The sequence below is a fragment of the Peptostreptococcus canis genome (assembly GCF_014229965.1).
Classification (GTDB): Bacteria; Bacillota; Clostridia; order Peptostreptococcales; family Peptostreptococcaceae; genus Peptostreptococcus; species Peptostreptococcus canis.
In genome coordinates this window covers 361,929-477,271 of record NZ_JABGBW010000002.1, presented here as the reverse complement: position 1 = coordinate 477,271, position 115,343 = coordinate 361,929, and the positions used below count along the sequence as shown (strand labels likewise).

General features: G+C 30.9%; 101 protein-coding genes and 1 other annotated feature (2 of these 102 cut by a window edge). Of the genes, 92 read left to right on the top strand and 9 right to left on the bottom strand.

All coding sequences use genetic code 11. The features are described from left to right. The 13 genes from yqeK to HLB29_RS05095 all read left to right on the top strand — a co-directional run. Positions 1–446 carry the 3' portion of a bis(5'-nucleosyl)-tetraphosphatase (symmetrical) YqeK gene (gene yqeK / locus HLB29_RS05155; protein WP_185624076.1) on the top strand. It extends 142 nt beyond the left edge of the window, so the window shows 446 of its 588 coding nt (coding positions 143–588); the start codon falls outside the window, past its left edge; the stop codon is at positions 444–446. A 65-nt stretch (positions 447–511) separates the two neighbouring features. Continuing rightward, positions 512–895, top strand: a complete 384-nt coding sequence (gene rsfS, locus HLB29_RS05150; RefSeq protein ID WP_185624141.1) for a ribosome silencing factor — start codon at positions 512–514, stop codon at positions 893–895. A gap of 405 nt (positions 896–1,300) precedes the next feature. Continuing rightward, positions 1,301–3,721, top strand: a complete 2,421-nt coding sequence (gene leuS / locus HLB29_RS05145; protein ID WP_185624075.1) for a leucine--tRNA ligase — start codon at positions 1,301–1,303, stop codon at positions 3,719–3,721. A gap of 285 nt (positions 3,722–4,006) precedes the next feature. Beyond that, positions 4,007–4,984, top strand: coding sequence for a DMT family transporter (locus tag HLB29_RS05140; protein WP_185624074.1), 978 nt, complete (start codon positions 4,007–4,009; stop codon positions 4,982–4,984). A 149-nt stretch (positions 4,985–5,133) separates the two neighbouring features. Beyond that, on the top strand, positions 5,134–5,442 hold the full coding sequence (rplU, locus tag HLB29_RS05135) for a 50S ribosomal protein L21 (RefSeq protein ID WP_185624073.1): 309 nt from the start codon (positions 5,134–5,136) through the stop codon (positions 5,440–5,442). 5 nt (positions 5,443–5,447) lie between these two features. Then, positions 5,448–5,765: a ribosomal-processing cysteine protease Prp gene (locus tag HLB29_RS05130; protein ID WP_185624072.1), complete on the top strand. Its 318-nt coding sequence runs from the start codon at positions 5,448–5,450 to the stop codon at positions 5,763–5,765. Between the two features lie 13 nt (positions 5,766–5,778). Then, positions 5,779–6,069 (top strand): 50S ribosomal protein L27, encoded by a 291-nt coding sequence (rpmA, locus tag HLB29_RS05125; RefSeq protein WP_185624071.1) that lies wholly within the window; start codon positions 5,779–5,781, stop codon positions 6,067–6,069. Between the two features lie 66 nt (positions 6,070–6,135). Beyond that, positions 6,136–7,416 (top strand): GTPase ObgE, encoded by a 1,281-nt coding sequence (gene obgE, locus HLB29_RS05120; protein ID WP_185624070.1) that lies wholly within the window; start codon positions 6,136–6,138, stop codon positions 7,414–7,416. 32 nt (positions 7,417–7,448) lie between these two features. Beyond that, positions 7,449–7,811: a YhbY family RNA-binding protein gene (locus HLB29_RS05115; protein ID WP_185624069.1), complete on the top strand. Its 363-nt coding sequence runs from the start codon at positions 7,449–7,451 to the stop codon at positions 7,809–7,811. Between the two features lie 416 nt (positions 7,812–8,227). Then, positions 8,228–9,445: a threonine ammonia-lyase gene (ilvA, locus tag HLB29_RS05110; RefSeq protein ID WP_185624068.1), complete on the top strand. Its 1,218-nt coding sequence runs from the start codon at positions 8,228–8,230 to the stop codon at positions 9,443–9,445. Positions 9,446–9,595: 150 nt separating this feature from the next. Then, the gene (locus HLB29_RS05105; protein ID WP_185624067.1) at positions 9,596–9,973 is read left to right on the top strand and encodes a RidA family protein; all 378 of its coding nucleotides are present in this window, start codon (positions 9,596–9,598) and stop codon (positions 9,971–9,973) included. A gap of 307 nt (positions 9,974–10,280) precedes the next feature. Continuing rightward, entirely contained in the window at positions 10,281–12,959 is a 2,679-nt protein-coding gene (locus HLB29_RS05100; protein ID WP_185624066.1) for a cation-translocating P-type ATPase, read from the top strand. Positions 12,960–13,261: 302 nt separating this feature from the next. Continuing rightward, positions 13,262–13,597: a DUF2325 domain-containing protein gene (locus HLB29_RS05095; protein ID WP_185624065.1), complete on the top strand. Its 336-nt coding sequence runs from the start codon at positions 13,262–13,264 to the stop codon at positions 13,595–13,597. Positions 13,598–13,759: 162 nt separating this feature from the next. Here HLB29_RS05095 and HLB29_RS05090 read toward each other — a convergent pair whose 3' ends face one another. Beyond that, on the bottom strand, positions 13,760–15,373 hold the full coding sequence (locus tag HLB29_RS05090) for a D-alanyl-D-alanine carboxypeptidase family protein (protein ID WP_185624064.1): 1,614 nt from the start codon (positions 15,371–15,373) through the stop codon (positions 13,760–13,762). A 295-nt stretch (positions 15,374–15,668) separates the two neighbouring features. Between HLB29_RS05090 and HLB29_RS05085 the strand changes: the two genes are divergently transcribed. The 4 genes from HLB29_RS05085 (at position 15,669) to HLB29_RS05070 (ending at position 20,013) form a co-directional block, all read left to right on the top strand. Beyond that, positions 15,669–16,439 carry a helix-hairpin-helix domain-containing protein gene (locus HLB29_RS05085; protein WP_185624063.1) on the top strand — a complete coding sequence of 257 codons (771 nt, stop codon included), beginning with the start codon at positions 15,669–15,671 and terminating at the stop codon, positions 16,437–16,439. 159 nt (positions 16,440–16,598) lie between these two features. Then, the gene (locus tag HLB29_RS05080) at positions 16,599–17,669 is read left to right on the top strand and encodes a pyridoxal-phosphate-dependent aminotransferase family protein (RefSeq protein ID WP_185624062.1); all 1,071 of its coding nucleotides are present in this window, start codon (positions 16,599–16,601) and stop codon (positions 17,667–17,669) included. A gap of 123 nt (positions 17,670–17,792) precedes the next feature. Continuing rightward, complete coding sequence (locus tag HLB29_RS05075) at positions 17,793–18,725, top strand: D-2-hydroxyacid dehydrogenase (protein ID WP_185624061.1); 933 nt, start codon at positions 17,793–17,795, stop codon at positions 18,723–18,725. A 55-nt stretch (positions 18,726–18,780) separates the two neighbouring features. Next, complete coding sequence (locus tag HLB29_RS05070) at positions 18,781–20,013, top strand: DUF1015 domain-containing protein (protein ID WP_185624060.1); 1,233 nt, start codon at positions 18,781–18,783, stop codon at positions 20,011–20,013. Positions 20,014–20,136: 123 nt separating this feature from the next. Here the strand turns inward: HLB29_RS05070 and HLB29_RS05065 are convergent, their stop codons facing one another. The 3 genes from HLB29_RS05065 to thrC are packed head-to-tail and all read right to left on the bottom strand — an operon-like array spanning position 20,137 to position 23,320. Then, entirely contained in the window at positions 20,137–21,348 is a 1,212-nt protein-coding gene (locus tag HLB29_RS05065) for an aspartate kinase (protein WP_185624059.1), read from the bottom strand. A gap of 11 nt (positions 21,349–21,359) precedes the next feature. Further along, on the bottom strand, positions 21,360–22,250 hold the full coding sequence (gene thrB / locus HLB29_RS05060) for a homoserine kinase (protein WP_185624058.1): 891 nt from the start codon (positions 22,248–22,250) through the stop codon (positions 21,360–21,362). Between the two features lie 23 nt (positions 22,251–22,273). After that, positions 22,274–23,320, bottom strand: coding sequence for a threonine synthase (gene thrC, locus HLB29_RS05055; RefSeq protein WP_185624057.1), 1,047 nt, complete (start codon positions 23,318–23,320; stop codon positions 22,274–22,276). Between the two features lie 733 nt (positions 23,321–24,053). On the opposite strand from thrC, the gene HLB29_RS05050 reads away from it, so the two are divergent. The 5 genes from HLB29_RS05050 to HLB29_RS05030 all read left to right on the top strand — a co-directional run bounded on the left by HLB29_RS05050 (position 24,054) and on the right by HLB29_RS05030 (position 30,889). Next, positions 24,054–25,037 carry an ornithine cyclodeaminase family protein gene (locus HLB29_RS05050; RefSeq protein ID WP_185624056.1) on the top strand — a complete coding sequence of 328 codons (984 nt, stop codon included), beginning with the start codon at positions 24,054–24,056 and terminating at the stop codon, positions 25,035–25,037. 129 nt (positions 25,038–25,166) lie between these two features. After that, positions 25,167–26,219, top strand: coding sequence for a selenide, water dikinase SelD (selD, locus tag HLB29_RS05045; protein ID WP_185624055.1), 1,053 nt, complete (start codon positions 25,167–25,169; stop codon positions 26,217–26,219). A gap of 22 nt (positions 26,220–26,241) precedes the next feature. Next, positions 26,242–27,672 (top strand): L-seryl-tRNA(Sec) selenium transferase, encoded by a 1,431-nt coding sequence (selA, locus tag HLB29_RS05040; protein ID WP_185624054.1) that lies wholly within the window; start codon positions 26,242–26,244, stop codon positions 27,670–27,672. 20 nt (positions 27,673–27,692) lie between these two features. Beyond that, on the top strand, positions 27,693–29,582 hold the full coding sequence (gene selB, locus HLB29_RS05035; RefSeq protein ID WP_185624053.1) for a selenocysteine-specific translation elongation factor: 1,890 nt from the start codon (positions 27,693–27,695) through the stop codon (positions 29,580–29,582). A gap of 233 nt (positions 29,583–29,815) precedes the next feature. After that, positions 29,816–30,889 carry an NAD(P)H-dependent amine dehydrogenase family protein gene (locus HLB29_RS05030; RefSeq protein ID WP_185624052.1) on the top strand — a complete coding sequence of 358 codons (1,074 nt, stop codon included), beginning with the start codon at positions 29,816–29,818 and terminating at the stop codon, positions 30,887–30,889. Positions 30,890–31,048: 159 nt separating this feature from the next. Here HLB29_RS05030 and prdC read toward each other — a convergent pair whose 3' ends face one another. Then, positions 31,049–32,371 (bottom strand): proline reductase-associated electron transfer protein PrdC, encoded by a 1,323-nt coding sequence (gene prdC / locus HLB29_RS05025; RefSeq protein ID WP_185624051.1) that lies wholly within the window; start codon positions 32,369–32,371, stop codon positions 31,049–31,051. A 334-nt stretch (positions 32,372–32,705) separates the two neighbouring features. Between prdC and HLB29_RS05020 the strand changes: the two genes are divergently transcribed. The 20 genes from HLB29_RS05020 to HLB29_RS04925 all read left to right on the top strand — a co-directional run bounded on the left by HLB29_RS05020 (position 32,706) and on the right by HLB29_RS04925 (position 52,983). Then, a complete protein-coding gene (locus tag HLB29_RS05020) occupies positions 32,706–34,136 on the top strand; it encodes a sigma 54-interacting transcriptional regulator (protein ID WP_330604419.1) in 1,431 nt (476 codons plus the stop codon). Positions 34,137–34,764: 628 nt separating this feature from the next. Continuing rightward, positions 34,765–36,669: a D-proline reductase (dithiol) proprotein PrdA gene (gene prdA, locus HLB29_RS05015; protein WP_185624050.1), complete on the top strand. Its 1,905-nt coding sequence runs from the start codon at positions 34,765–34,767 to the stop codon at positions 36,667–36,669. Between the two features lie 52 nt (positions 36,670–36,721). After that, positions 36,722–37,090 (top strand): CBO2463/CBO2479 domain-containing protein, encoded by a 369-nt coding sequence (locus HLB29_RS05010; protein WP_185624049.1) that lies wholly within the window; start codon positions 36,722–36,724, stop codon positions 37,088–37,090. A 26-nt stretch (positions 37,091–37,116) separates the two neighbouring features. After that, entirely contained in the window at positions 37,117–37,848 is a 732-nt protein-coding gene (prdB, locus tag HLB29_RS05005; protein WP_185624048.1) for a D-proline reductase (dithiol) protein PrdB, read from the top strand. 114 nt (positions 37,849–37,962) lie between these two features. Next, positions 37,963–38,721, top strand: a complete 759-nt coding sequence (gene prdD / locus HLB29_RS05000; RefSeq protein WP_185624047.1) for a proline reductase cluster protein PrdD — start codon at positions 37,963–37,965, stop codon at positions 38,719–38,721. Between the two features lie 11 nt (positions 38,722–38,732). Then, the gene (locus tag HLB29_RS04995; protein ID WP_185624046.1) at positions 38,733–39,200 is read left to right on the top strand and encodes a glycine/sarcosine/betaine reductase component B subunit; all 468 of its coding nucleotides are present in this window, start codon (positions 38,733–38,735) and stop codon (positions 39,198–39,200) included. 108 nt (positions 39,201–39,308) lie between these two features. Then, complete coding sequence (locus HLB29_RS04990) at positions 39,309–40,316, top strand: proline racemase (protein ID WP_185624045.1); 1,008 nt, start codon at positions 39,309–39,311, stop codon at positions 40,314–40,316. 37 nt (positions 40,317–40,353) lie between these two features. Then, complete coding sequence (locus HLB29_RS04985; RefSeq protein ID WP_185624044.1) at positions 40,354–41,247, top strand: sulfite exporter TauE/SafE family protein; 894 nt, start codon at positions 40,354–40,356, stop codon at positions 41,245–41,247. Positions 41,248–41,678: 431 nt separating this feature from the next. Continuing rightward, complete coding sequence (locus HLB29_RS04980) at positions 41,679–42,503, top strand: TlpA family protein disulfide reductase (protein WP_185624043.1); 825 nt, start codon at positions 41,679–41,681, stop codon at positions 42,501–42,503. Positions 42,504–42,542: 39 nt separating this feature from the next. Next, positions 42,543–42,815: a hypothetical protein gene (locus HLB29_RS04975; RefSeq protein WP_185624042.1), complete on the top strand. Its 273-nt coding sequence runs from the start codon at positions 42,543–42,545 to the stop codon at positions 42,813–42,815. A gap of 166 nt (positions 42,816–42,981) precedes the next feature. After that, a complete protein-coding gene (locus HLB29_RS04970) occupies positions 42,982–44,013 on the top strand; it encodes a 6-bladed beta-propeller (RefSeq protein WP_185624041.1) in 1,032 nt (343 codons plus the stop codon). Between the two features lie 229 nt (positions 44,014–44,242). After that, entirely contained in the window at positions 44,243–45,295 is a 1,053-nt protein-coding gene (locus tag HLB29_RS04965; RefSeq protein WP_185624040.1) for a YeiH family protein, read from the top strand. A 68-nt stretch (positions 45,296–45,363) separates the two neighbouring features. Further along, positions 45,364–45,999, top strand: a complete 636-nt coding sequence (locus HLB29_RS04960) for a DUF3841 domain-containing protein (RefSeq protein ID WP_185624039.1) — start codon at positions 45,364–45,366, stop codon at positions 45,997–45,999. A 401-nt stretch (positions 46,000–46,400) separates the two neighbouring features. Next, positions 46,401–46,919 (top strand): translation initiation factor IF-3, encoded by a 519-nt coding sequence (infC, locus tag HLB29_RS04955; protein ID WP_210059776.1) that lies wholly within the window; start codon positions 46,401–46,403, stop codon positions 46,917–46,919. A 26-nt stretch (positions 46,920–46,945) separates the two neighbouring features. Further along, the gene (gene rpmI / locus HLB29_RS04950) at positions 46,946–47,143 is read left to right on the top strand and encodes a 50S ribosomal protein L35 (RefSeq protein ID WP_007790110.1); all 198 of its coding nucleotides are present in this window, start codon (positions 46,946–46,948) and stop codon (positions 47,141–47,143) included. Between the two features lie 23 nt (positions 47,144–47,166). Beyond that, positions 47,167–47,523, top strand: coding sequence for a 50S ribosomal protein L20 (rplT, locus tag HLB29_RS04945; protein ID WP_185624038.1), 357 nt, complete (start codon positions 47,167–47,169; stop codon positions 47,521–47,523). 388 nt (positions 47,524–47,911) lie between these two features. After that, positions 47,912–49,237 carry a glycine/sarcosine/betaine reductase component B subunit gene (locus HLB29_RS04940; protein ID WP_185624037.1) on the top strand — a complete coding sequence of 442 codons (1,326 nt, stop codon included), beginning with the start codon at positions 47,912–47,914 and terminating at the stop codon, positions 49,235–49,237. A gap of 13 nt (positions 49,238–49,250) precedes the next feature. After that, the gene (locus HLB29_RS04935; RefSeq protein WP_185624036.1) at positions 49,251–50,555 is read left to right on the top strand and encodes a glycine/betaine/sarcosine/D-proline family reductase selenoprotein B; all 1,305 of its coding nucleotides are present in this window, start codon (positions 49,251–49,253) and stop codon (positions 50,553–50,555) included. A gap of 30 nt (positions 50,556–50,585) precedes the next feature. After that, the gene (locus HLB29_RS04930) at positions 50,586–52,082 is read left to right on the top strand and encodes a BCCT family transporter (protein ID WP_185624035.1); all 1,497 of its coding nucleotides are present in this window, start codon (positions 50,586–50,588) and stop codon (positions 52,080–52,082) included. 241 nt (positions 52,083–52,323) lie between these two features. Continuing rightward, positions 52,324–52,983, top strand: coding sequence for a TetR/AcrR family transcriptional regulator (locus HLB29_RS04925; protein ID WP_330604407.1), 660 nt, complete (start codon positions 52,324–52,326; stop codon positions 52,981–52,983). Between the two features lie 152 nt (positions 52,984–53,135). Here HLB29_RS04925 and HLB29_RS04920 read toward each other — a convergent pair whose 3' ends face one another. Next, a complete protein-coding gene (locus tag HLB29_RS04920; RefSeq protein ID WP_185624034.1) occupies positions 53,136–53,474 on the bottom strand; it encodes a hypothetical protein in 339 nt (112 codons plus the stop codon). Between the two features lie 18 nt (positions 53,475–53,492). Continuing rightward, on the bottom strand, positions 53,493–53,954 hold the full coding sequence (locus HLB29_RS04915) for a YtxH domain-containing protein (protein ID WP_185624033.1): 462 nt from the start codon (positions 53,952–53,954) through the stop codon (positions 53,493–53,495). A 433-nt stretch (positions 53,955–54,387) separates the two neighbouring features. Between HLB29_RS04915 and HLB29_RS04910 the strand changes: the two genes are divergently transcribed. Then, the gene (locus HLB29_RS04910; protein WP_185624032.1) at positions 54,388–55,068 is read left to right on the top strand and encodes a 3D domain-containing protein; all 681 of its coding nucleotides are present in this window, start codon (positions 54,388–54,390) and stop codon (positions 55,066–55,068) included. Positions 55,069–55,273: 205 nt separating this feature from the next. Here HLB29_RS04910 and HLB29_RS04905 read toward each other — a convergent pair whose 3' ends face one another. Continuing rightward, positions 55,274–55,843: an XRE family transcriptional regulator gene (locus HLB29_RS04905; protein WP_185624031.1), complete on the bottom strand. Its 570-nt coding sequence runs from the start codon at positions 55,841–55,843 to the stop codon at positions 55,274–55,276. 510 nt (positions 55,844–56,353) lie between these two features. On the opposite strand from HLB29_RS04905, the gene ruvC reads away from it, so the two are divergent. The 29 genes from ruvC to nagB all read left to right on the top strand — a co-directional run bounded on the left by ruvC (position 56,354) and on the right by nagB (position 88,494). After that, positions 56,354–56,854 (top strand): crossover junction endodeoxyribonuclease RuvC, encoded by a 501-nt coding sequence (gene ruvC, locus HLB29_RS04900; RefSeq protein WP_185624030.1) that lies wholly within the window; start codon positions 56,354–56,356, stop codon positions 56,852–56,854. A 127-nt stretch (positions 56,855–56,981) separates the two neighbouring features. Next, positions 56,982–57,596 (top strand): Holliday junction branch migration protein RuvA, encoded by a 615-nt coding sequence (ruvA, locus tag HLB29_RS04895; protein WP_185624029.1) that lies wholly within the window; start codon positions 56,982–56,984, stop codon positions 57,594–57,596. Between the two features lie 13 nt (positions 57,597–57,609). Further along, entirely contained in the window at positions 57,610–58,620 is a 1,011-nt protein-coding gene (gene ruvB / locus HLB29_RS04890) for a Holliday junction branch migration DNA helicase RuvB (RefSeq protein WP_185624028.1), read from the top strand. A gap of 68 nt (positions 58,621–58,688) precedes the next feature. After that, complete coding sequence (queA, locus tag HLB29_RS04885; RefSeq protein ID WP_185624027.1) at positions 58,689–59,714, top strand: tRNA preQ1(34) S-adenosylmethionine ribosyltransferase-isomerase QueA; 1,026 nt, start codon at positions 58,689–58,691, stop codon at positions 59,712–59,714. 12 nt (positions 59,715–59,726) lie between these two features. Beyond that, positions 59,727–60,845 (top strand): tRNA guanosine(34) transglycosylase Tgt, encoded by a 1,119-nt coding sequence (gene tgt, locus HLB29_RS04880; protein WP_185624026.1) that lies wholly within the window; start codon positions 59,727–59,729, stop codon positions 60,843–60,845. A gap of 154 nt (positions 60,846–60,999) precedes the next feature. Further along, the gene (gene yajC, locus HLB29_RS04875) at positions 61,000–61,320 is read left to right on the top strand and encodes a preprotein translocase subunit YajC (protein WP_185624025.1); all 321 of its coding nucleotides are present in this window, start codon (positions 61,000–61,002) and stop codon (positions 61,318–61,320) included. A 133-nt stretch (positions 61,321–61,453) separates the two neighbouring features. Continuing rightward, positions 61,454–61,597, top strand: coding sequence for a six-cysteine ranthipeptide SCIFF (gene scfA / locus HLB29_RS04870; RefSeq protein WP_007789995.1), 144 nt, complete (start codon positions 61,454–61,456; stop codon positions 61,595–61,597). Positions 61,598–61,715: 118 nt separating this feature from the next. Then, entirely contained in the window at positions 61,716–62,675 is a 960-nt protein-coding gene (locus HLB29_RS04865) for a cell wall-binding repeat-containing protein (RefSeq protein WP_185624024.1), read from the top strand. A 19-nt stretch (positions 62,676–62,694) separates the two neighbouring features. Continuing rightward, a complete protein-coding gene (locus HLB29_RS04860; protein ID WP_243155085.1) occupies positions 62,695–64,842 on the top strand; it encodes an LTA synthase family protein in 2,148 nt (715 codons plus the stop codon). A gap of 36 nt (positions 64,843–64,878) precedes the next feature. Continuing rightward, positions 64,879–66,252, top strand: coding sequence for a TrkH family potassium uptake protein (locus tag HLB29_RS04855; protein ID WP_185624023.1), 1,374 nt, complete (start codon positions 64,879–64,881; stop codon positions 66,250–66,252). 29 nt (positions 66,253–66,281) lie between these two features. Beyond that, entirely contained in the window at positions 66,282–66,950 is a 669-nt protein-coding gene (locus tag HLB29_RS04850; protein ID WP_185624022.1) for a potassium channel family protein, read from the top strand. Between the two features lie 131 nt (positions 66,951–67,081). Further along, positions 67,082–67,852 (top strand): TrmH family RNA methyltransferase, encoded by a 771-nt coding sequence (locus tag HLB29_RS04845; protein WP_185624021.1) that lies wholly within the window; start codon positions 67,082–67,084, stop codon positions 67,850–67,852. A gap of 121 nt (positions 67,853–67,973) precedes the next feature. Beyond that, positions 67,974–68,197, top strand: a binding site (T-box leader). Between the two features lie 45 nt (positions 68,198–68,242). Beyond that, positions 68,243–69,274, top strand: coding sequence for a phenylalanine--tRNA ligase subunit alpha (gene pheS, locus HLB29_RS04840; RefSeq protein WP_185624020.1), 1,032 nt, complete (start codon positions 68,243–68,245; stop codon positions 69,272–69,274). 12 nt (positions 69,275–69,286) lie between these two features. Next, a complete protein-coding gene (gene pheT / locus HLB29_RS04835; protein WP_185624019.1) occupies positions 69,287–71,683 on the top strand; it encodes a phenylalanine--tRNA ligase subunit beta in 2,397 nt (798 codons plus the stop codon). Between the two features lie 165 nt (positions 71,684–71,848). Further along, a complete protein-coding gene (locus HLB29_RS04830) occupies positions 71,849–72,427 on the top strand; it encodes a cell division protein ZapA (RefSeq protein WP_185624018.1) in 579 nt (192 codons plus the stop codon). A 187-nt stretch (positions 72,428–72,614) separates the two neighbouring features. Next, on the top strand, positions 72,615–75,272 hold the full coding sequence (locus HLB29_RS04825) for a U32 family peptidase (RefSeq protein ID WP_185624017.1): 2,658 nt from the start codon (positions 72,615–72,617) through the stop codon (positions 75,270–75,272). 115 nt (positions 75,273–75,387) lie between these two features. Next, on the top strand, positions 75,388–76,935 hold the full coding sequence (locus tag HLB29_RS04820) for an NAD(P)H-hydrate dehydratase (protein ID WP_185624016.1): 1,548 nt from the start codon (positions 75,388–75,390) through the stop codon (positions 76,933–76,935). Positions 76,936–76,947: 12 nt separating this feature from the next. Beyond that, on the top strand, positions 76,948–77,403 hold the full coding sequence (locus HLB29_RS04815) for an NfeD family protein (RefSeq protein ID WP_185624015.1): 456 nt from the start codon (positions 76,948–76,950) through the stop codon (positions 77,401–77,403). Positions 77,404–77,423: 20 nt separating this feature from the next. Continuing rightward, entirely contained in the window at positions 77,424–78,422 is a 999-nt protein-coding gene (locus HLB29_RS04810) for an SPFH domain-containing protein (RefSeq protein ID WP_185624014.1), read from the top strand. A 136-nt stretch (positions 78,423–78,558) separates the two neighbouring features. Next, positions 78,559–78,936: a DUF6483 family protein gene (locus HLB29_RS04805; RefSeq protein WP_185624013.1), complete on the top strand. Its 378-nt coding sequence runs from the start codon at positions 78,559–78,561 to the stop codon at positions 78,934–78,936. 169 nt (positions 78,937–79,105) lie between these two features. Next, positions 79,106–80,608 carry a DUF1846 domain-containing protein gene (locus tag HLB29_RS04800; protein ID WP_185624012.1) on the top strand — a complete coding sequence of 501 codons (1,503 nt, stop codon included), beginning with the start codon at positions 79,106–79,108 and terminating at the stop codon, positions 80,606–80,608. A gap of 199 nt (positions 80,609–80,807) precedes the next feature. Beyond that, positions 80,808–82,070, top strand: a complete 1,263-nt coding sequence (locus tag HLB29_RS04795; protein WP_185624011.1) for a 30S ribosomal protein S1 — start codon at positions 80,808–80,810, stop codon at positions 82,068–82,070. Positions 82,071–82,150: 80 nt separating this feature from the next. Continuing rightward, positions 82,151–83,545: a DUF3329 domain-containing protein gene (locus tag HLB29_RS04790; protein WP_185624010.1), complete on the top strand. Its 1,395-nt coding sequence runs from the start codon at positions 82,151–82,153 to the stop codon at positions 83,543–83,545. A gap of 40 nt (positions 83,546–83,585) precedes the next feature. Further along, the gene (ybaK, locus tag HLB29_RS04785) at positions 83,586–84,068 is read left to right on the top strand and encodes a Cys-tRNA(Pro) deacylase (RefSeq protein ID WP_185624009.1); all 483 of its coding nucleotides are present in this window, start codon (positions 83,586–83,588) and stop codon (positions 84,066–84,068) included. 123 nt (positions 84,069–84,191) lie between these two features. Beyond that, positions 84,192–85,031, top strand: a complete 840-nt coding sequence (locus HLB29_RS04780) for a fumarate hydratase (RefSeq protein WP_185624008.1) — start codon at positions 84,192–84,194, stop codon at positions 85,029–85,031. Positions 85,032–85,050: 19 nt separating this feature from the next. After that, complete coding sequence (locus HLB29_RS04775; RefSeq protein WP_185624136.1) at positions 85,051–85,587, top strand: Fe-S-containing hydro-lyase; 537 nt, start codon at positions 85,051–85,053, stop codon at positions 85,585–85,587. Positions 85,588–85,671: 84 nt separating this feature from the next. Then, positions 85,672–86,847, top strand: a complete 1,176-nt coding sequence (locus tag HLB29_RS04770; RefSeq protein WP_185624007.1) for an NAD(P)-dependent malic enzyme — start codon at positions 85,672–85,674, stop codon at positions 86,845–86,847. A 24-nt stretch (positions 86,848–86,871) separates the two neighbouring features. Next, positions 86,872–87,717 (top strand): CvfB family protein, encoded by an 846-nt coding sequence (locus HLB29_RS04765; protein WP_185624006.1) that lies wholly within the window; start codon positions 86,872–86,874, stop codon positions 87,715–87,717. A gap of 27 nt (positions 87,718–87,744) precedes the next feature. Then, entirely contained in the window at positions 87,745–88,494 is a 750-nt protein-coding gene (gene nagB / locus HLB29_RS04760; RefSeq protein WP_185624005.1) for a glucosamine-6-phosphate deaminase, read from the top strand. Between the two features lie 207 nt (positions 88,495–88,701). Here the strand turns inward: nagB and HLB29_RS04755 are convergent, their stop codons facing one another. Further along, positions 88,702–88,989: a hypothetical protein gene (locus HLB29_RS04755; RefSeq protein ID WP_185624004.1), complete on the bottom strand. Its 288-nt coding sequence runs from the start codon at positions 88,987–88,989 to the stop codon at positions 88,702–88,704. A 667-nt stretch (positions 88,990–89,656) separates the two neighbouring features. Here HLB29_RS04755 and secA point away from each other — a divergent pair. The 20 genes from secA to HLB29_RS04655 all read left to right on the top strand — a co-directional run. Beyond that, positions 89,657–92,017 (top strand): preprotein translocase subunit SecA, encoded by a 2,361-nt coding sequence (gene secA / locus HLB29_RS04750; RefSeq protein WP_185624003.1) that lies wholly within the window; start codon positions 89,657–89,659, stop codon positions 92,015–92,017. Positions 92,018–92,165: 148 nt separating this feature from the next. Beyond that, complete coding sequence (locus HLB29_RS04745) at positions 92,166–93,527, top strand: hypothetical protein (protein WP_185624002.1); 1,362 nt, start codon at positions 92,166–92,168, stop codon at positions 93,525–93,527. Positions 93,528–93,540: 13 nt separating this feature from the next. Then, positions 93,541–94,848: a glycerophosphodiester phosphodiesterase family protein gene (locus HLB29_RS04740; protein ID WP_185624001.1), complete on the top strand. Its 1,308-nt coding sequence runs from the start codon at positions 93,541–93,543 to the stop codon at positions 94,846–94,848. Positions 94,849–94,970: 122 nt separating this feature from the next. Further along, positions 94,971–96,860, top strand: a complete 1,890-nt coding sequence (locus HLB29_RS04735) for an N-acetylmuramoyl-L-alanine amidase (protein ID WP_185624000.1) — start codon at positions 94,971–94,973, stop codon at positions 96,858–96,860. Between the two features lie 130 nt (positions 96,861–96,990). Further along, positions 96,991–98,097, top strand: a complete 1,107-nt coding sequence (locus tag HLB29_RS04730) for a cell wall-binding repeat-containing protein (RefSeq protein WP_185623999.1) — start codon at positions 96,991–96,993, stop codon at positions 98,095–98,097. A 19-nt stretch (positions 98,098–98,116) separates the two neighbouring features. Next, on the top strand, positions 98,117–98,779 hold the full coding sequence (locus HLB29_RS04725; protein ID WP_185623998.1) for a sugar transferase: 663 nt from the start codon (positions 98,117–98,119) through the stop codon (positions 98,777–98,779). A 13-nt stretch (positions 98,780–98,792) separates the two neighbouring features. Continuing rightward, positions 98,793–99,563 carry a glycosyltransferase family 2 protein gene (locus tag HLB29_RS04720; protein ID WP_185623997.1) on the top strand — a complete coding sequence of 257 codons (771 nt, stop codon included), beginning with the start codon at positions 98,793–98,795 and terminating at the stop codon, positions 99,561–99,563. A gap of 14 nt (positions 99,564–99,577) precedes the next feature. Further along, positions 99,578–100,390: a glycosyltransferase family A protein gene (locus tag HLB29_RS04715; RefSeq protein WP_185623996.1), complete on the top strand. Its 813-nt coding sequence runs from the start codon at positions 99,578–99,580 to the stop codon at positions 100,388–100,390. An 11-nt stretch (positions 100,391–100,401) separates the two neighbouring features. Continuing rightward, entirely contained in the window at positions 100,402–101,589 is a 1,188-nt protein-coding gene (locus HLB29_RS04710; protein WP_185623995.1) for a CDP-glycerol glycerophosphotransferase family protein, read from the top strand. Between the two features lie 11 nt (positions 101,590–101,600). Continuing rightward, on the top strand, positions 101,601–102,719 hold the full coding sequence (locus HLB29_RS04705; protein ID WP_185623994.1) for a hypothetical protein: 1,119 nt from the start codon (positions 101,601–101,603) through the stop codon (positions 102,717–102,719). A gap of 15 nt (positions 102,720–102,734) precedes the next feature. Next, positions 102,735–103,502 (top strand): glycosyltransferase family 2 protein, encoded by a 768-nt coding sequence (locus HLB29_RS04700; protein WP_185623993.1) that lies wholly within the window; start codon positions 102,735–102,737, stop codon positions 103,500–103,502. A gap of 15 nt (positions 103,503–103,517) precedes the next feature. Next, positions 103,518–104,816: a UDP-glucose dehydrogenase family protein gene (locus tag HLB29_RS04695; protein WP_185623992.1), complete on the top strand. Its 1,299-nt coding sequence runs from the start codon at positions 103,518–103,520 to the stop codon at positions 104,814–104,816. Between the two features lie 35 nt (positions 104,817–104,851). Beyond that, complete coding sequence (locus HLB29_RS04690) at positions 104,852–106,045, top strand: glycosyltransferase (RefSeq protein ID WP_185623991.1); 1,194 nt, start codon at positions 104,852–104,854, stop codon at positions 106,043–106,045. Then, positions 106,042–107,241, top strand: coding sequence for a nucleotide sugar dehydrogenase (locus tag HLB29_RS04685; RefSeq protein ID WP_185623990.1), 1,200 nt, complete (start codon positions 106,042–106,044; stop codon positions 107,239–107,241). The genes HLB29_RS04690 and HLB29_RS04685 overlap by 4 nt, the downstream gene beginning before the upstream one ends. Positions 107,242–107,354: 113 nt before the next feature. After that, the gene (gene wecB / locus HLB29_RS04680) at positions 107,355–108,455 is read left to right on the top strand and encodes a non-hydrolyzing UDP-N-acetylglucosamine 2-epimerase (RefSeq protein ID WP_185623989.1); all 1,101 of its coding nucleotides are present in this window, start codon (positions 107,355–107,357) and stop codon (positions 108,453–108,455) included. A 2-nt stretch (positions 108,456–108,457) separates the two neighbouring features. Then, the gene (locus HLB29_RS04675; RefSeq protein WP_185623988.1) at positions 108,458–109,669 is read left to right on the top strand and encodes a glycosyltransferase; all 1,212 of its coding nucleotides are present in this window, start codon (positions 108,458–108,460) and stop codon (positions 109,667–109,669) included. Beyond that, positions 109,656–111,212, top strand: a complete 1,557-nt coding sequence (gene murJ / locus HLB29_RS04670) for a murein biosynthesis integral membrane protein MurJ (RefSeq protein WP_185623987.1) — start codon at positions 109,656–109,658, stop codon at positions 111,210–111,212. The genes HLB29_RS04675 and murJ (HLB29_RS04670) overlap by 14 nt, the downstream gene beginning before the upstream one ends. 179 nt (positions 111,213–111,391) lie before the next feature. Continuing rightward, positions 111,392–112,846, top strand: coding sequence for a polysaccharide biosynthesis protein (locus HLB29_RS04665; RefSeq protein ID WP_243155084.1), 1,455 nt, complete (start codon positions 111,392–111,394; stop codon positions 112,844–112,846). Positions 112,847–112,899: 53 nt separating this feature from the next. Then, a complete protein-coding gene (gene murJ / locus HLB29_RS04660) occupies positions 112,900–114,453 on the top strand; it encodes a murein biosynthesis integral membrane protein MurJ (RefSeq protein ID WP_185623985.1) in 1,554 nt (517 codons plus the stop codon). Between the two features lie 249 nt (positions 114,454–114,702). Next, positions 114,703–115,343, top strand: the start of a protein-coding gene (locus HLB29_RS04655) for a C40 family peptidase (protein WP_207719516.1). It continues 814 nt past the right edge of the window; only the first 641 of its 1,455 coding nucleotides appear in the window; it begins with the start codon at positions 114,703–114,705; the stop codon falls past the right edge of the window.

The following is a 115,343-nucleotide window of genomic DNA, read 5'->3' as shown; positions in this document are numbered from 1 at the left end:
TTTTACACGATACAGCTAAATATGTGAAACTTGCTGATGTTCCTGGTTATTGTGAAAAATACAATATTATTCTCGATGAAATGGAAAAAAATAGCACAGCACTGTCTCATAGTGTATTAGGGACATATATTGCCAAATATGAATTTGGGATAAAGGATGAGGAAATTTTAAGTGCAATTAGATATCATACTACTGCTAAGCCAAACATGAGTTTATTGGAAAAAGTAGTCTATATAGCAGATTTAATAGAAATTGGCAGAGATTATCCAGGTGTTGAAGAACTAAGAGAGCTGGCTTATGGCGGATTTTTAGATGAAGCGATTGTAAAATCAATAGATAATACAATATCACAAGTTTTAAAGAAAAAGTCGCTTCTACATCTAAGAACGGTAGAATCTAGAAATTATTATTTAAAAAAAATAAAAAATGCTAATAAATCGATATAAAAGATGAAAACAGCATAAAATATAAAAAGTGAGGAAGGTTTTATATGAATATTAAGGGAAACAGCATATCAGTTGAAAATATGGTAAAAAAAATATATGATGCAATTAATGATAAATTGGGGGAGGATATTGCTATTTTAAACATAGGAAAAGTTTCAAGTCTTTGTGATTATTTTATAATTGCTTCCGGTTCATCAAGCAGACAGGTCAAAGCTATTGCTGATAGTGTTGAAGATGCTCTTACAGAAGTAGGTATTGAGCCTAGGGGCAAGGAAGGGAAAGATACTCAAAGTTGGATATTGCTTGATTATGGCGATATAATGGTTCATATTTTTGATGAAGAAAATAGAGGATTCTATAATTTAGAAAAATTATGGAAAGATGCTCCGTATATTGATATGGAAAAACTTGAAATAGTAGATGCTGAATCAATGAGAGTAGAAATTTAAATTTTATTTTTAATAAATTTTTATCTGTTCTAGAATATTTATATATAAGAATATGTATGTATTGACATAATATTTGTATATATGGTAACATAAGTAATTATAAATAGGAAGTTTAGTTTAGAATAACTTGTGTGATCGAAGTAGTAAATATGTGTGGATTTTCAGAGAGCTATCGTTTCTGTGAGGATAGTATTTTCAGCATATTGAACTTGTCGAGTAAATGCCACATACCGTAGTTGGTTTAGAGACTTATCCGAGAGAGCTGAAAGGCTAATTAGGGTGGTACCGCGAGATTTATACCTCGTCCCTAAACATTAATGTTTAGAGATGAGGTTTTTTAATACAGAAATTTAAAATTATGTTTTTGTATAGGAATTATTAGATTATTTTTTATAGGAGGCTATTATGAGTACATATGAGTTTGGAAAAATTGAAAAAAAATGGCAGAGAATATGGGACGAAAAAAATCAGTATAAAATGGACACGGCTGATATGAGTAAGCCTAAATACTATTGTTTGGAAATGTTTCCTTATCCGTCAGGCAAAATCCATATGGGACATGTGAGAAACTATTCAATAGGGGATGTTGTGGCAAGATTTAAAAAGATGGAGGGATATAATGTTCTTCATCCAATGGGATGGGATTCATTTGGTTTGCCGGCTGAAAATGCGGCAATAAAGCACGGAATACATCCGCATAAATGGACTATGTCAAATATAGAAGAAATGAAAGAACAATTAAAGATGTTAGGGCTTAGCTATGATTGGGACAAAGAGATAGCTACTTCCACACCGGAATACTATAAGTGGACACAAAAAATATTTCTTGAATTTTTAAAAGCCGGACTTGCATATAAGAAAAATTCATATGTGAACTGGTGTCCATCTTGTGAGACGGTTCTTGCAAATGAACAAGTAGTGCAGGGAGAGTGTGAAAGATGTTCAACAATAGTCGTTAAAAAGGAATTGGAACAATGGTATTTTAAGACTACTGAATTTTCTGAAGAACTTTTAAAAGATTTAGATGAATTAGAAGGTTGGCCTGAAAAAGTCAGGCTAATGCAGAAAAATTGGATTGGAAAGAGCCATGGTGCAAATGTCACATTTAAAGTAAATAATATGGACAAGGAAATTACGGTTTATACGACAAGGCCGGATACTATATTTGGAAGTACTTTTATGGTATTAGCACCGGAATCCGAACTGGCGAGAGAACTTGTTGAAGGTACAGAGTATGAGGAAGTATTGGATAATTTTTTGGCTAAAATGTACACTATGACAGCTATTGAAAGGGAAGCAGCGGATTTGGAGAAAGAAGGAGAATTTATAGGTAGAACTGTAAATAATCCTTTAACCGGAAAAGAAATGCCTATTTGGATTGCAAATTATGTACTTGCTGACTACGGTACCGGTGCCGTTATGGGGGTTCCCGCTCATGATGAGAGAGATGAGGATTTTGCAAAAAAATATGGTTTGGAGATAATACCTGTTATAGACGAAGATGACATTATGATAAATTCATCTGAATTTAATGGTATGAATAAAGACGAAGCCTTTAATTCTATAATTGAGAAGTTAGAGAATATGGGAAAAGGTAAGAAAACAGTAAATTTCAGGTTGAGAGACTGGCTGATTTCCAGACAGAGATATTGGGGATGTCCTATACCGGTAGTATATTGTGATGATTGTGGAATTGTTCCTGTAAAAGAATCTGATTTACCTGTGTTATTGCCTACAGATGTTGAATTTACCGGTAAAGGCGAATCACCTCTGACTACTTCTGAAAGTTTTAATGAATGTAGTTGTCCTAAATGCGGTAAGTCGGCAAGAAGAGAAGTCGATACAATTGATACTTTTGTGGATTCATCATGGTATTTTATGAGATATGTTGACAGTAACAACTTTGACGAAGCCTTTAATACAGAACTTGTAAACAACTGGCTTCCTGTAGATCAGTATATAGGTGGTGTTGAACATGCTATTCTTCATTTATTATATGCCAGATGGTTTATGAAAGCATTTAACAAACTAGGATGGACCAATCATGTAGAGCCATTTAAAAACCTATTAACTCAAGGTATGGTTCTGATGAATGGAAGTAAAATGTCAAAATCCAAAGGAAATACAGTGTCTCCTATGGAAATAATTGATGAATATGGTGCTGATACTGCAAGATTATTTATATTATTTGCAGCACCTCCGGAAAGAGATCTGGATTGGTCGGATAAAGGTGTTGAAGGTTGTTTCAAATTTTTAAATAGAGTTTATAGATTAGTTGATGAATTATCCGAAATAGCTCATAAAAATCTCCAATTTGGAAAATTGACTAAAGAGGATAAGGAGATGAGAGCAAAGGTTCATTCTATTCTTAAAAAAGTCACTGATGATTTGAGTACAAAATTTGGTTTTAATACGGCTATAGCAGCATTAATGGAATTAATCAATGATATTTATAAGTATAAAGAAATGGACGATAGAAACGAAGCCGTGATTAAAGAGGCAATTGAGACAGTAGTAGTTATAGTTTCTCCATTTGCACCTCATCTTGGAGAAGAACTTTGGGAAATGATAGGTAAGAAAGGAAGTGTTTTTGATATATCATGGCCTAAGTATGACGAAAAAGCATTGATACTTGATGAAGTAGAATTAATTGTTCAAGTAAATGGAAAGTTAAGAAATAAAATAATGGTCCCATCTGATATAGACCAGGAAGGTATGAAAGAGGCTGCACTTAATGATGCAAAAATAAAGGAATTTATTGAAGGAAAAAGTATTGTAAAGGTGATATCTGTACCTTCTAAATTAGTCAATATAGTAGTCAAATAATGATTTGAAATAAGTAAATAAATATTTTAAAATTATTTAAATAAAATTTGATTAAAGTGTTGATATTGGGATAATAATATGGTAGGATATGTTTGTAGAGATGATAATTAAATAGATGTTCATTTTATGTTTGTTTTTTTAGAATATTTCTACTTAAATCTTAGTTTTATGAAAAGAATATCTTGAATGAATATGATTATAAAGGGTTATTGCTTATGCGATGCCCTTTTTAGTATGATTTATATTATTATTTGTAATTATTATGGTGAAAGTGAGGAGTTTATTATGAATCAGAAGAAAAAACAAGAGACAAAAAGTGCTGGTTTATTAATGCTTACATCTATTATATGGGGGGTAGCATTTGTATTTCAACGTACAGGAATGGATCACATTGGACCATTCGCATTTAACTTTTTTAGATGTATAATATGTTTGGCTTTTTTATTTATAATAAATAGAATAGCCGGAAAAAGAAGAAAAAAGTTAGTAGAGCAAGGATACTATGAAGAAGTAGAAGGCAATAAAGGATTTAAAGATAAATCTCTTATTATTGGCGGATTACTTGCAGGTCTAGCTCTATTTTTAGCAATGAGCACTCAGCAGGTTGGTATGGTAAGTACAACTGCCTCAAAAGCAGGATTTATAACTACTATGTATATAGTAATGGTTCCTGTAATGGGAATATTTTATGGAAGAAAGACCAATTTAAAAATGTGGATTTGTGTTGCACTTGCTGCAGTTGGTTTGTATCTTTTATCCATTAAGGAAGGTTTTGTCATTGAAAGAGGAGATTTTTTGGTATTTTTGTCTGCCATTTGTTTTGGGCTTCAGATAATAGTGATAGATTTATTTGCACCAAAAGCAGATGCTCTTAAACTTTCTATGGTTCAGTTTATTACATCCGGAACACTGTCTTTAATTGCAATGCTGGGATTGGAAAATCTAACTTTACTTGGATTACAAGCGGCTGCAGTGGCTATACTTTATACAGGATTATTGTCAAGTGGAGTTGGTTTTACACTTCAAATTGTTGCCCAGAAGAATTTATCACCTACAATATCTTCTTTAATTATGAGTATGGAATCAGGTGTATCAGTAGTTGCGGGAGTGTTATTACTAGGGGAGACACTTACATCAAGAGAAATAGCAGGTTGTATTATAATGGTAATTGCAGTTCTTGCTGCACAGATACAATTACCTAAAAAAATTGAAAGGACAGCAGTAGTAGAGACAAAAAAAATAAAAGCAGTAGAAATAAAATAAAAAATATTGACGAATACGTAATTATTATGTATAATAGTATGGTAATTGCCGCACGGTAGAGGTAGCTGCACGCAATAGCAGTGCTTGGCATAAAATCTCAATAATTTGAGTACCTGATCCGGCGAGTTTGAGAACAAGGAGGTGTATATATGTACGCTATAGTAAAGACTGGAGGAAAGCAGTATAAGGTTTCTGAAGGTGATGTTCTTTTCGTTGAAAAGCTAGAGGCTAACGAAGGTGATGTTGTTACTTTAGATGAAGTATTAGCAGTAAATAACGGTGAACTTAAGTTAGGAACTCCTGTAGTTGAAGGCGCATCTGTTCAGGTTAAAGTATTAGAACAGGGTAAAGATAAGAAGATTATCGTTTATAAGTATAAGCCAAAGAAAGACTATAGAAGAAAGAACGGTCATCGTCAGCTATATACTAAGTTAGTAGTTGAAAAGATTAATGCTTAATTATCATGATTAAAGTAACATTTTATTTTAATGAAGATTTTAAGATTAAAGGCTTTGAGTTAAAAGGTCATGCAGATTATGACGAGATTGGATACGATATAGTTTGTTCGGCTGTTACCAGTAATGCACTGGCAGTAATTAACTCGTTAGATAGTCTACAAAAAGTGAAGTTCGATAAGATTGTTGCAAAAGAGGGACATATTTATTGTTTTGTAAATAAATGCGATATAGATAAATCTCAGTTGTTGCTTCAACATTTAAGACTTGCACTGGTGGAAATAAGTAAAGAATATCCAATAAATATAAAAATATTTGAAAAGTAGGGGGTGACTCCAGATGTTGAAAATGAATTTACAGCTTCTTGCATCTAAAAAAGGGGTAGGTTCTTCTAAGAATGGTAGAGATTCTATTTCTAAAAGACTTGGTGTTAAGAGATTTGATGGTCAGTTAGTAAGTGCCGGTTCTATAATAGTTAGACAGAGAGGAACTAAAATTCATCCTGGAACAAATGTTGGTAAGGGTGGAGATGATACTCTATTCGCACTTGTTGACGGTAAAGTCAAATTTGAAAGATTAGACAAGAAGAGAAAGAAAGTTAGTATATATCCAGTAGAAATCGCTGAATAATGCAAACTACAGAGCTATCTATTTGATAGCTCTTTTTTAAATATATTAATGAAGAAAGGAGAAGCTATGTTTGTAGATAAAGCTAGGATTTTTGTCAAAGCGGGTAACGGTGGTAACGGAGCAGTTTCTTTTAGAAGGGAAAAGTATGTTCCTGCAGGTGGCCCAGATGGCGGAGACGGTGGCAGAGGAGCAAGTATCATTGTTGAAGCAGATAGTGGACTTAGAACTTTGATGGATTTTAAGTATAAAAAGAAATATTCTGCTCCAAATGGAGAAGATGGTTCAAAAAAGAGAAGAGCCGGCAAAAATGGAGAAGATTTGCTTTTAAAAGTACCGGAAGGGACTATAATAAGAGATGAAAAAAGTGGATTAGTTATAGCCGATTTAAAAAATGCCGGTGATAGAGTTGTAATTGCAAAAGGTGGTTATGGCGGAAAAGGAAACCAACATTTCGCAAATGCAGTTAGACAGGCACCCGCATTTGCAAAATCAGGAACAGACGGGGAAGAGCGTTGGGTATTACTTGAATTAAAGATGATAGCGGATGTTGGATTGTTAGGATTTCCTAATGTAGGTAAATCAACTTTTTTATCAGTTGTCACTTCTGCAAAGCCGAAGATAGCCAATTATCATTTTACTACACTTACACCTAATTTGGGAGTTGTTCAAACAAGGCATGGAGATAGTTTTGTGATGGCTGATATCCCGGGAATAATAGAAGGGGCGGCTGATGGTGTAGGACTGGGACATGATTTTTTAAGACATGTTGAGAGAACTAAAGTGCTTATTCATATTGTAGATATTTCCGGAGTTGAGGGCAGAGATGCAGTTGAGGATTTTGATAAAATAAATGAGGAATTAAAATTATATAATGAAAAACTGGCTACAAGACCTCAGATAGTAGTTGCTAATAAGGCAGATCTTCTGTATGATAAAAGTATTTATGAGAAATTTAAATCGACTATGGAGGAAAGAGGATACGAAGTGTTTAAGATGTCTGCAGTTACGAGAGACGGAGTAGATGCTGTGATAGATAGAGTAAGTCAAATACTTGCTGAGTCTGATGATATTGAATTAGTGTCTGAAGATGAAATCTATAGACCTGAACTTGATGATACAGAAGAGGAAGGCCTAAATGTAGAAGTTGATGAAAATGGAGTTTATGTAGTTACAGGTAAAGAACTTAGAAGAATAATGTACTCTGTAAATTTTGATGATATGGAGTCACTTCAGTTCTTCCAGAAACAGATGGAAACAAAAGGTGTATTTGATAAATTAAGAGAAATGGGAATTGAAGATGGTGATACGGTAAAAATTTATGAATTGGAATTTGAATTCTACCATTAAAATAACCAATTAATTTTTAGAAAGGAATATATATGTTAAAAGGAAAACAAAGATCATATTTAAAATCTTTGGCAAATAATATAAAGCCAATAACACAAATCGGCAAAGAAGGTGTCAGTGAAGATTTTTTAAATTCTTTAGATGATATGTTGAGAGCCAGAGAATTAGTAAAAATAAGTATTTTGGAAAATGCAGGATTAGATTCTAAAGAAACAGCACAGTATATATGTGAGAAATTAAGATGTGAGTTCGTTCAGGCTATTGGCTCAAAATTTACTGTGTATAGAAAAAATTTAGAATCACCTAAGATAGTATTCCCAGGACATGAACAGGCTGTTGCAAAAAATAAAAGAGACAAAACAAAGAAATTTGTCACAAAGAGAAGTGCCAGATAATAATTTAATAATATTTGAAAAGTAAGTTTTTTATGTAGGATAGAGAAGAAATTTGATTATTAAAATTTTTCCTCTATCCTTAATTTATAAGCTTGACACCTTAATATGATGTTAAGAGACTATGGAAAAGAAGAAGTTTTATTAGAAAAATGAGTATATTTATGCTGGTTTTTTATAGGGGGGTTTTGTATTAAAAAAACAAAAAAAGCAAGTTAAATAAAAAAATATACTAATAAGAATATAATTAAATAGTTAAATGAAATGCTGAAAAAAGTATATAAAGTAATGGTATTACGTATTTAAAGATTATAATAAAAGTATTGAATCTTATTTGAAATAAGGATATAATGATATATGGGAATTTTGGTAGAAAAGATTGGGGTTTTCCAATAGAGATTTATTATGGAGGTATAATGATGGATCAGGTTACATTGAATGATATTAAAAAGGCTCAGGAGGTTATAAAAGATGTAGTTCTTAGAACTGACATGCTGGAAAATGTTAGACTTTCTGAACAGACAGGGGCAAAGGTATTTTATAAATGTGAAAATCTTCAGAGGACAGGCTCATTTAAGATAAGGGGAGCTTGCAACAAGATAGCAAGTTTAACGGAAGAAGAAAAAGCACATGGAGTTATCGCATCAAGTGCAGGGAATCATGCTCAGGGGGTTGCATTGGGTGCTAGAAATGCAGGTATAAAAGCTACTATTTGTATGCCGGCAAATGCACCGGTATCAAAGGTTGCTGCAACTAAGAGCTATGGTGCGGAAGTCGTGTTACACGGAAACGTATATGATGATGCACATGATAAGGCAATAGAAATTCAAGCTCAAACAGGAGCTACTTTTTTAGATCCATTTAATGATAAATTTGTTATAGCAGGTCAGGGAACTATAGGTCTTGAAATTTTTGAACAGAGAAATGGAGAGGTCGATACAGTAATAGTACCAATAGGTGGCGGTGGTATTATAGCTGGTATTGCGACTGCATTAAAGGGATTAAATCCAAATATAAAAATAATAGGTGTTCAAACTTGTAATATACCATCAATGAAAGCTTCTTTTGAAAATGGAAAAGTAACTTCTGCTTTTAATGATGTCACAATTGCAGATGGTATAGCAGTTAAAACACCGGGAGATTTAACTTTTGATATTATTTCTAAAAATGTCGATGAAATAATTACAGTGACTGAAGAAGAAATAGCGGAAGCAATTTTATTTATGCTTGAAAATCAGAAATTGGTATCCGAAGGTGCCGGAGCAGTAAGTACTGCTGCATTGCTATCAGGCAAATATGTTCCAAAAAAAGATGAAAAGGTAGTTTGTGTGGTTTCAGGTGGTAATATAGATATAAATACTCTTTATAGAATAATGAGTGTTGCACTTAAGAAACAAGGAAGAAGAATAAGTATTGTAGCTGAATTACCTGATGTACCCGGATCATTAGCTAAACTTGTAAGTATAATAGCTGAAAATGGTGCAAATATACTAAACATTACTCAGGATAAATTGGCTTCAGGTAGATTTACAAAGAAACAGATGGTTGAGGCAACAATAGAAACAGTTGATTTTGATCAGATAAATAGAATTAAATCTGCATTTATTGAAAGCGGAATAAAAGTAGATATTATATAAATAATTATAATATTGTAAATATGTAAATATGTAAATATGTAAATATGTAAATATGTAAATATGTAAATATGTAAATATAAACCCTATATTGTAATAGCAAAATAATAGGTGTATAATATATTAATATTAAGAATTTTGGAGGTAAATAAAATGGGAGAAGTAATATTCACTGATAAGGCTCCAGCAGCAGTTGGACCATATTCACAGGCTATAAAAGTAGGAAATGTGGTATATTGTTCAGGTCAGATTCCACTAGTTCCTGAAACAGGTGTACTAGTTGAGGGAGATATAAAGGCTCAAGCAACTCAATCTCTAAAAAATGTCAAGGCTGTATTGGCAGAAGCCGGTGCAGATGTAACTAATGTTGTGAAGACTACAGTTTATCTAGTCGATATGGCAGATTTTGGTGCTGTTAATGAAGTTTACGCTGACTTCTTTGGCGATCACAAACCGGCTAGATCTTGTGTAGCTGTAAAAGAATTGCCAAAGGGTGCGAGAGTAGAAGTAGAAGTTTTAGTAGTCTTATAATATATTAATAAAAATATAGGCTCATATTTGTGGCAATATAATTTGACTATCGATTATATTGCCGCTTTTATATTGACAAATACTCGGCTATAAGGTAGAATTAAGCAGAAGGGGAGTAGCACTATATGTACTTACATATATCTATTAGTCGTCAATACAGTATTTAATATACTCGGTTAATGGACAAGTATAACCTTGATAGCAAGACCTTCAGAATAAGTTTTTATTTGTTCTGAAAGTCGTGTTATTAAGGTTTTTTTATTGCAATTGCAATATTAGATTTTCAATTAGAGTTAAGGAGGAAAATATGTCGGATATTAATAAAAAATATTATTTAATGGAGAAATTAGAAGTTTTAAAGGAATTAAATACTGATGATTTGGGTTTATCCAGTGATGAGGCTAAAAAAAGATTGGATAAATATGGTAAAAATGAGATAAAGGAAAAAGAAAGCGATCCTATTTGGAAGATATTTTTAGATAGCTTTAAAGATCCGATGGTCATAATATTAATAGTAGCAGCTATAATTCAGATAATAACCGGATCTGTAATGGAATCATTGATAATATTTCTAGTTCTAATTTTAAACGCAATATTGGGAACTGTTCAAACGAAGAAAGCCGAATCATCAATAAATAGTTTAAAACAGATGTCTGTTCCGAGTGCAAAGGTATTAAGAGATGGTGAGAAATTGACAATATCATCTACGGAAATAGTTCCAGGGGATATAGTTATATTGGAAGCGGGTGATTATGTACCAGCTGATGGTAGATTGTTAGAAGCAGAATCTTTGAAAATAGTAGAAGGTATGTTAACCGGTGAATCTGAACCTGCAGATAAAAACACAGATAGAATTGAAACTGAATGCACAGTCGGTGATAGAATCAATATGGTATATTCCACTTCTATGGTAGTAAATGGCAGAGCGACTTATGTTTGTACCAGAACCGGTATGGAGACAGAAATTGGTAAAATAGCGGATTTACTGGAAAATACAGAAGCTAAACAAACCCCTCTTCAGTCTAATATAGAGACTTTTTCAAAAAAACTAGGTATAGCAATTGTGGCAATTTGTGTATTTATATTTGCCGTTCAGGTATTTAGGGCAATGACACATCCACATGGTCAGGAACTGAAAACAGTGGTACTAAATTCTTTTATGTTTGCAGTTGCCATAGCAGTCGCTGCAATTCCAGAAGCTTTATCATCCATTGTTACAATTGTTCTTTCTATGGGAACAAAGATTATGTCTAGAAAGAATTCTATAATTAGAAAATTGCCGGCTGTTGAAACTCTTGGTTCGACTTCAGTTATTTGTACTGATAAAACAGGAACACTTACAATGAATAAAATGACAGCTGTAAAATATTACCTATATAGCAATGGAGAATTTAAATCACAGGAAGTGGAAGAATCTGAGAGATTAGATAGTATTAAAAGTGAATTTTTAGATTCCGAAGTTATGTTAAATTACGCAGCAGCATTATGTAATGATTCCAGTATAAATGAAGAGGGAGTTGAAATCGGGGATCCAACAGAAGTAGCATTAACAGTTTTTGCAAATAAAAAAGGATACATAACAAATAGAGTCAGAGAAACTTTTGAAAGAATTCAAGAATTACCTTTTGATTCAGATAGAAAATTAATGTCTACTACTCATAAAATAAATGGAAAAGATATTATGTTTACAAAAGGTGCTCCGGATATAATATTATCCAGAAGTAAAAAGGTGCTAATCGATAGCGATGAAATTGAGATGAGCACTGAATTACTGGAAAAAATAAAATTACAAAATGAAGAATATTCTAATAATGCTCTTAGAGTTTTGGCTTTTGGATATAAGGAGTTCGATGGTGAAAAAATAGATATTGATTTTGAAGATGATTTTGTTTTTATCGGATTGATAGCAATGATAGATCCACCAAGAAAAGAAGTTGTTTATGCGGTGTCTAAGGCAAAAAATGCAGGAATCAAGCCGATAATGATAACTGGTGACCATAAAACAACTGCGGTTGCCATCGGACGTGAAATAGGGATTTTTGAGGAAGGAGATTTATCATATACGGGACAAGAACTGGATAATATTTCTGATTCAGAGTTAGATGAAAACCTGGAAAGAATTAGTGTGTATGCAAGAGTTTCTCCACAAAATAAAATTAGAATTGTATCTGCATGGCAGAAAAAAAATAAAGTTACGGCGATGACAGGAGATGGAGTAAACGATGCTCCAGCATTGAAAAATGCGGATATAGGTATAGGTATGGGAAGTGGTACGGAAGTTGCTAAAGATGCATCTGCAATGGTACTGGTGGATGACAATTTTGCAAGCATAATAGATGCTATAGAAGTGGGAAGAACCGTCTATAGTAATATTAAAAAATCCATTACATATCTTTTTTCAGGTAATTTAGGGGCAATAATATCTATTTTATTTGCTGTATTTGTCGACTGGACAAATCCGTATACCGCATTACAATTGATATTTATAAATATGGTAAATGATTCATTACCGGCAATTGCATTGGGGATGGAAAAACCGGAAAATGGAATAATGAATATTCCACCGAGAGACAAGAATGAAGGTCTTTTAGGAGGAGGAACTTTGATATCCATATTGAGCAGAGGGATATTTGTAGGTATAGCTGCAATATTAGCTCAATTTATAGGATTACAGCACTCACCAGAGATGGGAGTGGCAATGGCATTTACGACTTTATTATTATCCAGAACATTTCAGACTTTTGCCTGTAGATCTGATTTTAATACTTCAATTGAAATGGGAATATTCGGTAATAAATATGTAATTATAGCTATACTAGTTTGTCTGGCATTGTTGGGATTTGTCTTACTTCCATTTATAAGACCTATTTTTGCAATTCCTGCTACTTATTCAGTTAAGGATTTTGGTATATCTTTATCTATTGCGTTGTTATCAGTGATATGTATGGAAATTACAAAGAAAATAAGGTTTAGAAAACAATTTTAATAATTGCTTATTGAGTGCATCGAAAATTTATTTTCTAGTGCTGAAGAATAATTGAAAATAATGTATTATTACTGTAAAACCTCTCAAATCATCATTTGTCATTTGAGGGGTTTTGTATATAATAAACAAATAATTACCAAAATTAACTAATAAATATTATCAAATAATGTTGACAAGAATAAAGTTTTCCTTTATTATATTATCAAGGATGATAATTATTATCATTAGGGTTTGCTAATATAATTTTTAGTAAATTGATTGAGAGAATAGTTTATTTTAGATATTTTATAAGGGGGAAAAATATGGGTCTATTGGTAATTGGTGGACATGAAAGAATGGAAAAAGATTATTACAAAATGGCAAAAAATAGAGGGTATAAGCCGAAAATTTATACTACTATGTCAAGTCAAGTTAAAAATTCTATCGGAAATCCGGATGCTATAATAATAATGACATCTACAGTTTCACATAAACTTACTAAAATTGTAGAGTCGCAGGCCAAAAAGATGAATATACCAATTTTTAGACATAGAAATAGTAGTAAAGTTGCGTTTAATGAATGCTTGGAAGAGATTGATGTATGTCTAGGTAATTGTAGAAATTGTAAGAAAAACAAAAATTGTAAAGACACTATGTAAAATCTAAGTCGTGATAATTAATATTTTTTAAAGAATAGATGATAGAATTAAGAATAATACTTAATCATTATTTTAGTTGGAAAAAACCAGAGACAAATATTTGTAAATGTCTCTGGTTTTAGCTTTATAAGACTTTTATTATAAGTCACTCATTTTTTATTTTTATAAATTATCATTTTTGCCTTTGGCTTTATTGAGTGATTTTTTCTTAATTGAATCTTTTATTATTCCTATTATCAATAAAAGTATAAGTATAAGTATGATTACGGGTACACCTATTATAATTAATTTTGAAGGTATAAAACTAATACTATTACTTATTTTTTTATCTAAAAATTTATATAAATTAGTATTTTCTATATTTTTAAGTCCATTTTTTGTAAATAAACCAGAAAACATAGCTTTTATTTCATGTAAGATTCCTAATAATCCCTGAGCAGATTTATTAGCTTCTGATTTAATATTTTCACCACCACTTGATATTTTGTTTTTAATTCTTTTTGAATTGTTGTTATTTTTTTGTTTTTTATTATTTTTGTCGCTTTTTTTACCACTTTTCTTTTTCTCGTTTTTTTTAGGTTTATTTTTTGCAAAAGGCGTAAAACTTAATATATAATCAAAATATGATTGTGCATCGTTTTCTGAAACTAAAGCAATACTGGAAATCATATTATTCTTTTTGTAAATATTTACAGTACCAATTACATCACCTTTATTGATTGGTAGGGAAAGTCTATCAAAATTATATTTTTTTGAATAATCTTTTTTATTAAATTTTTCATTATTAAAAACTGTTACAGAGAAGTCACTTGACATCTTATATTTAATTTTTCCGGGTTTAGAAAATCTTATTGATTTTTCACCATGCATATCATTTTTTTTGAATACTGTAATTGTTTTAAAGTTATCGAATCCATAATCTAGTATAGTTCTTGAGTCATGATATAAGCTACCTGCCGGTGCGAAGAATACACCTGATATTAATCTAACCCCGTTTTTTTGTCCGGTAGATACTAAACAATTTCCTGCATCATCAGTGAATCCGGTTTTGATACCATCCACAATATCATATTTTATTGGTATACTTTTTCCCTTATAATCAATTTTATTATTAGAAGTTAAAAACTTATTGCTATTTATCAAAGTTCTTTCGAATTTATATATGTCATTGGCCTTAAAATTGACGCTTTTCATAGCTACTATCTTTTTTATTATATCATTACTATAAGCTACTCTTGAAAGGGTAGTCATATCAATAGCGGTAGTATAGTGATTTTCATCCGGAAGACCATGTGGGTTATTAAAATGTGTATTATTTGCTCCATATTTAGCTGCTTCTTCATTCATAAAATCGATGAATTTTTTCTCATTTCCATCACCAAAATGTTTTGCCAGCAAAAACGCAACGTCATTTGATGAATGTATAAGTAAAGATTCTAGTAATTGATATACGGTAAACTTTTCGCCATTTTCCAAGTACATACTTGTTCCTTCTATTTGTGGCATATCTTTTACTTCAATTATTTCGTTCAAATTGTTAGCTTTTTCAAGTACACAAAAAGCAGTCCAGATTTTAGTAGTTGAAGCAGGATATATTTTTTTTCTTGAATTTTTTTCGTAAAGAATTTCTCCTGAGTTATAATCCATTAAAACTATATATTTTGAGTTTAGTGAATCTAAATCTTGTTTTTCATCAGCATAAACCCCGACTATTGAACTTGAAATAATAGTAAAGCTCAATATCAAGGCAGAAAATTTTGATATTATTTTTTTCATGATAAACATTTGGATAATAAAAAATCCAATCCTCCTTTGTTGCAAAAAATTATAATGTAGCAAGATAAGTATATCACAAAATAGAGAAATAAAGAAGATTGTATTTGGTTTATATCAACAAATAATCTATTTTAGTCAAAAAAATGAAATACAAATTTTTTAAAACTATTTATTATAACTTTTTATATTTTTTCTTTTTAGTCCTATGATTTTGTAATACTGTCTATATTAATATAAAGTATTGAATATAATTACAAAGCTTGTATATTTATATACATTAAAGAAAGGGATATTTATGAAAAAACACAAACTTAAAGAAAATGAAAAAATTGTAAATATTATTTATGAAAAGATAAGTGGAGTAAATGTCAAAAAAATGATTATTACTATATTAGTGATATCAATTATAATTATAAAAATACTATTTCCTATGAGTATGAGTTTTTTTGGTAAAAAATATGTTGTAGATACTAATAATATTTCGAAAAAAAACTCCAATAATCAAAGTGAAAAAGTTAATGAAAATTCCGAGTTTGAATTTCAAAAAAAAGAAAAAAACAATATGGAGTCAAGAAAAAATATGAATTCCAAAGTAGTAGTATATATAACGGGAGCTGTTGCAAATCCAGGAGTAATCTGTATTGAAGGAGATAAAAGATTGGATGATGTAATTAAAAAAGCAGGTGGATTGACTAAAGACGCGGATTTTGAAAGAATTAATTTAGCTATGAACATAGAGGATTCCCAGCACTATATAATACCGTATAAGGATGAAAATAAAAACATTTCAAGTTCTGATAGTGTGAAACAGGGGGAAGATTCAAAAAGCGTAGATAGCGGGGTTTGTAATAGTTCTAATTCTGGAGATAGTTCAAAAGTAGGAATTAATACTTCCGATCAAAGTAAATTGGAAACAATACCTGGAGTAGGTCCTTCCACAGCCAGGAAAATAATTGATTATAGAGAAAAAAATGGCAAATTTAATACTTTGGAAGATATAAAAAATGTTTCTGGTATAGGTGAAAAGAAATTTGATAATATGAAAGACTATATATCGCTTAACTAATCTAATTAATATTTTTTGGAAAACAACAAAATGCTTGTTCTATAAAACAGAATATTCAAAAAATAGAAAATTATATTTAATTTCAAAAAAAGTATTGACATATTTAAAAGATGGTTATATCATATTGATAATTTAAAATATTCGAAGGGGGTTAGAACCATGGCAAGGAAGTTATTTATTCCGGGTCCAATCGATGTGCGGGAAGATGTTCTCGAAAAAATGGCAACACCGATGATAGGACACAGAAGCAAAGAAATTAGTGCTTTGCAGGAAAGAATAAGCAAAAAATTACAAAAAATATTCTACACTGAGAATGAGATACTTCTATCCACATCCTCCGGCTCAGGTTTGATGGAAGGCGCGATTAGATCGTGTACATCCAAAAAAGCGGCCGTATTCTCCTGTGGTGCATTTGGAGATAGATGGTATAAGATGGCAGTGACTAATAATGTCAAAGCTGATTTGTACAATGTGGATTTAGGGAAGGCTATTACTCCGGAGTTAGTAGATAAAGTTCTTTCAACCGGAGAATATGATTTAATAGCTATACAGCATAATGAAACATCTACTGGAATTACAAATCCAATAGAAAAAATAGCTGATGTAGTTAGAAAATACGATGATATAGTATTTTGTGTAGATGCAGTTAGCTCGGCAGGTGGCATAAAAATAGAAGTTGATAAAAATAATATTGATATATTAATAACTTCAACTCAAAAGGCATTAGGTTTACCACCGGGAATGGCAATTTGTACTTTCTCAGAAAGGGCTATAAAAAGGGCAGAAAAAGTTGAATTTAGAGGAACCTACTTTGATTTGCTCGCGATGTATAAATATCTCAAAAAGAAAAATTATCAATATCCTTCAACTCCTTCCATTTCACATATGTTTGCAATGGATTATCAACTTGACAATATCTTAGAAGAAGGTCTGGAAAATAGATTCAATCGACATAAGGACATGGCTAATTTAGTTAGGGCATGGGCCGAAAATCATTTCAAATTATTCACTGACAAAAATTATCTATCAAACACTTTGACAGTCATAGAAAACAATCAAAATATTAATATTTCTGAACTAAATTCAAAATTAATAGAAAAAGGAATGCAGATAGCAAACGGATACGGCGATTTAAAAGACAAAACTTTTAGAATATCACATATGGGTGATTATAATATTGAAGATATTAAATATCTTTTAGATACAATTGATGAAATACTAGGGTTTTAGTATTTTAATTTGATATATTCAAAAAAATAAATATGTATTTTTATATTTATTTACCGGCCATATTATACCGGGTAAACGTTATAGATAATAAGTTATTGAAGATAAAATTTTGGGGGAATAATTATGAATAAGATATTGGTAACAGACGGAATGGAAAAGAATGCTATAAATTTATTAAAAAATATGGGATTTGATGTTGAAGAAAAATTTTATGAAGAAGTTGAATTGAAGGATAAAATAAAAGAAATTGATATTATCGTAGTAAGATCAGCAACTAAAATCAGAAAAAATATTATAGATGAAGCCATTAAAACTAAACGACTAAAAATGATAATTAGGGGAGGAGTAGGACTTGATAATATAGATGTGGACTTTGCAAAGGCAAACGGTATTCAAGTAAGAAATACACCCATGGCTAGTACAAATGCAGTTGCCGAATTAGTTTTATGTGAAATGCTGGTTTTAGCCAGAAAAGTTAAAATAGCCAACATAAAACTTCAAAACGGCATTTGGGATAAGAAAAATCTCAAAGGAAATGAGATTATGGGCAAAACTTTAGGATTAGTAGGATATGGAAAAATAGCTAAAAACATTGCTGATAAGGCAAATAAGCTTGGTATGAACATATTATATACCGATGTTCAAGAATGTATAGAAAATAAAGAAGGATTTAAATTCACCGATTTGGATGAAATTTTAAGAGAATCTGATTATATAACTATTCATACTCCATTAACTAATGATACGAGAAATTTATTTGATTATGATAAGTTTAAAATTATGAAAGATACTGCATTTATAATTAACTGTGCAAGAGGGGGAATAATAGTTGAAGAGGATTTGCTTAGAGCAATTGATAATAATGAGATTGCTGGGGCCGCCTTAGATTGCTTTGAAGATGAACCTATGCCAATGAAAGAACTATTAATAAATCCTAAGGTAAGTGTTACACCACATATAGGGGGATCTACTATAGAAGCTCAAACTAGAATAGGAAATGAGATAGTAAATATAATAGAAGAATATTTAGCTAAAAGTATGGTAAAAGTATTATAATTCTTATTATAGTAGATAATACTATAGGAAAATATACACAGGAGGAGTATTTATTATGGTTATGGTTAAACCCTTTAAGGCTTTAAGACCAAACAAAGATTATGTGGAAAAAGTGGCAGCTCTCCCATATGATACTATGAATACAGAGGAAGCAAAAAAAATAGCGAAGGAAAATAAGTATACATATCTTAGGATAGATAGGGCAGAGATTAATTTTGATAATGATATAGACATATATTCAGAAAAAGTATATCAAAAAGCTAAAGAAGTACTTGATGATTTTATAGAGAGAAATATACTTATAGAAGATAAAAAACCTTCATTATATGTATATAGGGAAGTAATGGGAGATAGGAGTCAGATCGGTATAGTAGGATGCGTAAGTGTATTAGATGGAATAAATGGAAAAATAAAGACTCATGAAAATACAAAACCAGATAAGGTGGAGGATAGGACTAAGCACATCGATTATTGTCAGGCTCATACAGGTACTATTCTTCTTACTTACGATAATAACTCTGTAATTGATATAGTAATAGCAAAAACTCTTAACAATGAATCAATCTATGATTTTATATCTGAAGATGGAATTAGACATACTATCTGGAAATTGGATGAAAAAGAAGAGGAAATGGTCGTAAATTCTTTTGAAAGAGTGGAAAATTTATATATTGCAGACGGACATCATCGCTCAGCAGCGGCTCAAAATTATGCAATAGAAAAGAAAGACAAAAATCTTAATTATTCAGAAGAAGAGGAATTTAATTTCTATCCGGCAATGATAGCTGCAAAAAATACACTTCATGTTATGGATTATAATCGAGTTGTAAAAGATTTAAACGGCTTAGATATAGATGAGTTTTTAAACAAAATTGAGGAAAATTTCATTTTGGAAAAAGTCAGCGATGAATTTAAGCCTGAACAGAAATTTGAATATGGGATGTATATTGATGAACAATGGTACAAACTGGTATTTAATAAAAGATTTAAACTGAAAGATGATTCTGTTGAAAATTTAGATGTAAGTGTATTACACGATTACTTAATAGAACCGATATTAGGTATAAGTGAACCACAAAAGGATAAAAGGATAGATTTTATAGGTGGTATAAGAGGTACTGACGAAATTGAAAAAAGAGTAAATGAAGATATGAAAGTTGGATTTTCTCTTTACCCGACATCTATAGACGAGTTATTAAGGGTTGCGGATGAAGATAGAATTATGCCGGCAAAATCAACATGGTTTGAACCTAAAGTAAGGTGTGGACTATTCTTGCATAGAATATAACATTAAAAATATCTGGAGAAAGTTAATATTTATTAATAAAAGAAGTGACAGTTACTTGTTTTGGTAAAGGTCACTTCTTTTGAGTGTATGAGATTTTTTCTGTATGTGTTTTTATAGTTTGATTTATACCAATTTAAATTCTTCTGCCAAGGCTTTTACAGCTTTTTCACATTGAGAAGAGTCTACAATGACGGAAATAGTAATTTCAGAAGTACTTATCATATCAATGTTTATATCTGATTTGGCCAATGCTTCAAACATCTGTGAAGCAATATTTGAATGTGTCATCATTCCAGCACCAACTATGCTGACTTTAGCTAGATTTTCTTCTATTAATATGTTTTCTGCTCCTAATTCTTTTGCTATATTTTCTAAGATATTTTTTGCATCTCTAGCATCTGAAAGAGAGCAAGTAAATGCAATATCATTTTTGTTATTGATTTGAGAGCTTTGAACAATCATTTGAATATTGATATTTGATTTTGCCAATTCTCTAAAAACATTTGCTGCTGTCCCTGGAATATCCGGTATACCGAATACAACGACTTTTGCAACATTAAAATCATGTGCAATTCCAGTTATTAATCCATTATGCTCCATTTTATTTTCCTCCTTAACTATTGTTCCGATATTGTGGTTAAAGCTAGATCTTACATGTATAGTGACTCCATGCGTTTTTGCTACTTCAACGGATCTTGGATGAAGAACCTTTGCTCCCAGATTTGCTAATTCCAACATTTCGTCGTAGGAAATAGCAGTTAATTTTTTTATATTAGGTACAATTCTGGGATCACAAGCATATACACCATCTACATCTGTGAATATTTCACATAAGTCTGCATTCAATGCAGCTGCAATTGACACTGCAGATGTATCAGAACCACCTCTCCCTAATGTTGCAATATCATTATTTTCATTTAACCCCTGGAAACCTGCAATTATAACTATATTATAGTTTTCCAGTTCTTTTAGAAGTCTATCTGATACTATATTTATAATTTTTGCTTTATTATGAATGGAGTCCGTCATTATTCCGGCTTGTGGTCCTGTTAGTGAGATTGCATTTTCACCTAGTGATTGTATTGCCATTGCTAAAAGAGACATCGATATTTCTTCTCCAGTAGAAAGCAATCTGTCCATTTCTCGCTTAGGTGGATTTTTGCTAATTTGATTTGCCAATGTCACTAAATTATCAGTAGTCTTACCCATAGCAGAAACTATTGCAATTACTTTATTACCCTGTTTTTTTGCATCTATAATTCTATTTGCAACCCTCATTATTTTATCGATATCGGCGAGAGAGCTTCCTCCATATTTTTGAACAATAATACTCATGTTTTATCCTCCTATTCATATTGGGCACCTTTTTTGCAAGGCATTAGTATTTCAGCTTTTCCGGATATATTTTTTTCATTTGCCAATTTTTCGAAAGAGCTAAGTACATTTTTCGAATGATCTTTTGTGCAATAAGCAATTATGGTAGATCCGGAACCGCTTAGTGAAAAAGCGAACGCACCTGAGTCCAGTGCTATTTTTTTAAATTCATCAAAAGAATTAATTAATTTTTTTCTATAGGGTTCATGTATTTTATCATTCATAGCTTTTCCTATAAGAATGGTATCATTAGTAATAAATCCATATATTAGTAAGGCCAGATGTGAACTATTATAAACGGCATCTTGCAATGAATATGATTTTGGAAGTACATTCCTGGAATTACTGGTGGAAACTTCATAATCAGGACTGAAAAGAACACATTCCAGAGCTTCAAAAGGTGCTATTTTTCTATATATGATTTCGTTATTTGATTTAGTTGATAAAATAATATTACCAAATAAAGCAGGAGCAACATTGTCAGGATGTCCTTCTATATCAGTTGCCAATTCAAGTAATTGATCGTCATTTAGTGGGAAATCAATCAGAGCATTTGCTAATTTTAAACCTCCTATAATGGCAGCTGCACTTGAACCCATTCCTCTGGCTAAGGGTATATTATTTTTTATATGTAAATTGTAGCCTTTTGGCCGTTTTCCGACTTTTTCAAAAAGATAATTCATTGAATCTATAACGAGATTTTTATTTCCTTTTAGTTTTTCTGATTCCAGACCTGAAATTCTAATTTTTATGTTTTCAGCTATTTCTCCTTCAAATTCTGAATATCTTGATAATGCCATACCAAGGGAATCAAATCCGGGCCCCATATTGGCAGTTGTGGCAGGTACTTTAACTTTTATCATATTATATCACCTCATATTCATCATTATTTGATTAATTCAAGCACACTTTCCATAGTAGCAGGAATGGAAACTGGTGTTTCAGCTATACTTAGGCAAGTATCAGGATCTTTCAAGCCATTTCCTGTAAGAATTGCAACTACCTTTGATCCTTTTTCGATATCACCGTTTTTGACAGATTGAATAATTCCCGCAAGTGAGGCTGCAGATGCCGGTTCAGCAAATATTCCCTCTTTATCAGAAAGTAGTTTATATGCTTTTAATATTTCTTCGTCAGTTACAGCTTTGATAGAACCATGGGATTCATTTTTTGTTTCTTCGGCTTTTTTCCAAGAGGCAGGATTTCCTATTCTAATTGCAGTGGCAATTGTTTCGGGGTTATCAAAAGGATGTCCTTCCACTATAGGTGATGCTCCTTGAGCCTGATAACCTTTCATTTTTGGAAGTTTTGAAGATTTACCTGCATTTTTGTATTCTTTGAATCCTTTCCAATATGCCGTAATGTTACCTGCGTTTCCAACAGGTATTGCAAGGTAGTCAGGAGCATCTCCCAGAGCATCAACTATTTCAAATGCACCGGTTTTTTGACCTTCAATTCTATATGGATTTAATGAATTTACAAGCGTAATAGGATGTGTTTCTGTTATTTCCTTTACGAGGTTCAGAGCATCATCAAAGTTTCCCTTTATTGCTACCACTTTTGCACCATATTGTAGTGCCTGAGCGAGTTTTCCCATAGCTACATATCCATCGGGAATCAATACAATTGTTTTTAATCCATATCTGGCACCGTATGCTGCTGCTGAAGCAGAGGTATTTCCGGTACTTGCACACATTATAGTTTTTGAACCGGATTCTATTGCTTTAGCGATTGCCATTACCATTCCTCGATCTTTAAAAGAACCACTAGGATTTAGTCCTTCATATTTAAAAAATAGTTCAATTCCAAGTTCTTTGCTTATATTTTCGCTTTTAATCAGCGGAGTATTGCCTTCATATAATGATATAAGGGGCGTTTTTTCATTGATAGGTAAAAATTCCTTGTATTGTTTTAGTAATCCTTGCCAGTACATAATAAATTCTCCTTTTTAAATATTTATTTATATATCTATTGATTGTAGAATTATTGGTTTTAAGTAAATTTATATAGAATAATTCCTTAAAATAAAAGTAACAGATATATAGTTTTTAATAATTTCTGAATTTGCATTTTTGAATGTATAGAAAGTATATTTTCTAAATGATGTGTATGATAATCAATATGGTGATTTTGGTATAAAAAAAGAACTATATTGACTATAGAACTGTGTAAGAAGTTGGACTGATAGTATCCAATAAATTGTGAATATAATTTGGAAATATAAATATAACTAAACTAAGCTATTGAGTAAAAATATCATTTGAAGAGTAGGTAGCTTAGGTATTTATGTATAATAGAATATTATTTTATACCTACATTAATATCCAATTTGACCAGTTATTTCGAACACAGTTATTATATTTGTTTGTCGTTCTAAAACTCGTGGTAACTGTGGACGAATTTATAGAAAATAAATACATAATCTTTCCCCCTTTACAATAAAATTGATTCGTAATTATTTATTTAGAGCTATTGTATCATTTATTATCAAAATATACAAGAATTTTTTGAAAATAATGATTATTTTTTTATATAATTTATACAAGAATATTGTTAAAGTATAAAATATAGAAGGAAATAAACATATATGATATAATATTATGTATAAAAAGTGTAGGATAAATACTAAAAATATTAACATTTTGGATATGTTATTGGAGGAAAATATGTTACTTTTGAATAGAGATGAAATAAAATGGGTGTTTACAATGAAGGATGCTATTGAGGCGGATAAATTAGCTTATTCGATTTTTAGTAAAAGAAAGAGTATATCTCCATTAAGAACAAATATTGAATCACAAAATGAGCAGGGAAATATTCTTTTTATGCCTGGATATATTGATGAGATAGGTGTTGCAGGACTAAAAATAGTGTCGGTATTTCCGAATAATCCTCAAAAAGGATTGCCATCTACTCCGGGAACAGTGTTACTTGTAGATGATAAGACAGGTATGGTAAATTGTATTTTGGATGGCACCTATGTAACAGAATTAAGAACCGGAGCAGCAACAGGTGCAGCAGTTAGCTTATTGGCTAAAAAGGGAAGTAAAACAGGATCCCTAATTGGTACGGGAGGTCAGGCTGAATCACAATTTGATGCTATTATTGCAGGATGTGAGACTATAAAAGAGATTAGAGTATTTAGCAGGAATAAAGAGAAAAGAGATGCCTTTGTAAAAAAAATGACTGAAAAGTATTCTGATAAAATAAAAATTATTTCAAGTTTTTCATCAGATGAAGCTATAGATGATGCTGATATTATAGTGCTTGCTACCACTTCTAATACGGCAGTTATAAATGGTGACAAAGTAAAAAAAGGGGCATTGATAAGTGGTATTGGCTCATATATGCCTAATATGCATGAGATAGATGAAAAGACTTTATTGAAATCGGATAAAATATTCTTTGATTCTAAAGAAGCCGTACTTTCTGAAGCAGGGTGTATTATGACTCCTTTAAGTAAGGGAATTATATCGGAAAAAAATTTTACAGGAGATATTGGCCAGGTTATAAATGGTGAAATAAAAGGAAGAGAATCAGATGATGAAATAATTGTATTTAAATCAGTCGGAATAAGTACACAAGATATTGTGACAGGAAAGGCGATTTACGAAAAGGCATTGGAAAAAAGTGTGGGATTCAAATGGTAGTTAAACTTGGAGATAGTAACTATTAAAAGTTGAAAAAAGCATGAATTAGTTTATAAATTTCATAAAAGAGGATAATCTATATTGGTTTTCCTCTTTCTTTAAATTATTTTATATTTAAGAGGTATTAATATGGAAAAAGAGTACAAAAAATTAACGGATATGACTAAGGCTGGGGGCTGAGCTGCTAAAATAGGTCCACAAGAACTGGCTTCAGTTCTTTCAAAACTTCCAAAAAATACAAGTGATAAAATCGAAAATTTGATGGTTGGATTAGATACTGCTGACGATGCGGCAATATATAAATTAACAGATGAAATTGCCTTAATACAAACGCTGGATTTTTTTACTCCAATGGTTGATGATCCGTATACATTTGGACAGATTGCAGCTGCAAATGCATTGTCTGACGTATATGCAATGGGTGGCGAACCAACTGTAGCTATGAATATTGTATGCTTTCCATCTTGTTATGATTTAAATATACTGGGAGAAATCCTTAGAGGTGGTGCTGATAAAGTAAATGAAAGTGGATGTTTATTGGTAGGTGGACATTCTGTAGATGACCAAGAACCTAAGTATGGCTTGTCTGTGTCTGGAATAGTACACCCTAAAAAAGTTCTTGCCAATTCAACTGCAAGAGCGGGAGATAAATTGATACTTACCAAGCCTTTAGGTGCAGGGATAATGAATACAGCTATGAAACCGGGATTAGTAGATGAGGAAACATCAAAATATGTAGTTGAAATAATGGCTCATTTAAATAAATACGCGGCAAAAAGTTTTATGAAATACGATGTGAATTCAGTTACCGATATTACAGGATTTGGTATGTTGGGACATACTTTGGAAATGGCAGTGGCTTCAGATGTAAGTATAATTCTTGAAGCGGACAAAATTCCCATGATGAAACAGGTTGTAGAATTTGCCGAAATGGGAATAATTCCAGAAGGTGCTTATAAGAATATGGGGTATGTTCAAGATGATATTAAGATTTCAGAGAATATACCGGAGGCAATTTCCGATGTGCTATATGATCCACAAACTTCCGGTGGATTGCTTGTTTCAGTACCGGCTGAAATAGCTGAAGAAGTAGCAAAAGACATGGTAAATAATGGTGCAATATGTGCTGAAATAGTCGGAGAAGTCGTAAATAAAAAAGAAAAATATGTTGAAGTAATATAAATTTATAAAATTGGAGTTAAAAATGAGTAATAAGACAAATAAAAAAGAATTATTTGCCAAACTTCCTTCTGTTGATGAAGTTTTGGGAGATGAAAGAATTGTGGAAATTTGTGAAAATTTACCTAGGAGTATTGTGGTAGAGTCTGTAAGGGGAAGTATTGATAAATTTAGAAAAAAAATAGTTTCGTTAAAAGATGAAGAAGTGGCAAGTTTTAGCTTATCAGAAGAAGATATTATTTTGGATAGTATTATAACATCTAAAAAGTCATATGAATTGTCATTAAAAAATGTCATAAATGCTACCGGAATAGTCGTACATACAAACTTAGGAAGATCTCTTTTAAGTGAAAAAATTAAAGATGAGCTTTGGGGGGCAGCTTCCAGATATTCAAATCTTGAATATGATATCGAGGAAGGAAAAAGGGGTTCAAGATATACTCATTTAACAGATATGATAAAGAGAATAACCGGTGCTGAAGATGTATTGGTTGTAAATAATAATGCTGCTGCAGTTTTGCTTATATTAAGTACAATGGCCAAGGGTGGAGAAGCAATAGTTTCCAGAGGAGAGCTTGTAGAAGTCGGTGGTGCTTTTAGAATTCCTAGTATAATGGCGCTAAGTGGGGCGGATTTAGTAGAAGTCGGTTCTACAAATAAAACTCACTATTCAGATTATGAAGATGCTATCACAGAAAATACTAAAGTGTTGATGAAGGTGCATACCAGCAATTACAGAATAGTAGGATTTTCAGAAAGCGTATCTTTGGAAGAGATGAGATCTTTAGGGGATTTGTATGCTATTCCGGTTGTAGAAGATCTTGGGAGTGGAGTCCTTATAGATCTATCAAAATACGGAATGGCATATGAACCTACAGTTTTTGATTCGATTGAAAAGGGAGTTGATATTGTAAGTTTCAGCGGTGACAAGATGTTAGGGGGGCCACAGGCAGGTATAATAGTAGGAAAAAAGAAATTTATAGAAAAAATGAAAAAAAATCAATTAACTAGAGCATTAAGAGTTGATAAAATGACGATTGCTGCACTTGAGGCCACACTGAGATTTTATTTAGATGAAGAAAAAGCAATAAAAGAAATTCCGACTTTGAGAATGCTTACATATACTAAAGAAGAAATCAATAAAAAAGTTGACAATTTATATAAAGTAATTATGCAGAAATCAGGTGGTAATTTGGATGCCGAAATATCAATTGAAGATTGTAAAGGACAGGTCGGAGGAGGTTCTATGCCTACTGAAGAACTTGAATCCAAAGCGGTTGTTATCAAACCACATAATATTAGTGTAAGTAAATTGGAAGAAAAACTTAGATTAGGAAATTCACATATAATAGCCAGAGTGTATGATGAAAAATATGTATTGGATGTAAGGACAATATTTGAAGAGCAATATGAAAATATAGCAAATGAATTAAAGACTGCTTTAAGTAAAAATTAAATTAGGAAGGAAGTAGTTAAATGAAACATATAGTTGTTGGAACTGCGGGACATATTGACCATGGTAAGACAAGTTTAATAAAGGCATTAACCGGTAGAGAGACCGATACATTAGATGAAGAGAAAAAAAGGGGGATATCTATTAATTTAGGGTTTACCTATTTTGATCTTCCTTCTGGAAAAACTGTTGGAATTGTCGATGTTCCCGGTCATGAAAAATTTATAAAGAATATGTTAGCAGGGGCATCAGGATTGGATATGGTAATGTTAGTAGTAGCTGCCGATGAGGGAGTAATGCCACAAACAGTCGAACATATAGATATATTATCATATTTGAATATTAAAAAAGGTTTGGTAGTGATGACCAAATGTGATATGGTTGATGATGAATTATTAGAACTTGCAGAAGATGATATAAGAGAAGGTTTAATTGGAACTTTTTTAGAGGGTTCAGAAATACTAAGAGTTGATTCAATTTCGAAAAAGGGGATTCCGGAATTAATACAAAAATTGGATTCCATGAGCGAAGAGGTGGAAGAAAAAAATACATCCTTGCCTGCACGTCTTAATATAGACAGAGTATTTTCAGTAAAAGGGTTTGGCACTGTAATAACAGGAACAATAATAGAGGGAATAATTAAGCTAAATGATGAGCTTGAGATATATCCCAGTGGCAAGAGAGTAATGGTGAGAAACATACAAGTACATAGTAAAAATGAAGAAATTGCATATGCCGGACAGAGAACAGCAATAAATCTTTCAAATGTTAAAGTAAGTGATATTAACAGAGGTGATATTCTTGCTGCACCGGATTCAATGTTGGACTCGATGATGATTGATGTAAAAATTAAATTATTAAAGCATGAAGGTTGTAAATTGGCAAACTGGGATAGATTGAAATTATATCATGGAACTAGAGAAATTTTATGTAGGACAGTTCCTCTTGAAAAAGAAGTAATGGAGGCAGGGGATGAAGGATTTGTTCAACTTAGACTCGAAGAGAGAATTGTTTGTAAAAAATTAGATCCTTTTGTAATCAGAACTTACTCTCCAATGGATACTATTGGAGGAGGGATAATTGTTGATGTATCTAATGTGAAACATGGAATTAACAAAGACACGAAAAATATATTGGAAGAATTAAAAATAAAAGAAATAGGAGATGAAAAATCCATATTGGAAATATATATGAAAAATAATTCTTTCAAGTTTCCTAAAATTCAAGATATGATGTCTTATATAGGTATAGACAAAAATAAACTGGAAACTCTTTTAGAGGAGTTAAAATCTGAAGGAAAAATTGTTGATATTAATGGAAAGAACATACATAGGGATTATTTTGAATTTTTGTTATCCAAACTGGTTAAAGTTTTGGAGAAATATCATAAAGAAAATACTCTTAAACCGGGAATGCCAAAGCAAGAAGCAGGTACAAAAGTAGAGTCTTCGTTTAAAGCAAAAGATATAGATTCGTTTTTAGATCTGTGTATTAAATCGGGAAGTATAAAAACTATAGATAATATGGTTTCTATGAAAGACTTTGAAGTCAAATTAAGTGATGAAGAAAAGAAAATGAGAGAAGCCATATCCAGAAAGCTAAAATCTTTAGGTTTTGGCGATATATGTACTATCGAAGATATATGTGAGGGAAATAAAAATATAAAAAGTGTTTTGGATTCTATGATTGGAAGTGAAATTGAACTTCTTGATGAAGAGTATGTAATTCACTCAAGTCTCTATAATGAAGCAAAAGAAAAAGTTAAAAAGTTTATAAAAGAAAATGGGGAGATGACTTTGGCTGAATTTAGAGACATGGTAAATTCGAGCAGAAAAATAAGTATGCTTATATTAGAAAATTTTGATAAAAAGAAAATAACTAAAAGAGTTGAAAATAAAAGGATTTTATATTAATTTTCTAAAATTATGTAAGGATTTAGTTTATTCTCTCTTAATTCTAATATTCAAGGAGTTATTTGAATTAAGAGAGAATTTTTGCAAAAAACTGTGAAAGATGTTAAAATATAAATATAAAGGTGGGGAAAAGAAAAAATTTTTAATATTTGAGTTAAAAATTTAACAATATGTTGTTTTTTATAATATCTTTGTAATTTGATTTTTAATAGTATTAAAAAGGAGGGGTAATTATGAAGGAATTGAGAGTTGCACAATATGGTTGTGGAAAAATGAGTAAATATCTGATGAGATATTTAATGGAAAAAGAGGCAAAAATAGTTGCAGCATTTGATGTTAATCCTGAACTTATTGGAAAAGATATAGGGAAATTTTTAGGAATTGAAACCTATGGTGTCAAGATTTCTGATGTTAAGGATGCTCAAAAAATATTAACCGAACTTAAACCTCAGGCTTGTGTTGTAGCTACGATGAGTACGGTTGAAGATATAAAAGAAGCATTCATTAATTGTGCAAAAAGCGGTGTAAATGCAATAACTACTTGTGAAGAAGCTTTATATCCATGGAATTCCAATCCTAAACTAACTCAAGAACTTGACAGGATTGCAAAAGAAAATGGAATTACATTAACAGGTAGTGGTTATCCGGATATGTATTGGGGTGTATTGATTGATGTTTTGGCAGGATCAATGCAAAAAATAACGAAGATAAAGGGAATAAGCAGTTATGATGTAGAGGATTATGGAATTGCACTTGCTAAAGGACATGGAGCCGGTTTAAGCACTAAAGAATTTGAAGAACAAATAGGAAAATATAATGATTTGTCTTCTGATGAACAGAAAAAACTGGTTGAAAGTGGGGAATATATTCCGAGTTATATGTGGAATCAAAATGGTTGGTTATGCGAGCGTTTAGGTCTGACACCTATTTCTCAGGTGCAAAAGTGTATTCCTACAGTTCACAGTGAAAACCTCAATAGTTCAACTTTAGAAATGGAAATAAAAGCAGGAGATCCTACTGGAATGAGTGCAGTAGTTACAACTGAAACCAAAGAAGGTATTACTATTGAGACTGAATGTATAGGTAAGGTGTATGGACCAGATGATTTTGATAGAAATGATTGGACATTCTTTGGAGAACCGGAAACTACAATAAATGTAAACAGACCGGCAACAGTAGAGTTGACGTGTGCAAATTTAATCAATCGTATACCGGCTTTAATAAAGGCGGAACCTGGCTATATAACAACTGACAAATATCCTAATAATAGATATATAGTTAAAAATATAGGTGATTATATAGATTAAGTTAGATTTAAACTCTATATATAAATATAGTGTATATATGAAATACAGAAAGATAATTATTGTTTAATAAAAAATATAACCTAAAAAATGGTGAGAGTCAAATTGACTGCTCACCATTTTTTATAGGAAAGTCTTAAAGTACAATCCATTTGATTTTAATTATTTTTTCTGCCCATCCTTTAAGAATCTTATCTTTTCTATATGCATAGTTTCAAGAATATTATCTGTCTGATGGTATACAGGTATTTTCATCTTTGGAGCAACTCCCATAACAGTATTTGTACAGTCTGTACAATTAGAGATAATTACAGTTTCTGCACCAGCCTTCTTCAAGTTAAGCATTTTTTCTGCCTGTCCTGGACAGTGTCCCGGATTTTCACACTTAAGAACTCCACCCTTACCTTCAATAGCTTGCTTACATTTTTGAACTCCTACAATTTCAGCTCCCATGTAGCCTGCAATTTCTCTAAGTCTATCTTCATTACCACCACAAGCACAAACAAGAATACCCATTTTTCTTGTCTCTTTTGGATATGGTTTAGTAACAAGGATTCCTCCTGTAGTCTTTACTATAGGAGCGTCAATCTTAGTACTCTTTCCAGTAAATGGTCCACCCATTATTATTTCGCCATATTCATCATATTTGAATAATCCTCCGGCTCTTTCGATAAGATCACCAACTTTTGTACCAATTGGAACATCTTTAAAAACTTCAATTTGAGTAGCAGTATTTAGATATCCGGCTACAGTTAAATCCTTTTCAATTAAAGGTTTTAATTCATCTACAGCATCTGCAACAGCACACATTGTTTCAGAGTTAATTACAACAGCATTTGCAGCAGCAGGCAATTTATCAGTTTCTAAAACTATACCAAGACATTCTCTAACGACAGCTCTTTCTTCTCCCATTGGATAAAGGTCAGGCATTGCTTTAACAGTTATTCTCTTATCTCCATCAGCTTCAACAACTTTTTGCATAGCTAATATTTCTTTTTCATGTATTTCTTTAAGAGCGAACACACCATGTGCAGCATTACATGCTTCCATACATAGTTTCATACCTCTTAATAGTTTTTCCGGTTCAAATAATAATTGATCCATATTGTGTGAAAGAATAGGCTCACATTCAGCAGCATTACATAAAACATAGCCAGTTCCACCCAAATCAGTACCTAACTTTACATAAGTAGGGAAACCAGCACCACCAAGCCCAACTATACCAGCATTTTTAACAGTTTCTGCTATCGTTGCGCCTTTTTCGATTTTAACAAATTCTTCACTCTGAACATCATTAGCTTCAATAACTATTTCATCCTCTGTTATTTCAGTAACTTTACCGTCGACACTTGAATGTAGAAAAGCACCAAGGCCTTCATAGTCTGCTACTAATTGACCTCTTTTAACTTCATCTCCGACTTTAACAACCGGAGTATTCTTTGCACCAATATTCTGTTTCAATAATAAATGAATAAATTTTGACATTTTTAAGCCCCCTCAAAAAATTATTATTTTCATATTAACTATTAAATCGCATATCTATTTTATGCGATAATAAGGTTTTGAGAGTAGTTTTGTGTAGTATGTTTTTGTGTTTTTCTATGTATGTTTATTATCAGTTGCAAATGCATAGGAATAATATTTTTACTGATGAGGCTATTATATCACAAATATAGTTAAAAGTAATAGTATTATTACAAAAGTTAAATTATTAATTAATTATAGATGTAATTTTTTTATTTATGTCAATTGTAAAACTAAATAATAATTGATATAATCAACTAAAGATTATATCAAGGAGGTGTCCATATTGTTTAATGTGCAACTAATTGAAGATGGTGATTTAGAAGAAAATAAGGACTCCGAAAAAGTATTGAAAGAAAAATATCTTACTTTAAAATATATAACTGAACAAATAAATGAAGGTATTTCAGCTATAGATAAAGACGGAGTCGTATTATTGTGGAATAAATTTATGGAAAACCGATACAATATTCCAGCCAATGTGATAGTAGGTAAAAAAATGAGTGAATATCTTGAAGATACGATATCAGAGAGAGTTCTTAATACGAAAATTCCCATGAACGATGTCTATCATAATAAGAAGTATGATGATGAGGGTAAAGATCTTTTTGGGTTTGTATATGCTAGTCCGGTGTTTTATAAAGGTGAGTTTGTGGGAGTAGTATGTACGGAAGTAGATGTAGTCGATGCTACAAAATTATCTGAAGAATTAATAAGAACTCAAGAAAAAATAAAATATTTAGAAAATGAAATGAGATCAATGTCCAAAAATGATTTTGATCAAATTTTAGGAAAAAGCAGAGCGATTGAAAAAGCAAAAGGTATAGCAAAACAAGTTGCAAAAACAAATAGTTCCATAATGCTAAATGGAGAGGGGGGAACCGGCAAAGAACTTTTTGCCCGTGCAATTCATAAATATAGTGAAAGGGAAGGAACCTTTATACCCGTCAATTGTGGGGCGATTCCGGAAGAATTGTTTGAAGGGGAGTTTTTCGGATATGCACCGGGTGAATATAAAGGAGGAATAAAGAGCGGAAAAATAGGTATACTTGAGATGGCAAATGGGGGTACCATTTTCTTGGATGAAATAGAAGATCTGCCATTAAATATGCAGGCAAAACTTTTAAGAGTACTTCATGAAAAAGAGTTTGTAAGAGTGGGCGGAAAGGATGTAATAAAATTAAATATAAGAGTCATATCCGGCTCTAATAAAAATTTAAATGACCTTGTAGAATCGGGAAATTTTAGAGAAGATTTATTCTATAGATTGAATGTTGTAGAGATTTTGCTACCTCCTCTGAGAGAGAGGCAAGAGGATGTTGGTATATTAATTTATCATTTTTTAGAGGAATTGTGTAGAGAAAACAACAAACCATTTCTAAAAATAAGTAGAGATGCCTTTAAAGTTTTGGAGAAACATGAGTGGAAAGGTAATATAAGAGAATTAAAAAACACAATCGAAAATATGGTTGTTTTAACTTCAAAAAAGACACTTGATATAGATGATATACCAGAATATGTTTTAGATTCAGTTAAAAAACATAAAAATCTTATTGTATATCCAATGGATTTGAATGAAGCAATAAAAATTCTTGAGAAAAAAAAGATAAAAGAGGCGCTATCTCTTTCTAAAGGGAATAAAAGTAAAGCTGCAAAAATACTTAATATTCCCAGGACAACTTTGTATTATAAACTGGAACAATATGATATTGAAAAATTGGATTAAGAAAACTTCTTGTTTAATAAAGTGTTGAAATATAAAAAACTATTATAATTAACAAAAGTTAATATTTAATTTATTAAACAAAATAAATGGTTAAAAAAGTGTCGTTTTAATAAAAATGATGCTTTTTTTAGTAAGGTAATCTAACTAAAAAAAGTCGATTATTCGACATATGTAAAAAAATTAAACATAATATGTTTTGAATATAGAAAATGCAATTAGATTCTATAAGTATTGAAAAAGAAGGGAAATATATATAATAATAACCTTTTTTTTATATAAATAAACTTAAGTGTGTCTAAAAATAGACATATATATTTTATCTATTCTTTATATAGATAAAAACTATTTAAAAAGATTAATTTTATTGCTATAATGAAAATATAGAGCGATAAAAAATATACAAACAATAAGCTTGTTACTGATCTACTTTGATATAGAGAGTAGTAAAAAAGTGTATGTATGTTTAATTTTAAAGTGGTTGTTATGCTTTATTGTTTGGAATGAAATCGTTTTTTGAAAAAAATTAATACTGTTATCAGTGTTAGTTAAAATATGCTAATATGACATTAATGTCTGGAGCATATTTACATATATTAATAAATTATTTTTTATAAGGAGGTTTTTTGCTATGTCAATAACTAATGAAACAGCAAAAGCCCATGCTAATGATCCTGCAGTCTGCTGTTGTAGATTTGAAGCAGGAACAGTAGTTGAGGCAGCTAATCTTGAAGATCCAGCTATATTCCCAGATTTAATCGATTCTGGTTTGTTGGAACTTCCTGAAAATGTTTTAACAATTGGTCAGGTTTTAGGTGCAAAGTTAACTCAGACTTTAGATGCACTTACTCCAATGACAACTGATAATGTTGAAGGGTATACTTCTGCTGAGGCGGAAGAAGTTGAGGAAGTTGAAGAAGAAGCGGGAGAAGTATCTGCAGCTCCAGCATTCTCAAATGTTCCGAATAATGGTGTGATAAAGATTCACATAGGAAAAGGTAAAGACATCAATCTTGAAATACCAGTTGGTTTAGGTGGTGGTACAGTTGCTGCTCCAGTTGGTGCTGCTACTACTGTTGCAAGCACTCCAGTCGTTGAAGAAGAAACTACAAAAGTTATAAGAAGTCTTACTAAAAAGCATTATAAGATAGATAAAGTAGTTTTCGGCGAAAAGACTGAAATAAATGGTACAACATTAACAATAAGAACTCCAGAAGATATCTGTAAAGAAGCAGTTGCTACTGAAGAACTTGTTTATGACATGAAGTTAGATATAATAACTCCAGACAGATATAATGAATACTCTGAAGCAGTTCTTGACTTACAGCCGATTGCTACTAAAGAATCTGGAGACTTAGGAGAAGGTGTTACTAGAGTTCTTGATGGTGTAGTTGCTGTTCTTACTGGTACTGATGCAAATGGTGTTCAGATTGGAGAGTTCGGTTCTTCTGAAGGTGCTATGGATACTACAATGATGTGGGGTAGACCAGGTGCTGCTGAATATGGCGAAATATTTATTAAGGGTGAAGTAACAATTAAAGAAGGAACTAACATGGAAAGACCGGGTCCTTTAGCTGCTCATAAGGCATTTGATTACATTATCCAAGAAATAAGAGAAGCAATAAAAGCTATAGAAGATGAATCTTTAGTAGTTGATACTGAAGTTATTGAACAGTATAGAAGAACTGGTAGAAAGAAAATAGTTATAGTTAAGGAAATAATGGGACAGGGTGCAATGCATGATAACCTGATATTACCAGTTGAACCGGTTGGTACATTAGGTGCTAGACCTAACGTTGACTTAGGTAATGTTCCAGTTGTATTATCTCCACTTGAAGTATTAGATGGTGGTATCCATGCTTTGACTTGTATAGGACCAGCTTCTAAGGAAATGTCAAGACATTACTGGAGAGAACCATTAGTAACTCTTGCTATGAATGATGATGAATTTGACCTAGTAGGTGTTGTATTTGTAGGTTCTCCTCAGGCGAACTCTGAAAAATTCTATGTATCTAGAAGATTAGGTATGTTAGTTGAGTCTATGGAAGTTGACGGTGCAGTAGTTACTACTGAAGGTTTTGGTAATAACCATATCGACTTTGCATCACATATAGAGCAGATAGGTATGAGAGGTGTGCCGGTAGTTGGTGTATCTTATTGTGCAGTTCAGGGTGCTTTAGTTGTTGGTAATCAATACATGACTCACATGGTAGATAACAACAAATCAAGACAGGGTATCGAAAACGAAATACTAGAAAATAACTGTTTAGCTCCTGAAGAAGCTCACAGAATTATAGCTATGTTAAAGAATGCTATAGAAGGTGTTGAAGTTAAACCTGCTGAAAGAAAGTGGAATAACAACGTTAAATTAAATAATATCGATGCAATAGAAAAGGCTTTAGGTATTAAGATTCCTCTTGAAGAAAATGAAACTTCACTTAACATGACAAGAAAGAGAAGTCAGTTATATGAAAGAGCAGACATCGAAGCTGGTATAGTTGAAGATACTTATACTCCAGTAGAAGGTGAAAGATAGAAAAAATCTAAATTAAGGTATTGTTCACATACCTGATAAGGAAGGAAATAGTATGGCACAAGAAGATTTAAAATATATGTCCTCTGAAAAATACTATGAAGGTGTCATCAGTAGTGTTGAAGGTGGCGCTATAACAATAGACTTAAAAGGTAGACTTGGACTTTTTAAAATACCAAATAGAATGCTTATTACTGACTACAATCCTCAGGTGGGTCAAGAAGTCGGGTTTATGTTAAGCAACCCAGAGGTATTTAGTCCTATACCCAATGAGGAATATGTTAGAAAATTAGAAGGTCAGCGTAAAGTTGAAGAAAAAAAGAAATTAGAGAATCTAACTAGATTAGAAAAAGAAATTCTTGAAAAAACTATAGAACTAGAAGAATTAAAGAAAAGTATTGAAAAATTGAAGTTAGATCTTTAGAAAAATTTGAAGGGAGAGAAATACAAATGAGTCGTAAGTTAACTACAGTTCCAGGACTTCAATCTGAAATATATGTTCCTATAACACCACCTCCAGTTTGGACTCCTGTTACAAAACCATTAAATGAAATGGTAATAGCATTAGCTACTGCAGCTGGTGTACACATGAAATCAGATGAAAGATTTAACCTTGCCGGTGATACAGGATTTAGAATGGTTCCGGATACAGCTACTCCAGCTGATCTAATGGTATCACATGGTGGATATGATAACTCTGACGTAAACAGAGACGTAAACTGCATGTTCCCAATTGAAAGATTGCATGAACTAAAAGCAGAAGGATTTATTAAAGATGTAGCTCCAATGCACTATACTTTTATGGGTGGTGGAGGAAATCAGGAAGTTTTCACTAACGAAACTGGACCTGCAATCGCTGCCAAATTAAAAGAAGAAGGTGTAGACGGTGTTGTTATGACAGCTGGCTGAGGTACTTGTCATAGAACTGCCGTGATCGTGCAGAGAGCAATAGAAGAAGCTGGTATACCAACTATAATAATAGCAGCTCTTCCTCCGGTTGTTAGACAGAATGGTACTCCAAGAGCCGTTTCTCCATTAGTGCCAATGGGTGCAAATGCTGGTGAACCACATAATGTTGAAATGCAGACTGGAATTCTTAAAGCTACATTAGAACAGTTAGTAGCTATTCCTTCAGCAGGAAAAATTGTTCCATTACCATTTGAATATCACGCTGCTATTTAATTTTAGATAAAGCGGATACTGTCGATAATTGGATAGTACTTTTAAATGTAAACACATCCTCTATATCTATAGGGGATGTCTGTTTACATAAATAAATATCAAAGGGTGAATATTATGGAAGAAAAGATATTAAGGCGACTTGTAATCAAACCTTTTTCAATTAATGAAGTGAGATATGGGAATAGGTTTGCAATAAAAGGTGATGTATTAGAAATTGTTCATGACAAAATAGAAGAATTAAAAGCTCAAGATGAGTTGATTAAAGATATTAAATTAGAAATTATTAAACCAGGAGATTATAATAGAGAAATCAATACTATAATGGATATAATACCTATTTCTACTAAAGTACTTGGAAAAATTGGAGAAGGAATAACTCATACAATTACAGGTGCATATGTTATGTTGACCGGTGTAGATGAAGATGGGAGACAAATGCATGAGTTCGGTTCGTCTGAAGGTGTACTAAATGAACAAATGATATTTGGTAGAAGAGGAACTCCTGATATAACAGATTATATTATACATATTGATGTAACAATTAAAGGTGGATTGCCATATGATAGAAGCCTTCCAAATGCTTGCTTTAAGGCTTGTGATTCTTTCATTCAGGAGATAAGGAACGCACTTAAGACAATAGATGGAAGACTGGCAAATGGATCTTATGAATATCTGGATAAAATTACACCGGGTAAAAAGAAAGTTGTTTTGATTAAGCAAATTGCCGGTCAGGGAGCTATGTATGATAATTTATTATTTGCTGAAGAACCAAGTGGTTTTGAAGGCGGTACTTCTATAATAGATATGTGCAATATGCCTATGATACTATCTCCTAATGAATACAGAGATGGAATTTTAAGAGCATTGGTTTAGGGGGTGTTATTATGGGTATTGGTCCTTCAACAAAAGAAACTTCTTTACATATGTTCAGAGACCCGTTGGTAGAAGTCTTAGGTCAAGATACTGATGTCGATTTTGTAGGAGTAATGGTTGTCGGTACTCCGGATGACAACAAGTATAAGAATTTAGTCGGTCAGAGAGCTGCCCAATGGTGTGAAGCTATGAGAGTAGATGGTGCTATATTAAGTGCTGACGGATGGGGAAATTCTCATGTAGACTATGCTAATACTTTTGAAGAAATTGGTAAGAGAGGGATACCTACAGTCGGAGTTACTTTTAATGGAGTGCAAGCAAAGTTTGTTGTTACTAATAAGTATATGGATACGATAGTTGACATAAACAAAAGTGAGCAGGGGATAGAAACTGAAGTTGTGGGTGAGAATAACGTCGATATGGTTGATGCCAGAAAGGCGCTTGTATTCTTAAAATTGAAAATGCGTAATGTAAAGTAAGCGTATTTCAATAATAATATAATAATACCATTCATTTTGGTGTTTGTTATAAATTATATTAGTTTTATTAGTTAAAAAAATAATTATTTTGAACGGAGGTACTAAGTTATGAAGTTTAGTAGAAGTATTCATGCAATTGACTCCCATACAGCGGGAGAAGCAACAAGAATCGTGGTAGGTGGTATACCAAATATAGTTGGTAATTCAATGCCAGAAAAAAAACAGTGGTTAGAAGATAACCTGGATTACTTAAGAACTGCAATAATGTTAGAACCAAGAGGACATAATGATATGTTCGGATCAATCATAACTCAGCCGACTAATCCAGAAGCTGATTACGGTATAATCTTCATGGATGGTGGGGGATACCTAAATATGTGTGGTCACGGTACTATCGGTGCTATGACTTGTGCTGTTGAAACAGGTATGGTTCCCGTAACAGAACCAATCACAAACATCGTTCAGGAAGCTCCAGCCGGTATAATCAGGGGTGAAGTAACAGTTGAAAACGGTAAGGCTAAAAAAGTATCATTCAAGAATGTTCCCGCTTTCTTATATAAGAAAGATCAGGAAGTCGAGCTTCCAGGATATGGAAAAGTTAAATTTGATATATCATTTGGTGGAAGTTTCTTTGCTATAGTTAAAGTAGACCAATTAGGTATAGAAATTGTTCCTGAAAATGCCGGAATACTAAATAGCTTAGGAATGCAATTAAGAGATATAATAAACAATGAAATAGAAGTACAACATCCGGAATTACCACATATAAAAACTGTTGACCTGATTGAATGGTGGTCAGAAACTGACACTCCGGGTGCTACATTAAAGAACTGTGTTGTTTTCGGACAAGGACAGGTGGACAGATCTCCTTGTGGAACTGGTACAAGTGCAAAATTGGCTACACTACATGCTAGAGGAGAATTCAAAGTAGGAGAAAAATTCTTCTATGAATCAATTCTTGGTACAATATTTGAAGGCGAAATAGTTGAAACAACAAAGGTAGGAGAATTTGATGCAGTAGTTCCTCAGGTTACAGGTTCTGCTTATATCACAGGATTCAATCACTTTGTAATAGATGAAGAAGATCCTGTTAAGTATGGATTTATCTTAAAATAGGGGAAATTTTTAAAATTATTTAGAGAGGGATTAGAGTATGATTTTAACAGTACTACAATGGTTATTTTATATTGCATTTGCAGGTTCTGCTGCATTATTAGGTGTAGATGTATTTAAAAATAGAGACAAATTAGGAAATACTTCAAAAGCACAGATTGCCAAATCTGGATTTATAGGATTACTTACTAACTTTGGTGATACTTTAGGTATCGGTTCGTTTGGTCCTATAGTTGCTTTAATGAAGATATTAAAAGTAGATATACACGATAAGGAAATTCCGGGTACACTTAATGTATCTTGTACACTTCCGGTTCTTTTCGAAGCCATATTATTTACGTCTGCTATTAAAGTAGATCCTGTGACACTTGCTGCATTGATAGCTGCGGCAGTTGTAGGTTCATATATAGGGGCTGGTATAATATCTAAGATGGATGAAACAAAGATTCAGTTGGTTATGGGAATTGCGTTATTCGCTGCTGCTATAATAATGTTTATAACACATCCTTATCTAGGAATTTTTGCTACAGAGAATAATGCTATTCAATTAACTGGCATAAAATTAATATTAGGTATTATTGGTAACTTTATACTAGGTGCGTTAATGACTGCTGGAGTTGGTCTTTATGCTCCTTGTATGGCTATGATATTCTTGTTGGGAATGAATATAAAAGCTGCTTTCCCAATAATGATGGGTTCTTGTGCATTATTGATGCCGGTTGCATCAGCTAAATTTGTAAAAGAACAAACTTACAACAGACTGGTATCTATATTTATTTCCATATTTGGATTAATAGGGGTTGCTTTAGCGGTTCAAGTAATTGGAAGAACAGATGTAGAAAAGCTTAAGTTTATTGTAATAGCGGTAATAATTTACACTGCTTATACAATGTTTAAAGCAGGTATGAAGGGAAGAAAAGAGAAGATAGCATAATAGTTCGAATATTTTGATACTTATATTTTATTAAAAATAATAAACATTATTAAACAGGAGAGATTGATACTTAACAAGTATCATCTCTCTGTTTTTTTTGAGTTTTATCGAATTTACGATAGGTTATTTAGAGAATTATTTTGTATATTGTTTCTATTATGTTAATATTTTAATAAGATTTTATTTTTTTATATTAAATAGCTGTTTTTTAAAAAAATAATTAAATTAATAATAATCTTTTTTAGAAAAATATTTTTTTATAAATAATTTTATAGAAAAATTATATTTATTTCTGTTTTAATGTAATATAGAGTGATTATAAAAAATCAGAATTTTTTTAAAAAAAAGAAAAATCAAAAAAAGTATTGCAATAAAATGATTTTCATTCTATAATGTATGTAAATATATTTAATTGAATACGGAGGTTTAATATGAAAATCAAAGAAAATAATAGAATTTTTATTCTTATAATATGTATTATTGTCATAATTATAGTGTTTTTTATTGTTAGTGAAAAAAAACACAAAAAAAATATTGAATTAAATAATATTACAAATTTTGTTCAGGTTCGAAATGCTGGATATAATGATAAAAATATCGAAATAAAAGATTTAAAGACAAGATATAAAATAATATTTGTAACAAAATCAAAGTGTATGGAATGTTATAAAAAAATGCCTTTTATAGAAAGGGTAAGTGAAATATACAAACCAATAGGGGTTGAAGTTGTTATATTGTGGGATAGAAAGGCTAATGAAAATCAGTTAAATAATAAAGTGAAAAATATGAGTTATTATTTAATTGACTCAGAATTCAAAGATGAATTACCTATGTATATATTATTAGATGGTGATAAAATTATTTTTAAAACAAGTGAAGCTGAAGAAATTATAAAAAGAACTTTTATGCTTGAAGAAATAGGAAAAGATAAATTAATATCTTCATCCAATAATTATATTAGAAATATTGAACATAAATATAATGGAAAAAAGATTGTTTTTTTCTCTATGGAAGGGTGTTCAGATTGTAAGAAAGCTAAAATGATGTTAAATAAAGAAGGGATAGTAAAAGAAAATAAAGTTGTAACTATATATACAAGTGATTCAAACGATGAAAAAAAAATAATTGACTATGAAAACGTTTTTGCGAATATATATGATATAGATTGGTATCCGACTTTTATTAAATTTGATAGAGATAAATATAAAATAATAAGAAAAACAGATGATGAGCAATTATTAAAAGAGCTAAAATAGTTTTAATTTAGGGACTCAAAAATTTTAGGAGGTGTTTCTATGAAGAAAAAAATATATTTAAAAAGAATAATAGGTTTAGTTATGGCACTTGTAGTAATATCTGTACTTTCATTCGGAGACATAAATGCTGTGGGTTGTAGTGCATGGCAGCGTATATCAACTGGTAAACCATATGTCACAAATACGTATTGTCCAGGAGGTAAACTAAGAAGGAAAGTGAGACAAGATAAGTATAGAAGAAAATGCTTAAGAAATAATGGTTCTATTTACTATGAGTATAAATATAAAACTGTTTTTTTAGGTTGTGTTTAGTGAATGAAATAATAACTACAAGAATAGAAGCAATATAGCAGTAAATAATTGTATATATGGTGTTAAAATCTTAAGTAAATAATAGAAATAAATATCTAATTGGTGTTTAGAAATGAAATTGATTGAGTCCCTAATTTTATATTCTTAAATTGTATAAGGAGAAAAAATGAAAATAACAAAAAAAATAGCTTTATGTATAGTTCCTTTACTATTATGTGCTTGTACTGTGGGTAGTGAATATGATAAACAATATGATGAAGAAAAGTCTAAAGAGTTACCAATTTTTTTATCAAGTGATTTAGATAATAAAATGCAAAGTCTTGATAAATTCGAAATAAATTTAATAAAAGGATATAAAACAAAAAAAATAAAAATAGACAAAGTTGGGAAAATAAATGGGATATTGTGTAGAAAAGATGATATATTAATTTCTGATGAAAAGAATGATAGGCTGGTTAGAATTAATTATCAAGGAGACTTTATTGATGAAATCGGCAGAAAAGGTGATGGTGAATTAGAATTTACTAGACCAAGTAAAATAAAAGAGTACAATAATAAAGTGTATGTGTTGGATGCAGGGAATTATAGAGTAAAGGTTTTAGATGAAAACTTGAAATATATTGATGATATAAAAATTGATATAGCAAATAATTTAAAAAAGGATAATGAATATTTACTGACTTATATGGATGTTAATAAGCAAGGGATTTATTTAAATGGTCTATCATATAATGAAAATGATAGAGTCATATATTATGATTTTGATACAAATCAAATAAGTAATTTGGGTGATAATTTTTTTGGTCCAATAATATCTTATGAGGATAAAATATATGCTATAAATAAGCTTGTAAAATCCTATAAAAAGGATGATGATATTATTGAATATAGAACTGGCACTAATAGTTTATTTTTTATTGATGGAGATGATTTAACATTTAGAAATGAATGTGAATTACCAATTGGTATGTGTATAAGTGATTTTATTTTTTTTGATGACAAAATTATTGCTATTTCAGAATCATTTTGTTCTGTAAATATATTTAGTAAAAATGGAAAATATATAGGCACTATAGATACTGATATTAAATTACAGAATATAATTGATGAGAGTAGATGTATAGATCATAATAATAGCAGAATATATATATCATCATTCATTCCAAATGAAATATATATATTTGAAAAAGTTGAATAAGCTATTTAATAAATGGATTTATAGATTTAGGTACATCAATATTTTATAAAAATAAAAAATACCAATTCAAGTTAATTGGTATTTTTTATTTTTATAAAGTATTGATATTATATATTCTAAAATGTACAATATAATAAGAATATATAATATAATTATCTTTGGTAAAATATAAAAAAGGTTTATTATTAGTAGTTTGATATATTAATAAAATATTTTAGGAGGTATTAAATTGAGTAAAAAAATCAAAGGAATTATTTTTTGTTTTATAATGGCTATACCGGCATGGTATTTGGGAAAGTTATTACCGATAATAGGGGGACCCGTATTCTCCATAATAATAGGAATTATAATATCATTGATAATTAAGGATAGAAAGAATGTTTATCAGGAAGGTATAAATTTTGTATCAAAGAAGGTTTTGCAATATGCAGTGATATTATTGGGATTTGGATTAAATTTACAAGTAATTATAAGTGTAGGTAGGAGTTCTCTTCCTATAATTATCTCCACGATTATGACATCACTTATTATTTCTTTTATTATATGTAAATTATTCAATATACCTAGAAAAATATCCGTATTGGTAGGTGTAGGCTCATCTATTTGTGGAGGTTCTGCTATTGCCGCGACTGCACCTGTTATAGAGGCTGACAGTGATGAAATAGCTCAAGCCATATCTGTTATATTTTTATTTAATATTATAGCAGCCATAGTGTTTCCAACATTAGGGGATATTATAGGTTTATCAAACCAGGGGTTTGCCGTATTTGCGGGCACTGCAGTAAATGATACTTCATCTGTAACGGCAGCTGCATCATCTTGGGATAGTATACACAATACGGGAACAATGGTATTAGATTCTGCTACAGTAGTAAAATTGACGAGGACTTTGGCGATAATTCCAATCACTTTTTTCTTGTCACTTTACGAAAATAAAAGAAAATCAGAGCAGATTGGCAATAAAAAGTTTAAAATTCATAAAATGGTTCCAAGTTTTATAATATATTTTGTTTTTTGTTCAATTTTGACAACTATTGTACAGTATATGATCGATTCCGGAAATACCGGTGAAGCAGTAACAAATGTAATTCCTCAATTTTTTATTTTAATGAAAAAAATAAGCAAGTTCTTTATAATAATGGCAATGGGGGCTATTGGTTTGAATACTAATATTGTAAAGTTAATTAAAACGGGAGGAAAACCACTGGCTCTGGGGATGTGTTGTTGGATTGGTATTATAATTGTAAGTTTATTAATGCAGAAAATGACAGGTCTTTTATAAAAATAGCTGAAGATTATATTATTATATAATATAATCTTCAATATAATTATATTTTTCGGGAGGTTACTATGACAGCTACATTCAATAATCCCTATAACAAAGGTGAAACAACGATACTTTTTACAAGTCAGGATGAAAGATCACTAGAGATATTAAAGAATAAAGGAAGATTTGTTAATAAAAAAGAATATATCCAGGAGCATATGCAGGATATATCACCATTTTTTTTGAAATGTTATGATTGGTTTGTAAATGAGGCAAAAAAAAGAAGCAAAAAGCCTGATGATGTTGATTATCAAATTTGGTGTTCTGTCAGTGCTAGAAATTGTATGAGACCATATGAAGGAGAAGTGGCATATGTCTTAGAAGTTCCTAATGAGGAAATAATGTATTTTGATGGTAGCAAATGGGACTATGTTCTGAATTTACATTATGTACCTAAGGATGATATTGACTTAAAAAAATATCAAGATGAGATAAGGTCAAAAGGTTTTAACAATTCATTTGAATTTATTCAAGGAAGATATTCCAGAATGTATCCTTTGGAAGAGAAAAGAATAAAGGACAGTTGGATAAGAATTTTTGAAATAAGTGATTGGAATATATTTGCAATACAGGCAAATATATGGGAAATAAAGAAGGAATGGGTAAGATGTGTCATAAGACCGGGAGAATCAATTCCGGAAGAATATATTCTAGATTAGTTCATATTAATATGTTAAGTAAGTGGTGACAAGAAGTAATAGCACAGAAGTTATTAAAATATTTATGAATTATATGGCTACTTTCTAGAATGTAACATATTTGTTGACAGTTAAGAAGCTAATTATGAAAAAAATATTAAATGTCCTTGACATTAAGTTGTATATAGGATATACTGAACAGGTAGCAAAAAGAAGTAGAATCCGTTCTCACCTTACGGCAGAGCTTAGTAAGGTTGATAAGTTTTGTAGCAACGTAATTTTGTTGCCTGTTTTAGAGCTTATGACGGATTTTATAATCCGTCTTTTTTTATTTGGGTTTTACCCAAGGAGATTTTGATAGACAAGCCACTTGTGGCGCTAAGTATTCTAAAATGGAATTTAGTTATTAACGGAAAGTAGAGGTGTTCTGTATTAGTAAAGAACTAGCAATTAATGAAGAAATCAATGTAAAAGAAGTGAGGTTATTATCAGAAACTGGAGAACAGTTAGGTATAATGTCATCAAAACAGGCTTTAGAAATAGCAAGTGATAAAAACCTGGATCTTGCATTGATATCGCCAAACGCTGAGCCACCTGTTTGTAGAATAATGGATTATGGTAAGTATAAATATGAACAGGCTAGAAAAGAAAAGGAAGCAAAGAAAAAACAGAAGACTGTTAATGTAAAAGAAGTGAGACTTAGACCGGGAATTGGTGATAATGATCTAAAGACTAAGGCAAATCAGGCTGCGAAGTTTCTTCAAAAAGGAGATAAAGTAAAGGTTGAACTTAGATTTAGAGGTAGAGAGCTAGGTCATAAAGATATCGGTAAAGAAGTAATGATGAACTTTATCGGAATGTTAAAAGAGTTTGGAGAACCAACAAAGGCCCCTAAATTTGAAGGGAATAATATGGTTGCAATTATAGATCCAAAGAAATAGATAATTTTTGAGAGGAGGATTTTGTTATGCCAAAGATGAAAACACATAGAGGTGCAGCAAAAAGATTAAAAAGAACAGGAAGCGGAAAGCTAAAGAGAGCAAAGGCTTATAAGAGTCATATACTTACAAAGAAGTCACCTAAGACTAAAATGAATTTAAGACAGTCTACACTAGTTAGTGACGGAGATGCAAAGAGAATAGCACAATTATTACCATATAAGTAAGATAAAGATACGGAGGATTAAAAATGGCAAGAGTAAAGAAGGGTATGAATGCCCATAAAAGACATAAAAAGGTATTAAAGCTTGCAAAAGGATACCAGGGATCAAGAAGTAAGCTTTTCAAAACTTCAAATCAGTTTGTAATGAAGGCATTAAATAATGCTTACATAGGTAGAAAACAGAAGAAAAGAGATTTCAGAAAGCTTTGGATTCAGAGAATCAATGCTGCTTGTAGAATGAATGATATGTCATACTCAAAATTTATGAATGGGCTTAAGAAAGCAGGAGTTGAAGTGAATAGAAAAATGCTTTCAGAAATGGCTATAGCTGATCCGGCTGGTTTTACTCAGTTGGTAGAAGTTGCTAAGAAAAATTTAGCTTAATTCACTGTGAAGTATTGTGTTTTGAAATTCTTTCAAACACTATTAATTAGATACAAATTTTATATTATGGATTCGGATTCACACTGAGAGTGTTGTTATGATATCCTAAATTATATTTATATTGGAGATGTATTAAGATAATGCATCTCTATTTTTTATATCATATGCCAATTTTGTAGAATTTCTATTTTTTTTTATGATTATTGTATAGAAAATTCTTAATATTGTTATAGAAAATAACTATGATTATATTAGTTAAAAATATTGCAAAGTTAATCGTGTTATGATAATATTTTATGTAATAAAATGTTTGTTTTTTAGTTTTGATTAAATAAAATGCAATTAAAATACAATTGCAAATCAAATATATTTTATGTGGAGGTAGAGTATGAGATTGGAGATTGGTAATTTTTATGTGAAAGATGTCGTTTTTGGCGATTCTACAAAATTCTCAGATGGAATTTTAACAATCAATAAGAAAGAGGCTATTGATTTTGTAAGAGCAGATGAACATATTACTGATATGGATATCGATATAGCTCATCCGGGGGAAGATGTAAGAATCGTTCCAATTAAAGAAGCCGTTGAACCTAGAGTAAGAGTCGATGGGAAAGCGGTATTTCCGGGAATAACCGGAGATCTGAGAAGAGCCGGAGAAGGAAAACTACATGCATTGAAAGGGTGTTCAGTAATGGGAGTCGGTATGCATTGGGGAAGTTTTGGAGATGGTCTTGTAGATATGTCGGGCGAAGGAGCGAAATACTCTTATTACTCTCAGCTAATCAATATTTGCTTAGTGATTGATACAGATGAAGAATTTGAAAGATATGAGCAACAAAAGAAAAATCACGCAATAAGATGGGCGTGTCATAAATTTGCAGAATATCTTGCAAAAACTGTAAAAGAGTTAGAACCTGAAGAAACAGAGGTCTTTGAGCTTGATGGTATAACAAAAAGAGATGAAAATATAAGCAAGTTGCCTTCAGTGGTACTTGTAATGCAGCCACAGTCTCAGATGGAAGAGTTAGGATATAATGACTTTCTATATGGATGGGATATGAATCATTATTTACCAAGTTTTATGAATCCAAATGAAGTACTGGATGGTGCAATAATAGGTGGAAGCTTTATGCCTTGTTCATCTAAGTGGTCAACTTATGACTTACAGAATTTCCCTACAATAAAAGAGTTATATAAAGAACACGGAAAAACAATTAACTTTTTAGGTGTAATAATGTCTAACTTAAATGTAAGTTTGGAACAGAAAGAAAGGGCTTCTATTTTTGTAGCGAACATGGCTAGAAGTTTGGGGGCAGACGGAGCTATAGTAACAGAAGAAGGTTACGGAAATCCCGATGCCGACTATGTAAGATGTATTTGTGCCTTAGAAGAAGTGGGAGTTAAAGTAGTTGGTATAAGTAATGAGTGTACGGGTAGAGACGGAAAATCTCAACCATTGGTAGTTATGGATGAAAATACTACTGCCTTGGTTTCTACAGGAAATGTTTCTGAATTAATTGAATTACCACCTGCAGCTAAAGTAATAGGTGAATTGGAGTCATTAGCGAGAGATGGTTTGTCAGGAGGATGGGCAGGAGATGAAATTCTTGGACCTTCTGTGAGAAAAGACGGTTCAATCATTATGGAAAACAACGCAATGTTCTGTGGCGACCAAATCGCCGGATGGTCATTAAAGACTATGAGAGAATTTTAAGGAGGAAATAACTATGACAAAGTGTATTCATTATATAAATCAGTTTTTTGCAGGAGTTGGTGGAGAAGAGCTTGCTGATTTTGAACCGGAAATTAGAGAAGGCGTTATAGGACCGGGTCTTGCGCTAGAGAAGGCATTAAATGCAGATGTTACTCACACAATAATTTGTGGAGATAATTTTATGGCTACACATGAAGATGAAGCTATAGAAAGAATTCTAAAGATGTTGGAAGATAAAAAATTCGATATGTTTGTTGCGGGTCCGACTTTTCAGGCCGGAAGATATGGTTTTGCAGCCGGTAGAATTTGCAAAGCTGTTAAAGAAAAGTTCAACATTCCTGTATATTCTTCAATGCATGAAGAAAATCCCGGTGTGGAAATGTATAGAGGAGAAGTAATTATATTCAAGGGTGGAAAATCGGCTGCGAGTATGAGAGGTGATATTAAATCCATAGCTAATTATGCTAATAAGGTATTAGCGGGAGAAGAATTGCTACCGGCTGATGAAGAAGGTTATTATGGAAGAGGGATTAGACATCAATACTGGCCAAAAGATGCAAAACCTGCAGCCAGAAGAGGTGTGGATATGCTTCTAAAGAAATTAAATGGAGAAGAATATATAACTGAATTACCGGTACCAAAGAAAGATATCGTACCTATCGCTGCTCCTATAAAAGATTTATCAAAAGCCAAGATAGCCATACTTACAACGGGTGGTATAGTACCGGTTGACAATCCGGATAGAATACAGTCAGCATCGGCTACAAGATGGGGAAGATATGATATAAATGATATGCAAGTTCTTAAATCGGGAGAGTTTAAAACAATTCATGCGGGGTTTGATCCGGCAGCAGCGAATGCAGATCCTAATGTTATAGTGCCACTTGATGCTTTGAGAAAATTAGAAGAGGAAGGTGTATTTGCCAAATTACATCCGTATTTTTATTCAACAGTTGGTACCGGGACTACTCAGGCAGAAGCGGAAAGAATGTCATCTGAAATACTAAAATATCTGGTTGAAGATGGAGTTAACGGCGTTATTATGACTTCTACGTGAGGTACTTGTACTCGTTGCGGTGCAGCGATGGTAAAAGTTATCGAAAGAGCTGGATTACCAATTGTTCAGATGTGTAATTTAGTACCCGTTTCGACTTCACTGGGAATTAATAAAATAGTACCTACAATTTCTATACCATATCCTCTAGGCGACCCTGCTACTCCAAAGGAAGTTCAGTGGAACCTAAGATATACCAGAACAAAGAAGGCTGTTGAAGCTCTGACTGAAGATATTAAAGAACCTAAAGTGTTTAGCGTATAGTATCCCGTAAAACGGAAAAGGGGGATTATTATGGAAAAAAGAAATAATAATACAGTATATTTTGTATCGGTAATCATATCTGTGATAATTGCAGTATGGGGGATTTTCGGTAGTGAAAGTTTTGGGAAATTAGCCAATTCTCTTATGAGTTGGGTAACTGTTAATACGGGCTGGTTGTATTTATTAGCCATGTTAATATTTGTTATTTTTGCATTAGTTATAGCGTTTAGTAAATTTGGTAATATTAGACTGGGACCGGATGATTCAAAGCCGGAATTTAAAACATTATCCTGGTTTGGTATGTTGTTTGGTGCAGGTATGGGTATTGGGCTAGTATTCTATGGTATAGCAGAACCCATTTCTCATTATGTGGCTCCCATAGCCGGTGTTGCACCTGCAACTGAGGAAGCGGCAAGATTTGCAATGAGGGCATCTTTTGTTCATTGGGGAATTCACCCGTGGGCAGGATATTCAATAATAGGTCTTGGACTTGCATATATACAATTTAGAAAGAATAAACCCGGCTTGATAAGTAGTTTATTTATACCGATAATAGGAGAAGAAAAAGTGAACTCCGGGTTCGGTAAGGTTATAGATACTTTTGCTGTAATTGCTACTATTGCCGGTGTTGCCACATCATTAGGTATGGGGACAATGCAAATTAATTCAGGATTGAGTTATTTATTTAAAATACCTAGCAATGTTACAACTTGGTTAATTATAATAATTATAATAACGGTTATTTATACATGGACTGCAGTTTCGGGCATAGATAAAGGTATAAATATGATTTCAAATCTAAATTTAATTTTAGCATTTTCCAGTATGCTGATTGCAGTAATAGTAGGTCCAAAAGTAATGATGGCAAACTCTTTCGTAGGTGCAGCCGGGGATTATATCAATCAGTTTTTTAAAGAAAGTTTGAATATTAATCCATTTGGCGATAATACGTGGATTCAGGGGTGGAGAATATTCTACTGGGCTTGGTGGATAGCTTGGGCTCCGTTTGTAGGAACATTTATAGCCAGAATATCAAAAGGTAGAACTGTAAGAGAGTTTATATTCGGTGTAACTTTGGCACCTGCTATGGCTTCATTAATTTGGTTTTCTATATTCGGAAGTATGGGATTAAACCTGAGAGAACAGCTTGGAATTGAAAAAATGACAGAAATGGCAGGACATCCTGAGATAGCACTATTTGAGGTGTTTGCAAAATATCCACTAGGGATTGTACTTTCTATGATAACGATAGTATTATTGTGTACATTTTTTATAACTTCAGCAAATTCTGCTACATTTGTACTTAGTATGTTTTCTCAAAATGGAGATTTAAATCCATCTAAGAAAAAAATGTTGGTATGGGGTATATTACAGGCTGTGATAGCATATGCACTTATGGTATCAGGTGGTTTAAAAGCACTTCAAACGGCATCTATAGCAGCGGCTTTTCCGTTTATATTTATAATGCTGGCTATATGTATGAGTATTGTTAAAGCCCTTAGAAATGAGCTAAAAATTAAAGAATAAAAAGAAAGTTTTCAAAAAATAGTTTCTTCTATAAAAAATAATAAAAGAATTGACCCATAAGTTGAAATTTTTAATTTTTATAAAAATGAAATTCTTTAAATTAGAGATTTTATTATTTATAAATTATAAAAGATATGACTTTTGGGTCAATTCTTTTTTATATCAAAAATAAAAAACTTTTAAAAAAATTTCTTTGAGTGTATAATATTGGTAACAGATTTGAATATGAGGAGGATATATAGTGATAGAACTTAATTCTTATAAATTAATGACTATTAAAAATTTGATAAATTCTGCCAAGAAAATAATGGAAGAAGAGGGAATAGATAATATAACCATCAGAAAAGTAGGAGATTTAGCAGGTTTTAATAGTGCTACGATATATAATTATTTTGAGAACTTAGAGCATTTAAAGGTTTTTGTCTGTCTACAGGTGTTGGACAGTTATATAGAGGATATTGGAAATTATATAAGTCCACAAAAGGATAATGTTTTAAGTGATTATTACGGGATTTGGGAATGTTTTATAAAACATACAATGGAAAATATAAGTGCATACTACACTATTTTTTTTAACAATTTGGATAGAAGTTTGTCGGATTATATTGTCGATTATTACGCAATATTTCCTTTTGAAAATAAAAATTATGGAAGCGTTATAGATTCTATGTTAAATAATAGTTCCATAGAGGAAAGGAATATAATTCTTTTAAAAGAATTATCAAAAAGAGGTTATATAGATGAAGAATTAGTAGAATATGTAAATGATATATCTTCATTTTCATATGAGGCAATATTGAGAAGAATATATAAAGGTGAATTGGAAATAGATGAGGGTATTTCAAAAATGAGAAGGTGTGTTTTTGGAGTTTTAGAGTCAAATTTGAAAAAGACAGTTTAGAAATTATAGTGATATAGTAAAAATAAATAGATGAAAATAGGGACTGATTCAAAAGTCGCATTTCTTTTAATTATAAATAAATATCCATTTTTAAATGGTTTCATATATTAATTAAGAGATAAATTTTGACCTATTAGTCAGCCCCCGTTTATTTACTTTTTAAAAACATCTTTTACTATACCTGCAATATTTACAGAAGTTGAAATTCCTGATTTTATCTTTTCTTTTGCCACAAGTGCATCAGACGCGAAATCAACAGCTACATCACTTACATCTTTTGCATTATCAACTACAGAGTCCACGCCGGAAATAAGAGAAGGTAGCTTTGCTATTGTCAATCCTACATTTGTACTATTTTGATTAATTAAATCATCTATTCTCGATATAAGGTTGGATAATTTTTTTAAAAATATTATTAAAAATATTAAAACCACACATCCCAATATTGCTAAGATAAATAAAATTGTTTGAATATCAATTGTTATAGTCATTTTTTACTCCCGATAAGATTATTTTTTTACATCATCAACTACATCGTCAACTAGTTTTTTTCCATCTTTTGCCAATTTTTTTCCGTTATTTTCTAAATCTTCAGCAACATCTTCAATTTTGTCTTCAAATTCTTCATTTGTTTCAGATAAAGTGATTTCTATATCATCTTTTTTATTATTTAGATATTCCTTTATTTTAGATTTGGATTCGGCTATTTTATCTTTAGTATCCTTGATGGAATTGTTTGTTTTATCCACAAGTTCTTTAGATTTATCAGATATAGATTGACTGGCATTTGATGCTGTAGCAACAATATCTTCAATAGTTTCCTTTCCGGCTTTAGGTGCAAGTAATACTCCGCCAACAGCTCCAACTGCTGCACTTGTAGCAGCTATTTTCGCATATTGGAGAGCTTTTTTTCTTTTTTTAGCTTTTTCAATTTCTCTTCTTTTTCTTTTTATTGCATTAGTCAAACCCATAATGATACCTCCTTAAAGATTATTCTTATATTTTATATTATACTTATTACCCGATAATGTCAATGAAGTAACAAATATTTTTTGAAAATTTAAAAAAATTTTGAAAATTCATAAAAAATTAGACGGATATTTATAAAAGTTACAAAAAGTAACAATAGTTTTAATTTATAAATATAGAAATTACAAGCTTTATGGAAAATTTTATAAAAAATAGTCAAAAAAATTTGCTTTTTTGTCATTTTTGTATTACAATATACTAGTAAAGTTACAAAATGTAATTTTTACATTGGGTTTTATTTTTAAAAAAAGAAAATAGGTAACAAATCGTAATAAAGTTTGTTATATCAATTAGTGGTAATATTTTAAATAAAACCTATAGAATAAAAAATATAAGTTCACTTATATATTATGAACGAAAAAAAGGAGAAAAAGTATGAAAAAACTACATTCAATTCTGCTAGTAGCTGCAATTTCAATATCTTTGATGTCTTCTGTAGCTATATACTCAAATGCAGAGGCGGCAGCTAATAGTACAATTTCAACAAATTTCGGATGGAGAAAAGAAGGTAATAAGTACATATATATTAATGCGAGCGGCAAAAAATTATATGGCTGGAATAGACTCAATGGTCTATGGTACTATTTCAATAGAAAAGGTCAGATGGTAACAGGAACACAGGATATTGGTGGGAGAAAGCATATATTTGATGAGGATGGTGTATATGTAAAAACGATGCCTATAAAAAAGAATGTTGGAAATGTTAATGTGACAGATACCAACTCAAAAAATACATCTGTTCCTGGGAAAAAAATATATTATGATGGAAAGGGAAATAAGTTGGGGACTGGTAAAAAATATTTGTCTAATGCAAGTGCATATGCCGGACATACAATAACTGCTTCCGGACAGAGACCTAGATGGGGAACTATAGCCGTGGATCCAAGAGTTATTCCTTTAGGTTCCAGAGTATATATACCTTACTTTGATAAAGTTTTTATAGCTAATGATACTGGGGGTATAATAAAAGGAACCAAGATAGATATATTTATGACATCTACATCTCAAATGTACAAATTTGGTAGAAGGAATATAGATATAATAGTTTTAGATTAGATGTATTTAAAATATAAGTATTATGTAAAAAAATTTAAATAGGGTTGATACTTATAGAAATAAAATGAAATTACTTAAAATAAAATGTAATTTTAATTAATAAAAAATGACTATAGACAGAATATGAAAAATAAAAGTATTTATATTATCTTTTATTTGAACATTATACTGTTGAATATAGTCATTTTTTATTATTAATTTTTATTTATAAAACTTCATTTGAATTGCTGGCTATAAATAAAAAAGTAACTTCATGGGATGAATTGTTTTTTATCTTATATCTAAGTTTAGATACTAACCTCATAGTATCGCCTTTTTTTAGTATTATACTATCACCATTATCACTGACAATAGTTACAGGTCCTTTCTCTACTAGCATTATCTCTTCAAGTTCGTTTGCTCCAAAAGGACAAAACTCTGTTTCCGAGTGTGAGTGTATAGTAATTCTAAATAAATCATCACTCAAATTTGCAGATTTTGTAGTTAATAATTGGAATTCAATGTTTTCCTTAGTAGTGTCCATAATATTAGGCTGTTCATCCGCTCTTTTTACTAGATTATTCAAAATAATGGTTTCTTCAAAAAGTGATGATACGGAAATGTTCATAGTTTTTGCTATAGCGCATAAAACGCTAAGACTAGGATTTCCCATTCCTCTTTCTAGTTGGCTTAATAATGCTGTACTAACCCCGGATAGTTGAGAAAAATCTTTTATAGTCATATTGCTATTTTTTCTATAGTTAGTTAGACGCGCACCGATTTGATCGATATTCATATTATACACCTCCCCGTATTCTTATACAAAACATAATCATTTCTTGTAAAAATAGTATAACATTTAGGGTTGTAAAATTGTAGTGATTTTTTATAAAAAGTAAGTATTTCTTATTTTTTTACAATTAATTAAAATTTGTGATATGAGGTTTTTTATGATAAAATAGATAGAGATTATAATAAAATAAAAAACAATATTACTTATATTAAAAAAAATAAGAAAAAATTAAAAATAGTTAATTTTTGTCAGAAATGATATATATTTTTCAAAAAAGCTAATTAATTATTCAAAAAAAATATCAATTAAAGTAATATTTTTAATAAAACTATATTATGTTGTCTTTAAATTAAGTGTATTTTAGAAAAAATATTATATTTTATAAAATATCATCTAAGATAATGTAACTGTTATTTTAGTTCTGTGGTTTTAATATAATTTTTAAAAGAAGTTTTGTATATTTTTTATTAAGTTTAATTTATATAATTTAGGATTAAGGTGAAATATTAGAATATGATAATATTAGGTATAGATCCCGGACTAGCTATAGTTGGTTATGGGGTAGTGGAATATAAAAATAATAAATTTAGAACAATAGATTATGGAGCTATTACCACGCCGGCTGGTATGGATACGGTTGAAAGGTTGGAGTTGATTTATAAAGGTATGAATCAGCTTTTTCATATGTATGATATAGATGAAGTCGGAGTAGAAGAACTTTTCTTTAACAAGAATGTGAAAACCGCTATAACGGTGGCACAGGCAAGAGGTGTCATATTATTGTCGTGCAAACATCATTATAAACCGGTATTTGAATATACACCTTTACAAATTAAGCAGGGAGTATGTGGATATGGTAGAGCAGATAAGTATCAGGTTCAGAGAATGGTCACATCATTTTTGAATTTAAAAAGTGTGCCGAAGCCGGATGATGTTGCTGATGCATTGGCTGTTTCTATTTGTCACGCTCATTCCAATAGGCTTGATAAGGAATTGGATAGATACGGATTATAGATGATGGAATAAAATAAAGTGATAATTTAATTATATTTATAGTATTGAGATAATTAGAATGGAAATGTATATAATTAAGTATTTATAAATATATTTTGGAATAAAAGATATGGAGAGTGCAAATAAAATGATAGGATATATTAAAGGAAAGATTGAGGAAATAGGGATAGATTATATATTGATTGAGAATAATGGTATTGGTTATAAAATGAATGTTTCTGCAAATACAATAACTCAAATTGGAATGGGTGAAAATGTAAAGATTTATTCAAAGATGATTGTTAGAGAGGATGATATAAGCCTTTGTGGTTTTTATACAAAAGAGGAGCAGATAATGTTTGATATGTTGACTTCAGTATCTAAAATTGGAACGAAAGTCGGATTATCTATATTATCTTATGCATCTCCGCAAAAATTAAGTCAATATATAGTAAGTGGGGATATAATTTCTCTTTCAAAAGCTCCCGGAGTAGGTAAGAAAACGGCTGAAAGAATGGTACTGGAATTAAAAGACAAGGTAAGTAAATTGGGATTTGGTTCGGATAGTAAAGTAGAAGATGATGAGATAATATTTATTAGTAATCAATCAGATGGTGAAGCTATTGAAGCATTAATTGCTTTGGGATATACTAAAGCTGAGGCGGAGGAAGCAGTTTCTTTTACCAGACAACCGGGAATGTGCATTGAAGATGTAGTAAAGAAAGCATTGGAATATATAATGAAGACTAATTTCAAGTTTTAGGAGGTAGGATAAAATGGAAGATGAACGTATAATTACTTCTACCATGAAGGAAGAGGATTTTGATATAGAAAATAGTTTAAGACCTAAGACTTTAGATGAATATCTGGGACAGGAAAAATCAAAAGAACAGCTGAGAATTTTTATAGATGCAGCTAAAAATAGGAATGAAGCATTAGATCATGTATTACTTTATGGACCACCAGGACTAGGTAAAACCACACTAGCCGGTATTATAGCGAATGAAATGGGGGTAAATCTGAGGATTACATCCGGTCCGGCAATAGAAAGAGCTGGAGACTTGGCTGCAATACTGACTAATTTACAAGAAAATGATGTATTATTTATAGACGAAATACACAGAATTAATCGGAGTGTTGAGGAAGTATTATATCCTGCAATGGAAGATTATTGCTTGGATATAATAATTGGCAAAGGACCATCAGCAAGAAGTATTAGGCTTGATTTGCCCCAATTCACCCTAATAGGAGCAACTACGAGGGCAGGTATGCTTACTAATCCATTAAGAGACAGATTTGGGGTTATATGTAAACTTGACTATTATAACGAAGATGAATTGGCGGAAATAGTCAGAAGATCATCAAGTATATTGGAGGCAGGAATAATGGATGAAGGTGCTATACAAATTGCCAGAAGGTCCAGGGGGACTCCGAGAATAGCAAATAGGCTTTTAAAAAGGGTGAGAGATTTTGCCCAGGTTAAGGCTGATGGTGAAATAACCGACGAAGTTGCTAAGGCAGCTCTTGAACTAATTGGTGTGGATTCTTTGGGACTTGACTTTGTAGATAAAAAATTGTTGACTACTATAATAGAAAAATTTAAGGGTGGTCCGGTTGGGTTGGATACACTAGCTGCTTCCATAGGGGAAGATAGAAATACTATAGAGGATGTGTACGAGCCATATTTGCTTCAACTAGGTTTTATAAACAGAGCGCCTAGAGGGAGAATAGCCATGCCAAGGGCATATAAACATTTAAATATACCTTATGACATAGAGAAAAAATAGTATAGTATAATCTGGATACAATCTTATAGTCTCAGATGAATATTATGCATATAGAGAGGAAAGGGATAATGAAGACTAGCGACTTTAATTATTATTTACCGGAAGAATTGATAGCTCAGGTGCCTATTGTCGATAGAGATAATTCAAAACTGATGGTAATAGATAAAAAAAGCGGAGAAATAGAACATAAAATATTTAAAAATATAATAGATTATTTGGATAAAGGAGATTGTCTGGTCTTGAATGATACCAGGGTAATTCCTGCCAGATTGATTGGTGAAAAAATCGATTCTGGAGGAAAAATAGAATTTTTATTGCTTAAAAGAAATGAAGATGATACCTGGGAAACCTTGGTAAAACCCGGAAAAAGAGCTAAAATAGGTACTCAATTTTCATTTGGTCAAGAAAAGTTGTTGGCAGAAGTAAAAGATATTTTGGAAGATGGTTCTAGAATTGTAAAATTTAAATATAATGGAATATTTGAAGAAATATTAGATGAGTTAGGTAATATGCCTCTTCCTCCATATATAACGGAAAAGTTGGAAGATAAGGATAGATATCAAACCGTCTATTCGAAACATAATGGTTCTGCTGCAGCACCGACAGCCGGACTTCACTTTACGGATGAATTATTGAATGATATAAAGAAAAAGGGAATAGAAATTGCTTTTGTAACCTTACATGTAGGTCTTGGTACTTTCAGACCTGTGAAAGTAGACGATATTGAAAATCATAAGATGCATTCGGAATATTATACGGTGACTAAAGAAGCTGCTGATAAGATTAACTATGCAAAGGAAAACGGTAAAAAAGTAATTTGTGTGGGTACAACCAGTTGTAGAACTATAGAATCAGCATCTGATGAAAATGGAAAATTAGTGGAAAAAAAAGGATGGACAGATATATTCATATATCCCGGATATAAATTTAAAATAGTGGACAATTTAATAACTAATTTTCATCTTCCGGAATCAACGTTGATAATGTTGGTAAGTGCTTTATCTGATAAAGAAAAAATTTTACATGCTTACGAAGAGGCTGTTAAAAATAGATATAGATTTTTCAGTTTTGGGGATGCAATGTATTTAAAATAGAAAGGAATATATATGTACGCAGTAAGATACGAACTAATAAAAACCTGTAAACAAACAGGTGCCAGGTTGGGAAGACTTCATACTCCTCATGGTACTATTGAGACTCCAATATTTATGCCGGTGGGTACGCAAGCTACCGTCAAGTCGATGACACCTGAAGAGTTAAATGAAATTGGAGCACAAATAATACTTAGCAATACATATCATCTCTATTTAAGACCTGGACACGAGTTGATTAAAAAAGCAGGAGGTCTGCATAACTTTATGAAATGGGATAAACCTATTCTCACAGATAGTGGTGGATTTCAAGTTTTCAGTTTAGGACCGCTTAGAAAAATTACTGAGGAAGGGGTAGAATTTAGATCTCATATAGATGGTTCAAAACATATGTTGACACCTGAAAAAGCAATGGAAATTCAGATGGCTTTGGGTTCTGATATAATGATGGCTTTTGACGAATGTGCACCATATCCTGCAGATAGAGAATATGTAAAAAAATCATTGGAGAGGACAACGAGATGGCTTCAGAGATGCAAAGATGCTCATACAAATTCCGAAAATCAGGCTCTATTTGGAATAGTACAAGGTGGAATGTATAGGGATCTTAGAGAGCAATCAGCTAAAGAAATAACTGCTATAGACCTGCCTGGCTATGCAATAGGCGGATTGAGTGTGGGAGAGCCTAAAGAGTTGATGTATGAAGTTTTGGATTATACAGTTCCTTTATTGCCTGAGAATAAACCTAGATATTTAATGGGAGTCGGAACTCCTGATGTTTTACTTGAAGGTGTACTTAGAGGAGTGGATATGTTTGACTGTGTTCTTCCTACTAGAATTGCGAGAAATGGGACAGCTTTGACAAGTCAGGGAAAAGTAGTAGTAAGAAATGCGAATTATGCTGAAGATTTTACTACTCTTGATCTGGAATGTGATTGCTATACATGTAGAAATTATACAAAAGCATACATTAGGCATTTAATAAAAACAAACGAAATATTAGGTGCAAGATTACTTACGATACACAATTTGCATTTTTTGCTTAAATTAATGGAAAATGTAAGAGAGGCGATTAAACAAGACAGGCTATTGGACTTCAAAAATGAATTCTATAAAAAATATTATGGAGAGTAACTAGCGATTGGTTTTCAAATGAATATGATTAATTATATAAAGAGATTTTTTGTATTAAAAAGAGTTATTTTTAAATTTTATGGAAAATAGATATAGTATAGTATATAATAGTATTTATGGAATATGTTTAAGCAATTTTTTGGGGAGGTAACTTATGCAAACTAAACAGATGATGATGACCGCTGGTCTATGGATATTAATATTTGTCGTTTTTTATTTTATATTGATAAGACCACAAAAAAAGAAAGAACAGAAATTAAAGGAAATGAGGGATTCTATTAATAGAGGCGATACAGTTATTACAATAGGTGGAATAATTGCAAAAGTATCTAAGATAGAAGAAGAAAAAGTAATACTTGAATTGGGTCCAAACAGAACTAAGGTACCATTTGAAAAATGGGCTATTGGAAGGGTTATAGAAAAAGCTGACAGTCCAGAAGAAATTGTTGAAGTAGAGGAAAAAATAGAAGAATAGTTTTTAAGATATTTTGATTACAAAAAATATTTATATTAAAAAAACAGATTATATTGTCAATGTGTACGACTGTATACAAAAACAAGAAACTATGTTATAATTGACACAAATATATTTTTATGGGAGGATTATCATGGAAAAGAAGCATGTAAAAACTCTTTCAAAGGCCACTTTAAAGGAAAGTGCAGCAAAAGGTGGATGTGGCGAATGTCAAACATCTTGTCAATCTGCTTGCAAGACTTCTTGTACAGTTGCTAATCAAGAGTGCGAGAGATAGTATTCTTTTAAAAACAGCCAGTTTGGCTGTTTTTATTTTTAAGGAAGAATTAAAAATACAAATATATAATTGAACATAGCCATACCAATATAGCTTATGTTTAGGTAAGGAGGAAGTTATGAAGTTAAGAAAAAAAGTGACTACATTGATGATGACATCACTTATTTTTGCTGGTACATTATCGTATTCTAAGGCTTTAAATGCAAATGACATAATTCAGATAAAAGGAAAAGATAGATATGCAACTGCGAGCAAGATAGCTGGTGAAATGGGTAATTATGAAACAGTAATACTTGTGAATGCAGATAAAAATCAACTTGCAGATGGTCTTAGTGCCAGTGGCCTTGCCGGTGTATTAAGAGCACCTATTTTGCTGGTAAATAGAGATAGAATTCCTAATGAAACTCAGTTAAGAATAGAGATTGCTAAAAATATTTATATTATAGGTTCAGAAAGCTCTATCAGTAAAAATATTGAAAATTCTCTGAAAAACTCACAAATGGGTGGATTTAATGTAAAAAGAATAGGTGGAAAAAATAGATTTGAAACAAGTAATAATGTAGCAAAAGAGATATTGAATATAAAAGGGAATATAGGAAAGGTGTTTGTAGCTAATGGATATAAAGGTGAAGCAGATGCGATGAGTATTTCTGCTGTAGCAGCAAGAGATGGAGAACCGATACTGCTTACAAATGGAAATAAGTTAGATAATGCTACCAGTTCTATAATCGAACAGCCCAGGAATATATATGCAATAGGAGGAAGTAGTTCCATATCTCCTGGATTAGTGAGCCATATGGGAGCTAAAAGAATAAGCGGTAGTAATAGATTCTCTACAAATAATGCTGTAATAAATGAATTTTATAAGGTAAAACCGAATTCATTTTATCTTAGTGACGGATATAAGTTGGTCGATGCATTGACAGGAGGTCCTTTAGCAAGTAAAGAACTTAGCCCTATTGTACTGGTTAATGCAACAAGTAATAAATCGGTATTAAGTGGAGCGAAAAGGATAGTTTCACTAGGTGGAATTAGTAACGATGTATTAAATAGTGTAGCAAATGCTACAAATAGATAATGGTATCAAGTAGTTTAAAATGGATAATAAAAGAAGAAATAAAACAGATAAATTACATTTTAGAGATCGACAAGTAAATAATAAAATGCAAAAAAAAAATACAAGAGAAAAAGGCATGCAAAATATTTGGAAATCTCGACACAACCTGGCTTTCCAGAAAAAGCAGGAGAAAAAAACTCGAAAAATGATAAGGAAAAAAGAAAGAGAAAATCTAGAGCTTATAACTTTATTAATATTCTCAATCTTTATTTTAGTTGTAATTGAAAGTATTTCTAGAAAAAGTTTTGTTGAAACTTTTAAGTTTATCGTCGATAAACCGGTAAATTTCATTATGAATTATTTTTTGATTGTATTGATATTTTCCGTAACAATATTTATTAAAAGAAAGAGATTTGGTTATTTTATAATAAGCTTAATTTTGCTGTTGCTAGCTGCTATAAGTGCTGTATTGGTCACTGTGAGAGGTATGCCCATATCGCCATATGACATACAGAGCTATAAAGAGGCGATAAGTATTGCGAGTATTTATATTAGTTTCAGGTTTGAAATATTGCTCATTATACTGTTATTGTCTTTGATACTCATTTCAACATATATATTTATAAAAGACAAGAAAAGTATATGGTTTACAGGAACTAGAAATCCCATATTTGTATTAGCATTATTGTCTATTTATTTGGTTCTAATTCCACAGTTAAAATCTGCCAGGATAGTGCAAAAGATATCTTGGAATGTTGAACTTTCATATAAAACAAATGGATTTGTATATTCGTTTATTGAGGAAACAAAATCTTCTATAAGACATAAACCGGATGGGTATAGTCAGGAAAATATCATTGCGATTAGAAATCAACTTGATAAAAAGTATAAAAAAGATTCTAATAAAGTAGCAAATGGAGTAAAGCCGAATATAATTATGGTGCAACTGGAAGCTTTTATGGATCCCACTAAATTAAGCGGAGTGAATTTTAATGAAGATCCGATGCCTAACATGAGAAGATTGATGAAAAACTATACTTCCGGATATATGAATGTTCCCGTTACCGGCGGTGGTACTGCAAGGACAGAGTATGAAGTATTAAGTGGTAGTAATTTTGATTATTTAAGTAAGGGAGAAATTCCGTACCATACTTTTTTATCTGATAAAGCATCCTTAGGAATACCATATTATATGGAATTAAGAGGATATAAAACAGTAGCAATACATAATTTCTATAAGAGTTTTTATAATAGAGATAAAGGTTTAAAGAATATAGGATTTGAAAAATTTATACCGTTGGAAGTAATGACATATGTGGATTATACTCCGATGGGATGGCCTAAGGATGAAGTACTTACAAGATATATTACTCAAGAAATTGATTCTGATAATCAAAAACCAAGTTTTATATTTACTGTATCTGCACAAGGGCATAGTAGATATCCTATGGGAAAGCTCAATATTAAGTATCCGATAGAAGTTGTAAAGTCTGATTTGCCAAAACCTGATCAAAACCAGATACAGTATTATGCAAATCAAGTCAAAGAGATGGATAAGTTTGTAGGAAAACTGGTAGAAGAAATAAATAAAATTAAACAACCTACAGTGCTGGTATTTTATGGTGATCACTTACCGGCTTTAAATGTTATTACAGAGAACAGGATGAAGATAGACAAATTTTCTTCTTTGGTACTTTTGATAAATAATTTTGGAGTTGAGAAGACTACCTTACCTAAAGATTTTCAGAGTTATCAATTAAGTACTCTTGCATTGGATATTGCCGGTCAAGGTTGTTCACCTATGACTATGGTACACAAATATTTGAAAAATGATAAGGAGTATCAGAAAAAACTTGAATTAGTTCAGTATGACATTTTATTTGGGAAAAAATACTATCTAAAGGAAAATGAAATTCCTAAGCCTGTTGATATGAAAATAGGTAATGGAGATATGAAACTGATAAATGTAGAAAACGTAAATGGCGAGTTTTATATTACGGGAAAAAATTTAAATAGGCAAACGGCGGTATTCGTTGATGGAAAAAAAGTTGATTCAGATTATAAGAATGATGAAAAAATAAAGCTATATGATAGTTTCTATAGTGGGAAAAAAGAAATATCGCTTAAACTTCTCGATAAAAATGGAGAAGTAATTCAAGAATCAGAAAAAATAAAATATGAGTTTTAATCAAGGAACCCATAGGGGTTCCTTTTTGGAGGGATGATGGATAGTAGAAAAAAAATACGTAAGTCAATATTATATAAGTTTACTCCAGGACAAATAATGGTAATAGGATTTAGTTCAGTGATTTTAATGGGCACTTTATTATTGATGATGCCATTTTCGTCTAATTCAGGGGAAGTTACAAATTTTCTGGATTCTTTGTTTACGGCTACTTCGGCTGTTTGTGTGACGGGATTGGTTGTGGTAGATACAAGTATTTACTGGAGCACAATAGGAAAGGCGATTATAGCCATCCTAATACAGGTTGGTGGACTGGGATTCATGTCTATTACAGCATGGATAGCATTGATTTTAGGAAGAAAAATAAACTTGAGAGAAAGAGTTTTGATAAAAGAAGCAATGAATCAAAATCAAATTTCAGGTTCTGTAAAATTGGTAAAAAATGTACTATGGATGACTTTTACTATAGAAATGATTGGTGCGATTTTATTGTCTACTGTATTTATACCTAGATTTGGAGTTATTAATGGAATTGGATATAGTCTATTTCATTCTATTTCTGCATTTTGCAATGCCGGATTTGATTTAATGGGATCACATTATGGCGAATTTTCATCTATGGCAGCATTTTATAATAATCCGATAATCGTATTTACACTATCAACATTGGTAATATTAGGAGGTATAGGTTATCCGGTAATGATAAATGTAATAACCGCGAGAAAATTCAGGAAGATTAGTCTTAACTCCAAGTTGGTAATAATTACAACGGCAATATTGTTGATATTGGGAACATTGGTAATTTTTTGGGGAGAATATAATAATACAGAAAGTTTGGCGAATATGAATAATTGGGATAAATTTATGGTATCGTTTTTTCAGTCTATGACAACTAGAACTGCAGGATTTGGTACGATAGATTTTAACTTGTTTAGATCAAATACATTATTTATATTAATAGTACTTATGTTTATAGGTGCTTCTCCGGCTTCTACCGGTGGTGGTATAAAGACAACAACTGTGGCTGTAATATTTATGGCTGTGAGAGCACTTATAAAAAATGAAGATGAAATATCAGTTTTCAGAAAAAAGCTTGATATAAATATATTTAGAAAAGCATTAGGAGTTTTTACTATAGGTCTATTTGTATTCATAGTAGGAACATACCTAATAACAATCACTCAGGGAGAAAAGTTTGGATTGATGCAAAGTGCATTTGAAGTATCTTCTGCATATTCTACTGTTGGTCTTTCCATGGCAGGTTCATATAATTTGAATTCAGTAGGTAGAGTTATTATCTCTTTATTGATGTTTGCCGGGAGAGTAGGTTCATTAACAGTATTTACAATCTTTATAGGTGATGTTAAGACAAATAAGATAAAATATCCTGAGGAAAAGGTGTTAATTGGCTAAAAATTTAGTGTTGTATTATGGAGGATATAATGAAACAATATATAATAATAGGGGCTGGAAGGTTTGGAACATCGCTTGCGATGTCATTAGCAGAACTAGGTCAAGAAGTAATGGTGATAGATAATAATGAAGAGGTTATACAGGCTTTATCGGAAAGTCTTGATAATGTTGCAATAGTGGATGCGGCAGATGAGATATCCATGAGAAGCATAGGTTTGGGGAATTTCGATGTGGCAATAGTTGCGATAGGAACAAATCTTAGAGCTTCTATAATGGCAACACTTCTTGCAAAAGAATTTGGTGTACCATTTGTAATAAGCAAAGCAACCGATAATCTTCAAGCTGAGGTACTGAGAAAAATTGGTGCGGACAGAGTGGTTTTTCCAGAACATGATATGGGAGTAAAACTGGCAAAGGGAATATCTTTTAATAATATAGTCGATTACATGGAATTAGATAAAAACCATTCGATATACGAGGTAACGGTTCCAAAATCATGGATTGGAAAAAACCTTATAGACTTAAGCGTGAGAGGTAAATATTCGATAAATGTTGTTGGAGTGAAGGGAAAGGATGAGTTTGAAGTACCGGCCAATCCAAAAAGAATATTTGAAGAGGGTGATATAATAGTAGTAGCCGGTAAAAATAAAATTTTAGAGGAAATTGCATTATTAAAGATAGAGGAAAGCAGGTTTTAGTTATATAGTTATATAAGATGGTTTTGGGAATATAGCCGTAAATTTGGAAATATAACCATGAGATAGAAGTTATATAAAGAGCAAATGAAAAATATTGAAAAAGTTTATTTATATTTATAAAAGGAAAGCATATGTTGACGATAAAAAGTAGGGATAATGAGCGATTTAAACTGGCAAGATTATTGTTAAAATCCAAGTATAGAAATAAAGAGAAAAAATATATAGCCGAGGGATTAAGAACGATAGAGCTGGCTTTGGAATACGGTGCTAAGATTGAGTATGTATTTATTGATAGACAGTTTTCAAAAAATAGTCAAATAATAGAAAGACTTGAAAAAAATACAAAGGTATTTGTACTAGATGATGTTCTATTTAAGCAAATTACAACAACGGAGAATTCGCAAGGTATTATTGCCATTATAGAAAAAAATGAAATAAGAATAGATGATTTTAATTCTGAGAAACATAAAAGGATAGTTGTTCTAGACAGAATACAGGATCCCGGAAATTTAGGAACGATAATTAGAACAGCAGATGCTCTTGGTTATAATCTAATAGTGCTTACAAAGGGGTGCGTAGATTTATACAATCCTAAGGTAGTAAGATCTGCAATGGGATCTATGTTTTATATGGATATAGCTTGTTGTGAGCAGGAAAAAGCATTGGAAATTTTAAGGAACAATAATATTCAAATTATTTCGAGTTATCTAGAAACTAAAAATAATTTTGAGGATATGAAATATTCTTCAAAAACAGCAATAGTGGTTGGAAATGAGGCAAATGGTATTAACGAGTATTGGATAGAAAATTCAGATCTGTTGGTAAAGATACCTATGTTTGGAAAGGCGGAATCACTAAATGTTGCGATTTCGACAGCTTTATTGATGAATAAGATAAAATAGTAAAAGACTGTAAAAAGAGTTTCGAGAACTAAAAAATATCTATAATTGATGGATTTTTTAATGTAAGACTGTTGAAATTTAATTATTTTTTTGATACAATACTATCAATTAGTGAAAATATTAAAATGCGTTGAAGGAGAAAAGTATTCTAATAAATATAATTTAGAGAGTAGTTGGCAGGTGAAAAACTATTTATATTATTTGAAGAAGTTCACTCTGGAGCAGCTTCATTGAAATAACAGTAGGTGAAGACGTAATGTGCGTTAAACTTTTGAGGTGGTTTATGGTAGATTTATCATAGGCTATTAGGGTGGTACCGCGATTTCAAGACCTTTCGTCCCTATGGATGTGAGGTCTTTTTTTATTACTAAAAACGAAAGGATGAGTATAATGCAAGAGAGATTAAAAAGCCTAAAAAAAATTGCAGAAGAACGAATTGCTTCTGCTCAAACAATGGAAGAAGTGGAAAATCTGAGAGTAGAATTTCTGGGTAAAAAGGGAGATTTGACTAAGATTTTAAAAGAAATGGGAAAACTTTCATCGGAAGAAAGACCTATAATTGGTAAACTAGGGAATGAGGTAAGAGAATTAATTACGAATTCTGTAAATGAGAAAAAGGAAGCCATAAAGGTATCGATTATGGACAAGAAATTACAGTTGGAAAAAATAGATATAACTATGCCTGGAAAACCGTATAAAGTTGGAAAAAAACATATTATCAGTAAGATGATAGATGAGGTGACAGAAATATTTATGGGAATGGGATTTTCTATTGCTGAAGGGCCGGAAATAGAAACAGTTAGAAATAATTTTGATGCATTAAATGCGCCGAAAGATCATCCTTCAAGAGATATGAGTGATACCTTCTATATAACGGAAGATATATTGCTTAGAACCCAAACATCTCCTGTTCAGATTAGAACAATGGAAGAGGCTGTTAAAAATAATGATTTACCACTTAAGATCATAGTACCGGGAAGATGTTTCAGAAGTGACAGTCCGGATGCTACTCATTCACCTATGTTTCATCAGGTGGAAGTATTGGTAGTTGGCAAAGATATTACATTTACAGAATTTAAGGGAACTATGGAAACTTTTGTTCAGAAGCTATTTGGACCGGAAACCAAGACTAAGTTCAGACCTCATAATTTTCCATTTACTGAACCAAGTGCAGAAATAGATGTTTCCTGTTTTAAATGTGGTGGAGATGGTTGCCCTGTATGTAAGGGAGAAGGATGGATAGAAATACTTGGTGCAGGTATGGTTCATCCAAATGTATTGAGAAACTGTGGAATTGATCCTGATGTATATAGTGGATTTGCTGCCGGAATGGGTGTAGAAAGATTAGGAATGTTGAAATATGGAATAGATGATATAAGGCTTATGTTTGAGAATGACGTAAGGTTTTTAGATCAATTCTAAGGAGGGTAAAAAATGTTAGTTTCATTAAAATGGTTGAGAGAATATGTAGATATAAATGATGATGCGAAAATTTTCGGTGACAAGATGACTATGACCGGAACAAAGACTGAAACAGTGGAATACCTGGGAGAGGATATATCAAATGTAGTAGTCGCAAAAATTTTGAAAATAGAAAAACATCCGGATGCAGATAAACTTGTGGTAACTCAAGTGGATATTGGCAAGGAAGAACCTGTTCAGATAGTGACGGGTGCAAAAAATGTAAATGAGGGAGACTATGTGCCGGTAGCTCTTGATGGAGCAAAATTGCCCGGTGGAATAGAAATAAGAAATGGAGTTCTTAGAGGAGTTCCTTCAAATGGTATGATGTGTTCTTGTAAAGAGCTTGGAATAGATGAAAAATACGTAGAAGAATACAAAAAAAATGGGATATACATATTAGATATGGAAGAAAAATATATTCCGGGTCAATGTATAAAGGATGTGTTAGGACTTAATGATGCTATTATTGAGTTTGAGCTCACTTCTAATAGGCCTGATTGTAGATGTATGATAGGTATAGCAAGAGAAGCGGCTGTTACGACTGGTAATAAAGTTAAGTATCCGAATATAAAAGTAAAAGAAGAATCCGATAAAAATATAGACGTAAATGTTGGGATTGAAAATAACGAACTTTGTAAAAGGTATATGGCAAGAAGAGTAACTGATGTAGTAATAGAACCATCACCTTACTGGATGCAAAGGCGATTAATTGAAGCTGGTATAAGGCCTATAAATAATATTGTAGATATTACAAATTATGTAATGCTCGAAATGGGGCAACCAATGCATGCTTTTGATATGAGAGAGATAGGAAATGATAAAATAGTGGTAAAAAATGCTACAGAAGGAGAAACTTTTATTACACTTGACGGACAGGAAAGAAAACTTACATCTGAAATGTTGATGATAACAAACGGTGAAAAAAATCTCGGATTAGCTGGAATAATGGGTGGTGAAGAATCTGGAGTAAAGGATGACACTACTGAAATTATGTTTGAATCAGCCACTTTCAATGCTGAAAATATAAGAAAAACATCAAAAATACTTGGACTTAGAACTGAATCCTCATCAAGATTTGAGAAGGGAATAGCAGAAAAAACCGCGGAAATAGCACTTGAAAGAGCTGCACAATTGGTTGAACAATTAAAAGCGGGTAGAGTGGTAAAAGGAGTAATAGATGAATATCCAGTGAAATTTGAAAAGCAGACAATTACTGTTAGCCCTAGAAGAATAAATGCCAGAATGGGAATAGAACTTTCAATGGATGAATTTTGCAAGATACTCGAGGCTTTAGAATTTGTTTGTCATTTAAAATCTGAAGATGAGTTATTATTGGAAATACCTTATTTTAGATTAGACATAGCACAGGAAGCCGATATACTTGAAGAGATAGCTAGAATATATGGATTTGAAAATATACCATCAGTTCAATTGCAAGGTAATACCACTGCAGGGGTAAGAACTGAAAAGCAAAAATATCTGGACAAAATAAAGGATACTGCTATATCTTGCGGTCTATATGAAATATTAACATACTCATTTGTAAGTCCAAAGGGGTTGGATAAGATAAGAGTACCACAAGATTCGAAACTAAGAGATGTAGTGAAACTAATAAACCCATTGGGGGAAGATACTTCTATAATGAGATCTACAATGATACCAAATATGTTGGATGTGCTGTATACTAATGTATCTAGAAATATCGAAGAAACTGGAATATTTGAATGTGGACATGTATTTACGCCGGAAGATATGGCCGGAGTAGAAGAAACAAGGCTTTGTCTAGGTATGTATGGAAAGGATGTAGATTTTTTTACATTAAAAGGTATAGTAGAAAAGATTTTTGAAAGAAGTGGATTAAAAGGACATATTTATAAGTCTGAGACAGAAAATACATCCTTCCATCCGGGAAGATGTGCAAATATAGAGTCAGATGGAAAGTTAGTAGGAGTTATAGGGGAGATTCACCCTCAAGTATTGGAAAATTATGGAATTAACAAGAGAGTATATATATCTGAAATAAATATTGATGAGGTGTTTGAACAATCGGACAATAATATAGTATTCAAATCTCTTCCAAAATATCCTGCAATTACAAGGGATATAGCACTTCTAACAAAAGATGAAATACAAGTAGGCCAGATTGAAGATATAATTAAAGAAAATTCTGGTGGTCTTGTAGAAAGTTGTGAATTATTTGATGTATATAAAGGGGATCAGATTGAATTGGGGTACAAGTCTATAGCATACTCAATTACATATAGGAGTCAGGAAAAAACACTGACTGATAAAGATATTGCAGACAGACATTCCAAAATACTTTTTGAATTGGAAAGACAATTAAATGCAAAATTAAGAGAACAATAAATAGAAATTAGAATATTTGATATTATTCATTTAATTTGATATAATAAAAGATAATTATAAAAGTATTTTGAGGTTGATTATTTAAACTGTAGATATTGGAAGTGTGAAAGTTTTTCTATGGTTTTGGTTGATTATAAAGAATAACTGTAAAATGAGGTGGAATAGATGAATAAAGTAAGTGTAAAGATAGATGGCGTAGAATATCAGATAATGGGCGAGAAGAATGAGGCTGAAATAGTAAAAGTAGGAAAATTTATAGATAATGAATTAAAAAAAATAAGTAAGGCTGCTCCTTCTTTAAGCAAGATAAATGCTGCAATTCTTACATCTGTTAATATTGCAGACAAGTTATTCGATTCAAATGCAGAGATAGAAGATCTTAAAAATAGGATCGATGAAATAGAAGTGAATTATTCTACTAAGTCAGTTGATATTGAAAAGGAATTTGACTCTGTATTGGCTAAATTGGAAGAAGCAGAGAAAAAAGTAGAGACTTTGGGTAAGAAAGTAATTGTACTTGAACATGAGCTTGAACAAAAGGATGAAATCATTAAAAATAGTGTAGAAGGCAAGCCTCAGGTTATTTCCGATGAAGAATCAGCCAGAAAAATAAAATCCTTAGAATTAAAGATTAAGGAGATGGAAAATAAGATAGCGGTAGCAGAAAGCATGGCTACTGAATTTCAGAATAAGGCATATAATATACAGTTAAACTATGAGGCCTTAAAGAAAAATATGGAATAGAGTGAATTATTAAGATATTAAGAGCTACTTTATTAAGTGGCTCTTTTTGGAATATGCTTATATGTAATAAATTTATTGCCAGAAGTATTTTTATATAATTTATTATAGTTTTACAATTTATTGTAGTTTCAAGATAAATCTACAGTAAAAAATATATTATATACTTTGGTTTAATTTTGGAGGTTTGATGAGAGAAGACTTGGAATTGTTGGCTCCAGTAGGAAGTTTTGAAGCTTTGAAAGCGGCTGTTCAAAATGGAGCAAATGCAGTATATTTGGGAGGAAAAGATTTTAGTGCTAGAGCAAGTGCCAATAATTTTGATAGAGAAGAGTTAAAAAAGGCGGTTGAATATGCACATATTAGAGATTGCAGAGTATTTGTAACAGTGAATACACTTATAAAAGAAGATGAAAAATCGGCTTTTATAGAGTATATTACATATTTATATTCAATTTATGTTGATGCAATTATTCTTCAAGATATAGGAATGGCAAATTTAATAAATAAAATATTGCCGGACTTTGAATTACACGCAAGCACACAAATGGCTGCACATTCTTTGGATGATGTAAAATATCTTAAAGAAGTTGGTTTCAAAAGAGTAGTCCTTGCTAGAGAATTAAATATAAAAGAGATAAAAGAAATATGCAATAGATGTGATGTAGATATTGAAATATTTGTTCATGGTGCATTGTGTGTTTCATATTCCGGTCAATGTCTTATGAGTTCCGAGTTGGGAACAAGGTCGGGAAATAGGGGAAGATGTGCACAACCCTGTAGGCAAAAGTACAGATTGTACGATAGTGAAAAAAAGTGTTATATAGATGTCAAAGGTGAGTATTTACTAAGTCCGAAGGATTTGAATACCATAGAAAATATTGGAAGTATAATTGAATCTAATGTGTTGTCATTAAAGATAGAAGGAAGAATGAAGAGACCAGAATATGTTGCTACGGTTGTAGGTGCATATAGAGAGGCTATCGTAAATTATATTGAAAGTGGCGATAAAAAAATAGATGAAGACACTACGGATGAATTATATACTATTTTCAATAGGAAATTTACACATGGATATTTGTTGGGCGAATCGGGAAGCGAAATTATGAACTCTGAAAAACCAAACAATAGAGGCCTCTTAATCGGAAAAGTGATCGATTATAATGAAAAAAAGAAAAAATTAAAAATTAATCTGGAAAAAGATTTGAGAAAAGGTGACGGACTTAGCATAGGTGGAGGAACGGTTGGTAGAATTATAAAGGGCAAGAATATACTTGAAATAGGTAATGCAGGTGATATTGTTGAAATAGATTTTATAGGAAAAGTTAAAAAGGGAACTGATATTTTTAAAACCAGTGATGGAAGATTGTTAGATAGAGTAAGAAAAACATATGAAAATAATAAAGAGTACGTTAAAATTCCTATAAAGGCTAAGTTTTCTGCAAAATTAGATGAAGAAGCCAGTTTGATGATTATTGATAACAATGGAATTGAAGTAAGTGTAAATGGAGTTAAAAAAACAGAAAAAGCATTGAAAACAGCTATTTCCAGTGATAAGGTTAAAAAACAAATTTCCAAATTGGGAGATACACCTTATTTTTTAGATGATTTTGAATGTTATTTAGATGATGAAATTAGTATTCCTATAAGTGACATTAATAATTTAAGACGGCAAGCTATTGAAAAATTGAATCTTCAAAGGATAAAAATTGATAGAAACTGTAATGTCAGAGATATTAATCAAAATCTAAATATTGATAAACTTAATGAAAAAGACAACATAAATTCTAATATAAATACACAGGATTCAAATGATGATTTAGAGTTAGCAAACGGTAATTCAAGCTTAGATTTCAATGATAGTGAATATTTTTTAAATGTATCATGCACTAACTTAGAACAGTTGAAAGAAATTCTGGAATTTGAGAATTCTTATAATCAAGAGTATAAAATAACAAGTAAATATGAAAATAGGAATGAGTATAAAGCTTGCGAAAAAAATAAAGGTGACAAAAAAGTCTGTAACAATATATCAAATATTGGTAAAATATATTACAGGGATGTTAATACTATATCTGAAGCCATTGAAATTGCAGGGAGATATAATAAGAAAATATCGTATTATTATCCTAGAATTATTAGGTATTTTGAAAATAAAATTTATGATAGATTATGTAAATTAAATCAAGAAGAAATTCAAAGTTTAGATTCATTTAGAATGTCAAACTATGGTCAAATATATAGAACAAGTAAGTTATTCCCCAATATTCCTAAAGATATTTCATCATGGATGAATATCATCAATTCGGAGTCGATTAACTACTATATAGATAAAGAATTTAGAAATATTTGTCTATCCCAAGAAACATCTTTAGCACAAGTTTCTAATATCAAAAGCGATTATAGCAATTTGGAGTATTTGGTTTACGGGCAGTCTGAAATGATGCTCAGCGAATATTGCCCAATGGGAGTTTTGATAAAGGATTGTAAGAAAAATAAAAGAGATGCTTTATGTAATAAAAGTATATATTATCTTGAGTCATCTGAAGGAAGAAAATTCAGGCTATCACAAGATGAATTTTGCAGAACGACAATTTATTCAGATGAAGTTTTGAATCTTGTGGAAAATATAGAAAATTTGAAATCTAAAGGAATAAAAAATTTTGAAATATCATTTAAGTTCGAATCTGTTGAGGAAATAAAATTTATTTTAGAGAAATTTAATCTTGCGATTTCTGAAAAAGAAGACTGTAAAAGTTTAAAAATCGATGATTTTATTAATTTTAATAAAAAGTTGGGCAAAGAAATTCAATATAATATGGGGCATTTATTTAAAGAGATAGATTAGTCAAAAAAGTGAATATAGACAAGAATTAATAGTTAGAAGTAGTAAATAAAGTCTTAAAAATTTTTTAAAATATAGACAGTAAAAAAAAGTTGTGTTAAAATTGGAAGTGAAAAAAATGTTAATATGCGATTCAAAAATTACTAGTAATATGGATAAATGTTGTATAGAGTACTATGGTATACCAGAACTTCTATTAATGGAAAGTGCAGCGAGAGTCGCTGTAGAGAGAATTGAAAAAATCAATTTAGATAACAATTGCGGTCATAAAAAAATTGCTATTGTATGTGGAAGCGGAAACAATGGTGGTGATGGTTTTGCGATAGCTAGAATATTGTATAATCACAATTTTGAAGTGGATTTAATTTTAGCAGGTAATCAAAGTAGTATGAGTGAATCGGCAAAAATCAATTTTGATATCACACAAAATATGGGAATTAATACCATGTTTATAGATAGCAGATTTGATTTAGAACAGTATTGTATTGAAAGTATGGAAAATATATTAAAAAGTTCTGATTTAATTATAGACTGTATATTCGGTGCAGGGTTAAATAGAAATGTAGAAGGTATTTATGAAAAAATTATAAAATCCATCAATAATTTTCCTGATATAAGTACCGTATCTATTGATATACCATCGGGATTAAACGGTACTACAGGAAATGTAATGGGCGTTTCAGTAATTGCAGATTATACCATTAGTTTTGAATATTTCAAAAAAGGATTTTTGAGATATGATGCTGAATTATATACGGGTAAGGTATTTACTGAAAAGATAGGAGTGCCTAAAGATGCAAAGTATGATTTGGGACTATATGCCGAGTTTATAGATGAGAATTATGTCAAAAATAAACTCATGTCAAAGAAAGACCATTGTCACAAAGGTGATTTTGGCAAGGTATGTGTGATAGCCGGAAGTAAGGAATTTTCAGGGGCATCATATATAACTACAAGGGCTGCAGTGAGAACCGGAAGCGGACTTACCACTTTAATTGCCGATGAAGATGTTAAGATGGCGGTTTTACCAAAATTTATAGAGGAAATGTTTTGTGATATAGACGATGTTGAAAGAGTCAGGAATTTATTAGAAAAAGCAGATGCAATTGCATTTGGACCGGGTAAGGGAATTAATGATAAATCAAGAGAACAGCTTCAAAATATACTAAAAAATTATTCGGTTCCAAAAGTAATAGATGCCGATGGAATATCTTTATTAAAAGATTTAATATCTGTGCAAGATATTGATTTATCAAATTGTATCATAACACCGCATATTGGTGAATTTTCAAAAATAACAGGTGAAAGTATTGAGTGTATACTGGAGGATAGAGTAAAGGCAGCAGTTTCATTTGCAAAAAAACATAATTTAACTGTTGTTCTTAAGGGGAAAAATACTGTAATATCCAATGGTGAATATACTATGGTAAATACTACCGGAAATAGTGGAATGGCTAATGGTGGTATGGGAGATTTGCTTACCGGCATAATAGCATCTCTGTGCGGGCAAGGCTATCAGCCGTTTGAAGCAGCTTGTATAGGTGTATATATACATGGATTATGTGGTGATGAAATATATAATAAATATAAAACTGTAAATGCTTCTGATTTAATAAAAATGATACCCAAAATAATGAAGATGTTATATAATGGAATTAATAAGTAAGGGAGGTATAGCATGTTTGGATTAAGCATAAAGGTAATATGGGTACTCGTTGCCATAGCTTTTGGAATTGCCGAAGCAGCTACTCTTAGTTTAACTATGATATGGTTCTCTATAGGTGCATTATTTGGTCTTGGAGTTTCGTATCTTACCGACAATATTTTTATTCAAATATTAGTATTTGCAATAGTTTCATTTGTTTTATTATTCTTTGCGACAAAAAAATTAATAAAGATGGATAGAGAAAAGAATAATACGCATTGGGCAAGCATAGATACGAATTCCGATGCATTTATTGGAAAAAAGGGGTTTGTAATTAGAGATATTACACCTGAAAAGCCCGGTTTGGTAAAGGTTAAAGGTGAAGAATGGACTGCTATAGCCGTTGATGATAATCAGATGATTGAAAAAGGTGTAGAAATAGTTGTAAAATCTATTGAAGGTGTTAAATTGGTAGTAGATAAAAAATAAATATTTTAAGGAGGAAGAATATGATAATTAAAAATATCATATTGCTGATAGTAATATTGGCATTATTAATAACTGCTATTAGATGTATTAGAATTGTCAAACAGGCAAAAATGGGAATTGTAATGAGACTTGGTAAGTTTCATAAAGAAGCAAAAACTGGTATTCATTTCTTGGTTCCGTTTATTGACAGTATGTCATATATGATCGACCTTAGAGAAATGGTGGTGGATTTCCCACCTCAACCGGTAATTACAAAAGATAATGTAACTATGCAGATAGATACAGTTGTTTATTATAAGGTAACTGATCCAAAGAGTTATGTTTTTGAAATAGCAAATCCTATATCGGCCATTGAAAATTTAACTGCGACAACTTTAAGAAATATTATAGGTGATTTAGATCTTGACGAAACTCTTACATCAAGAGATTTGATTAATGCCAAAATGAGAACTATACTTGATGAAGCGACTGATATATGGGGAATTAAGGTAAATAGAGTTGAATTAAAGAACATTATGCCACCTAGAGATATTCAGGCCGCAATGGAAAAACAGATGAGAGCTGAAAGAGAAAGAAGAGAAGCTATCTTACAGGCAGAAGGTGAAAAGCAATCTAAAATTCTTATTGCAGAAGGTGAAAAGCAATCTGCTATACTTAATGCAGAAGCAAAAAAAGAAGCTATGATCCGAGAGGCGGAAGGTCAAAAGCAGTCTAAGATTCTTCAGGCGGAAGGTGAAGCAGAAGCAATTAGAAAGACTTTTGAAGCAAAAGCAGATGGTGAAGCTGTTGTAATTAGAGAAACTCAAGAAGCCAATGCCGAAGGTATAAGAATGGTATTTTCAGCGATGAAAGAATCTAATATTGATGACAATATACTTGCATTAAAATCTATGGATGCTCTTGTTAAACTTGGTGAAAGTGATTCTTCAAAACTTGTATTGCCATCAGAAGCAGTTAATTTCTTAGGTACATTCAAAGGCATTAAAGAAGTATTAAAGGATTCAAAAGAAGAAAAATAAGTTATATATAATAATGTAATAAACAATTATCTATGGTGGTAAAAGTTGCCATAATATAAAGGATTTATACTTAAAAGTAAATATTTCAATTAAATATCCTCAGATCTTATCTGGGGATATAATTTTGGGAGGAAATATGGGACTAGTAGATAGAATGAAATACGAAAATAGGGAAAAGGTGTTTAAAGAATTACTAGGTAAAAAATATAGTTCTTTGGAAGATTTCGATATAAGATATGAACCTATGGAAGAGTTTTTGCTGATTGATATTAAAAGACTTGTACTCGAAGGAAATATAAACAGAGCAGAGGATACACTTTTTTCTGCAATTGATAAAAATAAAAGTTTGAACAATATGTTTATTGCCGGAGAGTTTTATACAATGTTGATGGATATGACCGATGATGAGCTAAAAGAGGCGAATTTCAGCAGAAGAGAAGTATTATCCGGACTTCAAGAAATAAAAGAAATCTATAGTGGTTATTTAAAAGAACTTGATAATTTGCCAAAATAATTGTATAATAAATACTTAGTTATTTTATACACAAAAACACACAGGAATACTATATTCGCTGCATGTTATATAATATTTGAATTTGTGATGGAACTCTATTTTATTATAATATGCGTGAAAAGTCAATGTTTTTTGGTAAAAAGCTAAAATATATTATTAGGAGTGTATTATGAAAATAGGTTTTGACCACAACAAATATCTTGAAGAACAATCAAAATATATCCTAGAAAGGGTAAATAATTTTGATAAGCTGTATATTGAATTCGGGGGAAAATTAATAGGAGATTTGCATGCTAAAAGAGTTCTTCCGGGTTTTGACGAAAATGCAAAAATTAAAGTGTTAAGTCACATTAAAGAGAAAGTTGAAGTAGTAATATGTGTATATGCCGGAGATATTGAGAGAAATAAGGTGAGAGGTGATTTGGGAATAACTTATGATATGGAGGTTATGAGATTAATAGATGATTTAAAAGGTTATGACCTCGATGTGAATTCCGTGGTAATAACGAGATACGAAGATCAACCGGCAGCGACAATTTTTATAAATAAACTTGAAAGAAGAGGAGTAAAAGTCTATCGTCATAGGACAACAAAAGGATATCCTACAGATGTGGAAACTATCGTGAGTGATGACGGATTTGGTGCTAATCCATATATTGAAACAACAAAACCAATCGTGGTGATGACGGCTCCCGGCCCAAACAGCGGAAAACTTGGGACGTGTCTTAGTCAGCTTTATCATGAGAATAAGATGGGGAGAAGTGCCGGGTATTCAAAATACGAAACTTTTCCGGTATGGAATCTTCCATTAAAACATCCGGTAAATATAGCTTACGAAGCAGCTACAGTAGATTTAAAAGATGTAAATATGATAGATTCATTCCATTTAGAAAAATACGGTGAAACGACAGTAAACTACAATAGAGATATTGAATTATTTCCCGTATTGAAGAAAATTATAGAAAAAATAACAGGTCAGGAAAGTATGTTTCAGTCACCAACTGATATGGGGGTAAATAGAGTAGGCTTTGGTATTATAGATGATGATGTAGTTAAAGATGCGGCCATTCAAGAAATTATAAGGAGATATTTTAAAACTTTATGTGAATATAAAAAAGGAAGTTTGGATAAAGAATCCGTTTCCAGAATTAAACTTATTATGGAAGAATTAGGGTTGAAACCCGAAGATAGAAAGGTCGTAAATATTGCCAGAGACTATATTAAGAAGAATTGTGATATACTGGATGTTTCTAATTGTCAGGCCGTAGCTTTGGAACTGGAAGATGGAACTATGATTACCGGTAAATTTTCTGAATTGATGAATGGATCTGCAGCAGTTATTTTAAATGCAATTAAATATTTGGCAGAAATACAGGATGATATACACTTAATTTCACCTGTCGTTCTTGAACCAATCATAAATTTGAAGAAAAATGTATTGCAAAGTAGAAAAATATCCTTGAATGCCGAAGAAGTAATGATGGCATTGAGTATTAGTGCCGTTACCAATCCGGTAGCCCAATATGCAATGAAAAAGATATCTAATTTAAACGGATGTCAAGCTCACTCTACAGTTATACTATCAAAGAGTGATGAACAAGTTTTTAGAAAACTAGGAATTGATATAACTTGTGATTCAGAATATCAATCGACGAATTTATATGAGGGATAAAAGTGTCAGCTAACTAATTGATATAAATATTAATCATAATAAAATCTTACAAAATACCGTAAAATTTTTAAATTTTGACGGTATTTTTGCTTGTAATTTCAAAAAAAATGAAAAATATTGGAATTTTACTATTTATGAAGGGTGTGAATGTGTTATAATATTGTATATGGATATTATGCGACGAAAGGATGTTATTTAAATGGAAAACAATTTAACAATGCAAGAATTACTTGACATGCAAGAAGAAGAGTTAAGTAAAATTAATGTAGGTGAGGAAATCACAGGTAAGGTCACTGAAATTCACAATGATGAGTTGATTTTAAAATTAGAAGTTGGCTTTGATGGTGTTATTCCTGCAGGAGAACTTAATTTAGAGAAAGGTCAAGCAATATCTGATGTTTATAAAATAGATGATGAAGTAACAGGTATAATTACAAATATTAGTTATAAAGATGCCACTATAAAAATTTCAAAATTGAAACTTGAACAGCAGGCCGATTTAAAAGAACTAATAGAAGCGATGGAAAATCGCACTATCATAAATGTTCATGCTTTTAAAGCTTTTGAAAGAGGTCTATATGTTAAGTATAAATCTTATACAATGTTTATGCCTATTTCACAGATAGATACGAAGTTTGTAAAGGATACAAGCGAGTATGTGGGACAGGATTTAGATTGTTATGTTAAGGAAGTAAATCCTAGAAAAAACAGAATAATAGTTTCTCATAGAGAAGTGGCTCAGGAAATACTAGATGCTGAAAGAAAAGAAAGAAGAGAACAAATAAAGGCAGAGAGAGAAGCCGAAAGAGCTAGGATAAGAGCGGAAAGAGAACAGCAAAAAGCCGAAAGGGAAGCTCTATTCCAGTCATTAGTTCCGGGAGAAAAGAGATTAGGAAAAGTAACTAATATTATGCCATATGGTGCTTTTATTGATTTGGGTGGAATCGAAGGTCTTGCTCATATAAATAATCTATCTTGGACAAGAGTAGAATCCGTAGAGTCTGTTTTAAATGTTGGAGATGAAGTCAATGTATTTATCCAAAGTATAGATCCTGAAACTAAGAGAATAGCTTTAGCGGTAAAAGATCCTGATCAAGATCCTTGGAAGTTGATTGCAGATGAACTGGAAATTGGTTCAGTAGTGGATGCTAAGGTACTTAGAATAATTGACAAGGGTGCTTTTGTTGAAGTTAAGCCAGGAGTTGAAGCTTACCTACCTATTGGTGAATTGAGCGAAGGTAGAGTTAATAAGGTTGAAGACGTAGTAAATATTGGTGATACAATTAAAGCTGCCATTATTAAGTTTAATCCTGACAACAAGAGAATGATGCTTTCAATAAGAGAGCTGACAAGAGAACCAGAAGAAGATTTAACTCAATACATGTCTTTGGGTGATGATACGATAGGTAATGTTGGTGATGTTCTTAAAGAGAAAACTGAATCATCAAGCGAAGAAGAATAATGCTTATTATTTTGATTAATGTGGAGGGTTGCAAATGCAACTCTCTTTTTAAATAGAATAATTTGGAATTGGAGGATAGAATGAACAGAAAAATCAGAATTAATTACTATGCTATCGGAATTTTTCTTGCAATATTTTTTATTATGATTGCTCTTAATTCGTATACTCCATATGTTGCAGATGATTTTACAAACATGTATACGAAAGGCGATGTGAGAGTAAGCAGTATTGCAGATGTTATATATAATCAAAAAGGTAGATATGTAGGTACAAATGGCAGAACAGTTGCCCACACTATCGGAGCATTACTTTTGATGTTGGATAAGTACCTGATAAATTTTTTGAATACCATTGTCTTTTGTCTATTTATATATTTTATATATAGGTTTAGTAGACTTAACGATTATTTTGGTATTGATATTACATCAAAAAAATATAAAAAACTAATAGCTAAAAATAAATATGGTAGAAATTTATATAAAGCATTTTATATTTTATTGTCATTTTTAGCTATATGGTATTTTACACCTGTATTTGGTCAAAATTATTTATGGGTGATGGGGTCAGCGAACTACTTATGGACTAGTGTAATTATACTTGGTATTATACTTTTTATCAGAGAGATGGCCATATTAAAAAAAACACTGGAAAGTGTACCTCTTACTTTATTTATAATAATATTTTCTTTTATTGCAGGATGGACGAATGAAAACTCAGTTCCTGCAATGATAGTGATAGTGTTATACTATCTTGTCAAGATGAAAAAAGAAAATACGAGAGGTATAATATATATAGTATTTATGCTTGTGAACATGTTAGTAGGTTTTATAGTAATGATAACTGCACCTGGAAATTTTGTTAGGATGAAATATTTTAGGGAACCCGGTAGTCTGATAGAAAAACTAGCATTTAGATATAGTAATATGTCAGATAGATTTATTCAATATCTGTTAGTTTTATTTATGATAAATCTAGTATTTTTAATTATTGCCAGGTTATTTTATATAAAGAAAAATATGGAGCCGGAGGTATATTGTTTTGCCGGTTTTATATCATATTTTTCCATGATACTTTCTCCTACTTTTCCTCCCAGAGCTATGATAAGTAGTGTCATATTTTTTATAATATCTATTATAATGTGTATATCTGTTATAGGAAGAGTTAATATTAAAGTCGGAACTACTATATTGACTATTTGTATTATTCTTTTGGGATATAATTTTTCGGAAACATTTCCCGAGGCAATTTTGGCAAACAGTAAATATTTTGATGAATTCAATGCAAGAGAGCTTGTAATAATTGATAATAGAACCTTAAATAAGGTTGAAAATATAGAGGTTTTATCTTTAAAGACGGATAATAAGTATGTAGCCGCATATGGTCTTGAAGATTGCAAGGAGAATCATAATGATTGGATTAATTCTTCACTTTCAAGATATTATGGAGTAAGGTCTATAATCTTGAGAAAAGAGTAGTATAAAACAATGAAAAAGTAAGAAGAAGGAGTGGATTTGTATGTCCAAAAAAAATTTTAAAACAAATGCAATGAGAATATTAGATTCTCTTGATATTTTATATAATGAATATACATATGACGCTGATAAAGGACATGTGGATGGAGTTACAGCCGCACAAAAAATAGGAAAAAGTTTGGAAGTTGTATTTAAAACTCTGGTTACTCAAGGGCAAAGCAAATCATTTTATGTATTTGTTATACCTGTTGATGAGACCCTTGATATGAAAAAAGCTGCAAAAGTTTGTGGAGAGAAAAGAGTAGATATGATAAATGTGAAAGACATAAATAAGATAACAGGATATATACGAGGAGGGTGCTCTCCTATAGGGATGAAAAAGCAATTTGATACATTTATCCATATTTCCGCTCAAAAACTGGACTCAATAGTTGTAAGTGCAGGTAAAATAGGATATCAAATGGAGTTAAGTCCAAATGATTTGGTGAAAGTAACGAATGCTAAATTTGCAGATATTATAGAATAAATATTTATAAAAAATAAATTTATTGCTGTTTTTTATTATTGATTAAATATTTATAAAAAATAATATTAAGGTAATGTTGAAGTAATAGTATAGTATTGATTATTTGTTGAAGATGGGGAAAAAATGAGAGAAATAAATTCTAATATTATTGAAAATGCTGTAAGAGATATGTGTATAGATGGTTGTATAAATTTAGATAAAAGCGTGATTAACAGCTTCAAAAAAAATATGGAAGAAGAAAATAATCCTGTAGCAAAAGGAATTCTAGATATATTGATACAGAATGCCAAAATTGCGTCTGAAACTGGAATTCCTCTATGTCAGGATACCGGTATGGCTGTTTTTTTTGTAAAAGTAGGTCAGGATGTGCATATTGTGGGGGATACTATCACAGAAGCCATAAATAAAGGCGTGAGTAGAGGATATACGGAAGGGTTTTTAAGAAAATCTGTTGTAAGTCCGATTGATAGGGTAAACACACAAGATAATACACCGGCTGTGATACATTATGAGATGGTAAAAGGTGACAAAATAGAAATTGAATATGCAGCGAAAGGATTTGGTAGTGAAAATATGAGTAGATTGAAGATGTTAAAACCTTCAGACGGTATAGAGGGCATAAAATCGTTCATTCTGGAAACAGTGAAAGAAGCAGGGCCGAATCCATGTCCGCCTATAGTTGTGGGTGTCGGAATAGGCGGAACTGTCGATAAATGTGCACAAATATCAAAAAAAGCTCTTTTTAGAGAAATAGGTACGCATAACGAGAATAAAGATATTGAAAAACTGGAAATTGAGATGCTTGAAAAAGTGAATAAATTAGGAATAGGTCCTCAGGGCTTGGGCGGAAAAACTACGGCATTAGCTTTAAATATTGAAATATTTCCAACACATATAGCAGGATTACCTGTGATGGTAAATATAAATTGTCACTCTTCAAGGCATAAAAAAATAATACTATAAATGGAAAGAAGGTATTATGATGATTAAATTGCAACCTCCGTTTAGTGAGGAAGATATAAGAAAGTTGAAAGCGGGAGATATAGTTAGTATTAGTGGAACTATATTCACAGGTAGAGATGCCGCCCATAAAAGACTTTGTAATGCTATAGAAAACAACGAAGAGCTTCCAATAGATGTAGATGGACAAGCTATTTATTATGTGGGACCATCTCCCACAAAACCGGGGCATGTGATTGGAGCTGCTGGACCTACGACGAGTTATAGAATGGATGATTTAACATTGCCATTGCTTAAAAAAGGTCTAAAAATGATGATTGGAAAAGGAAAAAGAAATTCTATTGTCATAGATGGAATGAAAAAGCATGGGGCGGTTTATTTGGTGGCTATAGGTGGCGCAGGAGCATATATTTCTAATTCAATCAAAAAATGTGATATAATAGCTTATGAAGATTTAGGTGCAGAAGCTATTAGAAAACTTGAAGTGGAAAATATGATATTGACTGTGTGTATTGATTCAGAGGGAAATAATCTTTACGAAAATATCAAGTCTTTGTAATCCGGCTTTAAAGTAGAGAGAATATATTATATAGTATCTTTGTAAAGGGAAGGAGTTATAATGTCAGGGACATTATAGAGTATTATGAATTATTCAGAAGAAGCATTAAAGTTACATGAAAAATATAAAGGTAAAATAGAAGTTATAAGTAAAGTAAAGGTCGAAAATAAGGATGATTTATCGATAGCTTATACTCCCGGTGTCGCGGAACCTTGTGTAAAGATAAATGAAAATAAAGATGAGGTTTACAAATATACTTCAAAAGGTAATATGGTAGCAGTTGTAAGTGATGGTTCTGCAGTATTGGGCTTGGGGAATATCGGTGCAGAGGCTTCCATACCGGTTATGGAAGGAAAGTCGATTCTATTCAAAGAGTTTGCAGGAGTCGATTCTTTTCCTATTTGTGTGGCATCACAGGAAGTAGATGATATAGTAAGAACTGTAAAGTTAATTGAACCTGTATTTGGAGGAATAAATTTAGAAGATATTTCAGCCCCGAGATGTTTTGAGGTGGAAGAAAAGTTAAAACGAGAATTGGATATACCGGTTTTCCATGATGATCAACATGGTACTGCCATTATAGTTACTGCGGGGATTATAAATGCAGTCAAATTGATTGAAAATAAAAAAATTGAAGACCTCGAGATAGTTATAAATGGAGCAGGAGCTGCAGGAATAGCCATATGTAAAATGTTATTAAATATGAATGTTAAAAATATTGTACTTTGTGATAAGGAAGGAATTCTTCAAGAAGACAGTAATGGAATTAATTGGGCTCAAAAAGAAATGCTTAAATATACAAATAAAAATAATGAAAAAGGGTTATTAAAGGATGCTGTAAAAGGAAAAGATGTATTTATAGGTGTTTCCAGACCTAAAATGCTGACTTCCGATATGATAAATACAATGAATGATAAACCGATAGTATTTGCACTTGCCAATCCTGTTCCGGAAATAATGCCTGAAGAAGCAAATAAATCAGGAGTATTTATTCTAGGTACAGGAAGAAGTGATTTTCCAAATCAAGTCAATAATGTATTGGCATTTCCAGGTGTATTTAAAGGGGCACTGGAATGCAGGGCTTCTGAAATAAATGAAGAGATGAAGATCGCTGCTGCAAATGCAATTGCAGATTTTATACCCGAAGATATGCTGAATAGAGAATATATACTTCCAAAGGCATTTGAAAAAGGTGTTTCAGAAGCGGTGGCCATTGCTGTAAAAAATGCTGCAATCAAATCTGGAATTAATAGAGTGTAATATAAATTTATTAAGAGGTGAATAGTGATAGAAATAGGAAAATACAATATTTTAAAAGTATTGAGAGAAAAAGAGTATGGTTTCTTTTTAGGTGGTAAAATGACAAAATCTGATGATGATGTATTTTTGCCTAAAAAAAATATTATAGATAGCGAAAAAATTAAAATAAATGAAGAAATTGAAGTGTTTATATACAGAGATTCCCAAAAAAGATTGGTTGCGACTCAAAAAAAGCCATATGCCATAGCTGATAAAATAGCTATTTTAAAAGTATGTGATAACACGGATATTGGAAGTTTTGTAGATATAGGATTGGAAAGAGATGTTTTGGTACCATTTAGAGAGAAGAAGTATCCATTATTTGTAGATCAAAAGTATCCATTTTATATATATGTAGATAAGAGTGAAAGATTGGCTGCAACGACTGATATTGCTCCGTTTTTGAGTACAGATACCGATTTAAAAATAGGAGATCAATGTAGTGGGTATGTATTTGGATTTCAGACAAATGGTACGGCTCTCGTATGTATAGAACCTGATTTTTATGGGATAATATTAAGAGAAGAGTATTATTCTGATATCAAAGAAGGTGACTACATAAGAGGGTTAAGAGTTATAAAAATATATGAAGATGGGAAGATTGGACTTAGTACAAGAGGAGAAAGAAAAGAGGAAATGGATTCTCTTGAATCAAGAATAATATCATATATGCAGGGAAATGATGGTTTTATGAGATTTAATGACAAATCAGATCCGGATGATTTAAGAATAGTATTCAATACAAGTAAAAAAAATTTCAAAAGAACTCTTGGGGCTATGATGAAAAATAATGTAGTTAGACAAGATGAAGAGGGTACTTGGTTGTTGTAATTTATAAAATTGAAAGCGAGGTAATTTATGGTAATTTATGTTTGTGATGACTATGGTAAAATGAGTGAAGTGGCAGCAAATCAATTCGCAGCACATTTGATTTTGAAACCAAATTCAGTAGTTGGTTTGGCGACTGGCTCCACTCCTGAAGGAATGTACAGTGAACTTATAAAAAAGTACAAAAAAGGAGAAATTTCCTTTGAAAATGCAGTAAGTTTTAATTTGGATGAATATGTTGATCTTCCGAAAGAAAATGAAAATAGTTATTATACTTTTATGCACGAAAAGCTATTTAATCATATTGATATTAAAGCTGAGAATATAAATATTCCGGATGGCAATGCAAAGGATTTTGAAAAATATGTAGAAGAGTATGAAGCAAAAATAGAATCTGCTGGAGGAATAGATTTACAAATATTGGGGATTGGTCAAAATGCACACATTGGATTTAACGAACCTGATAAAGTGTTTTTGAAAAAAACTAGCGTTGTCGATTTAACTCAGAGCACTATTGACGCAAATTCCAGATTTTTCGATAGCATTGATGAAGTTCCTAAAAAAGCTATAAGTATGGGAACGGGAAGTATATTCAAAGCTAAAAATATATTATTACTAGCTTCAGGAAAATCAAAAGCGGAAGCAATTAATAATATGATTAATGGGGAAATAGATCCACAGGTGCCGGCTTCTATTCTGCAACTACATTCTAATGTAGTTGTAGTAATAGATAAAGAAGCTGCAGAACTTCTTGATGAGAGTACATATATTAGAATATAAAAGATTTTTATTATATTTAAATTGAAATTTTAAGTGCAAAAAACTTAAAATACAAGTATAATATAATTATAAGAACATAATGTTCGTTTTATTATTATGTCGTTCAACTCCCGACGAATTTTATTATTAGGAAAAAACCACTAGAATAAGTGGTTTTTTCCTTTTTTACAGGTCGCGTAATATTTGGCTAACTACAATATATTAGCTTTATTTCATTAAATCAATCAACCTTATCATTACTGAAATTGTAATCATAGAACTGAATATTATTTTTATATTTCTTACAAAGTCTTTTCTTTGTGTATCATCGCATTTAAAGTGTAGCTTATCAATATTATTTAATACTATTAAATTTCCTCCAATACCCACAATCAGGAGCATATTAGCGAAAAGCATCGGCATATTAATATAGCGTTGAAGACATATTAATGTTAAAATCACACTGGAAACAGCACCGATTATATTGTATAATTTGGACTTTCTTTTATTTGACATAATGGATCTGCACCTCCTTGTTTAATTATTGATAATATATTATCATTAAAAAACTTTGCCCATATTATAAGTGAAATCGATTATGTTTGTCAATCTGTCTTTGGTGTTTCTTTAGAAAATTTTATTTTTTCTAAGTTTTTTTATATATTTTTCGTTTTTTATAAAAAATCAAAGAATAAATTTGCATAAAAAAAAGAAAGGTTGACCTTTTCAACCCCTCTTTTTATGTGAGAAATACTTAAAAAGAAATGTAATTTTTAAGTACCTTTATTATACAATAAGTCTTGCAAAAAGTCTAATAATTTTTAATATAAATTGAATAATGAGCTGGTTTTTTGTAGAAATGTTAGAGAAAAATTGTTTTTTCTAAGAAAAAGTAATTTTATGCTAGATTTATACCGGATTTTAAGATAAATGATGAGAATTATCGATAACAAACAACATTGTTTGTGGTATAATGAAATAGTTGTAAAAAATTGAATAATATATAAATTATACTAGTACTAATAAAGTGTATAGTTTGTGGTATAATATAATCGTTGTGAAAGAACAACTGGATTTATAATTTTAAAGTTATACTAATAAAAATTATAAGATATTGGATTAATAAAAATATTAGATTAGTAAAATTAGAATATAAATACTAAACTTGAAAGAGAGGAAATATATGTCATTTTTAGATTCATTGTTGAGTAAACAAGATGATGCAGAAATTAGAAAATTAAATAAGATAGTTGATCAAATCGAGGATCTTGAAGAAATTATTTCTTCATTATCTGATGAGGGGTTATCAAATAAAACGATAGAATTTAAGAGAAGATTATCAGAGGGAGAAATACTTGATGATATCCTAGTCGAAGCATTTGCAGTTGCAAGAGAGGCTTCAAAAAGAACACTGGGACTAAGACAGTATAAAGTTCAACTTATAGGTGGTATAGTACTTCACCAGGGGAAAATAGCAGAAATGAAGACAGGTGAGGGAAAAACATTAGTAGCAGTAGCACCATGTTATTTAAATGCACTTTCAGGTGAAGGGGTGCATGTGGTTACAGTAAATGACTATCTTGCTGAACGTGATGCAGATACTGTAAGACCGGTTTTTGATTTATTGGGTTTAAGTGTTGGAACAATAATTACCGGTCAGGATCCATTTACAAGAAAGAAACAGTATAATTGTGATATATCCTATGGTACAAATTCCGAATATGGATTTGATTATCTAAGAGATAATATGGTAAAAAATATTGATGATAAAGTCCAGAGAAAACTAAATTTTTGTATAATAGATGAAGTAGACTCTATTTTAATAGATGAAGCCAGAACACCGCTTATTATTTCGGGTGAAGGAGAAGAAATAAGTGATTTATATTATTTAGCTGATGATTTTATTAGAACCATAGAAGAAGCCGACTATGATTTGGATGAAAAAGAACATACGGTATCGCTTACAGATTCAGGTTTTAGGAAGGCTGAAAAATTCTTTAAAATCAGAACAATAACTAATTTGAATAATATGGCAATTTATCATCATATAAATCAAGCTCTTACAGCACATAAATTAATGAAAATAGATGATGACTATGTAGTTAAAGATGGAGAGGTTTTTATAGTAGACGAATTTACAGGTAGAATAATGGATGGTAGAAGATTTTCAGATGGTCTCCATCAGGCTTTGGAAGCAAAAGAAAAGGTAGAGATAAATTCGGATAATAAGACTATGGCGACTGTTACATATCAGAATTTCTTTAGAATGTATGTGAAAATGTCCGGTATGACGGGTACTGCCAAGACTGAAGAAAATGAATTTGAACAAACTTATCATATGAATGTTGTTCAGATACCTACTAATAAACCTGTAATTAGAAAAGATTTAGATGACAAAGTATATACAACTGAAAAAGAAAAATTTGATGCTGTAGTGGAAGAAATTACGAGAATACATCAAACAGGTCAACCTATACTCGTCGGTACTGCTACGGTCGAGAAGTCAGAATATCTGTCGAATTTGCTTAAAAAACGAGGATTAAAACATGAAATTCTAAATGCTAAAAATAATAAAAGAGAAGCAGAAATTGTAGAAAAATCAGGAATGCTTGGAAATATTACTATAGCGACGAATATGGCCGGAAGAGGTACTGACATAAAGCTTGGAAATGGCGATTCCGAGATGGAAAAAGTTGTAAAGGAACTAGGTGGATTATATGTAATGGGAACTGAAAGGCATGAATCTAGAAGGATAGATAATCAGCTTAGAGGTCGTTCCGGTAGACAGGGAGACCCGGGCATATCCAGATTTTATGTAAGTATAGAAGATGAGATAATAAAATTATATGGGGGAACTGCAATTAAGAAGGCCGGAAAAAAATTCAAACCGGACAAGAATGGAGCCATATCAGGAAGAACATTATCAAAAGCCATAGAAAATGCTCAAAAAGGTATTGAAGGTAAGAATTTTGAACAAAGAAAAGATGTTTTGAAATACGACAATGTAATTGATAAGCAAAGAAAAGTTATTTATGCTGAAAGAGATAATGTATTGAAAGGTGTAGATTTAAAGGATACTATACTGGATATGGCAAAAGAAACTATTAGAGAACTTGCTGAAAAATATTTGAATACAAAACCCAGAAATTATTTTAAGTATAAAAAAGCACTGTATCAGGCGTTTATGCCGGCAGACACCATATTGATTCCAAATATGTCAGAGATGTCAGTTGATGAAATTGTGGAATTTACTTTTGACATAGTTTCCAGGGTATATTCGCTTAAGATTATGATGTTAGGAGAGGATGTTTTTTCACGTAATCAGGAAAATGTACTGTTAAATGTAGTAGATACATACTGGGTAGATCATATAGATTTAATGGATCAGATGAGACAAAGTGTAGGATTAGTGTCAGTAGGCCAAAAAGATCCGGTAAAAGAATATACTATAGAGGCTTTTAATATGTTCCAGTCGTTAAATAAGAAGATTAGATTAGAAACTCTTAAATTTGTGTTTTCTTTTGAAGGATTAGATGAAGAATAGAAAAATATTATATTATAAAAATGAGTTAATAAAATTTTATAAATTAAACACTTATGATAATTAATAATAAAGCTATAAAAAGTTGGGAGTATCCCAACTTTTTTATGATATAATAGGAGTAGTGTTTAAGGATTTTGGGTGGTGTTTTATGGAAAACAGTGTAAATAAAAAGTACATAATTAAAAAGAAAATAATTAAGTCTATTAATAATATAAAATTGCATTATTATGACAAAAGAGAAAAAGACATAAATTATAAACATCTTAGGGTGAATTCAATTGATTTTTTGAGGGGTATCTTAGTAATACTCACTATGTTTATAATTAATCAGGGGCTGGAAGATAATATTTCAAAAAATTTTAAAATATCTGTTTGGAATGGTATGACCCTTGCAGATATAATATTACCTCTTTTTATTATCGTGATGTCGGCATCAATACCTTTTTTCGTGAAAAAAAATTATGAAAATGGGGATATAATAAAAACTATACTAAAAAGAGTTTTTATAAGGGCTATTATTTTGTTTACTATAGGCATAGTATTTAGTGTGTTATTTTTAGAGCCGGAAAAAGTTGTTAGATTGACGGGGCCATATCAATTAATAGCTATTAATTACTTGATATGTTCATTAATATATATAGGCCTCCTAAATTTAAGGATGAAAAATAATGCATTAGCATATGTTTTTGTAGTATTAGGATTAGTATTAGCTTTGATTTTTAGTTTAATAGCATTTGGAAAAGGAATTGATATTGAAAAAAATACTTTTATATTAGTAGATAAATCTTTGATTAGTGGATTTAAAAGTGCATCAATCGCAGATCCTGAGGGGATAATGGCTTGTTTTTCTTCTACTTCACTTGGATTTATAGGTGTATCTATGGGATGTATTTTAAATAAGAAACCTATCGATAAAAAATATAGACACTATAAAAGGCCTCATAAAGTAAGGACAGAAGGGTTTACAAGACAAAATATATTGATAGATATTAAAAGCTGGTTGAATATAAAGTCTATAAAATCTATATATAGCAATTATTATAGAATGAATAATGAAGCAAAAAAAATTATACACTTATTAGTTTTTTCGATAATGCTATTTCTGATTTCGCTATTTGCATCTATTTGGTTGCCTGCAAATAGGAATGTATTTAGTATTACACTTGTCGCGAGGATATCTTCGTTGGCGTTTCTATTAGAAATGATTTTATACATATTTTGTGATATCCTGGATATTAGATTTGGAGTCAATTTAATTCAAAATATCGGTGTCAATGCAATCTTGATTATAATTGTAGTACAGGCTGTACATAGATTAATTCATTTTATAAAATTAAAATCAATTTATACAGGAATGTGGATGCCGTTTAACAACTGGTTCACTACAGAATTAATACTTCCGATAGCAGGTATTGATTATGCATCGGCACTATATTCGTTGCTTATTACTTCAATATGGGTAATGTCACTTAACCTGTTGGAAAAGTATAAAATTAAAATTAATATATAGTGATGGAGGAAAGATGATAAAAGATTTGGAAAAAGAGGATATTAAAAAGATAATAAAAAAATCATTGATATTAATCCTTTCTTTAGTAATTATAATATCGCTTTTTAAGCAGTTCCATTACTATGGAAGCCAGAGAAAATTAATATCCGAGTTTGAAAACACAAAAATAAGGGAAAGATTGATAATTAACAATAAGAAGCCGCAAATGAACAAACAATATAAAATACGAGATGGAATTGTATATGTTCCTGTAATAGAATTATGTAAAAATTTTAATACTAATGTTAGCTATAAGTTTACTCCAAATAACGGAATAGAGTTTAACTATAGAAAATCAAAATACATATTAAAACGTGGCTCAAATGAGGTTAGATTTGCAGGAAACAAAAATATATTAAAAATGGATGGTATAGTGGTATTTATGGAAGATACAATATATGTACCATTGGATTTTATATACAAGGTGCTTGATGTTAATGTAGTTCAATCTAGTGATGGAACTGTATATATGGATAATTATCCTAAAAAATTCAATTATTCATGGGTAAGAGAAAATAGGTATATTGCTCATGCCTTGGGAGGAGTTGAAGGAAATTCTTATACAAATTCTAAAGAAGCATTGGAAAGAAGCTATAAGAGAGGATTGAGAGTGATTGAGGGAGATGTATCTATGTCTTCTGATGATAAACTGATATTGATTCATTCGTTTTCAAGAAAGGCACTTTCCGATCAAGGACTTCCTCTTTCATGGAATAAAAATAATCCGACTGAAAAAGAATTTCTATCAAAGAAAATTTTAAATACTTACACGACTATGAATTTCGAGCAGATAGCACAATTTATGAAAAAACATCCGGATATGTATTTTGTGGTTGATTTGAAGAAAAATGATATTAAAGAGGTTGAAAGATGTTATAGAGAAATTGTAAGAGTATCAAAAAGTGTTGATAAATCTATATTAAATAGAATTATACCACAAATATATTATGAAGAAATGTATAGACCGGTGATGAATATTTATGATTTCAAGTCTATGATATTCACCACATATAGAATAGAAGAATTTGAAGTGAATAAAATAGTAGACTTTTCATACGAACATGGAATAAAAATTGTAGCAGTAAATAAGTTTAAGTTTTCTAAAGAATTGACAAATAAACTTATAGACAGAGGAATTGGATTATATATGTTTACCTATAATGATGAATCAATCGTAAATACACTTAGAAACAACTATGTAAGTGGATTTTACACCGATTTTTTGCCAAAGGAAGATATAAAAAGAGATTCTGATGGTAAGATATTGATAGAGAAAAACTAAAATATTTCTAAAGAAGGTTACAAAATGTAACTTATTGTGGTATAATGAACCTTGATTGTAGATTATGTGTAGATGTAAATCAATATTAATAAATATTAAATAACAATTAAGGGGGTATAATAATGAAATATTTTGGGAAAAAAATTGCTGCGTTAGCTATTTCTTTGCTTATAGCATCGTCTTCATTGCCTGCGGTTTTTGCCAATGAAGATAATCAAAGCAATGTAACGATTAATAATGAACTGGAGTATAATGGAGATAATTATTCTGATTCATCTAATGATCAGGAGAATAATTCAGAAGATGAGGATTCATTTTCTATAAAGATGCAAGTTGGTACTGTATCAAGTGATGGTAAACTTGAAACTCCGGATGATTTGAGTTTTGAAGATAGACTTGATATGAAATATGCCAAGCAGAGTACAATTGCTAATATTATATATGGAAAAAATAGAATACATACAGCTGTAAAGGTAAGTCGCCAGGGATGGACAAATGGCGCTGATACTGTAGTGATTGTAAATAGTAATAATACATTACATGGTATAATCGCGACTCCTCTTGCGACTACGTATAATGCACCCATATTGATAACAAATTACAACTCTCTGGATGCAAAGGTAATAGCAGAATTAAAGAGATTATCGCCGAAAAAAGTAATATTAGTAGGTGATAGAACTTTGATTTCAAAAGCTGTTTCAGATAAAATAAAAAGAGATACAGGTGCAAATATGGAAAGAATATTTGGAACTAGATCTTCTGATTTATCTTTAGCAATAGCTAAAAGAATATCTAGTAGTAGAAAGATAAATACTGCATTTGTAGTAAGTGATACAAATGGTGTTGCAGATGCACTTACAATATCATCAAAAGCGGGGGCTGCTAAAGAGCCTATTTTAGTAGTTAGTAAAAACTATATGGGAACAAATACTTATAATTATTTAAAATCGAATGTATCAAATGTATATTATGTAGGTGGTACTAGTTCAATTTCGAATGCCATTATAAGCAAAATTAATTCAGTTGTAGATAATGCAGGAAATTCAAACAGAATAAGTGGGAAAAATAGGCATGAAACTAATATAAATGTCATAAATAAGTTTTACAAAATGACAAATTTTTCTACGTTGATAGTTACTAAATCTGATAATGTAGGGTTAATAGATACAGTTTGTGCCGGACCTTTTGCAGCTTTATTTGGAGCACCTATTGTAATTACTCCTAAGGAGGTAGTAACTAATACTACAAAAGCTTTTTTAAATACTAAAACATCAAAAGAGATATATCAGATTGGTGGCGGGATACTTCCTTCTGTCACTAGCGATATAAAAAATAGATTATCAAATGTATATGATGCGAATCACAATATAAATAGTGGAAATAAACCGAAACAAAATCCGGGATCTGAAATAGGTAAAATTATAGGTAAAGGCATAAAAGGAAAGATAATAGTAATAGATCCGGGACACGGAGCTCAAGACTCAGGTGGAGTGGGCATTAACGGTATAAAGGAAAAAGATTGGACATTAAAGACAGCTTTAGCTTGTGCAGATTATTTAAAAAATGCAGGAGCAACTGTAGTAATGACTAGAAAAACCGATACATATCCGACTCTTCAAGATAGAGCAGATATAAGTAATAATAATAAAGCTGTATTTTTCTGTAGTATACACTATAATAAAGGTGGAAATGTTGTGAATGAACAGACTGGAGAATTAAGTGGTAATGGAGCAGAAGTATTTGTAGGTGAAGGTAGTGGTGCCTATGCTGTAGGTAAGAATGTTCTTAACAGTATTTTAAATGCTTTTAATCTTAGAAATAGGGGAGTGAAAAATGGCACTCATCTATATGTAATAAGAAATACCAATGCACCTGCTATTTTAGTAGAGGGTGGATTTGTATCCAGTTCAAAAGATGTAGCTCTTTTAAATAGTGATGCGGCTTTAAGAAAAATGGGTATACAAATTGCTAAAGGTATTGTAGCATCATTTAATCAACAAGTAATAAAATAAAGTTATATCATTTGCCGACTGAATATTTTCAGTCGGTATTTTTTATTTAATATGTTGAATTGAGTTTAAAAAATAGGCAATATATAGTATAATGGTATAGTTAGGTAGAATTATTATTAGGAGAATTAATATGAAAAAATATTTAAAATATATACTTATTGCTATTTTATTATTTATAGGATATAAGGTAGCCGATAAAATTTTAGATAAACTATATTTAAATCAATATACTATAAATGACTATACAGATAGTACAAGGTACTCAACAGTAAACAAAGTTTTAGATGCAAGATTTAAAAAATCTGAAACTGCTATTCTTATAAATACCGATAATATAGATCAAATAGTTTGTGTTGCACCATATGCATACAGTGAAAATATTCCTGTTTTTTACACAGAAAAAAATAAAATAATGGATCCGGTTTATAATCAGTTATCTAAATTAGGTGTAAAAAAAGTTATAATAATAGGAGGAGTAGACTCTCTAACTAATTCGGTGGAAAGATCACTTGTAAGAAATAGCTATATTGTCGAGAGAATAATCGAATCAAGGGGGATTAACACTTCTATTAAGTTTGCCGAATTGTTGGCTCAGAAGAAAAAAGTAGATACTATTGCTGTAGTAAGTAATAATGGTTTTGACTTGCCAAATGCAGTATCATTTTCTCCTATTGCCCAGTCTGAAAATATACCAATAATTGTGACTAACAAAAGTAGAAAAGATTATTTAAGAATAAAGAAATTTATAGATAAATATAATATCAAAAATGCTTATCTAGTTGGAAATGATAATATGGTAGATAACAGTATTTCTCATTTTTTACCTAATGTGAAAGTAATTTCCGGTGAGGATAGATATTTTGTAAATACTAATATTATAGAAAGTTTTTACAAAAATGATAACGGCAAAAAGGTATTTATTTCTAAAGGAGGAGAGTTAGTACACAGGAGATTTTTAGCTCCAGGGCAATTAATAAATGCAATGGCGATATCACCATTGGCAGCAGATAATAAAGCACCACTTTTCTTGATAGAAAAGAATTACTTTAATGATGAAGAATCAAAATTAATAAAGAAAAATGGTTATAAAGAATTAAATCAAGTCGGATTTAAGATAGAAAGAAGAAATATTTTAAATATAGAGCGACTGAAAACAATTACTACTTTTGCTCTTGTAGTGATTTCACTAGCATTTATATACAGGATGGAATCGTCAAATAAGAAGAGAAAAGTGTAAACAATGGAGGGAGGATAGTATGTCTTTTAATAAATACTCAGGAGATGACATTGTATTAAAAGAATACATTGATAGGATAGATTATAGTATAGTGAGATATGGTGTTTTATTTGAATTATATCAAAGGTTTTTTGATATAATTTTATCTCTTATCGGTTTGACCATAGGTATACCTATTATAATTATTTTTGGAATCTTAATCAAAATTGAAGATGGCGGGCCGATAACCTATAAACAAGAACGACTGGGCAAGAATGGTAAAGAATTTTATGTATACAAACTTAGATCTATGAGAACGGATGCAGAAAAATTTGGCGCACAGTGGGCAGAAAAGGATGATCCTAGAATTACAAAAGTTGGTAGATTTATAAGAAAAACAAGAATAGATGAAATACCCCAACTTTGGAATATTTTAAAAGGGGATATGGGAATTATTGGTCCAAGACCGGAAAGAGCTATTTTTACGAAAGAGTTTGAGGAAAAATACGAAAATTTTGTATATAGACTGGCTATTAGACCGGGATTGACCGGATGGGCACAAGTAAATGGTGGCTATGAGATTGAACCCGATGAAAAATTAGTCTATGATTTATACTATATTAAGAATAGAAGTGTATTATTAGATATTAAAATAATAGTAATGACTATTAAAGTTATTTTTACTGGTGATGGTGCGAGATAGAAAGGGAATTTTGATGAGTAGAGAATATATTGATAATTTGGTTTCTGTTATTGTACCTGTTTATAATGCTGAACAATATTTAAAGGAAACTTTAGATAGCATAATAAACCAGACATATAAGGAGATAGAAATTTTATGTGTAGATGATATGTCAAAAGATTCATCCAGGAATATCTTGAAAGAGTATTCATCTATACATGGTAATATTAAACCGATTTTTCTGGAAAAAAATGCAGGTGTTTCAAATGCAAGGAATATAGGGATTTCAAATGCAAAAGGAAGATATATAGCATTTTTGGATAGTGACGATGTCTGGTTGCCGGATAAGATAGAGAAACAAATTAATTTTATGAAAAAAAATGGTTATTCATTTACATTTACTAGCTATAGGTTTATGGATGGAAATAGCAATGAATTAAATACTATTGTTCATGCAAAAAATGAGCTTGACTATGAAAGATTATTAAAGCATAATGCAATAGCATGTCTGACTGTTGTAATAGATAGATATGTGATTGAAGATATATATATGCCGAATATAAATCATGAAGATTATGTTACATGGTTGAGTATACTTAAAAAAGGACATAAAGCCCATGGGTTGGATGAGTTACTTGCAATGTATAGAACAAGGTCGAATTCTCTTTCTGGAAATAAATTAAAAGCTGCTAGATGGACATGGAATATACTTAGAAATGTAGAAAAACTGGGACTGATTAAGTCATTATATTGCTTCAGCTATTATGCCATTATTAATGTATATAAACACTTTATTTCTAAGTAAAATATGGAGGAATTATGAAATTTAGTTTACTTCTAGGTACTTATGGATCTAGACTTAAGGATTTGGATTATCTGTTTGATAGTTTTGATAGACAAACATATAAAAATTTTGAGGTAATAGTTGGTTCTCAATCTAATTATGACGAGATTAATAAATTATTGGAAAAGCATAACTTTGAATATAAACATGTTTTTGCAGGTGGTACAGGGTGTGCTAAAAGTAGAAACGCAACTATGAATTTAGCAACAGGTGATGTATATACTTTTACTGATGATGACTGTTGGTATAGAGATGATGCGCTTGAATTAGTGAAAAAGTATTTTGATGAGTATAATCCGGATATTGCTATTTTTCAACATTATGACCCGATAAAAGAAAAATCAACAATAAACTATCCCAAAGAAGAAATACTTGGGTTAAGTAGACTTCAAACTTTAAAACAGGCTACTTTAGATATGTGGTTCAATTCTGAGAGTATTGATCCGCATACGCATAAGTTTGATGAAAGATTTGGTATTGGTACAGAATATAATTCCGGTGAAGAAAATATATATATTATGGATGCCTATAATGAAGGGAAAAGAAATATGTTTTATTTTCCTCAGATAATAGCATATCATCCATATAAAGAAGTAAATTATATAGATAAAAAGTCGATGTTGGGAAAAGGGCCATTATTTAAAAGATTATTTGGACCGGTAAAAGGACTATTATTGTTTATAGCTTTTGGTTTTAAAAAGAAAAGAGAAATACAGGAAAATAACAATGGAGAATTTTGGGGTATTTTTATCGATTCTTTGAAAGAACAGCTGAAATTCAAGCTATAGGGAGAAAAATTATGAGTAAGATTAAAAAGGTTAGTCGTTTGTTAAAGCAGGCGGTTGACATGAATAAATATATCAGAATTGCAAAAAAACATAAGGATGATAAAAAGTATAAAGATATGTGGCTTATTAGCGAAAGAGGTGTTGAAGCCAAGGACAATGGATATGTCTTTTTTAAGTACCTTAGAGAAAATCATCCAGAGATTAATGCATGGTATGTAATTGATTCATCATATACTAAAGATTATGAGAAGGTAAAGGGGCTTGGTAATATCATTGAATATATGAGCGAAGAACACAAAATAGCATTTTTGTTGTGCAAATATGCTATCTCAACACATACCGGCTTTTTAGAACCCTGGAGTTATAAACTTTACAAGATGCTTGTAGATAAGAAAGATGAAAAAATTTACGTCTTTTTACAGCATGGTGTAATTATGAACGATGTCAGTAAGGATGTAAATGTAAATAATAAATTAGATCTCTTTATTACTACAACTAAAAGAGAGTATGAATCTATCTGTGGTGATAACTATGGGTTTAAAAAAGGGGTTGTTGCACAAACAGGACTTGCAAGATTTGATAATTTAAATGAATTTAAGTTAAAAAATCAAATATTACTTATGCCGACATGGAGAAAAGGAATTATTACTCCATCTTACATGAATGAGGGGAAGGGTGATATTGAAATATTTGCAGATTCAGAGTATTTTAAGGCTATGAATAGTTTAATTAATAATGAGAGATTAATATCTTTATTAGAAAAAAATAATATTAGGTTGATTTTTTATCCTCATTATGAAATGCAACCATACAAAGATATTTTTGATATATCAAGTGATAAGATTATTATGGCAGATAAAAGTGAATATGATGTTCAAAGTTTATTGAAAGAGTCAAAACTTATGATTACAGATTATTCATCGGTGGCTTTTGACTTTGCGTATATGAGAAAACCTATTATATATTACCAAAAAGTATCCGATGATAGATATTTTGATGGATATTTTGATTATGCCATTGACGGATTTGGAGAGCTAACCTTTGAAGAGGAAATATTGATTGATACTATTGAGACATATTTTGAAAATAATTTCACTATGAAGGATAAGTATTTAAAAATAGTTGAAGAAAGTTTTAATATGAGAGATGGAAAGAATTCAGAGAGAATTTTTGAGGCTATACTAAAGATTAAGAAGTAGAGGTATTGTTGATGATAAAACAGAGTTGGAAAAATATTATGGGAATTGGTATTTTAGGTTTTGCGACTATGAAATATTATGCTCCATTTTTTGGTTTTTCTGGTTTTACTAAATATATGATGTTGCTTTCACTATTGATGTCGACAATAATGATTGTAACAAGTTTTAGAAAATACAATTTAATACATTTATTACTGTTGGGAATTTTTGGAATACAGTTTTTATTGTCTAAAAATATAACCATGGTATATACATATTATTTATGTTTGGCTTTATTTACAGTGGACTTTAGATTTATCATGAAATGGTTTATAATTATCAATGCTATTTTGTTTTCTATATTTATGATTACGAATGTGTTGGGAATAAATCCTACTGAGTATCTTGAGGGACGAAATGATTTTGGATTTGGAAATCCCAATACGGCATTTATAAGTATGTTTATTATTTGGTCTTCATTTTTTTATTACATATTTTATAGTGAGAAAAAAATTGATTATATACTTTTAATATCAATGATATTTTTAATGTATACTCAGACGATGACGAGAACGGGATTATTGACAGCAGTAATGACTTTATTAGCTTTCTTTATTTTAAAGTCTGTCGATGTAAGAAAAAAGTATTTTAAGATATTTACTACTGCATTTCCGGTATTGATGACATTATTCAGTTTGGTAATTACTTTATTTTTTAGTGAAAACTACTTAATAAATAAGATATTATCTCATAGACCCGTATATTGGAGGGCATATTTACTACATCCGTCAAAAGGAATAAATTTAGTAGGATACCCACCGATTATTAGAGATATATTATTTACTCAAAGAATGCCTCTTGACAGTGGATATATATGGTCTTTGTATAGTTTAGGGATAATAACATTCTTGATTTTACTGTTTCTAATATGTTATACTTTGTACAATTTGTGCAAAGAAAATAAAAAAGATCAGATTATGTTGATGGTGAGTATATTGATATATTGTTTTGCCGAAAGTATAATGTTGGATTTAACTACAAATATAGGAATTGTACTTATAATATATGGCATATCCAAAATGAAAGTTAAAAGTTTTGAAACCATTATACTTTCTAGGAAAAAACTAAAATCAGGAAGATTTGAGGATTAAGTTAGGAGATAGATTATGAAAGAGGGTTTGGTATCTATAATAACCCCCGTATACAATGCTGAGGATTTTATTTGTGAAACTATTAAATCCGTTCAGGCTCAAAGTTACAGTAATTGGGAAATGTTATTGATAGATGATTGTTCTACTGATAACTCTGCTAGTATAATAATTAAAATGGTAAATAGTGATAGTAGAATCAAATATATAAAACTTGATAAAAACTCTGGTGCGGCATTTACTAGGAATACCGGGCTATCTTTGGCTAATGGAAGATACATTGCTTTTCTTGATAGTGACGATATTTGGAAACCTAATAAATTAAGCACTCAAATTGATTTGATTAATGAAAAAGGTGTTGGATTTACATTTACCTCATATAGATACATTACTCAGGATGGTAAACCCATGTCGAAAGTTGCGAGAGCTCCTGAGAAAATAGATTATAACGGACTTTTGAAAAACACAATAATCGGTTGTTCTACAGTGTTGATAGATAGAGAAGTTGTCGGTGATTTTAGAATGACAAACGTAAGGAGAGGTCAAGATACGGCTACTTGGCTTCAGCTTTTGAAAAAGGTAGATTATGCATACGGAATTTATGATGATTTAGTTTGGTATAGAGTGGTTAACGGTTCTTTATCCAGTAATAAAATGAAGGCAATAAAAAGAACTTGGAATACGTATAGAAATGTAGAGCATTTGAGTCTTCCAAAGGCTATGTATGTATTTGTTTTTTATGTATATAATGCTGTAAAGAAGAGAATAAAGAAAGATAGATCTTAGATAGGAGGCATCTTAATGAAGATTGCTATTGCCGGGACCGGTTATGTTGGTCTTGTAACAGGTGTGTGTCTGGCTGACAAAGGTGGTCACAATATCATTTGCGTAGATGTGAATGAAGAAAAAATAAATATGTTAAAAAGCGGAAAATCGCCGATTTACGAGAAGGATCTTGATGAATTAATTTTAAAGACAAATAGGCAAGGTAACATAGAATATACTTCAAATTATGAGTGTGCCTATTCTGATGCAGATGTGGTTTTTATTGCGGTAGGAACTCCTGAAAGAAGTGATGGTTCTGCAAATTTAGACTACATAAAAGGTGTAGCAAAGCAAATAGCGGTGAGTGCAGAGAAAGATATTTTAGTAATTGTAAAATCTACTGTTCCTATTGGAACAAATGAGTATATAGAAAATTATATAAAAAGTCAGCTCAAGAATAATATAAAAGTTGAAGTGGCTTCTAATCCTGAGTTTTTGGCTCAGGGTACTGCAGTCAGAGATACATTTGAGGCTTCCAGAATAGTTATAGGAGTAGAAAGTAAATGGGCTGAAAATATAATGCTTGATATTTACAAAAACTTTGAAAATCCCAAAGTTATAACAAATAGAAATTCGGCAGAGATGATAAAGTATGCTTGTAATGACTTTCTGGCACTTAAAGTTTCATATATGAATGATATTGCAAATTTATGTGAAATAGTAGGAGCAAACATAGAAGATGTAGCAGAGGGAATGAGCTATGATGATAGAATTGGAAAAAACTTTTTAAAAGCAGGAATAGGTTATGGTGGTTCATGCTTTCCAAAAGATACAAAAGCGCTTCACTGGCTTTCAAATTCAAATGGATATGAACTAAAAACAATTAAAGCAGCTATAGAAGTCAATGAGATACAAAAATTAAAACTTGTTAAAAAATCTGCTCAGATAGTGGATTCTTTTGATGGAATTAAAGTATCTATACTTGGACTAACATATAAACCGGATACCGATGATTTAAGAGAAGCACCATCAATTGTAAATATAAAGTATTTGCTTGAGAGAAATGCAAAAATACATGTATTTGATCCTGTTGGAATGGAAAACGCAAAAAAGATATTTGGAGATCAGATATATTATGAAGATAGTATTGAATCTGCTATTGATGATTCAGAGATGTGTTTTATAATGACGGAATGGGAACAAATAAAGGAATTTGATATAAATAAATATAAGAAATTGATGAAAAAACCTTTGGTTTTTGATGGTAGAAACTGTTATAAGATTGAAGATATGAAAAAAGTTGGAGTAGAGTATTACTCAATAGGAAGAGTATAAAAATGTGTGATTACGATTAAAAAGAGGGATGATAAATGAATGTTTTAGTAGTTAGAAATTCAGATGCTTTTACAAATGCTAGTATACATAGAATAGTATCAGCATTAATAGAGGATGGTCACACACCGACTATATTATCCAGATCTAGAAAATGTGATACCAATTATGAATATATAAAAAAGACCGTAATAATAGACGGAATTGAAGTGGAAAATTTTGAACTTCAACTCAAAGCGGATACGGGAAAAGGATTAAAAAACCTTACTATATTAAAAGAATATATTGATTTAGTTAAAGAATGGATTGAAAATAATGTAAATGATTTTGATGTTATACATGCATTTGATTTAGATAGTGGTTTGATAGCTAAAAAAATATGTAAAAAATATAATAAGTATTTTGTATATCATATTGCTGATTTTTATGTAGACAGTAGATCAAAAATTCCCGGGATTTTCAAAAAAATAATTAAAAACTTGGAGTTCGGTATTATAAATTCAGCAGATAGTACTATAATTTGTACAGAAGAAAGAAAAAAACAGATAGAAGGTTCAAAGCCTAAAAAACTGACGGTTGTTCATAATTCTCCAAGTATAAATGAAAATTTTAAAAAACAGATTGATGAATTGATTAAAAGTAAAGAACAATCTTTTTGTAATAAAGAAAATTGTGAAAAAAAATCAAAAATAAGACTGTGTTATATTGGGAATCTATCAAAAAGACGATTTATAGATCAAATTCTGATTTCAATATCAAAAAGAGAAAATTTTGAATTGGTCCTTGGAGGAAATGCCGAATTAGCGGATATGGCAGAAGAATATTCCAGGAAATTTTCAAATATATATTTTTTAGGATCTGTACCTTATGAGGAAACTTTTAAATATTATATAGATAGTGATATTATGTTTGCTATTTATAATCCGAATATAAATAATCACAGGTATTCTGCAGCTAATAAGATTTACGAAGCGATGCTTTTAAAAAAACCTATTATAGTTGCAAAAAATACGTCAATGGATGTGATTGTCGAAAAATACGATATGGGATTTACAATAAATTTCAGTATAGAGGATTTTGAAAAACTATTGGATGAAATTGAAAATAATAGGAATATAATTAATATAAAATCAAAAAATATGAGTGGTGTATATCAAGACTACTCGTGGATAGAAATGAAAAATAGAATTAAGAATATATATAGAGATTTGGGGGAAGGAAAGATAATATGATAAATATTATAGGATTAGGCTACATAGGACTACCGACTTCATTGATGCTTGCCGGAAGTGGAATTGATGTAGTCGGTACCGATATTAATCAGTCTATTATTGAAAAACTTAGGCATAATAAAGTGACTTTTAAGGAAAAAGGACTTGAAGAATTAATGTCTAAGGCAATAGAAAATAAAATAAAATTTAGCACTGATTTTATGGGTTGTGATACTTATATTATTGCTGTTCCGACTCCATATAACAGCGAGACTAAAAAAGTTGATACAACATATCTCGAAAATGCTGTGAGCTCGGTTTTGGAAGTATCAAATCAAGATGCTATAATTATTATTGAATCAACTATACCTCCCGGTACTATAGATTCAGTTATAAGACCGATTATTAATGCTAAAGGTAAAAGGTGTGAATTAGCACATGCACCGGAAAGAATATTGCCCGGTAATATGGTTTATGAACTTAGGCATAATTCTAGAACAATAGGAGCTGATTCGAAAGAAGTAGGGGAAAAGGTAAAAGAAATTTATTCGACTTTTTGTGAAGGGAACATAGTTATTACCGATATAAGAACTGCAGAAATGAGCAAAGTAGTAGAAAATACATATAGGGATATAAATATTGCTTTTGCCAATGAGCTTGCAAAAATATGTAGAAGTGATAATTTGGATGTATATGAAATAATAAAAATAGCAAACATGCATCCTAGAGTAAACATACTTAGCCCGGGACCAGGAGTAGGAGGTCATTGTATCTCAGTGGATCCGTGGTTTTTAGTAGGAGATTATCCAAAGTTGGCTAATTTAATACATACAGCCAGAAAAGTCAATGATTCTATGCCTTTACATGTTATAGACAGGATAGATTCTATAATGTCTATTGAAGGAATAGATGATTACGAAAAAGTTGGCTTGTATGGTATTACATATAAACCGGATGTTGACGATACTAGAGAATCACCGACATTGCAGTTGATTAGTCATTTGGGAAAAAATAAGAATGTGAAAATTTATGACCCTATGGTTGAAAGAGAATTTAAAAATAAAATGGATAAATTTGAAGATTTTATAAATTCTGTTGATTTGGTCGTGATTATGGTAGATCATGCCCATATAAAAGCAAATGAAGATAAACTGAAGAATAAGACGGTATTAGATACAAAAAATATTATAAAAAATTTGCCTGTGTACAAATTATAGAATTAGAAATATTTTATTATTTTGTGAACTAATTAAGTTAATATATAAGTGGAATTTTAAATCGATATGAAACTATAATTCATAATATTTTCATTTATTAGAAGGAGAAAAAAATGAAAAAGATAATGGTAGTATTTGGAACCAGACCGGAGGCTATTAAAATGGCTCCCGTTATAAAAGAATTATATAAACGTGATGGTGTGAATACTATTGTTTGTGTAACCGGGCAGCACAGAGAAATGTTAAATCAGGTTCTTGAAATTTTTGATATTAAACCCGACTATAATCTTGAGATAATGAAAGAATCACAGACTCTGGGATATATTACTTCTACAATATTAATGAAATTGGATGAGATAATAAAAATAGAGAAACCTGATATAGTTGTCGTACATGGTGATACTACAACTACATTCGCAGCATCTCTGTCAGCATTCTATAATAAAGTTGAAATTGCTCATATAGAAGCGGGACTACGAACTTACAATAAATATTCTCCATATCCGGAAGAGGTTAATAGACAGATGGTAGGAATTATTTCAGATTATAATTTTGCACCTACTAAGCTGGCATATGAAAATTTAATAAAAGAAGGAAAAAATATAAAAAATATTTATATAACTGGAAATACTGCAATAGATGTGTTAAAATACACCATTAAACCTGATTTTGATAATGAGTATATTAAATGGTTAGATAATTCAAAACTTATTTTATTGACAGCTCATAGAAGAGAAAATATTGGAGTACCGTTAGAGAGAATATTTGAGGCTGTAAAGGAGATAGTAGATAGATATCAGGATGTGAAAGTGATATATCCTGTACATAAAAATCCGATTCTGATAGAAACTGCTAAAAAGGTATTTGAAAATATGGAAAGAATAAAATTAATCGAACCATTGGATGTAGTGACATTTCATAATTTGATTTCGAAATCTCATATTATATTGACGGATAGTGGTGGGATACAAGAAGAGGCTCCTGCTTTAAATATACCGGTTGTAGTACTTAGAGATAGCACAGAGAGGCAAGAAGGAGTAGAAGCAGGTACTCTTTTAATGGCAGGCACTGATAAAGAAAAAATAGTAGAAAAAGTATGTTCTTTGATGGAAAGAAAAGATGAATATGAAAGAGTCGCTAAGTCAATTAATCCATATGGTGATGGGACTGCATCAAGTCAGATTGTTGATATTTTATTGGAAAGGAATGTTTAAAGATGAACTTATTGTATTTGGTAAATATGAACGAAAATAACATAAAGGGATTATTTACGGCAAATCATGAAAAGTTAATGGCAATCAAAAGGATATTAAAAGATGATGATATCCTAAATTTATATTCCGTTCAATTTTATGATGTGGGACTTAGTAGATTTTTTAAGAAACTTGCTCACAAAAAAGTATTTGTCAATAATGGTTCTCAATTTGAGAGAGATGGAATTATATATAGAAAAGAATATTTAAAGGTTGATATTTCTACAAGGATGATAGAAAAAAAAGATGACGATTATGAGAAATATCGTCCTTTTATAGAAAAACATGAAAAAGAAATTATAGAATGTGATGCTGTAGTAGCTCAATGGGGGTATCCTCATGGAAGATTGGCATATCATATAAATAAAAAATATGGTAAACCATATTTTGTGCAATATTATGGCAGCGATATTCACACAAATCCATATAGAAATGAAAATGTAAGAAAAAAAATACTAGATGTATTGAATAATGCTGCTAATAATTTTTTTGTGAGTGATGATTTGAGAAATAGTGCAAAAAAACTAGGCTGGAATAAGGAAAATTCTTCACTGACAAAAAATGGTGTTAATTTTGAAAAATTCTTTGAAATAAATGAAGAAGAAAAAAGAGAATTGAAGAAAAAATTAAATATAGGAGATAAAAAGGTAATTGGATATATAGGTAGCCTTACAGAAGTAAAAAGAAGTGATAAACTTGTAGATATATACTCTAGAGTAGATGAAAAAAATAAATGTAAATACATTTTTGTTGGCGATGGAGATATGAGAGAATTAGTGGAAAATGAGGCTAAAGAAAAAGGAATTGATGCTTATTTTACCGGAAATGTCGATTTTACCGAGGTGAATAAATATTTTAATATTATGGATATAATGGTATTACCTAGTAGAAGAGAAGGATTTGGAAGTGTTATAGTAGAAGCAAATTCTTTAGGAGTATTATCCATTGGTTCTGCTTCAGGCGGTATACCGGAAGTAATAGGAAATCCTGACTATATTGTTTCAGAAGGTGAAAATTTTGAACAAAGGTATGCTGATACAGTATTAAAATATATTGAGCAAGGCTGGGATAGAGAGAAATTGATACAAAGAGTAAAAGATGAGTACGATTGGGTAAATATTGCCAAGAAAGATATGGATATAATTAGGAGAATTGTGAATAATGAAAAGAAATAAGATGGTGAAAAATGTGTTCCTACTGATGGCAATAACCATGTTATCCAAATTTATCGGTTTTTTCCGTGAATTAGTTATGGGATATTTTTATGGTGCATCTATGCACAGTGATGCTTTTTTTACAGCATATGATATACCTCAGGCTTTGTTTTCATTAATTGCCTCTACAATAGCTACCACTTTTATACCCCTTTATTGCAAAGTAAAAGAGGATCGTGGAAAAGATGGTGCTATTGACTTTACAAATAATATAATAGGTATTACATTGATATTAGGTATAATAATTTCATTTGTAGTATTTATCTTTATGGAACAGATTGTAAGGGTTTTTGCAATAGGATTCAAAGGTAGACTTTTTAAAGAAACAGTCTTTTTTGCCAGAATAATATTATTAGGATATATTTTTACAGGGCTTAAAAGTATAATGTCAGCATATTTACAAGCTAATGAAGAATTTTTTATACCTGGTATTGTAGGTATACCGTTTAATTTCATTATTATATGTGGGATTTTTATGAGTTCCATATTTAATAATGTATATATATTGCCGATAGGAGCTTCAATAGCTCTATTTTCTCAGTTTGTTGTTCAGTTACCTAAAGCTCTAAAACTAGGATATAAACCTAAGCTAAAAATTGATTTCAGTGATAAATATATTAGAGAAGTCTTTATTTTAGCAATACCTATTTTGTTATCAGTAGCTGTTACCCAGGTGAATAAAGTAGTAGATAAAACTCTGGCTTCAACTCTTGTTGTAGGAAGTTTATCATCTTTAAATTATTCAAATAAACTAGTAGGTTTTTTTATTGGGATTTTTATTTCGACAATCAGCATTGTGATGTATCCAAAACTTGCGGAGTTATCGAGTAAAAAAGATAAAACGGAATTTAATAATCTAATAAGAATAAGCATTAATGTGGTTTTACTATTAATAGTTCCAATTACATTTGGATGTATAGTGTTATCAAGACCTATTGTAGAAACCTTATTTATGAGAGGAGCTTTTGACACCAAAGCAGTGACTCTGACATCTAATGCATTATTATTTTATTCTATTGGTATGATAGGACTTGCAATTAGAACTGTAGTGACCAAGATATATTATTCAATAGGTGATACTAAAACACCAATGCTAAATTCTACTTTGGCTGTAATGATAAATATAGTAATGAGTATATTATTGGTAGGGCCATTAAAAAATGGTGGTATTGCACTTGCGACAAGTATGTCATATTTAATAAGTTCATTTATGCTTATGGTTAACTTGAAAAGAAAAATAGGAGATTATGGTGCAAATAGCGTAATTTTAGTGATTTTAAAAGTTGCTATGGCATCATCCATAATGGCTGTTATAGTTAGATTATCATATTCATTTTTTGATAGGGTTATTAATTTATCAAAAATTGATGGTTTATTGTCACTAAGTGGTTCAATTATAATAGGAGTATCTTTATATATTGTTATTATAAAGTTGTTGAGAGTTTCAGAGATAGAAGTAATGATAAGTGAGATAAAAAATAGAAGAAAAAAAGCTGGAAATTAAGAGAATTTTAAAATATAGGTATCTGGAATTTTTTAGTTGGAAAAATTAGTTATTAAAAAATGTAAGTTAAGTGGAAGAGATACAATTTTTGGGTGATTATTTTTACTATATTTTTAGTTAAGGAAATTATGCTAACCTTTATAAGTGAATCAAAAAGGATTAAATGAAAGAGGATGGATATGAGTAATAATTACGGAATATTTAAAGTTATGATTATTGGGGCAGGAGAAGCTGCACAAATGGTTATAAATGAAATAAATAGAAACTCTAAAAAACTAAGAAGAGAAGTAACTGCAATAATAGATGATGATAAAACTTTAGTGGGAAAACTGGTTTATAATCATGAAGTAATGGGAACTTCTGAGGATATTATAAACATATGCGAAAGAGAAAATATAGATGAAATCATTTTTTCTATAGCAAATATTTCCAGCACAAGAAAAAAAGAAATTCTTGATATTTGTAGAACTACGAACTGTCATACCCGGACTATACCAAGTATATCAGAAATAATTGACGGAAAAGTTGAGTTTAAAAATATTAGGGATGTAGAAATAGACGATTTGCTTGGCAGAGAGCCGGTTGAACTTGATATGGAAAAAATCAACGGCTATGTTAAAGATAAAGTGATACTTGTAACTGGTGGAGGAGGAACAATAGGTTCTGAAATTTGCAGACAAATATCAAAATATTGTCCTCAAAAACTTATTATACTTGATTTTTTTGAGGGAAATGCATATTCGATTCAACAGGAATTAAAAATGAAGTATTCAAAATCGCTGGATGTTGAAGTTATAATAGCAAGTATAAGAGAAGAAAAAAGGTTGGATGTAATATTTAACAAATACAGACCTGAAATCGTATTTCATGCAGCAGCACATAAGCATGTTCCACTAATGGAATATAATAAAACAGAAGCTGTAAAAAATAATGTTTTTGGAACTTTGAATTTGATAAAGGTTTCAGATAAGTACAGAGTCAAAAGGTTTGTGCTTATATCTAGTGATAAAGCCGTTAATCCGACCAATATAATGGGAGCTACTAAAAGGCTATCAGAAATGTTAGTGCAGACATATAATGATTTAAGTAGTACCGAATTTGTGGCGGTGAGGTTCGGAAATGTATTGGGAAGTAGTGGTTCAGTTGTTCCTTTATTTAAAAAGCAAATAGCTGCGGGCGGTCCTGTAACAGTCACACATAAGGAAATTATCAGATACTTTATGACTATACCCGAGGCAGTGGCTTTAGTTATGGAAGCCAGTAGGATGGCAAAAGGTGGAGAAATATTTGTATTGGATATGGGAGAGCCTGTTAAAATAGATGATTTAGCAAGGAATATAATTAGATTGAGTGGTTTTGAACCGGATAAAGATATAAAAATAGAATATACAGGATTAAGACCGGGAGAAAAATTATTTGAAGAACTTTTAATGGCAGAGGAAGGTCTGAAAGATACAGAACATCAGAAAATTTTTATAGGAAGACCTCAGACTTTCAATAAAGATGAGCTATTTTTCCTGATGGATAAATTGAAAGAAGTGGCTACAAATGAAGTTGAGGAAGAAGTTGATCCTCTTATGAGAAAGATTGTAGAAACCTATATTAAACCGGAAGATGTAAATGGAATAATATAGAAAATTTTTGAAATAGAAAAAATACCTTTTGGTATTATTGTGAGGAGAGAATTATGTCAAAAGCTGCAAAAGCAACAGTCCTATTGATGATTGTAACTATACTTTCTAAAATTTTGGGATTGATACGCGATAGTGCATTAGCCTCAGCATATGGTACAGGTATGTATTCTGCTATATATACAACAGCGAATAAAATACCGGTAGTATTATTTGCCGTGATTGGTTCTGCTATTGCTACTAGCTTGATACCACTTTATAACAAGCTTGCCAATGATAGCTCTGAAGAAAGGGCGATGTCATTTTTAAACTCTGTTATTAATGGGGTAATAATAATAGGAATTATATTGTCGATAATAGGAATTATATTTGCCGGACCATTAGTAAACATATTTGCATTAGGTTACAAAGGAGAAGTATATAGAATATGTGTTCAATATACAAGAATACTTTTACCTAGTATAATTTTTGTGGGATTGGCAAATATATATACGGCGTATTTACAAATAAAAAAAAGGTATGTCGTTCCAGGTTTCATTGGAATGCCTTATAGCATAATAATAATAATTTCCATAATAATAAGTGTTAAAACCGATCCTATTGTACTTATAATCGGGACCTTATTTGCAATTGCATCAAAAGCATTATTTCAAGTTCCTTTTATATACAAAGAAGGATATAAATATTCTAGAAAAATAGATATTTATGATCCTGTGATGAAAGACATGATTATTTTAATCGTACCGGTAATAATAGGTGTAGGTGCAAATCAGATAAATGCTATTATAGATGAATCACTTGCATCATTATTAGGTACAACTGTAGTTGCGTCATTTGGATATGCACGTAGACTTTATGAGTTTGTGCAAGCATTATTTATTACATCAGTGCTTTCAGTAGTGTATCCAAGATTTTCAAAACTTGTGGTAAGTGATAAAAAGGAGCTTTTTGTGGAGAGTATGATAAAAACTATGAACGTAATAATAGTTTCTATTGTACCTGTTGTAATAGGATGTATTGTGCTAGCAAAACCGGTTATTGAAGTTTTATTCCAGAGGAATGCATTTACATCTAAAGACACAATAATGACTGCAAGTATTTTGGTAATATATGTGACAGCAGTATTGGCATTTGCGTTAAGGGATGTTTTAATAAGGGGATTTTACTCTCTTGAAGACAGTAAAACTCCTACGATTAATAGTGTAATTGCGATATTTTTTAATATAGTGCTTAACTTGATATTGATAAGACCTTTAGGATATAGAGGTTTAGCTCTTGCAACTGCGATTTCTTCATATATTGGACTGATGTTATTTTTCAAAAGTATGAATAAAAAAGTGGAATTATTTAGTCCTAAGAAGAGTATAATAACTTTTGTAAAATGTTTAATATCAGCGGCTATAATGGGAATAGTTGTTCATTTTACTTATTTTGGATTGGATTCTTTACTTCTTGATGTTTTTATATTTAATGTCATAAAATTAGGAATTAGTGTTTTAACAGGTGTATTTATATATTCTGTAATAATGTACTTTATGAAAGTTGAAGAATTTATAATGATAGTAAATATGGTTGTAGATGGTGTGAAATCCAAATTAAAGGTTAGCTAAATCTTGTTGGTATAATGATGCATTATATGACAAAATCATTTTGTTTTTGTAACAATATATAGTAATTAGATGATAAATATATTTGGGGAAATGATAAAAGTAACAAATCAATACAAAATTTTAGGAAAACGTCTGGGAAAACAGACGTTTTTTCTATAAAAGTTACAATTTGTAATTTTTATCTTGCAAATTGTAACATCGTGTGCTAAAATAGAATCTGTTGATATAGATAAAATGGAGGAGGCAATGATGCAGTTTAAAAGAAATAATAGAAATGAAAAAATAAAAAAGATTATGTCTATAGCTTTAGCTACATTTATGCTTGCATCGGGAATAAGTAGTTCATTGGTTTTTGCAGATGAAAATAGCGAAAATGTTATTTTATCGGAAGAAACAATAATGGATGCTTCAAGTTCACAAGAAGATAGTCAGCTTCAGAGTGAAGAAGCTTCTGATGCAACACCAGCAGACAATAGTGAGATACCAAATGATAGTAGTTTAGATTCATTAGATATAATTGTTGAAGATAAGGCTATAAAAACCTCTTCAAGAAAACTAAATGGTTTTGTCAGAGAAGATGGAAAATGGCGTTTTTATGTAAATAATATTCAATCAAAGGGTTGGATAAAATATCAAGGTATTGATTATTATATTATTAACGGATATTCTTTGCCACAAAATATGTGGAGAACCATTAAAGGTAATAGATATTATTTTAATAAAGATGGTGTAATGATAAGAGACCAGAAAGTTAAGATTGATGGAAAAGAATATCAATTCAATAGACAAGGTCATATGGTAGCCAATGATAACTCAAAGAGATTGAATGAAGTGACTCCTGAGCAGCAGGCAATATATAATAAAGGTGCACAAATACTTAGGGACTCTGA

Excerpts from the sequence above, each read along its gene's own strand:
- HLB29_RS04815 (WP_185624015.1), top strand. The coding sequence starts at position 76,948 with ATGTTTGGATTAAGCATAAAGGTAATATGGGTACTCGTTGCCATAGCT.
- HLB29_RS04730 (WP_185623999.1), top strand. The coding sequence starts at position 96,991 with ATGAAAAAATATTTAAAATATATACTTATTGCTATTTTATTATTTATA.
- HLB29_RS04960 (WP_185624039.1), top strand. The coding sequence starts at position 45,364 with ATGACAGCTACATTCAATAATCCCTATAACAAAGGTGAAACAACGATA.
- HLB29_RS04775 (WP_185624136.1), top strand. The coding sequence starts at position 85,051 with ATGATTAAATTGCAACCTCCGTTTAGTGAGGAAGATATAAGAAAGTTG.
- HLB29_RS04695 (WP_185623992.1), top strand. The coding sequence starts at position 103,518 with ATGAAGATTGCTATTGCCGGGACCGGTTATGTTGGTCTTGTAACAGGT.
- HLB29_RS04865 (WP_185624024.1), top strand. The coding sequence starts at position 61,716 with ATGAAGTTAAGAAAAAAAGTGACTACATTGATGATGACATCACTTATT.
- yajC (WP_185624025.1), top strand. The coding sequence starts at position 61,000 with ATGCAAACTAAACAGATGATGATGACCGCTGGTCTATGGATATTAATA.
- HLB29_RS04720 (WP_185623997.1), top strand. The coding sequence starts at position 98,793 with ATGAGTAGAGAATATATTGATAATTTGGTTTCTGTTATTGTACCTGTT.
- murJ (WP_185623985.1), top strand. The coding sequence starts at position 112,900 with ATGTCAAAAGCTGCAAAAGCAACAGTCCTATTGATGATTGTAACTATA.
- rplT (WP_185624038.1), top strand. The coding sequence starts at position 47,167 with ATGGCAAGAGTAAAGAAGGGTATGAATGCCCATAAAAGACATAAAAAG.
- wecB (WP_185623989.1), top strand. The coding sequence starts at position 107,355 with ATGAAAAAGATAATGGTAGTATTTGGAACCAGACCGGAGGCTATTAAA.
- HLB29_RS04740 (WP_185624001.1), top strand. The coding sequence starts at position 93,541 with ATGATAAAAGATTTGGAAAAAGAGGATATTAAAAAGATAATAAAAAAA.
- prdD (WP_185624047.1), top strand. The coding sequence starts at position 37,963 with ATGGAAGAAAAGATATTAAGGCGACTTGTAATCAAACCTTTTTCAATT.
- HLB29_RS04675 (WP_185623988.1), top strand. The coding sequence starts at position 108,458 with ATGAACTTATTGTATTTGGTAAATATGAACGAAAATAACATAAAGGGA.
- HLB29_RS05030 (WP_185624052.1), top strand. The coding sequence starts at position 29,816 with ATGAAGGAATTGAGAGTTGCACAATATGGTTGTGGAAAAATGAGTAAA.
- HLB29_RS04940 (WP_185624037.1), top strand. The coding sequence starts at position 47,912 with ATGAGATTGGAGATTGGTAATTTTTATGTGAAAGATGTCGTTTTTGGC.
- ruvA (WP_185624029.1), top strand. The coding sequence starts at position 56,982 with ATGATAGGATATATTAAAGGAAAGATTGAGGAAATAGGGATAGATTAT.
- HLB29_RS04845 (WP_185624021.1), top strand. The coding sequence starts at position 67,082 with ATGTTGACGATAAAAAGTAGGGATAATGAGCGATTTAAACTGGCAAGA.
- obgE (WP_185624070.1), top strand. The coding sequence starts at position 6,136 with ATGTTTGTAGATAAAGCTAGGATTTTTGTCAAAGCGGGTAACGGTGGT.
- HLB29_RS05130 (WP_185624072.1), top strand. The coding sequence starts at position 5,448 with ATGATTAAAGTAACATTTTATTTTAATGAAGATTTTAAGATTAAAGGC.
- HLB29_RS04685 (WP_185623990.1), top strand. The coding sequence starts at position 106,042 with ATGATAAATATTATAGGATTAGGCTACATAGGACTACCGACTTCATTG.
- HLB29_RS04825 (WP_185624017.1), top strand. The coding sequence starts at position 72,615 with ATGAGAGAAGACTTGGAATTGTTGGCTCCAGTAGGAAGTTTTGAAGCT.
- selA (WP_185624054.1), top strand. The coding sequence starts at position 26,242 with ATGAGTAATAAGACAAATAAAAAAGAATTATTTGCCAAACTTCCTTCT.
- HLB29_RS05010 (WP_185624049.1), top strand. The coding sequence starts at position 36,722 with ATGGCACAAGAAGATTTAAAATATATGTCCTCTGAAAAATACTATGAA.
- leuS (WP_185624075.1), top strand. The coding sequence starts at position 1,301 with ATGAGTACATATGAGTTTGGAAAAATTGAAAAAAAATGGCAGAGAATA.
- HLB29_RS04805 (WP_185624013.1), top strand. The coding sequence starts at position 78,559 with ATGGGACTAGTAGATAGAATGAAATACGAAAATAGGGAAAAGGTGTTT.
- HLB29_RS04860 (WP_243155085.1), top strand. The coding sequence starts at position 62,695 with ATGGATAATAAAAGAAGAAATAAAACAGATAAATTACATTTTAGAGAT.
- HLB29_RS04990 (WP_185624045.1), top strand. The coding sequence starts at position 39,309 with ATGAAGTTTAGTAGAAGTATTCATGCAATTGACTCCCATACAGCGGGA.
- prdA (WP_185624050.1), top strand. The coding sequence starts at position 34,765 with ATGTCAATAACTAATGAAACAGCAAAAGCCCATGCTAATGATCCTGCA.
- rpmA (WP_185624071.1), top strand. The coding sequence starts at position 5,779 with ATGTTGAAAATGAATTTACAGCTTCTTGCATCTAAAAAAGGGGTAGGT.
- HLB29_RS04910 (WP_185624032.1), top strand. The coding sequence starts at position 54,388 with ATGAAAAAACTACATTCAATTCTGCTAGTAGCTGCAATTTCAATATCT.
- tgt (WP_185624026.1), top strand. The coding sequence starts at position 59,727 with ATGTACGCAGTAAGATACGAACTAATAAAAACCTGTAAACAAACAGGT.
- HLB29_RS04920 (WP_185624034.1), bottom strand. The coding sequence starts at position 53,474 with ATGACTATAACAATTGATATTCAAACAATTTTATTTATCTTAGCAATA.
- nagB (WP_185624005.1), top strand. The coding sequence starts at position 87,745 with ATGGTAATTTATGTTTGTGATGACTATGGTAAAATGAGTGAAGTGGCA.
- HLB29_RS04830 (WP_185624018.1), top strand. The coding sequence starts at position 71,849 with ATGAATAAAGTAAGTGTAAAGATAGATGGCGTAGAATATCAGATAATG.
- selB (WP_185624053.1), top strand. The coding sequence starts at position 27,693 with ATGAAACATATAGTTGTTGGAACTGCGGGACATATTGACCATGGTAAG.
- scfA (WP_007789995.1), top strand. The coding sequence starts at position 61,454 with ATGGAAAAGAAGCATGTAAAAACTCTTTCAAAGGCCACTTTAAAGGAA.
- thrC (WP_185624057.1), bottom strand. The coding sequence starts at position 23,320 with ATGTACTGGCAAGGATTACTAAAACAATACAAGGAATTTTTACCTATC.
- HLB29_RS04800 (WP_185624012.1), top strand. The coding sequence starts at position 79,106 with ATGAAAATAGGTTTTGACCACAACAAATATCTTGAAGAACAATCAAAA.
- prdC (WP_185624051.1), bottom strand. The coding sequence starts at position 32,371 with ATGTCAAAATTTATTCATTTATTATTGAAACAGAATATTGGTGCAAAG.
- HLB29_RS04930 (WP_185624035.1), top strand. The coding sequence starts at position 50,586 with ATGGAAAAAAGAAATAATAATACAGTATATTTTGTATCGGTAATCATA.
- HLB29_RS04665 (WP_243155084.1), top strand. The coding sequence starts at position 111,392 with ATGAGTAATAATTACGGAATATTTAAAGTTATGATTATTGGGGCAGGA.
- HLB29_RS04755 (WP_185624004.1), bottom strand. The coding sequence starts at position 88,989 with ATGTCAAATAAAAGAAAGTCCAAATTATACAATATAATCGGTGCTGTT.
- HLB29_RS04915 (WP_185624033.1), bottom strand. The coding sequence starts at position 53,954 with ATGGGTTTGACTAATGCAATAAAAAGAAAAAGAAGAGAAATTGAAAAA.
- HLB29_RS05140 (WP_185624074.1), top strand. The coding sequence starts at position 4,007 with ATGAATCAGAAGAAAAAACAAGAGACAAAAAGTGCTGGTTTATTAATG.
- ruvC (WP_185624030.1), top strand. The coding sequence starts at position 56,354 with ATGATAATATTAGGTATAGATCCCGGACTAGCTATAGTTGGTTATGGG.
- ruvB (WP_185624028.1), top strand. The coding sequence starts at position 57,610 with ATGGAAGATGAACGTATAATTACTTCTACCATGAAGGAAGAGGATTTT.
- HLB29_RS05100 (WP_185624066.1), top strand. The coding sequence starts at position 10,281 with ATGTCGGATATTAATAAAAAATATTATTTAATGGAGAAATTAGAAGTT.
- HLB29_RS04690 (WP_185623991.1), top strand. The coding sequence starts at position 104,852 with ATGAATGTTTTAGTAGTTAGAAATTCAGATGCTTTTACAAATGCTAGT.
- thrB (WP_185624058.1), bottom strand. The coding sequence starts at position 22,250 with ATGATAAAAGTTAAAGTACCTGCCACAACTGCCAATATGGGGCCCGGA.
- murJ (WP_185623987.1), top strand. The coding sequence starts at position 109,656 with ATGAAAAGAAATAAGATGGTGAAAAATGTGTTCCTACTGATGGCAATA.
- HLB29_RS05090 (WP_185624064.1), bottom strand. The coding sequence starts at position 15,373 with ATGAAAAAAATAATATCAAAATTTTCTGCCTTGATATTGAGCTTTACT.
- HLB29_RS04970 (WP_185624041.1), top strand. The coding sequence starts at position 42,982 with ATGAAAATAACAAAAAAAATAGCTTTATGTATAGTTCCTTTACTATTA.
- HLB29_RS04820 (WP_185624016.1), top strand. The coding sequence starts at position 75,388 with ATGTTAATATGCGATTCAAAAATTACTAGTAATATGGATAAATGTTGT.
- HLB29_RS04770 (WP_185624007.1), top strand. The coding sequence starts at position 85,672 with ATGAATTATTCAGAAGAAGCATTAAAGTTACATGAAAAATATAAAGGT.
- HLB29_RS04780 (WP_185624008.1), top strand. The coding sequence starts at position 84,192 with ATGAGAGAAATAAATTCTAATATTATTGAAAATGCTGTAAGAGATATG.
- HLB29_RS05075 (WP_185624061.1), top strand. The coding sequence starts at position 17,793 with ATGAATAAGATATTGGTAACAGACGGAATGGAAAAGAATGCTATAAAT.
- HLB29_RS04715 (WP_185623996.1), top strand. The coding sequence starts at position 99,578 with ATGAAATTTAGTTTACTTCTAGGTACTTATGGATCTAGACTTAAGGAT.
- HLB29_RS04985 (WP_185624044.1), top strand. The coding sequence starts at position 40,354 with ATGATTTTAACAGTACTACAATGGTTATTTTATATTGCATTTGCAGGT.
- HLB29_RS04980 (WP_185624043.1), top strand. The coding sequence starts at position 41,679 with ATGAAAATCAAAGAAAATAATAGAATTTTTATTCTTATAATATGTATT.
- HLB29_RS04705 (WP_185623994.1), top strand. The coding sequence starts at position 101,601 with ATGATAAAACAGAGTTGGAAAAATATTATGGGAATTGGTATTTTAGGT.
- ilvA (WP_185624068.1), top strand. The coding sequence starts at position 8,228 with ATGGATCAGGTTACATTGAATGATATTAAAAAGGCTCAGGAGGTTATA.
- HLB29_RS04850 (WP_185624022.1), top strand. The coding sequence starts at position 66,282 with ATGAAACAATATATAATAATAGGGGCTGGAAGGTTTGGAACATCGCTT.
- HLB29_RS05085 (WP_185624063.1), top strand. The coding sequence starts at position 15,669 with ATGAAAAAACACAAACTTAAAGAAAATGAAAAAATTGTAAATATTATT.
- HLB29_RS04700 (WP_185623993.1), top strand. The coding sequence starts at position 102,735 with ATGAAAGAGGGTTTGGTATCTATAATAACCCCCGTATACAATGCTGAG.
- HLB29_RS04745 (WP_185624002.1), top strand. The coding sequence starts at position 92,166 with ATGGAAAACAGTGTAAATAAAAAGTACATAATTAAAAAGAAAATAATT.
- HLB29_RS04795 (WP_185624011.1), top strand. The coding sequence starts at position 80,808 with ATGGAAAACAATTTAACAATGCAAGAATTACTTGACATGCAAGAAGAA.
- queA (WP_185624027.1), top strand. The coding sequence starts at position 58,689 with ATGAAGACTAGCGACTTTAATTATTATTTACCGGAAGAATTGATAGCT.
- rplU (WP_185624073.1), top strand. The coding sequence starts at position 5,134 with ATGTACGCTATAGTAAAGACTGGAGGAAAGCAGTATAAGGTTTCTGAA.
- HLB29_RS04905 (WP_185624031.1), bottom strand. The coding sequence starts at position 55,843 with ATGAATATCGATCAAATCGGTGCGCGTCTAACTAACTATAGAAAAAAT.
- HLB29_RS05105 (WP_185624067.1), top strand. The coding sequence starts at position 9,596 with ATGGGAGAAGTAATATTCACTGATAAGGCTCCAGCAGCAGTTGGACCA.
- secA (WP_185624003.1), top strand. The coding sequence starts at position 89,657 with ATGTCATTTTTAGATTCATTGTTGAGTAAACAAGATGATGCAGAAATT.
- HLB29_RS05080 (WP_185624062.1), top strand. The coding sequence starts at position 16,599 with ATGGCAAGGAAGTTATTTATTCCGGGTCCAATCGATGTGCGGGAAGAT.
- pheS (WP_185624020.1), top strand. The coding sequence starts at position 68,243 with ATGCAAGAGAGATTAAAAAGCCTAAAAAAAATTGCAGAAGAACGAATT.
- ybaK (WP_185624009.1), top strand. The coding sequence starts at position 83,586 with ATGTCCAAAAAAAATTTTAAAACAAATGCAATGAGAATATTAGATTCT.
- HLB29_RS04725 (WP_185623998.1), top strand. The coding sequence starts at position 98,117 with ATGTCTTTTAATAAATACTCAGGAGATGACATTGTATTAAAAGAATAC.
- HLB29_RS05115 (WP_185624069.1), top strand. The coding sequence starts at position 7,449 with ATGTTAAAAGGAAAACAAAGATCATATTTAAAATCTTTGGCAAATAAT.
- rpmI (WP_007790110.1), top strand. The coding sequence starts at position 46,946 with ATGCCAAAGATGAAAACACATAGAGGTGCAGCAAAAAGATTAAAAAGA.
- HLB29_RS05050 (WP_185624056.1), top strand. The coding sequence starts at position 24,054 with ATGTTACTTTTGAATAGAGATGAAATAAAATGGGTGTTTACAATGAAG.
- HLB29_RS04810 (WP_185624014.1), top strand. The coding sequence starts at position 77,424 with ATGATAATTAAAAATATCATATTGCTGATAGTAATATTGGCATTATTA.
- HLB29_RS04710 (WP_185623995.1), top strand. The coding sequence starts at position 100,402 with ATGAGTAAGATTAAAAAGGTTAGTCGTTTGTTAAAGCAGGCGGTTGAC.
- HLB29_RS04790 (WP_185624010.1), top strand. The coding sequence starts at position 82,151 with ATGAACAGAAAAATCAGAATTAATTACTATGCTATCGGAATTTTTCTT.
- pheT (WP_185624019.1), top strand. The coding sequence starts at position 69,287 with ATGTTAGTTTCATTAAAATGGTTGAGAGAATATGTAGATATAAATGAT.
- HLB29_RS04975 (WP_185624042.1), top strand. The coding sequence starts at position 42,543 with ATGAAGAAAAAAATATATTTAAAAAGAATAATAGGTTTAGTTATGGCA.
- HLB29_RS04855 (WP_185624023.1), top strand. The coding sequence starts at position 64,879 with ATGGATAGTAGAAAAAAAATACGTAAGTCAATATTATATAAGTTTACT.
- HLB29_RS05070 (WP_185624060.1), top strand. The coding sequence starts at position 18,781 with ATGGTTATGGTTAAACCCTTTAAGGCTTTAAGACCAAACAAAGATTAT.
- HLB29_RS05095 (WP_185624065.1), top strand. The coding sequence starts at position 13,262 with ATGGGTCTATTGGTAATTGGTGGACATGAAAGAATGGAAAAAGATTAT.
- HLB29_RS04735 (WP_185624000.1), top strand. The coding sequence starts at position 94,971 with ATGAAATATTTTGGGAAAAAAATTGCTGCGTTAGCTATTTCTTTGCTT.
- HLB29_RS04995 (WP_185624046.1), top strand. The coding sequence starts at position 38,733 with ATGGGTATTGGTCCTTCAACAAAAGAAACTTCTTTACATATGTTCAGA.
- HLB29_RS05065 (WP_185624059.1), bottom strand. The coding sequence starts at position 21,348 with ATGAGTATTATTGTTCAAAAATATGGAGGAAGCTCTCTCGCCGATATC.